Source organism: Phytohabitans houttuyneae, from assembly GCF_011764425.1.
In the GTDB taxonomy this organism is placed as follows: Bacteria; Actinomycetota; Actinomycetes; order Mycobacteriales; family Micromonosporaceae; genus Phytohabitans; species Phytohabitans houttuyneae.
The window spans coordinates 685,344-800,686 of the sequence record NZ_BLPF01000004.1; the positions used below are offsets into that span (position 1 = coordinate 685,344).

25 protein-coding genes and 8 pseudogenes (2 of these 33 cut by a window edge) are annotated in these 115,343 nt (G+C 73.7%); 28 read left to right on the top strand and 5 right to left on the bottom strand.

Going from position 1 to position 115,343, the window contains the following annotated elements:
• The 3 genes from Phou_RS45770 to Phou_RS45780 form a co-directional block, all read left to right on the top strand.
• A protein-coding gene (locus Phou_RS45770; RefSeq protein ID WP_173070350.1) for a BREX system ATP-binding domain-containing protein crosses the window boundary here: on the top strand, nucleotides 1-1,386 show its 3' end. It extends 1,407 nt beyond the left edge of the window; only the last 1,386 of its 2,793 coding nucleotides appear in the window; the start codon falls outside the window, past its left edge; its stop codon occupies nucleotides 1,384-1,386.
• A 110-nt stretch (nucleotides 1,387-1,496) separates the two neighbouring features.
• Nucleotides 1,497-2,354, top strand: a complete 858-nt coding sequence (locus tag Phou_RS45775) for a metallophosphoesterase family protein (RefSeq protein WP_218579601.1) — start codon at nucleotides 1,497-1,499, stop codon at nucleotides 2,352-2,354.
• Entirely contained in the window at nucleotides 2,344-3,084 is a 741-nt protein-coding gene (locus tag Phou_RS45780) for a 4'-phosphopantetheinyl transferase family protein (protein ID WP_173070352.1), read from the top strand. Before Phou_RS45775 ends, Phou_RS45780 begins: the two co-directional genes overlap by 11 nt.
• On the opposite strand, the gene Phou_RS45785 is transcribed toward Phou_RS45780, so the two are convergent.
• Nucleotides 3,007-3,978: a DegT/DnrJ/EryC1/StrS family aminotransferase gene (locus Phou_RS45785; RefSeq protein WP_173070354.1), complete on the bottom strand. Its 972-nt coding sequence runs from the start codon at nucleotides 3,976-3,978 to the stop codon at nucleotides 3,007-3,009. The two genes, Phou_RS45780 and Phou_RS45785, sit on opposite strands and share 78 nt — an antisense overlap.
• Nucleotides 3,979-4,143: 165 nt before the next feature.
• On the opposite strand from Phou_RS45785, the gene Phou_RS45790 reads away from it, so the two are divergent.
• The 7 genes and pseudogenes from Phou_RS45790 to Phou_RS45825 all read left to right on the top strand — a co-directional run bounded on the left by Phou_RS45790 (nucleotide 4,144) and on the right by Phou_RS45825 (nucleotide 59,072).
• Nucleotides 4,144-4,959, top strand: a complete 816-nt coding sequence (locus tag Phou_RS45790) for a class I SAM-dependent methyltransferase (RefSeq protein WP_173070356.1) — start codon at nucleotides 4,144-4,146, stop codon at nucleotides 4,957-4,959.
• A 175-nt stretch (nucleotides 4,960-5,134) separates the two neighbouring features.
• Nucleotides 5,135-31,968: pseudogene (locus Phou_RS56110) on the top strand (type I polyketide synthase); the annotation flags it as partial.
• A gap of 5 nt (nucleotides 31,969-31,973) precedes the next feature.
• Nucleotides 31,974-37,589, top strand: a complete 5,616-nt coding sequence (locus Phou_RS51790; RefSeq protein WP_443094380.1) for an SDR family NAD(P)-dependent oxidoreductase — start codon at nucleotides 31,974-31,976, stop codon at nucleotides 37,587-37,589.
• Nucleotides 37,586-46,108: a type I polyketide synthase gene (locus tag Phou_RS51795; protein ID WP_173070374.1), complete on the top strand. Its 8,523-nt coding sequence runs from the start codon at nucleotides 37,586-37,588 to the stop codon at nucleotides 46,106-46,108. The genes Phou_RS51790 and Phou_RS51795 overlap by 4 nt, the downstream gene beginning before the upstream one ends.
• The gene (locus tag Phou_RS45815) at nucleotides 46,090-46,554 is read left to right on the top strand and encodes a KR domain-containing protein (RefSeq protein WP_173070376.1); all 465 of its coding nucleotides are present in this window, start codon (nucleotides 46,090-46,092) and stop codon (nucleotides 46,552-46,554) included. The genes Phou_RS51795 and Phou_RS45815 overlap by 19 nt, the downstream gene beginning before the upstream one ends.
• Nucleotides 46,551-52,112, top strand: coding sequence for a type I polyketide synthase (locus tag Phou_RS45820; RefSeq protein ID WP_173070378.1), 5,562 nt, complete (start codon nucleotides 46,551-46,553; stop codon nucleotides 52,110-52,112). Before Phou_RS45815 ends, Phou_RS45820 begins: the two co-directional genes overlap by 4 nt.
• 36 nt (nucleotides 52,113-52,148) lie before the next feature.
• Entirely contained in the window at nucleotides 52,149-59,072 is a 6,924-nt protein-coding gene (locus Phou_RS45825; protein ID WP_173070380.1) for a type I polyketide synthase, read from the top strand.
• 51 nt (nucleotides 59,073-59,123) lie between these two features.
• On the opposite strand, the gene Phou_RS45830 is transcribed toward Phou_RS45825, so the two are convergent.
• Nucleotides 59,124-59,315 carry a ferredoxin gene (locus Phou_RS45830; RefSeq protein WP_173070382.1) on the bottom strand — a complete coding sequence of 64 codons (192 nt, stop codon included), beginning with the start codon at nucleotides 59,313-59,315 and terminating at the stop codon, nucleotides 59,124-59,126.
• 10 nt (nucleotides 59,316-59,325) lie between these two features.
• Nucleotides 59,326-60,498, bottom strand: coding sequence for a cytochrome P450 (locus Phou_RS45835; RefSeq protein ID WP_173070384.1), 1,173 nt, complete (start codon nucleotides 60,496-60,498; stop codon nucleotides 59,326-59,328).
• Nucleotides 60,499-60,645: 147 nt separating this feature from the next.
• On the opposite strand from Phou_RS45835, the gene Phou_RS45840 reads away from it, so the two are divergent.
• From Phou_RS45840 to Phou_RS45860, 5 genes are read left to right on the top strand one after another with little or no spacing between them, the layout of a single operon-like run.
• Complete coding sequence (locus Phou_RS45840) at nucleotides 60,646-62,049, top strand: class I adenylate-forming enzyme family protein (protein ID WP_173070386.1); 1,404 nt, start codon at nucleotides 60,646-60,648, stop codon at nucleotides 62,047-62,049.
• A complete protein-coding gene (locus Phou_RS45845) occupies nucleotides 62,046-62,999 on the top strand; it encodes an ACP S-malonyltransferase (protein ID WP_173070388.1) in 954 nt (317 codons plus the stop codon). The genes Phou_RS45840 and Phou_RS45845 overlap by 4 nt, the downstream gene beginning before the upstream one ends.
• An 8-nt stretch (nucleotides 63,000-63,007) precedes the next feature.
• Nucleotides 63,008-64,351: a crotonyl-CoA carboxylase/reductase gene (ccrA, locus tag Phou_RS45850; protein ID WP_173070390.1), complete on the top strand. Its 1,344-nt coding sequence runs from the start codon at nucleotides 63,008-63,010 to the stop codon at nucleotides 64,349-64,351.
• A complete protein-coding gene (locus tag Phou_RS45855; protein ID WP_173070392.1) occupies nucleotides 64,348-65,544 on the top strand; it encodes a 3-hydroxyacyl-CoA dehydrogenase family protein in 1,197 nt (398 codons plus the stop codon). Before ccrA ends, Phou_RS45855 begins: the two co-directional genes overlap by 4 nt.
• On the top strand, nucleotides 65,544-66,542 hold the full coding sequence (locus Phou_RS45860; RefSeq protein WP_173070394.1) for a 3-oxoacyl-ACP synthase III family protein: 999 nt from the start codon (nucleotides 65,544-65,546) through the stop codon (nucleotides 66,540-66,542). Before Phou_RS45855 ends, Phou_RS45860 begins: the two co-directional genes overlap by 1 nt.
• Here Phou_RS45860 and Phou_RS45865 read toward each other — a convergent pair.
• The gene (locus Phou_RS45865; protein ID WP_173070396.1) at nucleotides 66,537-68,162 is read right to left on the bottom strand and encodes a flavin monoamine oxidase family protein; all 1,626 of its coding nucleotides are present in this window, start codon (nucleotides 68,160-68,162) and stop codon (nucleotides 66,537-66,539) included. The two genes, Phou_RS45860 and Phou_RS45865, sit on opposite strands and share 6 nt — an antisense overlap.
• On the bottom strand, nucleotides 68,149-68,961 hold the full coding sequence (locus Phou_RS45870) for a carbon-nitrogen hydrolase family protein (protein WP_173070398.1): 813 nt from the start codon (nucleotides 68,959-68,961) through the stop codon (nucleotides 68,149-68,151). The genes Phou_RS45865 and Phou_RS45870 overlap by 14 nt, the downstream gene beginning before the upstream one ends.
• A gap of 277 nt (nucleotides 68,962-69,238) precedes the next feature.
• Here Phou_RS45870 and Phou_RS50790 point away from each other — a divergent pair.
• From Phou_RS50790 to Phou_RS54100, 13 genes and pseudogenes are all read left to right on the top strand, one after another.
• A pseudogene (locus Phou_RS50790) lies at nucleotides 69,239-72,010 on the top strand (type I polyketide synthase); the annotation flags it as partial.
• A 144-nt stretch (nucleotides 72,011-72,154) separates the two neighbouring features.
• Nucleotides 72,155-72,433: pseudogene (locus Phou_RS56115) on the top strand (polyketide synthase dehydratase domain-containing protein); the annotation flags it as partial.
• Nucleotides 72,434-72,463: 30 nt separating this feature from the next.
• Nucleotides 72,464-78,383, top strand: a pseudogene (locus Phou_RS55945) (type I polyketide synthase); the annotation flags it as partial.
• A 198-nt stretch (nucleotides 78,384-78,581) separates the two neighbouring features.
• On the top strand, nucleotides 78,582-80,687 hold the full coding sequence (locus Phou_RS56120) for a type I polyketide synthase (RefSeq protein WP_443094381.1): 2,106 nt from the start codon (nucleotides 78,582-78,584) through the stop codon (nucleotides 80,685-80,687).
• Between the two features lie 41 nt (nucleotides 80,688-80,728).
• Complete coding sequence (locus Phou_RS51805; RefSeq protein WP_173070400.1) at nucleotides 80,729-87,895, top strand: type I polyketide synthase; 7,167 nt, start codon at nucleotides 80,729-80,731, stop codon at nucleotides 87,893-87,895.
• A complete protein-coding gene (locus tag Phou_RS51810; protein ID WP_218579604.1) occupies nucleotides 87,862-90,648 on the top strand; it encodes an SDR family NAD(P)-dependent oxidoreductase in 2,787 nt (928 codons plus the stop codon). Before Phou_RS51805 ends, Phou_RS51810 begins: the two co-directional genes overlap by 34 nt.
• The gene (locus Phou_RS51815) at nucleotides 90,564-91,010 is read left to right on the top strand and encodes an acyl carrier protein (RefSeq protein ID WP_218579605.1); all 447 of its coding nucleotides are present in this window, start codon (nucleotides 90,564-90,566) and stop codon (nucleotides 91,008-91,010) included. Before Phou_RS51810 ends, Phou_RS51815 begins: the two co-directional genes overlap by 85 nt.
• Before the next feature lie 36 nt (nucleotides 91,011-91,046).
• Complete coding sequence (locus Phou_RS45905; protein WP_173070402.1) at nucleotides 91,047-98,207, top strand: type I polyketide synthase; 7,161 nt, start codon at nucleotides 91,047-91,049, stop codon at nucleotides 98,205-98,207.
• Nucleotides 98,090-98,620: pseudogene (locus Phou_RS45910) on the top strand (SpnB-like Rossmann fold domain-containing protein); the annotation flags it as partial. The gene Phou_RS45905 and the pseudogene Phou_RS45910, both read left to right, overlap by 118 nt.
• Nucleotides 98,554-99,197: pseudogene (locus Phou_RS51820) on the top strand (SDR family NAD(P)-dependent oxidoreductase); the annotation flags it as partial. The pseudogenes Phou_RS45910 and Phou_RS51820, both read left to right, overlap by 67 nt.
• Nucleotides 99,198-99,266: 69 nt before the next feature.
• Nucleotides 99,267-108,956, top strand: a complete 9,690-nt coding sequence (locus Phou_RS54095; protein WP_246274661.1) for a type I polyketide synthase — start codon at nucleotides 99,267-99,269, stop codon at nucleotides 108,954-108,956.
• A gap of 21 nt (nucleotides 108,957-108,977) precedes the next feature.
• A pseudogene (locus tag Phou_RS55950) lies at nucleotides 108,978-113,897 on the top strand (type I polyketide synthase); the annotation flags it as partial.
• Nucleotides 113,898-114,032: 135 nt separating this feature from the next.
• Nucleotides 114,033-115,343 (top strand): annotated as a pseudogene (locus Phou_RS54100) (SDR family NAD(P)-dependent oxidoreductase) (its annotated part continues 17,547 nt past the right edge of the window); the annotation flags it as partial.

Sequence of the window (115,343 nt, forward strand, 5' to 3'; positions counted from 1 at the left end):
CTGATGTGGTTTGGCCGGCCGGCCGAGGCGGCCGACCTGCTCGACCGGATCACCGACGTGGCCGCCGCCGAGGGGCCGGACAGCGCGCTGGCTGTCTCGTGCGTGCGCGCCCGCTTCGGCTACTTCTACCCCGGCGCCGCCAAGGACGCCGGTACGGAGGCGCTGCCGCGGGCCTCCACGCTCACCGGCGTCACCGGCAAGCTGCGGGTCCGCACCGCCAACATCGTCGAGGCGGTGCAGCGCGGCGGCGTGACCGAGGAGGCGGTGGCCGACGCGCAGGCGATCCTCCAGCAGTACCGGCTCGACGACCACACCTGGGAGTCGATCATCATCTGCCTGGAGACGTTGGTGCTGGCCGAGTGCCTGGACTGGGCGGCCGACTGGTGCGACGGGCTCCTGCAGGAGGCGGAAGACCGGCGGGTGCCCACCTGGCGGGCGCTGCTGTCCGCGTTGCGGGCCACGATCAGCCTCCGTCAGGGCAACCTGCCCGAGGCCGAGCGGTACGCCCACGCCGCGCTCTCCCTCATCCGGCCCAAAGGGCTCGGCGTCTTCATCGGCGGCCCGATCTCGGTGCTGCTGCTGGCCGCCACCCGCCGCGGCCAGTTCGACGAGGCGTTGCGCCTGCTCGCGATGCCGGTGCCGGACGCGATGTTTCAGACCCCCTTCGGCCTCTACTACCTGCGTGCCCGTGGCCGTTTCCAGCTGGCGCGCGGCAGCCACAAGGCGGCGATCGAAGACTTCGAGGCGTGTGGCGAGCTGATGGTGCGGTGGGAGCTCGACCTGCCCGGCCTGGCGCCGTGGCGCACCGACCTCGCGGAGGCGCGGCGTGGCCTGGACATCGCGGCCCGCCACCTCGCCGCCGAGCAGCTTGCCAAGATCGGGCTGTACAACCGGCGCACCAAGGGCATCTCCCTGCGCGAGCTGGCCGCGACCGCCGAGCTCAAGCAGCGCGCCGTGCTGCTGCGCGACGCCGTCGAAGAGCTGCAGGCCGGCGGCGACCAGCTTGAGCTGGTCGAGGCGCTGGGGGAGCTGGGTGAGGCACAGCAGGCGCTCGGCGAGTACGCCAAGGCCCGCATCACCACCCGCCGCGCGCAGCAGCTCGCCACGCGGTACGAGCTGGAGGATCTTGTCTCGGCCCGGGCCGCGCCCGGCGACGAGGAGGCGGAGCCGGCACAGGATCCGGTCATCGAGGAGCTGAGCGACGCCGAGCGGCGGGTCGCCGCTCTCGCGGCGCAGGGGCACACCAACCAGCAGATCGCCCGCAAGCTCTTCATCACGGTCAGCACCGTCGAGCAACACCTGACCAGGGTGTACCGGAAGCTGCGCATCAACCGCCGGTCGGACCTCCCGTTCAGCCTGGTGGCCGGGCTGCGCAACACCGCCTGAGGCGCCTCACGTCGATAATGCGGGCCGGCCCGGCCGTGCGGTACCCGTAACGAACCCCTACCGGATGCTGTCCGGTCGGGGAGCGCGCGGGGCGCGGCTACGATCGACGGGTGCCCGTACAGCCCAAGCTCCTGGCGATCAGCGACCTGCACGTGGCTTATGCGGAAAACCGCCAGCTCGTGGAGGCATACCGTCCCGAGACAAACGACGACTGGCTGCTTGTCGCCGGTGACGTCGGCGAGATGGTCGAAGACGTCGAGTGGGCGCTGCGGCTGCTCGCCGGGCGCTTCAGCAAGGTCGTGTGGGCGCCGGGCAACCACGAGCTGTGGACGCCCAAGGAGGACAGCGTCCAGCTGCGCGGCGAGGCACGCTACCGCCATCTCGTCGAGCTGTGCCGCCGTCTCGGTGTGGTGACGCCGGAAGACCCCTACCCGATCTGGAACGGCGAGGGTGGCCCGGTCACGGTGGTGCCGCTCTTCCTGTTGTACGACTACACGTTCCGGATGCCGCAGTTCACCACCAAGGAGGCATCCCTTGCGAACGCGTACGCGGCGGGCGTGGTGTGCACCGACGAGTTCCTGCTGCACCCCGACCCCTACCCGACGCGCGACGCGTGGTGCGCGGCACGGCTCGAGCTGACGCTGCGCCGGCTGGCCGAGCGCGAGCGCCCCGAGCTGCCGACGGTGCTGGTCAACCACTTTCCGCTCGTGCGCGCGGTGACCGACATCCTGTACCACCCGGAGTTCGCCCAGTGGTGCGGCACCGTGCACACCGCCGACTGGCACGTGCGGTTCAACTCCGCCGCTGTCGTGTATGGACACCTGCACATCCCGCGGGTCAACTGGTTCGACGACGTCCGGTTCGAGGAGGTCTCGCTCGGCTACCCGCGCGAGTGGCGCGTGCGCGACACACCGCCGCGCGGCCCGCGCCAGATCCTGCCCACTGTGGACGGTGCCCGTGTTGGCTGAGCTCATCCCCGCGTCCGTCGTCGCCGTCGAGGCGTACGACGACACGGCAGCGGTCGCGCTGTTTCCCGAGGAGGAGGCCATCGTGGCGCGCGCGGTCGACAAGCGGCGCCGGGAGTTTACGACCGTGCGCGGGTGCGCGCGGCAGGCACTGGCGAGCCTGGGCTACGAGCCGGTGCCGATCCTGCCCGGCCAGCGTGGCGCGCCGCAGTGGCCGGCCGGCATCGTCGGCACGATGACCCACTGCGAGGGGTACCGGGGCTGCGCGCTCGCCCTCGCCAGCGACGTGCGCACCCTCGGGGTCGACGCCGAGCCGGACGCGCCGCTGCCGGATGGGGTGCTGGAGGCGATCGCGCTCGCCGAGGAGCTGGCGATGCTCCGCGACCTCGACGCGCGGGCGCCCGGCGTGCACTGGGACCGGCTGCTCTTCAGCGCCAAGGAAGCCGTTTACAAGGCGTGGTTTCCGCTCGCCGTCAAGTGGCTCGACTTCAGCGAGGCGCGGATCGTGATCGACCCGGACGGGGGCACGTTCGAGGCGACGCTGCTCGTGCCCGGCCCGCAGACACCGGAGGGCCCGCTTGCCGGATTCTCCGGCCGGTGGCTGAGCCGGCGCGGCCTGCTGCTGGCGTCCATTGTGGTCACCGCGCCCGGTGGGTCAGGCGCCGTCGGCGGTGCTGTCGATGGCGTCGCGGAGGGCGGCGATCAGGCGGCCCTGCGCGTCGTCGGGGAGTGACGCCGAGACCGGCAGGGCGAAGAGCTCCTCGGCGAGCTTGCCGGTGACCGGCAGGTCGCGGTCGCGGGCACCGAAGACGTCCACTCGCGACACCGGAAACGCCTCGAGCGCCTTCAGCAGCCGCTCCCGCCGGGGGTGGCGCACCGCGTACACGTGGAAGGTGTGCTCGTTGCCCGGCGCGGTCGCGGGCAGCCCGAGGTCGGTTCCGGCGAGTCCTTCCGCGTAGCGCTCGGCGACCGCCCGGCGCGCGGCCAGCAGGCTTCCGGCACCGGACAGGCGCCGCCGCAGCGCCGCGCCCTCCTCCTCGTCCAGCAGGCGCTGGTACCCGGGCGTGCGGATCGCCTGGTACCGCTCACGGTTGCCGTGGTAGCGGAGCCGGACGAGGCGGTCGCGGACCTCGTCGCTGGCGGTGATCACGGCTCCGCGGTCGCCGTACCTTCCGAGCAGCCGTCCCGGGTAAACGGAGAACGCCGCCGCGTCACCCATCGTCCCGGCGAGCCGGCCGTGGTGCCGGGCCGACCAGGCCTGTGCGCAGTCTTCGAGGATCGTGAGCCCGTGTGCGGTGGCCACGTCGCGCAGGGCGGCCATGTCCACACACTGCCCGTACGCGTGGACGGCGAGCAGGCACCTGGTGCGCGGAGTCAAGGCGCCCGCCACCTGCTCGACCGCCATGAGGTAGTCGCCGGGGTGGACGTCGACGATGACCGGTACGGCGCCGATCGCCTCGATCGCGGTGATCGCTTGAGCGGTGGTCGTGGCGCCCGTGAGCACCTCGTCGCCGGCCCTCACTCCGAGTGCGCGGAGGCCCAGCAGGATCGCTTCCGTGCCGCTGCCGGCACTGACACAGTGGGGGACGTCGTGATAATCCGCGAAGGCTCTCTCGAATGCGCGCATGCGGCCGCCGAACGGTTCGCCGAGCCATGGACGTGGCCTTCAGATTAATTGTCACCAATGTCATGCGACAACCCCCAAGCAGGGGTTGGACGAGCATTTTCCCAAGATTCACAGCCGTAGCATCGCCCGAGCCCATGTCGCGTCGAGCCGTTGGGAGAGCCGGCGATGCAGCGGAAGTTTAAGGACTTCGATATCACGGTGGCGATGAAGCGCGACGACTTCCTGCGCTCGAAAGGAACGGGGCAGCGCAACCTGCTCCTGTCCCGCGCCGTGTGGGAATTCGCCAGTGACCTTGAGCACCTGGACAGCATTCAGCAGGAGTTCGTCGACGGCTCGGTACGCCCACTCATCCGGCAGGAATGGGAGGCGAGCGGGGCCGACTACAGCGACAACCGCCAGCTGCTCATCCAGGGTCAGCAGGTGATGCAGGACTGGGAGCACCCGCTCATGCGCAAGCTCGCCGACAACGCCACGGCCGGCGGCGGCGACCTGCTCGAGGTCGGGTTCGGCATGGGCATCTCGGCGACCTACGTGCAGGAGGCGGGCGTCGCGTCGCACACGATCATCGAGATCAACCACGAGGTGGCGAAAAGGTTTGCGACCTGGCGGGGCAAGTGGCCGGACCGCGACATCCGGCTTGAGCTGGGCGGCTGGCAGGACGTCATCGGCAGGCTCGGCAAGTTCGACGCGATCCTCTACGACACGTACCCGACGAACGAGCGGGAGTTCGTGGAGACGCTCGGGCCGAAGTCGCCCTTCCTCGCCGCCAATTTCGTCGAGCCGGCCGCCGCCCACCTGCGCCCCGGCGGCATCTTCTCGTACTACACGAACGAGATCGACTCGCTGAGCCGCTCGCACCAGCGGATCCTGCTCCGCCACTTCAGCTCGTTCAAGGTGGAGCTCGTGACCGGTCTCCAGCCACCGGCGGACTGCAACTACTGGTGGGCCAGCACCATGGCGGCGGTCACCGCCTACAAGTGACCCGAGTCCCGCCAGGACTAGGGATTCTCCCTGCCCGTGGGCGGTGAGACTCGCCGTAGCTCGTCGCCGCGCCCGCGACCGGTGGGCTCCCGAGGCGGTCCCGGAGGCAGATGCTGTGTGCCACGTCGAGATGGGTTGACGTGAGATGGACAACGAAGAGAAACTCCGGGACTACCTCAAGCGCTCGACCGCCGACCTCCGGCGCACGAGGCAGCGGCTTCAGGAGATCGAGGCGGCCGAGCGGGAGCCCATCGCGATCGTCGGCATGAGCTGCCGCTACCCGGGTGGCGTCGCCAGCCCGGAAGAGCTGTGGCGGATGGTCGAGGGCGGCCAGCACGGCATCACCGGCTTCCCCACCGACCGCGGCTGGGACCTCGAAAGCCTCGACACCTCCTCAGCCACGGCGGGCGGGTTCCTGCACGGCGCGGCTGAGTTCGACGCGGAGTTCTTCGGCATCTCGCCGCGCGAAGCGCTCGCGATGGAACCGCAGCAGCGGGTGCTGCTGGAGACGACGTGGGAGGCGTTCGAGCGGGCCGGCATCGCGCCGCTGTCACTCAAGGGCAGCCAGACCGGCATGTTCATCGGCGCGATGGGCCACGAGTACACGGTCGGCCCGGACGACGACGTCGAGGGCTACCAGCTCACCGGCAGTGCCAACAGCGTCCTGTCCGGCCGGCTCTCCTATGTGTTCGGCGTGGTCGGCCCGGCGGTCACCATCGACACCGCCTGCTCGTCGTCGCTCGTCGCGCTGCACCTCGCCACCCGGTCACTGCGGGCCGGCGAGTGCGGGCTGGCGGTGGTCGGCGGCGTGACCATCATGTCCAGCCCGACGACGTTCGCCGAGATGGGAAAGCAGGGCGGCCTGGCCGGCGACGGCTTCTGCCGCTCCTTCGCCGACTCCGCGAACGGCACCGGCTGGGCCGAGGGCGTCGGCGTGCTCGTCCTCGAGCGGCTTTCCGACGCGCAGCGCAACGGCCGCGAGATCCTCGCCGTCGTGCGCGGCTCGGCCGTCAACCAGGACGGCGCCTCCAACGGGCTCACCGCCCCCAACGGCCCGTCCCAGCGGTACGTCATCGAACAGGCACTCGTCAACGCGCGGCTTTCCGCCGGCCAGATCGACGCGGTGGAGGCGCACGGTACCGGTACGACGCTCGGCGACCCGGTCGAGGCGCAGGCGCTGCTCGCCACGTACGGCCGCAACCGGGAGCGCCCGCTGCTGCTCGGCTCCGTCAAGTCGAACATCAGCCACACGCAGGCCGCCGCCGGCGTCGCCGGCGTCATCAAGATGGTGCAGGCGATGCGGCACGGCATCGTGCCGAAGACGCTGCACGTCGACGCGCCCTCGTCGCATGTGGACTGGGCGTCCGGCGCCGTCGAGCTCGTCACCGAAAACCAGCCGTGGCCGGAGACGGGCGAGCCGCGGCGGGTCGCCGTCTCGTCCTTCGGCATCAGCGGCACCAACGCGCACGCCATCATCGAGCAGGCGCCGCCCGCGCCCGCCGCCGAGGCGCACCTTCCCGCCGTCGCGCCGGTGCCCCTCCTGGTGTCCGCCCGCTCGCCGGAGGCGCTCGGTGCCGCCGCGGCCGCCGTCGCCTCCACACTGGACGGCGCCGCGCTGCCGGATGCCGCGTTCTCGCTCGCGTCCGGGCGGTCCAGCTTCGAGCACCGCGCGGTCGTGGTCGCCGAGACCGCCGAGGACGCGCGGGCCGCCCTGTGGTCGCTCGCCGCCGGCGAGCCGGGGGCCGCGGCGGTCACCGGTGCCGTCCGGGTACGCCCGAAGCTGGCGATGCTCTTCTCCGGTCAGGGTTCGCAGCGGCTGGGTATGGGGCGTGAGCTGTACGCGCGTTTCCCGGTCTTCGCGGAGGCGTTGGACGAGGTGCTGTCGCAGCTGGATCCGGGTGTGCGGGATGTGATGTGGGGTGTCGACGTTGAGCTGTTGGAGCGGACGGGGTGGGCGCAGCCGGCGTTGTTCGCGGTTGAGGTGGCGCTGTTCCGGCTGATGTCGTCGTTCGGTCTGCGTCCGGATCACGTTGCCGGTCATTCGATCGGTGAGGTGGCGGCGGCGCATGTCGCGGGTGTGTTCTCGTTGGAGGACGCCTGCCGTCTGGTCTCCGTGCGTGCGTCGTTGATGCAGGCGTTGCCGGCTGGTGGGGCGATGGTCGCGCTGCGGGCCGCCGAGGCCGACGTGCTCCCACTGCTGACCGAAGACGTGTCGATCGCCGCCGTGAACGGTCCGTCAAACGTCGTGATCGCCGGTGACGAGGGCGCCGTCACGGCGGTGGCTTCGCGGTTTGAGAAGGCGACGCGGTTGCGGGTGTCGCACGCGTTCCACTCACCTCTGATGGAGCCGATGCTCGACGACTTCCGGGCTGTGGTGTCGGGCTTGGCCTTCGCGCAGCCGCGCATGCCGGTGGTGGCAGGCGGGGATGTGACTGATCCTGAGTACTGGGTCAGGCATGTGCGGGACACGGTCCGTTTCGCCGACGCGGTGGCGTCGCTGGAGGGCTCGGTCTTCCTGGAGATCGGCCCGGACGGCGTGCTGTCCGCGCTCGCCGGCGACGGCATCCCGGCTCTGCGCAAGGACCGGCCCGAAGAGACGGCGCTGCTGACGGCGCTCGGCCGGCTGCACGTCACCGGGTTGGGCGTCGACTGGGCGCCGGCGTTCGAGGGGTCGGGTGCGCGGTGGGTCGACCTGCCCACGTACCCGTTCCAGCGGCAGCGGTTCTGGCCCTCCGGGCGGATCGCCGCCGGTGACCCGCGATCGGCCGGGCTCGGCGCGGCACACCACCCCCTGCTCGGCGCCGCCGTCTCGCTGGCACACTCCGACGGGGCGCTGCTCACCGGCAGGATCTCCACGCAGACCCACCCCTGGCTCGCCGACCACACCGTGCGTGGCCAGGTGCTCCTGCCCGGTACCGCCTTCCTGGAGCTGGCGATCCGGGCCGGCGACGAGGTCGGCTGCGACCGGGTCGAGGAGCTGACGCTCGCCGCACCGCTCGTGCTGCCGGAGCGCGGCGGCGTACAGGTGCAGCTGTGGGTCGGCAGCCCCGACGGCGCCGGCCAGCGCACTGTCGACATCTACTCCCGGCCGGACGGCGCCGACGACCAGCGGTGGGCCCTGCACGCCACCGGCGTGCTCGGACACGGCCCCAGCCAGTCGCCCGTCCCGGCCGCTCAGTGGCCGCCGGCCGGAGCGCGGCCCGTGGCGGTCGAAGGGCTGTACGAGCGGCTGGCCGAGGACGGGTTCGCGTACGGCCCGACGTTCCGCGGCCTGCGCGCGGCCTGGCGCGGCGACGGCGGCGACGTGTACGCCGAGGTCGGCCTCCCGCAGGTGACGGGGGCCGAGGCGTTCGGCGTGCACCCCGCGCTGCTGGACGCGGTACTGCACGCACTCGCCTTCGTCGACCTGGGTGCGGCGAGCCGGGGCGGGCTGCCGTTCGCCTGGGAGGGTGTGTCCCTGCACGCGACCGGCGCGTCCGCGGTACGGGTACGGCTCACCCGGCTCGCCGACGACGCCGTGTCGATCGCGGTCGTCGACCCCACCGGTGGCCCGGTCGCCTCGGTCGACTCGCTGGTCGTCCGCGCCCCCGACGCCGGGCGGAGCGAGCTCGCCCTGGACGCGCTCTTCCGTCCGGAGTGGACACCCGTCGCGCTCGCGGAGGCCCAGCCGCCGGCCGGGGTGGAGCTGTGCGAGCTGGCTTCCCCGCCTTCGCTGGACGTGCCCTCGGCCGTGCGGGAGCTGACCACCCGCGCGCTGGACCGGGTGCAGCGGTTCACGGGTACCCGCCTCGTGTTTGTCACCCGGTCGGGCGACCTGGCCGCCGCCGCGGTCTGGGGCCTGGTGCGCTCGGCGGCCGCGGAGGACCCCGGCCGCTACGCGCTCGTCGAGATCGACGGCGACGCGGCCTCGGCGGCCTTGCTCCCTTCCGCCCTCGCGTCGGAGGAGCCGGAGCTGGCGATCCACGCGGGGCGGGCGTTCGCCACGCGCCTGGCCCGGGTGTCGCCCCGCACGGACGGGGCCGCCGCGTGGCGGCCGGACGGCACGGTGCTCATCACCGGAGGGACCGGCGGGCTGGGCGCGGTCGTCGCCCGCCACCTGGTCGAACGCCACGGGGTGCGGCGGCTCGTGCTGGCCAGCCGTCGCGGCGGCGGTGAGGACCTCGTGGCCGGGCTGGACGCCGAGGTGTCCGTCGTGGCGTGCGATGTCGCGGACCGGGAGGCGCTGGCCGCGCTGCTGGCCGAGCACGCGGTGGCGGCTGTCGTGCACGCGGCCGGGGTGCTCGACGACGGGGTTGTCGAGTCGCTGACGCCGGAGCGGTTTGACACCGTGCTGCGGCCGAAGGTGGACGCCGCGTGGCACCTGCACGAGCTGGCCCGTGACGTGGAGACGTTCGTGCTGTTCTCGTCAGCCGCCGGTGTCTTCGGTGGCGCGGGTCAGGCCAACTACGCGGCTGGCAACGCGTTCCTTGACGCGCTGGCGGCACACCGCCGCGCCGAGGGGTTGCCGGCGGTCTCCCTGGCGTGGGGGCCGTGGACCGAGGGCATGGCCGCCGACGCCGAGCGGCTCGCGCGCGCCGGCACCCCGCCGCTGACCGTCGAGCAAGGGCTGGCGCTCCTCGACGCCGCGGTGGCGGCCGGCGAGCCGTCGGTGGTCCCCATCCGGCTGGACCTGCCGGCGATCCGGGCCGCGGGCGAGATCCCGCCGATCCTGCGCGGCCTCATCCGCACCCCGGTGCGCCGAGGTACCGTCTCCGGCGCCGCGCGCGGCCTGGCGCAGCGGCTCGCCGGGCTGGAGGAGGGCGAGCGGCGCGACACCCTGCTGGAGCTGGTGCGCGGGCAGGTCGCCGCCACGCTCGGGCACACCGGCGCCGACAAGATCGACCCGGCGAAGGCGTTCCAGGACCTGGGCTTCGACTCGCTCACCTCGGTCGAGCTGCGCAACCGGCTCGGCACCGTGACCGGGCTGCGGCTGCCCGCCACGCTCGTCTTCGACTACCCGACGGCCGGCGCGCTCGCCGGGTACCTGCTGGACGAGCTTCTCGGCACGGGCACCGAGGCCACCGCCCCGCTGCCCCGCCTCACCGCCAGCTCGGACGACCCGATCGTGGTCGTCGGCATGGCCTGCCGCTATCCCGGCGGTGTCGCCTCGCCCGAAGACCTGTGGCGCCTCGTCAGCGACGGCACCGACGCGATAAGCGGCTTCCCCGCAGACCGGGGCTGGGATCTCGACGCGCTCTACCACCCCGACCCCGACCACCCCGGCACCTCGTACACCCGGTCCGGCGGGTTCCTGCACGACGCGGGCGAGTTCGACGCCGAGTTCTTCGGCATGAGCCCGCGCGAGGCCCTCGCGACTGACGCACAGCAGCGGCTGCTGCTGGAGGTCTCGTGGGAGGCGGTCGAGCGGGCCGGCATCGACCCGATCGCCCTGCGCGGAAGCCAGACCGGTGTCTTCGCGGGCGTGATGTACAGCGACTACAGCCACCTGCTCGGCGGCGGTGACTTCGAGGGCTTCCAGGGCAACGGCAGCTCGCCAAGCGTCGTGTCCGGCCGGGTGTCGTACACGTTCGGCTTCGAGGGCCCGGCGGTCACGGTGGATACGGCCTGCTCGTCGTCGCTCGTGGCGATGCACCTGGCCGCGCAGTCGCTGCGCGTTGGCGAGTGCGACCTGGCGCTGGCCGGCGGCGTCACCGTCATGGCCACGCCCAACTCGTTCGTCGAGTTCTCCCGCCAGCGCGGCCTGTCACCTGACGGCCGGTGCCGCGCGTTCGCCGACACGGCCGACGGCGTCGGCTGGTCCGAGGGCGTCGGCGTCGTGGTGCTGGAGCGGCTCTCCGACGCCCGCCGCCACGGCCACCCCGTCTACGCGGTCCTGCGCGGCTCGGCGGTCAACCAGGACGGCGCCTCCAACGGCCTCACCGCACCGAACGGCCCGTCACAGCAGCGGGTCATCCGGCAGGCGCTCGCCAGCGGCGGGCTCACCATGTCCGATGTGGACGTCGTCGAGGGGCACGGCACCGGGACGACGCTCGGCGACCCGATCGAGGCGCAGGCGCTCCTTGCCACCTACGGCCGGGACCGGGAGCAGCCGCTGCTGCTCGGCTCGGTCAAGTCGAACCTCGGACACACCCAGGCGGCCGCCGGCGTGGCCGGCGTGATCAAGATGATCATGGCGATGCGGCACGGCGTCGCGCCAAAGACGCTCCACGTCGACGAGCCCTCGTCGCATGTGGACTGGACGGCGGGCGCGGTCGAGCTGCTGCGCGAGCCGATGCCCTGGCCGAGCGTGGACCGGCCCAGGCGGGCGGCGGTGTCGTCGTTCGGCATCAGCGGCACCAACGCACACGTCATCCTGGAGCAGCCGGCGGCGGCGTCGACGCCCGCGCCTGTCTCCCCGCCCGCGGTCGTGCCATGGCCCGTCTCGGCCCGGTCCGGAGCCGCCCTGGACGCCCAGATCGCCCGGCTGCGTGCGGTCGACGCGCCGATCGCCGGCGTCGGCCTGGCGTTGGCCGGTCGCTCAGCGTTCGACCATCGGGCGGTGCTGCTGGCCGGCGGGGATGGTGTCACCGAGGTTGCCCGTGGGGTGGTGAAGAGCCGTCCGCTCGCGGTCGTCTTCTCCGGTCAGGGTTCGCAGCGTCTGGGCATGGGTCGGGAGTTGTACGCCCGCTTTCCGGTGTTCGCGTCAGCCTTTGACGAGGTGCTCGCGCATCTTGAGCCGGGCCTCAAGGACGTGATGTGGGGTCAGGACGGCGACGCGCTGAACCAGACCGGTTGGACGCAGCCGGCCTTGTTCGCGGTCGAGGTGGCCCTGTTCCGGCTGGTTGAGTCGTTCGGTGTCAAGCCTGACCAGTTGGCGGGTCACTCGATCGGGGAGATCGTCGCCGCGCATGTGGCCGGGGTGTTGTCGCTGCAAGACGCCGCCCGGCTGGTCACCGCGCGTGCCGGTCTCATGCAGCAGCTGCCGACGGGTGGGGCGATGGTCGCCATCCGCGCGACCGAGGCTGAGGTGGCGCCGCTGCTCAGCGAACGGGTATCCATCGCCGCCGTCAATGCGGCCGACGCGGTCGTGGTCGCGGGCGACGAGGACGATGTGGTCGCGGTTGCCAAGCATTTTGAGAAGTCGACTCGGTTGCGGGTTTCGCATGCGTTTCATTCGCCGTTGATGGATCCGATGCTGCCGGCTTTCCGGGAGGCGATTGCTGGTATCACGTTCCATCAGCCCCGCATTCCGGTCGCGGCGGTGGGGGATGTCACGGATGTTGAGTTCTGGGTTAGGCATGTGCGGGACACGGTCCGGTTCGCTGACGCGGTGGCCTCGTTTGGTGAGGCGACGGTTCTTGAGGTGGGCCCGGACGGGGTGCTGTCGGCGCTGATCGGTGACGCGGTCCCGAGCCTGCGCAAAGACCGGCCTGAAGAGACCGCGCTGCTGACCGCGCTCGCCCGGCTCTACACGGCCGGCGTCACCGTCGACTGGACACCAGCGTTCGCCGGCACCGGCGTGCGGCCGGCCGAGCTGCCGACCTACGCGTTCGACCACAAGCGGTACTGGCCCGAGCCACCCGAGTTCACCTTCCCGGTCGACGCGATGGACGCGGACTTCTGGACGGCCGTCGAGCGGGGTGACGTCGCCACGCTGGCGTCCACCCTGGAGCTTGACGCGGACACGGTCGGCGCGATGGTGCCGGCACTCGCCGCTTGGCGCGGCCGCCGCCTGGAACGCTCCACCATCGACTCCTGGCGCTACCGCGAGTCCTGGGCACCGCTCACCGCCACCTCCGGCCCGGCGCCGGGTCGCCGCTGGCTCGCGGTCGTGCCGGACGAGCCGGACGGGTACGCGACCGCCGTCGCCACCGCCCTCGGCGCCACCACCACCCCTCTCGACGGTTTGCACGCCGGCGAGTACGACGCGGTCGTCTCGCTCCTCGCGCTCGGCGAAAACGGCGACCCGAGCGCGGCCGCCATCGCCACCGCCGGGCTGGTCCGCGCGCTCGGCGAGCGGGGCATCGAGGCGCCACTGTGGACTGTCACGTGCGGCGCGGTCGCCGTGGACGGCACCGACGGACCGCCCGCACCCGGACAGGCCGCGGTGTGGGGACTCGGCCGGGTGGCCGCGCTGGAGCTGCCACGCCGGTGGGGCGGCCTCGTCGACCTGCCGGAGGTGCTGGACGAGGCGGTCCTGCGCCGGCTCCCCGCCGCGCTGGACAGCGGCGACGGCGAGGACCAGGTCGCGATCCGCTCGTCGGGCACCTACGGCCGGCGGCTGGCACCGGCACCCGCGCCCCTCGACGCGCCCGCGCCTTGGGCGCCGTCCGGCACGGTGCTTGTCACCGGCGGTACCGGCGCGTTGGGCAGGCACGTGGCACGGTGGCTCGCCGCCAACGGCGCGGAACGGCTCGTGCTCGTCAGCCGCCGCGGCGCCGAGGCCGAAGGCGTGGCCGCGCTCCGCGAAGAGCTGAACGGTGTCGAGCTGACCGTGGCCGCCTGTGACGCCGCCGACCGCGAGCAACTGCGTGCGCTGCTGGGTGAGATCGGTGACGTGCGGGCCGTGGTGCACGCCGCCGGCGTCCTTGACGACGGCGTGCTCGACTCGCTCACCGCGGCCCGCTTCACAGCCGTGTTCCGCTCCAAAGTGGACGCGGCGCTCGTACTCGATGAGCTCTTGCCGGACCTCGACGCGTACGTCCTCTTCTCCTCGCTGGCCGGGACGGTCGGCAGCCCAGGACAGGCCAACTACGCCGCGGCGAACGCGGCCCTGGACGCGATCGCCGCCCGGCGCCGCGCGGCCGGTCGGGCCGCCACCTCGATCGCCTGGGGTGCCTGGTCCGGCGGCGGCATGGCCGCGACCGCGGGCGACGACTGGTCGTCGCGGATGGGCGTGGCCGCCATGGACCCGGACCGCGCGCTCGCCGCACTCGCCCAGGCGGTGGCCGAGCCGCAGCCGCGCGTGGTCATCGCCGACCTGCGCCAGGACCGGCTGATCGGCGCGCTCCTCGCCATCCGGCCCAGCCGCCTCCTCGCCGACCTGCCCGGCGCGGCCGCCGCGATCGCCGCCGCCGAAGCCGCCCGCCGCGAGGCCGCCTCCGCCGGGGCGGCGCTCCGCGAGCGGCTGCGCGACCTCACCGAGGACGGGCGTGCGGCGGCGCTGCTGGACCTCGTCCGCCGCCAGGCCGCCACGGTGCTCGGGCACGCCAGCCCGACGGCGGTCGGAGTCGACAAGGCCTTCCGCGACCTCGGCTTCGACTCACTGTCCGCATTGGAGCTTCGCAACGCGCTCGCCGGCCTCACCGGATTGGAGCTGCCGGCCGGGCTTGTCTTCGACTTTCCGACACCGCGCGCGCTCGCCACCCACCTCGTCGGCGAGCTGACCGGGGGTGGCGTGGCGGCGCTCGTGCCGGCACGGGCCGGGGCGGAGACCGACGAGCCGATCGCGATCGTCGGCATGGCGTGCCGCTTTCCCGGTGGCGTCCGCTCGCCGCAAGAGCTGTGGGACATGTTGCTGGACGGGCGGGAGGGCATCGACGCGTTCCCCACCGACCGTGGCTGGGACCTCGCCGCCCTCGCCGGTGGTGGCGGCCCCGGGCGCAGCGACACCCTCGAAGGCGGCTTCCTCACCGACGTGGCCGGCTTCGACGCGGCGTTCTTCGGCATCTCGCCCCGCGAGGCGGTGGCGATGGACCCGCAGCAGCGGCTGCTGCTGGAGGTGTCGTGGGAGGCGGTCGAGCGCTCGGGGATCGCACCGGCGCGCCTGCGGGGCAGCCAGACCGGCGTCTTCATGGGCACGAACGGGCAGGACTACGCCAACCTCGTCGGCGCCGCGGGTGAGGAGGTCGGCGGCCACGCGGCCACCGGCCTGTCGGCGAGCGTCATCTCCGGCCGGGTGTCGTACACGTTCGGCTTCGAAGGGCCGGCGGTCACCGTGGACACCGCCTGCTCCTCGTCGCTCGTCGCGCTCCACCTGGCCGGGCAGGCGCTGCGGCAGGGGAGTGCGACCTCGCGCTAGCCGGTGGCGTCACCGTCATGGCGACGCCGAACAGCTTCATCGAGTTCACCCACCAGGGCGGGATGGCCGCGGACGGCCGGTGCAAGGCGTTCTCCGACGCGGCGGACGGCACCGGCTGGTCCGAGGGCGTCGGCGTGCTCGTGGTGGAGCGGCTGTCCGACGCGCGCCGCAACGGCCACCCGATCCTTGCGGTCGTCCGCGGCTCGGCGGTCAACCAGGACGGCGCCTCCAACGGCCTCACCGCACCGAACGGCCCGTCCCAGCAGCGGGTGATCCGCCAGGCCCTCGCCAACGCCGGCCTGAAACTGTCCGATGTGGATGCCGTCGAGGCGCATGGCACCGGCACGTCGCTCGGCGACCCGATCGAGGCGCAGGCACTCCTCGCCACGTACGGGCAGGATCGGGAACACCCGCTCTTCCTCGGCTCCATCAAGTCGAACATCGGCCACACCCAGGCCGCCGCGGGCGTCGCCGGCGTCATCAAGATGGTGCTCGCGCTACGGCACGGCGTCCTGCCCCGCACGCTGCACGCCGCCACGCCCTCGTCGCACGTGGACTGGTCGGCCGGGCGGGTGAGCCTGCTGACCGAAAACACGCCCTGGCCCGAGGTGGACCGGGCGCGGCGGGCGGGCATCTCGTCATTCGGGGTGAGCGGTACCAACGCGCACGTCGTCATCGAGCACGCACCGGCTGAGCCGGAGCCGCGCCCCCGCGCCGAGCCGGGCGCCGTGGTGCCCTGGATCGTGTCCGGCCGTACCGCGGCGACGGCCCGGGAGCAGGCGGACACGCTCGCGGCCGCCGTCGCCGGCCTGGACCCGGTGGACGTCGGCGCGTCGCTTGTGGACACCCGCTCGCTCTTCGAGCACCGCGCCGTGCTGCTCGGTGAGACCCGCGTGGAGGGCGTCGCCGACGTCGAGGGGCGGACGGTGTTCGTCTTCCCCGGGCAGGGCTCGCAATGGGTGGGCATGGGCGCGCGGCTGCTCGCCGAGTCTCCCGTCTTCGCCGCCCGCGCCGCCGAGTGCGCGGCGGCTCTCAGCGCGCACGTCGACTGGTCGCTGCTCGACCTGCTGCGCGGCGAGGCGCATGCCGCGCTGCTGGAGCGCGTCGACGTCGTACAGCCGGCGTCGTTCGCGGTGATGGTGTCGCTTGCCGAGATGTGGCGGGCGCACGGCGTGGCACCGGACGCCGTGGTCGGCCACTCGCAGGGTGAGATCGCCGCGGCCTGCGTGTCCGGCGCACTCTCCCTCCCGGACGCCGCCCTCGTCGTCGCGCTCCGGAGCCGGGCGATCGGCGCACGCCTGGCCGGACGCGGCGGGATGGTCTCCGTCGCGCTCGCGGCCGACGAGATGGCCCGGCGCCTTCCCGGCGACGGCCGCGTCTCCATCGCCGCCGTCAACGGCCCCCGCTCCGTCGTCGTCTCCGGCGACCCCGACGCTTTGGACGCCCTCTGCGCCGAGCTGTCCGGTGAGGACATCTGGCTGCGCCGCATCGCGGTGGACTACGCCTCACACTCCGCGCAGGTCGAGGCGCTCCACGACGACCTGCTGGCCCAGCTCGCCCCGATCCGGCCGCGCACGCCGAGCGTGCCGTTCCGCTCCACCGTCACCGGCGGCTGGATCGACGGACCGGCACTCGACGCCGAGTACTGGTACCGCAACCTGCGCCAGACCGTCGGCTTCGAGCCGGCCATCCAGGCGCTGCTCGGCGAGGGGCACCGCGTCTTCGTCGAGGTGAGCTCCCACCCGGTGCTCACCGGCGCCGTGAGCGACACCGCCGACCTCGCGGACACCGCCGGCGAGGCGGTCGTGGTGGCCGGTACCCTCCGCCGTGACGAGGGCGGCCTGCACCGCTTCGCCGCCTCGCTCGCGGAGCTGTTCGTCCGGGGCGTGCCCGTGGACTGGAAGCCGTTCCTTGCCGGCGGGCGGCGGGTCGACCTGCCGACGTACGCGTTCCAGCACGAGCGCTTCTGGGTCACGCCCGCCGAGCCGGGGCCGAGCATGGCTGCCGACCCGGAGGAGGCGGCGTTCTGGGCCGCGGTCGAGCGCGAGGACCTGGCCGCGCTGACCGCGAGCCTGCGGCTGGACGCACCGGCGCTCACCGCCGTACTGCCCGCGCTCTCGGCGTGGCGGCGGCAGCGGCAGGACCGGGCGGCCGTGGACGCGTTGCGGTACCGGGTCGCTTGGCAGCCGGTCGGCGCCCTGCCCCAGGCCACGCTCACCGGCACCTGGCTGCTGGTCACCGCGGCCGGGGCCGGCGGCGAGGACGTGGCCGCCGCGCTCACCGCGCACGGTGCCGAGGTGCGCCGCCTCGTGCTCGACGACGAGTGCGTCGACCGGGCGGTACTGGCCGCGCGGCTGGACGGCGCAGGCGGCGTGACCGGAATCGTCTCCCTGCTGGCCGCCGCCGAGGAGCCGAGCGAGCGGTACCCCGCGCTCTCCGGAGGGCTCGCGCTGACCGTCGCGCTCGTGCAGGCCCTCGGCGACGCCGGCGTCGACGCTCCACTGTGGTGTCTGACCCGCCGCGCGGTGGCGGCGAGCCCGGCCGACACCGCCGTACGGCCGGCGCAGGCGCAGGTCCTCGGCGTCGCCTGGACGGCGGCGCTGGAGCACCCGCGGCGCTACGGCGGCGCGATCGACCTGCCCGACGTGCTCGACGGGCGGGCCGCCCAGCGCCTCGCCGCCGTGCTGACCGGCCAGTCAGGTGAGGACCAGGTCGCGATCCGGCAGCAGGGCGTGCTGGCCCGGCGGGTGGTACGCGCGCCGTCCACCGGCACGCCCGCCCGACCCTGGCAGCCGCGCGGCACCACCCTCGTCACCGGCGCGACCGGCACCATCGGCCCCGACCTCGCCCGCTGGCTGGCCCGCCGCGGCGCCGAGCACGTCGTGCTCACCAGCCGCACCGGCATGGCCGCGCCGGGCATGGCGGAGCTTGTCGCCGAACTGGCCGAGTTGGGCACCGAGGCCGAGGTCCGCTCCTGCGACGTCGCCGACCGGGACGCCGTGGCGGCGCTGCTCGCCGCGCTGACGGCGGACGGCCGTACGGTGCGCACCGTCGTCCACGCGGCCGCCGTCATCCGGCTGGGCACTCTCGCGGAGATGAGCCTCGCCGAGTTCTCGCTGGTGGTACACGCCAAGGTGGCCGGTGCCGAGCACCTCGACGAGCTGCTGGACACCGACGAGCTTGACGCGTTCGTGCTCTACTCGTCGATCGCCGGAATGTGGGGCAGCGGCGACCACGGCGCGTACGCCGCCGGCAACGCCCACCTCGCCGCGCTCGCCGCCAACCGCCGCGCTCGCGGCCGGCACGCCCTCTCCGTCCACTGGGGAAAGTGGCCGGAGAACACGCGGCTGGACGAGCCCGACCCGTACGGCGTCATCCGCAGCGGCCTTGTCTACCTCGACCCCGACCTCGCGATGGCCGGCCTCGGGCAGGTGCTCGACGACGACGAGACGGCGGTCGCGGTCGCGGACATCGACTGGGACCGCTACCACCCGACGTTCAGCGCGCGCCGCGACACCACGCTCTTCGCCGAGGTGCCCGAGGTCCGCCGGCTTGTCGAGGCGGCCGAGCGGGCCAGCCGCGAGGCGGCGGAGGGCGAGTTCGCCACACGGCTGCGCACGCTCACCCCGGGCGAGCGGGCCCGCGTCCTCGTCGACCTGGTACGCGCCGAGGCGGCCACCGTGCTCGGGCACGCCTCGGTCGACTCGCTGCCGGAGCGGCGCGCGTTCCGCGAGGTCGGCTTCGACTCCGTCACCGCGGTGGACCTGCGCAACCGCCTCGCCGCCGCGACCGGGCTCAAGCTGCCGACCACGATGGTCTTCGACTACCCGACCCCCATCGCCCTCGCGCAGTTCCTCGCCGGACAGGTGACCGGCGACCCGGCCGGTACCCCGGCGGCACCGGCGGTCGTGGCCGCCGCGAGCGACGAGCCGATCGCGATCGTCGGCATGGCCTGCCGCTTCCCCGGCGGGGCGGCCTCGCCGGACGACCTGTGGCGCCTGCTGCGCGACGGCGTCGACGCCACTTCGGAGTTTCCGCCCGACCGCGGCTGGGACGCGGACGCCATCTACGACCCCGACCCGGACCGCCCGGGCACCTCGTACACCGTGCGCGGCGGCTTCCTCGACGGCGCGGGCGACTTCGACCCGGGTTTCTTCGGCATCTCGCCGCGCGAGGCGCTCGCGATGGACCCGCAGCAGCGGCTGCTGCTGGAGACCGCGTGGGAGGCCATCGAGCGGGCCGGCATCGACCCCGAGACGCTGCGCGGCAGCCGGACCGGCGCCTTCATCGGCGCCAGCTACCAGGGGTACGGCGAGGGCGCCGCGAACGAAGCGCACATGATGACCGGTACCGCCTCCAGCGTGCTCTCCGGCCGCGTCGCCTACCTCTTCGGCCTCGAAGGCCCGGCGGTCACATTGGACACCGCATGCTCCTCCTCACTCGTCGCGCTCCACCTGGCCTGCCAGTCGCTGCGCAACGGGGAGAGCACGCTGGCGCTCGCCGGCGGCGTGACGGTGATGGGCACGCCGGCGAGCTTCATCGGCTTCAGCCGCCAGCGCGCGCTGGCCGCGGACGGGCGGTGCAAGGCGTTCGGCGACGGCGCGGACGGCATGTCGCTCGCCGAGGGCGCCGGCATCCTGCTCGTGGAGCGGCTCTCGGACGCGCAGCGGCACGGACACCCGGTGCTCGCCGTGGTGCGGGGGAGCGCGGTCAACCAGGACGGCGCCTCCAACGGCCTCACCGCGCCGAACGGCCCGTCCCAGCAGCGGGTCATCCACCAGGCCCTCGCCAACGCCCGGCTCACGGTCGCGGACGTGGACGCTGTCGAGGCGCACGGCACCGGCACCGCGCTCGGCGACCCGATCGAGGCGCAGGCGCTGCTCGCCACGTACGGCCAGCGCGACGGGAAGCCGCTGCTGCTCGGCTCGGTGAAGTCGAACATCGGCCACACCCAGGCCGCTGCCGGCGCCGCCGGGGTCATCAAGATGGTGCAGGCGCTGCGGTACGGCCTGCTCCCGCGCACCCTGCACGCCGAGGCACCGTCGTCGCATGTGGACTGGACCGCCGGCGCGGTGCAACTGCTGATCGACGAGTCAGCCTGGCCCGAGGTGGACCGGCCGTGGCGGGCCGGCGTCTCCTCCTTCGGCATCAGCGGCACGAACGCGCACGTGATCCTCGAGCAGGCGCCTGCCGCACCGCCCGCAGGCGAGGCTCCCGAGCCCGGCGTCGTCCCGGTGCTGGTCTCCGGCCGTACCGGTGAGGCGCTGCGGGCGCAGGCCGAGCGGCTGCTGTCCCTCGTGGACGGCGTACCGCTGGCCGACCTGTCCTACTCGCTCGCCACCGGCCGGACCGGCTTCGAGCACCGGGCCGCGATCGTCGCCGCCGACTCCGCCGACGTGGAACGCGGCCTGGCGGCGCTGCGGGACGGCGGACCGGCCGCGGGCCTGGTCCGGGGCGCGCCGGCAAGCGACCGCCTCGCGATCCTCTTCACCGGCCAGGGTTCGCAGCGGCTCGGCATGGGGCGGGAGCTGTACGAGCGGTTCCCGGCCTTCGCGTCCGCGCTCGACGATGCGCTGGCACACCTGGACCCCGGCGTACGCCACGTGATGTGGGGCTCCGACCCCGCCGCCCTCGACGACACGGGCTGGGCGCAGCCGGCCCTGTTCGCGGTCGAGGTCGCCCTCTACCGCCTGGTCGAGTCGTGGGGCGTCACACCCGACCACCTGGCCGGCCACTCGATCGGTGAGGTCGCCGCCGCGCACGTCGCCGGCGTGCTGTCGCTGGCCGACGCCGGCGCGCTGGTCACCGCACGCGCCTCGCTCATGCGGGAGCTGCCGGCCGGCGGTGCGATGGTCGCGATCCGGGCCACGGAGGACGACGTCCGGCCGCTGCTGACGCCGGGCGTCTCCATCGCCGCCGTCAACGGCCCGGCCGCCGTGGTCATCGCCGGCGACGAGGCCGAGGTGGACGCTGTCGCGGCCCGGTTCGAGAAGGCGACGCGGCTGCGGGTGTCGCACGCGTTCCACTCGCCCCTGATGGAGCCGATGCTCGACGGCTTCCGGGCGGCCATCGCCGGCCTCACCTTCGAGGCGCCGCGCATCCCGATCGCCACCGCCGGCGACCCGACCGACCCTGAGTACTGGGTCAGGCACGTGCGCGACTCGGTCCGCTTCGCCGACGGCATCGCCTCGATCGCCCGGCAGGGCGTCACCACCTACCTGGAGCTGGGGCCCGACGGCGTGCTCTGCGGCATGGCCCGCGAGAGCCTGGACGAGGGCGCGGCGCTGCTGCCCGCACTGCGGCGCGACCGCGCCGAGGTGGCCACCCTCGTGGCTGCGGTGGCCGGGATGCACGTACACGGTGTGCGGGTGGACTGGCACGCGTACTTCGCCGGGAGCGGTGCCCGCCGCGCCGACCTGCCCACCTACCCGTTCCAGCACCAGCGCTTCTGGCCGGAGCCGGCGGCCGCCCCCGCCCGCTCCGTCGTGGACGGCTGGCGGTACCGCGCGACCTGGAAGCCGGTGCCGGAACGGACCGCTGCGCCATCGGGAACCTGGCTCGCGCTCACCTCGTCCGCACCGTTGCCCGAAGGCCTCGACGCGGTGCGGGTGGAGGTGACCGCTCCCGAGCGATCCGACCTCGCCGCCCGGCTCGCCGGCGCCGGCACCGGTTTCGTGGGCGTCATCTCGCTGCTGGACGACGCCGCGCTCACGCTGGCCGCGGTACAGGCTCTCGGCGACGCCGGCATCGACGCTCCACTGTGGTGTGTCACGCGCAGAGCCGTTGCCACCGGGCCGGCCGACGCGCCACCCGACCCGGAGCAGGCCGCCATCTGGGGGCTCGGCCGGGTCGCCGCGCTGGAGCACCCGCGCCGCTGGGGCGGGCTCGTCGATCTTCCCGCCGACCTCGACCCGGCCGCCCTGCGGCGCCTGCCCGCCGCGCTCGGTGGCGGCGAGGACCAGGTGGCCGTGCGCGCGAGCGGCACGTACGCCCGCCGCCTCACCCGCGCCCTCCCCTCCGGCCCACCGGCGCGGGACGCCGCGCCGCGCGGCACCGTGCTGGTCACCGGCGGTACCGGCGGCCTCGGCAGCCAGGTCGCGCGCTGGCTGGCCGGCGCCGGTGCCGAGCACCTGCTGCTGACCAGCCGCCGCGGCCCGGACGCGCCGGGCGCCGCCGACCTGCACCGCGAGCTGACCGACCTCGGCGCCCGGGTGACGATCGTGGCCTGCGACGCCGCCGACCGCGGCGCGCTGGCCGAGGTGCTGGCGTCGGTACCGGCTGACGCGCCACTCAGCGCCGTCATCCACGCCGCCGGCCTGGTGCGGGACGGTGTGGTCGACGCCCTCACGCCGGACGACCTCGCCGCCGTCATGCGCCCCAAGCTGGACGCCGCCCGCAACCTGCACGAGCTGACCGCCGGCTCAGCCCTCGACGCGTTGGTGCTCTTCTCCTCGATGGCCGGCTTCGTCGGCGCGGCGGGGCAGGCCAACTACGCGGCCGCCAATGCCGCGCTTGACGCCCTCGCCGAGCAGCGCAGGGCCGCCGGCCTGCCCGCGACGTCGATCGCCTGGGGTCCGTGGGCCGACGCGGGCATGGTCGCCGACGGCGCGGGCGTGGCCGAACGGGTACGGCGCGGCGGCTACACGCCGATGCCGCCCGCGCGGGCGCTCGCCGCACTCGGCCAGGCGATCGGGTACGGCGACACGGTCGTCGCGGTCGCCGACATCGACTGGGAGCGGTTCACCACCGCGTTCGTCACCGCGCGGTCCAGGCCGCTGCCGCTCATCGCCGACCTGCCCGAGGTGCGCGAACGGCAGTCCGCCGCCCCGGATGCCGACTCGGCGCTGCGGCGGCACCTCGCCGGGCTGCCCGAGACGGGTCGGGCCCGCGCGGTGCTGGAGCTGCTGACCGCGCAGGTCGCCGCCGTGCTCGGGTACGCCGACGCCACCGCCATCGAACCGGACCGCGCGTTCAAGGACCTCGGCTTCGACTCGCTGACCACGTTGGAGCTGCGCAACGGGATCGCCGCCGCCACCGGCCTGACCCTGCCCGCCTCCCTCGTGTACGACTACCCGACGCCGCGCGCGCTCGCCGACTTCCTCGTCGGCGAGCTGCTCGGCACGCTCGACGACCCGGCCGCACCCGCGGTACCGGCCGGCGACACCGCCGGCGACCCGATCGCGATCGTCGGTATCGGCTGCCGGTTCCCCGGTGGCGTCTCCTCGCCCGAGGAGCTGTGGCGGCTGCTCGCCGAAGGGCGCGACGGCATCTCCGGCTTCCCGGCCGACCGCGGCTGGGACCTCGACGCGCTCGGCGCCGGCGCCTCCATCACCCGCGAGGGCGGGTTCCTGGCCGGCGTCGCCGACTTCGACGCCGCGTTCTTCGGCATCTCGCCGCGCGAGGCCCTCGCCATGGACCCGCAGCAGCGGCTGCTGCTGGAGACGACCTGGGAGGCGCTCGAACGGGCCGGCATCGACCCCACCGCGCTGCGGGGCAGCCAGACCGGTGTGTTCGTCGGCACCAACGGCCAGGACTACGTGGACGTGCTCCGCCGCGGCGCCGACGACGTGCAGGGGTACGCGGCCACCGGCAACACGGCCAGCGTGATGTCCGGGCGGCTCTCGTACACGCTCGGCCTCGAAGGGCCGGCCGTCACCGTGGACACCGCGTGCTCCTCCTCGCTGGTCGCCATGCACTGGGCGATGCGCGCGCTGCGCGGCGGCGAGTGCGCGCTGGCCCTGGCCGGCGGGGTGTCGGTGATGTCCACACCGGACTCGTTCGTGGAGTTCAGCGCGCAGGGCGGCCTGGCGCCGGACGGGCGGTGCAAGGCGTTCGGCGACGCGGCGGACGGCACCAGCTGGTCCGAGGGCGTGGGCATGCTCGTGCTGGAGCGGCTCTCCGACGCGGTGCGCAACGGTCACCAGGTATGGGGACTCCTGCGCGGCTCGGCGGTCAACCAGGACGGCGCCTCCAACGGCCTCACCGCGCCGAACGGACCGGCGCAGCAGCGGGTCATCCGCCACGCGCTTGCCGACGCCGGCCTGAGCCCGGGCGACATCGACGCGGTCGAGGCGCACGGCACAGGCACCACGCTCGGCGACCCGATCGAGGCGCACGCGCTGCTGGCCACTTTCGGCCCGGACCGGGAGCGGCCACTGTGGCTCGGCTCGGTCAAGTCCAACCTCGGCCACACCCAGGCCGCCGCGGGTGTCGCCGGCGTCATCAAGATGGTGCTCGCGATGCGGCACGGCCTGCTGCCACGCACGCTGCACGCCGACCCGCCGTCATCGCATGTGGACTGGACGGCCGGGCCGGTGGCGCTGCTGGGCGAGCCGGCGCCGTGGCCGCAGAACGGCCACCCCCGCCGCGCGGGTGTCTCCGCGTTCGGCGTCTCCGGCACCAACGCGCACGTCGTGGTCGAGGCTGCCCCGGCCGCGTCCGCACTGGACGACCGGGACGCGGCGACGCCGGCGCTCGTGCCGTGGCTCGTCTCCGGCCGCACCGCCGAAGCGCTGGAGACGCAGGTCGAGCGGCTGAGCGCCGCGGTCGACGGGCTGTCCCCGCTCGACGTCGGGTACACGCTCGCCACCGCCCGCGCCGCGTTCACACACCGGGCCGTCCTGCTCGCGAGCCCCACCGGCACCGCGGAGGTGGCGCGCGGCGCGGCGCCCAGGACGCTCGGGCGGACCGCGTTCCTCTTCGCCGGACAGGGCTCACAACGGCTCGGCATGGGTCGCGAGCTGTACCACCGGTTCCCGGTCTTCGCCACCGCCCTCGACGAGGTGCTCGAACACCTCCACACCGGCCTGCGGGACGTGATGTGGGGCGGTGACGCCGACCTGCTGAACCAGACCGGCCACGCCCAGCCCGCCCTCTTCGCCGTCGAGGTGGCCCTGTACCGCCTCGTCGAGTCGTTCGGCGTGACGCCGGACCACCTCGCCGGCCACTCGATCGGCGAGATCGCGGCCGCGCACGTGGCCGGTGTGCTGTCACTGCCGGACGCCTGCCGCCTCGTCTCCGCCCGTGCGTCGCTCATGCAGGCCCTGCCGGCGGGCGGCGCGATGGTCGCCGTGCCGGCCACCGAGGACGAGGTCGCACCGCTGCTCACCGGTGAGGTGTCGATCGCGGCGGTGAACGGGCCGGCGTCCGTCGTCATCGCCGGCGAGGAGAAGGCGGTACGGAGGATCGCCCGCAAGTTTCCGAAGAGCCGCAAGCTGCGGGTGTCACACGCGTTCCACTCCCCGCTGATGGAGCCGATGCTCGCCCCGTTCCGGGACGCGATCGCCGGCATCACCCTCCACGAGCCGCGCATCCCGATCGCCGCCGCCGGGGAGGTGACCGATCCTGAGTACTGGGTCAGGCACGTGCGGGACACCGTGCGGTTTGCCGACGCGGTCTCGGCGATCGGCGACGCGACGCTCCTGGAGATCGGACCGGACGGAGTGCTCGCCGGGCTCACCGGCAGCGCCATACCGACCCTGCGCAAGGACCGCGACGAGGAGCCCGCGCTGCTGACCGCGCTGGCCCGCCTGCACGTCGCCGGGGTGGACGTGGACTGGAAGCCGCTGTTCGCCGGCGCGCGCCGGGTCGACCTGCCGACCTACGCGTTCCAGCGCGAGCGGTTCTGGCCGTCGCCGGCACCCCGGCCGGGAGCAGTCGATCCGGTGGACGCCGAGTTCTGGTCGGCGGTCGAGCGGGAGGACGTGGACTCGCTCTCGTCCGCCCTGGAGGTCGACGGCGCCGCCCTCTCGACGGTGGTACCCGCCCTCTCCTCCTGGCGCCGCCGCCGGCAGGAGCGCTCCATCGTGGACGGCTGGCGCTACGAGGTCACCTGGGAGCCGATCGCCGTACCGGACCGGACGCCGGCCGGCTCGTGGCTCGTGCTCGCCCGCCCCGAGCAGCCCGAGGCCGAGTGGGTCCGCGAGGCGTTGAGCGCGCAGTCAGTGACGGTCGCGGACCTGCCGTCCCTGCGCGGCCGTACCTTCACCGGCGTCGTCTCGCTGCTGGCACTCGGGTCGGGCCTGCCGCCGGAGGAGTCCTGGCCGGCAAACCTCCTGCCCGCCCTCACCGGTATCGACGCGCCGCTCTGGTGCCTCACGCGAGGTGCCGTGGCATCCGGCGAGGGGGACCGCCTGCGGGAGGCGGGACAGGCGCTGGTGTGGGGTCAGGGACGGGTCGCCGCCCTGGAGCAACCCGACCGCTGGGGCGGCCTGGTCGACCTGCCCGACGTCCTCGATGGACCCGCGGCCGCAAACCTCGCCTCGCTCCTCGGCGGCGACGAGGACCAGGTCGCGATCCGCGCCACCGGCCCGCTCGCGCGACGGCTGGTACGCCCCGCGACACCCGGCTCCGGCCGCACGTGGAAGCCGACCGGCACCGTGCTCGTCGTCGGTGGCACCACGCCGATGGGCTCCCGGGTGGCGCGCTGGCTCGCCGCTCAGGGCGCCGAGCACCTGCTGCTGACCGGCCATGACGGCCCGGCCGCCGACGAGCTGCGCGGCGAGCTGGCCACGCGGGTGACCATCCAAGCCTGCGACCTCGGCGACGGCAACGCCCTCGCCGCCCTCCTCGACGCCGTACCGCCGAGCGCGCCGCTGACCGCCGTCGTGCTGGCCGGCGACGAACCCGGCGAGGCGCCCGGGCAGGCAGCCGCGGTCGCGGCCGTGATGGACCGGGTCGCCACGTTGGACGCCGTCCTCGGCGCCCGGCCGCTCGACGCGTTCGTCCTCTTCGGATCGATTGCCGGCGTGTACGGGTTCCGCGGCCAGAGCGCGGAGGCCTCCGTCGACGCGGTGGTCGACGCGCTGGCCCGGCGCCGCCGGGACCGGGGCGCGACCGCGCTGTCCGTGTCGTGGGGCGCCTGGGCCGGCGTCGACGCCGGGCCGGAGACCGGCAAGGGCACCCACGCACAGCTCAACGGCCTGCCCGCGATGCACCCCGACCTGGCCATGGCCGCCCTCGGCGCGGCCGTCGCGGACGGGGCCACCGCGGTCACCCTCGCCGACGTGGTCTGGGACCGCTTCGCGCCCGCCTTCACCGCGGCGCGCCCGAGCCGGCTGCTGTCCGCGCTGCCGGAGGCGCGGGCCGCCATCGAGGCCGCGAGCCGCGAGGAGCGTTCCGCCGCGGCCGACCTCCGGGCGAGGTTGCTGAGCCTGCCCGAGGGGGAGCGGCCCGAGGCGGTGCTGGCCCTGGTCCGGGAGAAGGTCGCCACCGTGCTCGGTCACGCCGGGCCGGACGCGATCGAGCCGGACTGGCCGTTCAAGGACCTCGGGTTCGATTCGCTGACCGCGGTCGACCTCCGCGACCAGCTCGCCGCCGCGACGGGGCTCAGCCTGCCGGCGACGCTCGCCTTCGACTACCCGACGCCCGAGGCGCTGGCCGGGTACGTGCGGGACGAGCTGCTCGGCGGCGAGACCCGCCCCGAGGACACCCCGCCGGTCGCGGTGTCCACAGCGGACGACCCGATCGTGATCGTCGGCATGAGCTGCCGCTACCCGGGCGGCGTCCGGTCGCCGGAGGACCTGTGGCGGCTGGTGGTGGACGAGGTCGACGCCACCGGCGACCTTCCCACGGACCGGGGCTGGGACCTCGACGCGCTCGGGTACCGCGGCGGCTTCCTCTACGACGTCGCCGACTTCGACCCCGACTTCTTCGCCATCTCGCCGCGCGAGGCGCTGGTGATGGACCCGCAGCAGCGGCTCGTGCTGGAGGCGACCTGGGAGGCGCTGGAGCGGGCCGGAATCGACCCGGCCGGGCTGCGCGGCACCGACGTCGGCGTCTTCGTCGGCGGCGGCAGCGGCGACTACCGCCCGCCCGCCGAGCAGACCGGACAGTGGCAGACCGCGCAGTCCGCGAGCCTGCTGTCCGGCCGGGTGGCGTACACGTTCGGCCTGCAAGGCCCGACGGTCTCCGTGGACACGGCCTGCTCCTCGTCGCTCGTCGCGCTGCACCTGGCCGCCCAGTCGGTACGCAACGGCGAGTGCGCGATGGCCCTCGCCGGCGGCGTGACCGTGATGGCGACGCCGATGGTGTTCGTGGAGTTCGGCGAGATGGGTGCGCTGTCGTCGGACGGTCGGTGCAAGGCGTTCTCCGACACGGCGGACGGCACCGGCTGGTCCGAGGGCGTGGGCATGCTCGTCGTCGAGCGGCTCTCCGACGCGCGCCGGCTCGGCCACACCGTGCTCGCCGTCGTGCGCGGCAGCGCGATCAACCAGGACGGCGCCTCCAACGGCCTCACCGCTCCGAGCGGACCGGCGCAGCAGCGGGTCATCCGCCGCGCGCTGGCCGCCGCCGGCCTGTCACCCTCCGATGTGGACGCCGTCGAGGCGCATGGTACGGGCACCACGCTGGGCGATCCGATCGAGGCGCAGGCGCTGCTGGCGACGTACGGGCGGGACCGGGAGCGGCCGCTGCTCGTCGGCACGGTCAAGTCGAACATCGGGCACACCCAGGCCGCCGCCGGTGTCGCCGGCATCGTCAAGATGGTCCAGGCGCTCCACCACGGCGTGCTGCCGAAGAGCCTGCACGTCGACGCCCCGTCGTCGCACGTGGACTGGTCGTCCGGCGCGGTCTCGGTGCTGACGTCGCGGACGCCGTGGCCCGGCGTGGACCGGCCGCGCCGGGCGGGTGTCTCCTCGTTCGGAGCGAGCGGCACCAACGCGCACGTGATCCTCGAACAGCCGCCGGCACCGGACGAGCCGGCACCGGCCACCCGCGAGCCGGGCGTGCTGCCGGTGGTGCTCTCCGCGCGCACCCCCGCCGCGCTCCGCGAGCAGGCGACGCGGCTGCTGGCCCGGGTCGGAGACGGTGGCGACACGAGCCTCGCCGACCTGGCGTACTCCGCGGCGACAACCCGGTCCGCGTTCGAGCACCGTGCGGCCGTGCTCGCCGGCGACCGCGAGGCACTGCTCTCCGGGCTCGCGGCGGTGGCCGGCGGCGAGCGGGTGCCGCACGTGCTGCAGGACAAGGCCGCCCGGCCGGGCAAGCTGGCCTTCCTCTTCGCCGGCCAGGGCTCGCAGCGGCTCGGCATGGGACGCGGCCTGTACGAGCGGTACCCCGTCTTCGCGGACGCGCTCGACGCCGTCCTCGCCCACCTCGACCCCGACCTCCGCGCGGTGATGTGGGGCGACGACGGCGACGCGCTCAACCAGACCGGTCACGCCCAGCCGGCGCTCTTCGCGGTCGAGGTCGCCCTCTTCCGCCTCACCGAGTCGTGGGGCCTGCGTCCCGACCTGCTGGCCGGGCACTCCATCGGCGAGATCGCCGCAGCGCACGTGGCCGGAGTGCTCTCCCTTGTGGACGCCTGCCGGCTCGTCTCGGCGCGGGCGCGGCTCATGCAGGCGCTGCCCGAGGTCGGTGCGATGGTCGCGCTGCGGGCCACCGAGGCCGAGGTACTGCCACTGCTGCACGACGACGTGTCCATCGCCGCGGTCAACGGGCCGCGGTCGGTCGTCATCGCCGGCGCCGAGGAGGCCGTGCTCGCGGTGGCGGCGCGGTTTGACAAATCGACGCGGCTGCGGGTTTCGCACGCCTTCCACTCGCCGCTGATGGACCCGATGCTCGACGACTTCGCCGCCGTCGTGAAGGGACTGTCGTTCGCCGAGCCGCGCATCCCGGTCGTGGCGGCCGGCGACATCACCTCGCCGGACTACTGGGTGCGGCACGCGCGCGAGGCCGTGCGCTTCGCCGACGGCGTGCGGGCGCTCGCCGAGCGCGGTGCGACGGCCTTCGTCGAGCTCGGGCCGGACGGCGTGCTGTCGGCCATGGCCCGCGAGTCCCTGCCGGACACGGCCACCGTCGTGCCGGCCCTGCGCAAGGAGCGCGACGAGGATGCGAGCCTCGTGGCCGCCGTCGCCCGCCTGCACACACAGGGTGTGCGCGTCGACTGGGCCGGGTTCTTCGCCGGTACCGGCGCCCGTGCCGTCGACCTGCCCACGTACGGCTTCCAGCGCCAGCGCTACTGGCCGGACGCCATGCCACGCGCCGCGGCACCGGCCGGGGCGGACGGGTCGGACGAGCGCTTCTGGGCCGCTGTCGCCGGCGAGGACTTCACCGCCCTGGAGTCCATCCTGGACGTCGAGGGTGACGCGCTCGCGAAGGTACTGCCCGCCCTGCTCGACTGGCGCGGCCAGAAGCGCGACAAGGACGTGGTCGACAGCTGGCGTTTCCGCGTCACGTGGAAGCCCCTGAGCCGCCCGTCCGCCGCCTCGGTGCCGGGTCGCTGGCTCGCGCTCGTGCCGGACGGCTCGGACGCCACCTGGCTGGACGGCCTCCTCGACGCGGTACGCCTCGACGTGTCCACACCGGACCGCTCCGCGCTGACCGAGCGGCTGCGCGCGGTCGAGGGTCCATTCGCGGGTGTGCTGCTCCTGCCCACCGCCGACGCCCCGCTGGCCGCGACCGCCGTACAGGCGCTCGGCGACGCGGGCATCGCCGCTCCACTGTGGTGCCTCACGCGGGGCGCCGTCTCCGTCGGGCGCACCGATCCGGTACGCGCCCCCGAGCAGGCGGCCGTCTGGGGCCTCGGAGCGGTCGCCGCCCTGGAGTACCCCGAGCGGTGGGGCGGCCTCGTCGACCTGCCGGACACCGTCGACGAGCGCGCCGCCACCGGCCTCGCGGCGGTTCTCGCCGGCCTCGACGGCGAGAGCCAGGTGGCCGTGCGACCGTCCGCCCTCTTCGGCCGGCGGCTGCTGCCGGCACCCGCACCGGAGCCGGCACGGGTCTGGGAGCCGCGCGGCACCGTGCTCATCACCGGCGGCACCGGCGCGCTCGGCGGGCACGTCGCCCGGCGGCTCGCCCGTGACGGAGCCGACCATCTGATCCTGGCCAGCCGCCGCGGACTCGACGCGCCGGGAGCGGCGCAGCTGCGGGACGAGCTGGCCGCGCTCGGCACCCGGGTCACGGTCGCCGCCTGCGACGTCGCCGACCGGACCGCGCTCGCCGCGCTGCTGGCTGAGCAGCCGGTCAACGCGGTCGTACACACGGCCGGTGTCCTCGACGACGGCGTCCTCGACCGGCTGACGCCGGACCGGTTCGCGGCGGTCTTCCGGTCCAAGGTGGAGGCCGCACTGGCCTTGGACGAGCTCGTCCCGGACGCCGAGGCGTTCGTGCTCTTCTCCTCCGCCTCCGCCGTCGTCGGCAATCCGGGGCAGGCCAACTACACCGCCGCGAACGCGGTGCTCGACGCGCTCGCCGAGCGGCGCCGCGCCGCCGGTCGCGCCGCGACCTCCATCGCCTGGGGCGCCTGGGGAGGCGGTGGCATGGCCGGCAGCACCGAGGCGGAGCAGGCCACTCGCCGCGCCGGCATCGCCACGATGGACCCGGACCTCGCCTGTACCGCCATGTGGCAGCTGGTCGCCGAGGGCGAGCCCGCCACGCTCGTCGCCGCCGTCCCGGCCGGACGCGGCATGGGCGGCGGGCGTCCCGGTCCCCTGCTGCGCGATCTGCCCGGCGCCACCGATCCGGATGCCGCGGACCTGCCGGACGAGGGCGAGCTTCGCGAACACCTGCTGTCGCTGCCCCGCGCCGGCCGGCTGGACGCGGTGCTCGACCTGGTCCGGGGCCGCTGCGCCGACGTGCTCGGCCAGCCGGACGTGGAGGCGGTCGGCGCCGATCGCCCCTTCCGTGACCTGGGCTTCGACTCTCTGGCCACCGTGGAGCTGCGCAACCAGCTCAACCTCGTCACCGGCCTGAGCCTTCCCTCGACGCTGGTCTTCGACCATCCCACGCCGGCCGCGCTCGCCGAGCACGTACTCGGCGAGCTGCTGCCCGAACAGGACGGCGGCACCGAGGCCGACGGCGAGGAGGCCAGGATCCGGGCGCTGCTCGCCAGCGTGCCACTGGCCCGGCTCCGCGAGGTGGGCGTGCTGGAACCGCTGCTGCAGCTCGCCGGACACGACGGTGCCGCGGCGCCCGCCGCGGACGGCGACGCCGAGCTGATCGACTCGATGTCCGTGGACGACCTGGTGCGGGCGGCGCTCGACGGGGCGCCCGACCCGGCGCACGACTGACGGAGCTGAGCATGAACACCTCCAGCGAGAAGGTTGTCGAGGCGCTGCGGGCTGCCGTCAAGGAGACCGAGCGGCTCCGCCGGCAAAACCGCCAGCTCGTCGCGGCGGCCACCGAGCCGATCGCCATCGTCGGGATGGCGTGCCGCTTCCCGGGTGAGGTGTACTCGCCGGAGGACCTCTGGGAGCTCGTGGCCGGCGGCCGCGACGCGATGTCCGGCTTTCCGACCGACCGGGGCTGGGACGTCGACGTGCTCGGCACCGGCGAGGTCGACGAGCGCGGTATGGCCGTCAGCCAGCAGGGCGGTTTTCTCAGCTGCGTCGCCGACTTCGACCCGGGCTTCTTCGGCATCTCGCCGCGCGAGGCGCTCACGATGGACCCGCAGCAGCGGCTGCTGCTGGAGACGGCGTGGGAGGCGCTGGAGCGCGCGGGCATCGATCCGACCGGGCTGCGCGGCAGCCGCACCGGAGTCTACGTCGGCACGAACGGGCAGGATTACGCCTACCTGATGATGCGGTCGCTCGACGACGCCACCGGCGACGTCGGCACCGGGATCGCGGCGAGCGCGACGTCCGGGCGGCTGTCGTACACGCTCGGCCTGGAAGGGCCGGCGCTCACCGTCGACACCGCCTGCTCCTCGTCGCTTGTCGCGCTGCACCTGGCGGTACACGCGCTGCGCACCGGCGAGTGCACGCTCGCCCTCGCCGGCGGCGTGAACATCATGGCGACGCCGGGGCCGCTGCTGGAGTTCAGCCGGCAGGGCGGGCTGGCGCGCGACGGGCGGTGCAAGGCGTTCGCCGACGCCGCCGACGGCACCGGCTGGTCCGAAGGGGTCGGCCTTCTGCTGCTCGAACGGCTCTCCGACGCCCAGCGCAACGGACACGACGTGCTCGCCGTCGTACGCGGCTCGGCCGTCAACCAGGACGGCGCCTCCAACGGCTTCACCGCGCCGAGCGGGCGTGCGCAGCAGCGGGTCATCCGCGATGCGCTGGCCTCCGCCGGCCTCGCACCGTCCGACGTGGACGTCGTGGAGGCGCACGGTACCGGCACGCCGCTCGGCGACCCGATCGAGGCGCGCAGCATCCTCGCCACGTACGGGCGCGACCGGGAGCGGCCGCTGCTGCTCGGCTCCGTCAAGTCGAACATCGGCCACACCCAGGCCGCCGCTGGCGTCGCCGGCATCATCAAGATGGTCCAGGCGATGCGGCACGGCGTGGTACCGAAGACGCTGCACGTCGACCGGCCGTCGTCGCATGTGGACTGGTCGGCCGGCGCGGTGCGACTGCTGACCGCCGAGTCAGCCTGGCCGGAGGTCGACCGGCCGTGGCGGGCGGGCGTCTCGTCCTTCGGTGTCAGCGGCACCAACGCCCACGTCATCATCGAGCGCGCGCCGGCTGCCGCCGACGGCGAGTCCGTGTGGGCGGGGACCGGCCCGCTGCCCTACGTGCTGTCCGGCCACACCGCGGACGCGCTGCGTGACCAGGCGGCCGCGCTGCTGGCGCACCTGGACCGCGAGCCCGAGGCGGCCGGGGTGGACCTCGCGCACTCGCTGGTGACGACGCGTGCGCGGCTCACGCACCGGCTCGCCGCCGTCGTGCCGGACCGTGGCGCGCTGCGCGACGCCCTCACCGCCTGGGTGGCCAGCGGCACCGCACCGGGGGTGGTCACCGGCGCCGCCACGGGACGCACGAAGCTTGGCGTGCTCTTCGCCGGGCAGGGCTCGCAGCGGCTGGGCATGGGCCGGCAGCTCTACGACAGGTTCCCCGCCTTCGCCACCGCGCTGGACGAGGCACTGTCCCACCTCGACCCCGAGGTCCGCGCGGTGATGTGGGGCGACGACGCCGACCTGCTCGCCCGCACCGGATACGCGCAGCCGGCACTCTTCGCCGTCGAGGTCGCCCTCTACCGGCTGGCCGAGTCGTTCGGCGTACGGCCGGATGTGGTGGGTGGACACTCGATCGGCGAGGTGGTGGCGGCCCACGTGGCCGGCGTGCTGTCGCTCGCGGACGCCGCCGCGCTCGTCTCGGCGCGCGCGTCGCTCATGCAGGCGCTCCCGCCGGGCGGCGCGATGGTCGCGCTCCGCGCGTCCGAGGCTGAGGTGACGCCGCTGCTGACCGAGGGCGTCTCGATCGCCGCGGTCAACGGCCCGGCCGCCGTCGTCATCGCCGGCGCGGAGGAGGCCGTGGCGCCGGTCGCGGCCCGCTTCGCCAAGAGCACGCGGCTGCGGGTGTCGCACGCGTTCCACTCGCCGCTGATGGACCCGATGCTGGACGCGTTCCGGGCGGCCGTCCGCGACCTCACCTTCAGCCCGCCCGAGATCCCGGTCGTAGCGGCCGGCGACGTGACCGACCCTGAGTACTGGGTCAGGCACGTGCGCGAGGCGGTCCGCTTTGCCGACGGGGTGCGGAGCATGGCCGCCGAGGGCGTCGGCGCCCTCCTGGAACTCGGGCCGGACGGCGTGCTGACCGCGATGGCACAGGACTGCCTTGCCGAGGTGGCACGCCCCGTCGCCACCGTGCCGATGCTCCGCAAGGACCGCGGTGAGGAGGTCGCGACCGTCGCGGCGCTCGCCGGGCTCTTCGTGGCCGGCGCCACGGTGGATTTCGCCCCCCTCTTCGACGGCAGCGGGGCGCGCCGGGTCGCCCTGCCCACCTACGCCTTCCAGCACGAGCGCTTCTGGCCCGCGGTCTCCGTCCGCGCCGGCGACGCCACCGGGCTGGGGCTGGCCGCGGCGGAGCATCCGATGCTGGGCGCCGCGATGACCGTCGCTGGCTCCGGCGAGCTGGTGATGACGGGCCTGCTCTCGCTCGCCACCCACCCATGGCTGGCCGACCACGTGGTGCACGGCACCGTCGTCGTGCCCGGCGCGGGCGTGCTCGAGCTCGCGATGCGCGCCGCCGACCAGGCCGGGTGCGACCGGGTGGACGAGCTGACCCAGGCGATGCCGCTGGCGCTCGACGAGCGGGGTGCGGTGGCGGTGCAGGTGTGGGTCGGCGCGGCCGACGACACAGGCCGCCGCCCGGTCGGCGTCTTCTCCCGGCCCGCGGACGGCCCGGACGAGGCGTGGACACAGCACGCGCACGGCTTCGCGGCAACCGGTGCGGTACGCGCGTCCACCCTGGACACCTCGGCGTGGCCGCCCGCTGGAACCGAGCCGGTCGACCTGGACGGCTTCTACGAGCGGTTCGCCGAGAGCGGGCTCGTGTACGGCCCGTCGTTCCGGTGCGTGCGCGCGGCGTGGCGGCGCGACGGCGAGGTGTACGCGGAGGTGACCCTGCCGGACGGCGTGCGGGACGCCGCCGCGTTCGGCATCCACCCTGGACTGCTCGACTCCGCCCTGCACACCGGCATGCACCTGGACGCCGACGCCGCGCACGAGGGCCGGCTCCCGTTCGCCTGGAGCGGCGTGTCCCTGTACGCCTCGGGCGCGACGGCGCTGCGGGTCCGGCTCACCCGGGTCAGCGGCGACACCGTCTCGGTGACGGCTGTGGACGTCGAGGGTGCACCGGTGATCGCCGTCGAGGCGCTCGCACTGCGCCCGGCCGCCGCCGGACCGGTCGCGAACGGGCGGGAAGGCGACTCGCTCCTGTCGCTCGACTGGGTCGCCGAGCCGGTCGAGGGATCCGCCGAAGGAGCCCGCTGGGCGGCGGTCGCCGCGGCGCCGATCCCGTACCTCGACACCACCGTGCCGGCCCTCGCCGACCTGGCGGAGGCGCCGGACATCGCCGTTTTCCCGGTCATCGGCGGCGAGGTGACCGGGCCAGAGGTCGTGCACGAGGCGGTCACGGCCGCGCTCGCCACCGTCCAGGAGTGGCTCGCCGAGGAGCGGTTCGCCGAGTCGTGCCTGATGCTCGTGACCCGTGGCGCCGTACCCGTGGATGGGCAGCCGGTGCGCGACCTCCCCGCGGCGGCCGTCTGGGGCCTCGTGCGGTCGGCGCAGAGCGAGAATCCCGGCCGGTTCTTCCTCGTCGACCTGGACGACACCGATCCGACCGCACCGGTACTCGATGAGCTCGCGCTGCTCGCCGCGGCGGGCGAGACGCAGGCGGTGGTCCGTGGCGGCGTGGCCCGCGTCGGCCGACTCGCCCGGCTCTCGTCCGGTCCCGGTCTCGTGCCGCCCGTCGGAGTGCCGTGGCGGCTGGACAGCACGCGCAAGGGCAGCCTCGACGGGCTGGCGCTGACGCCGTGCCCGGAGGCATCCCGCCCGCTCGCCGGCCGGGACGTGCGCGTCGCCATCGCGGCGGCGGGTCTCAACTTCCGGGATGTGCTCAATGCGTTGGGCATGTATCCGGGTGAGGCGGGGCTGTTCGGTTCTGAGGCCGCTGGTGTGGTGGCCGAGGTGGGTCCTGAGGTGTCCGGGCTGCGGCCGGGTGACCGGGTGATGGGGATGCTGTTCGGCGGGTTCGGCCCGCTTGGCGTCACCGACGAACGGTTCCTCACGAAGACCCCGCAGGCGTGGACGGACGAGACCGCCGCGTCGGTACCGCTTGTCTTCCTGACCGCCTACTTCGCGCTGCACGACCTCGCCACCCTGCGACCCGGGGAGAAGGTGCTCGTCCACGCGGGTGCCGGTGGGGTCGGCATGGCGGCGATCCAGCTCGCCAAGCACCTGGGCGCGGAGGTGTTCGCGACGGCGAGCGAGGGCAAGTGGGACGTGCTGCGCTCGTTCGGCTTGGACGACGCGCACATCGCCTCCTCGCGCACGCTCGACTTCGCGTCCCAGTTCTCCACAGTGGACGTCGTCTTGAACGCGCTCGCCGGCGAGTTCGTGGACGCGTCGCTGGCCCTGCTCGGCGAGGGCGGCCGCTTCCTGGAGATGGGCAAGACCGACATCCGCGACCCCGCGGGCCTGCCGGGAATCGCCTACCACGCCTTCGACCTGGGCTGGGTCGACCCCGACCGCATCCAGTCGATGCTGCTGGAGCTCGTCGAGCTCTTCCGTGGTGAAGCCCTGCGGCCGCTGCCGATCGCGAGCTGGGACGTGCGGCGGTCCCGCGAGGCGTTCCGCTTCATGAGCCTCGCCAGGCACGTCGGCAAGATAGTGCTCACCATGCCACGCGTCATGGACCCCAACGGCACGGTGCTCATCACCGGCGGTACCGGCGGTCTCGGCGCGGAGCTGGCCCGGCACGTGGTGAGCCAGGGACTGCGCCACCTCGTGCTCGCCTCGCGGCGTGGCGTCGAGGCGCCCGGCGCGGCCACACTCCGCGAGGAGCTGGAAGGGCTCGGCGCCACCGTGACCGTGGCCGCCTGCGACGTCGCCGACCGGGACAGCCTCGCCGCCGTGCTCTCGGCCGTGCCGGCCGCCCATCCACTCACCGCCGTCGTACACACCGCGGGCGTCCTCGACGACGGCGTGATCGGCTCCCTCACACCCGACCGGCTCTCCACAGTGCTCAGGCCCAAAGTGGACGCCGCCTGGCACCTGCACGAGCTGACCCGCGACCTCGACGTGTCCGGCTTCCTGCTCTACAGCTCGGTGTCCGGCGTGATGGGCAGCCCGGGCCAGGCCAACTACGCGGCCGGCAACGCCTTCCTCGACGCGCTCGCCTCCACCGGCGCGGCCAGGGCCTTCCCGCACACTCGCTCGCCTGGAGCGCCTGGGCCCAGGACACCGGCATGACGAGCAACCTCACCGACGCCGACATGGAGCGGATGGCCCGCTCCGGCATGCCGCCGCTGACCGTGCCGCAGGGCCTCGCGCTCTTCGACGCCGCGACCGGCGTGGACGAGGCGGTCGTCGTGCCGGTTGGCCTCCAGAGTGGACGCGGTGCCGCACCGGCCACGGTTCCACCGATCCTGCGCGGCCTGTTTCGCAGCGGGAGGCGGGCCGCGGCGGGCGCGAGCCAGGCGGGCGCCGCGCTCGGCCGCCGGCTCGCGGGCATTAAAGAGACCGAGAGGGTACGGCTCGTCACCGACCTCGTCCGCGCCGAGGCCGCCACGGTGCTCGGCCACGCGTCGGCCGACGGTGTCGAGGCGGAGCGGGAGTTTCGGCAGCTCGGCGTCGACTCGCTCACCGCGGTCGAGCTGCGCAACCGCCTCGCCGCCGCCACCGGCCTGCGGCTCAGCGCGACGCTCGTCTTCGACTACCCGACCCCGGCGCTGCTCGCCGCGCACCTGCTGGAGCAGCTCGTCGGTGCCGGCGACGTCGTCACCGCCACCCCGGACGCCGCCGCGCTCACCGACGACCCGATCGTCGTGGTCGGTATGAGCTGCCGCTATCCCGGCGGTGTCCGCGGGCCGGACGACCTCTGGCAGCTGCTCATCGCCGGCGGCGACGCCATCTCCGCGTTTCCGACCGACCGCGGCTGGGACCTCGACATGCTCGCTGGCGCTGTACGCGAGGGTGGCTTCCTCTACGACGCGACCGACTTCGACCCCGGCTTCTTCGGCATCTCGCCGCGTGAGGCGCTGGCGATGGACCCGCAGCAGCGGGTGCTGCTGGAGGCGGCGTGGGAGGCGATGGAACGCGGCGGGATCGACGCCACCCGCCTGCGCGGCAGCCGCACTGGCGTGTTCATCGGCGCCAGCGGCCAGGACTACTCCAACCTGATGCTCCAGTCAGCCGAGGACATGGAGGGGCACGCCAGTACCGGCCTGGCCGGCGCGGTCATCTCCGGTCGCGTCTCGTACACCTTCGGCTTCGAAGGGCCGGCCCTCACCGTCGACACCGCCTGCTCGTCGTCGCTCGTCGCGGTGCACCTGGCCGCACAGGCGCTGCGCGGCGGCGAGTGCACGATGGCGCTCGCCGGCGGTGTGACGGTCATGTCCACGTCGATGAACTTCGCCGGCTTCGGCCGCCAGGGCGGGCTCACGCCGACCGGGCGCTGCAAGGCGTTCAGCGACGACGCCGACGGCACCGGCTGGTCCGAGGGCGTCGGCGTGCTCGTGCTCGAACGGCGGTCTGACGCCGTCCGGCAGGGCCACGAGATCCTGGCCGTGCTGCGCGGCTCCGCCGTCAACCAGGACGGCGCCTCCAACGGGCTCTCCGCGCCGAACGGCCCCTCCCAGCAGCGGGTCATCCGGCAGGCGCTCGCCAACGCTGGCCTCGCGGCCTCCGAAGTGGACGCTGTCGAGGCACACGGCACCGGTACCGCGCTGGGCGATCCGATCGAGGCGCAGGCGCTGCTCGCCACGTACGGGCAGGAGCGGGAGCGGCCGCTGCTGCTCGGCTCGATCAAGTCGAACATCGGCCACACACAGGCAGCGGCCGGCGTCGCCGGCATGATCAAGATGATCCTGGCCATGCGGCACGGCGTGCTGCCGCAGACCCTCCACGTCTCCGCACCCTCGTCCCACGTGGACTGGACGGCTGGCTCGGTCGCGCTCGCGGTGTCGGCCACCGAGTGGCCCTCGACGCAGCGCCCTCGCCGGGCGGGCGTCTCGTCGTTCGGTCTCAGCGGCACGAACGCCCACGTGATCCTGGAGGCACCCACCCCGGCGCCCGCTCCTGCCCTCGCCGACCAGCCCGCGCTCGTACCGTGGCCGGTATCCGCCAAGTCCGAAGCCGCCCTCGACGCGCAGATCGGCCGGCTCGGCGACCTCGACCTGCCCCGCGCGGACGTGGGGCTGTCCCTCGCCGGCCGGGCGTTGTTCGAGCACCGGGCGGTCCTGCTCGCCTCGGCCGGTGGTGTCACCGAGGTCGCTCGCGGCGCCGCCCGCCCGGGCGAGCTGGCGATGCTCTTCTCCGGTCAGGGTTCGCAGCGGCTGGGTATGGGTCGTGAGCTGTACGCGCGTTTCCCGGTCTTCGCGGAGGCGTTGGACGAGGTGCTGTCGCAGCTGGATCCGGGTGTGCGGGATGCCATGTGGGGTGTCGACGGTGAGCTGTTGGAGCGGACGGGGTGGGCGCAGCCGGCGTTGTTCGCGGTTGAGGTGGCGCTGTTCCGGCTGATGTCGTCGTTTGGTCTGCGTCCGGATCACGTTGCGGGTCATTCGATCGGTGAGGTGGCGGCGGCGCATGTCGCGGGTGTGTTGTCGTTGGAGGACGGCTGCCGTCTGGTGTCGGCGCGTGCGTCGTTGATGCAGGCGTTGCCGGCTGGTGGGGCGATGGTGGCGTTGCGGGCCGCCGAGTCTGACGTGCTGCCGCTGCTGACCGAGGGCGTGTCGATCGCTGCCGTGAACGGGCCTTCCAGCGTGGTGGTCGCGGGTGATGAGGCTGCGGTGTTGGCGGTGGCTTCGCGGTTTGAGAAGGCGACGCGGTTGCGGGTGTCGCACGCGTTCCACTCACCGTTGATGGAGCCGATGCTCGACGACTTCCGGGCCGTGGTGTCGGGCTTGACGTTCGCGCAGCCGGCCATCCCGGTGGTGGCAGGCGGTGATGTGACTGATCCTGAGTACTGGGTCAGGCATGTGCGGGACACGGTCCGTTTCGCCGACGCGGTTACGGCGTTGGGTGGGGCGACCGTGGTGGAGATCGGGCCGGATGGGACGCTGTCGGCGCTGACCGGTGGTGTGCCGGTGCTGCGCAAGGACCGGTCCGAGGAGGCGGCGTTTCTGACCGCCCTCGCCCGGCTCCACGTGACCGGCGTGAGCGTCGACTGGGCCCCGGCCTTCGCCGCCAGCGGCGCTCGGCGCGTGGACCTGCCGACATACCCCTTCCAGCACCAGCGCTTCTGGCCCGACTCTGCCGGCATGGCGTACCCGGCCGGGCAGGATCCCGTCGACGCCGCCTTCTGGCTCGCCGTCGAGCGGCAGGACGTCACGTCGCTGAGCGGAGCGCTCGGCCTCGACGGTGAGACCCTCGCGGCGCTGGTACCCGCCCTCTCCGCCTGGCGGGCCCGCCGCCGCGCCGAGTCCACGGTGGACTCCTGGTGCTACCGGGAGTGGTGGAAGCCGCTCACCGGCCTCTCCGGCTCCACGCTGACCGGCAGCTGGCTCGTCGTCGCACCGGGCGACGACCCGTGGGTGCCGGCCGTGGTGGAGGCGATCGGACCCGGAGCCGTCCGGGTGGGGGAGGGTGATGACCTACCCGGTGGAGGCGACTTCGCCGGTGTCGTCTCGCTGCTGGGGCTCACCGCGACGGCAGATCTGCTCCGCGCCCTCGATGCGGCCGGCATCGGCGCTCCAGTGTGGACCGTGACGCGCGGCGCCGTGTCGATCGGGCGCGGTGACGCACCCGCCGAGCCGCTGGCCGCCGCGCTCTGGGGACTCGGCCGGGTGGCGGCCCTGGAGCGGCCGGACCGGTGGGGAGGCCTCATCGACCTTCCGGCGCGGCTCGACCAGCGGGCCGCGCAGCGGTTTGCGGCGGTCCTCGCCGGCGCCGGCGAGGACCAGGTGGCGATCCGGGCGACCGGTGCGTTCGGCCGGCGGTACGTGCCGGCACCACCCGGTGAACGCGACGGCTGGACGCCCACCGGGACCGTGCTCATCACCGGCGGCACCGGCGCGCTCGGCGCGCACGTTGCCCGCGACCTCGCCCAGCGGGGCGCCGCCCGGCTGGTGCTGCTGAGCCGGCGTGGCCCGGACGCGCCCGGCGTGGCCGCGCTCGTCGACGAGCTCACCGCACTCGGCGCCACCGTCACCGTCGATGCTTGCGACGCGGCCGACCGGGACGCGGTCGCCGCCGTGCTCGCCGCCATCCCGGCTGATCAGCCGCTCAGCGCCGTCGTACACGCGGCCGGCGTCCTGGATGACGGCATGCTGGACGGGCTGACCGCCGACCGGTTCGCGAGCGTCTTCCGGTCCAAGGTGGACTCCGCAATCGTCCTCGACGAGCTGACCCGCGACCTCGACCTCGCCGTCTTCGCGCTCTTCTCCTCCACGGCCGGTGCTGTCGGCAACCCGGGTCAGGCCAACTACGCCGCCGCGAACGCCGCGCTCGACGCCATCGCCCAACGCCGCCGCGCGCTCGGCCTCGCCGCCACGTCGATCGCCTGGGGCGCCTGGGCCGGCGAGGGCATGGCCGGCCACGCCCGCGTGGAGGACGCGCGGCGGCGCGGCGGTGGGGCCGCGCTCGACCCGGCGCTGGCCGTATCTGCGCTGCGGCACGTCGTCACCGACCCCGAGCCCACGGTCGCCGTCGCCGACCTTCAGCAGCCGGAGATGCTCGCCGCGCTGCTCAGCCTCCGCCCCAGCCCGCTGCTGTCCGACCTGCCGGCGGCGAGGCGCGCCATCGACGAGGTCGAGGCGGCGCGGAGCGAGACCGAGACGGCGGCGTCCGAGCTGGCTGGCCGGCTGCGCGGGCTCGACGCCGCCGCGCGGGTGGATGCCCTGCTGGACCTCGTGCGCGGGTACGCGGCCGGCGTCCTTGGCCACACCGGCAAGGAGGCGGTCAGCCCGGACAAGGCGTTCCGCGACCTCGGCATCGACTCGCTCACCGCCGTCGAGCTGCGCAACCAGCTCACCGCCGTGACCGCGCTGGCCCTGCCGGCCGGGCTCGTCTTCGACTACCCGACCCCCCGCGCGCTCGCCGAATACCTGCTCTCCGCGCTGCTCGGCGACGGGCGGCTCGCGGAAGGGCCGGTCACCGCCGTCGCGGTGACCGACGAGCCGGTCGCCATCGTCGGCATGGCCTGCCGCTTCCCGGGCGGGATCGCCAACCCCGAAGACCTTTGGCGGGTACTGGCCGACGGGCGCGACGTCATCGGCGACTTCCCCACCGACCGCGGCTGGGACCTCGACGCGCTCGCCGGCGACGGGCCCGGGCACAGCGCCACACAGCGCGGCGGCTTCCTCGACGGCGCGCCCGACTTCGACCCCGCGTTCTTCGGCATCTCGCCCCGCGAGGCGCTCGCCATGGACCCGCAGCAGCGGCTGCTGCTGGAGACCACCTGGGAGGCGTTCGAGAGCGCGTCCCTCGACCCGGCCGCGCTGCGCGGCAGCCAGACCGGCGTGTTCGTCGGCACCAACGGTCAGGACTACGCGCACCTCGTGCTCGCGTCGCACGAGGACACCGAAGGGCACGCCGGCACGGGACTCGCGGCGAGTGTCATCTCCGGCCGCCTCTCGTACACGTTCGGCCTCGAAGGGCCGGCGGTCACCGTGGACACCGCCTGCTCCTCCTCGCTCGTCGCGCTGCACTGGGCGGCGCGGGCCCTCCGCACGGGCGAGTGCTCGCTCGCCGTGGCCGGCGGTGCGACGGTCATGGCCACGCCGATGAGCTTCGCCGGCTTCACGCGACAGGGTGGGCTGGCGCCGGATGGCCTGTGCAAGGCGTTCTCCGACGACGCGGACGGCACCGGCTGGTCCGAGGGCGTGGGCATGCTCGTGCTGGAGCGGCTCTCAGACGCCGAGCGCAACGGCCACCCGATCCTCGCCGTGGTGCGGGGAAGCGCGGTCAACCAGGACGGTGCCTCCAACGGCCTGACGGCCCCGAACGGCCCGTCGCAGCAGCGGGTCATCCGCCAGGCGCTGGCCAGCGCCGGCCTCTCACCCACCGATGTGGACGCGGTCGACGCGCACGGCACCGGCACCACGCTCGGCGACCCCATCGAAGCCGAGGCGCTGCTCGCCGCGTACGGCGGGGAACGGGCACATCCGCTGCTCGTCGGCTCGGTCAAGTCCAACCTCGGCCACACCCAGGCCGCCGCCGGCGTCGCCGGGGTCATCAAGATGGTCCAGGCGATGCGGTACGGCCTCGTGCCACAGACCCTGCACGTCTCGACCCCGTCGTCCCACGTGGACTGGAACACCGGCGCACTCGCGCTCGCCACCGCACCGAGCGCGTGGCCCGACCTCGACCGGCCCAGGCGGGCGGGCGTGTCGTCGTTCGGCATCAGCGGCACGAACGCGCACGTGATCCTCGAAGCGCCCGCACCGCCGCCACCCGCTCCCGCGGGCGCCCGGCCCACGCCGGTGCCGTGGCCCGTCTCGGCCCGGTCGGAGGCGGCGCTGGACACGCAGCTGGCGCGCCTGCGCGACCTCGGCGAGCCGGCCGTGGACGTGGCGGCGTCGCTGGCCGGACGGACCGCGTTCGAGCACCGGGCCGTGCTCCTCGCCTCCGCGGGCGGCGTGAGCGAAGTGGCGCGCGGCGTCGCGGGTGAACGCCCGCTCGCGATGCTCTTCTCCGGCCAGGGCTCCCAGCGGCTCGGCATGGGCCGCGGACTGTACGAACGCTTCCCGGTCTTCGCCGACGCGCTGGACGAGGTGCTCGCCCACCTCGATCCCGACGTACGGGACGTGATGTGGGGCTCGGACCCTGCCCTCCTCGACCGGACCGGTTGGGCCCAGCCCGCGCTGTTCGCGGTCGAGGTGGCGCTGTACCGGCTGGTGTCGTCCTTCGGCATCCGCGCCGACCACCTCGCCGGCCACTCGATCGGCGAGGTAGCCGCGGCACACGTCGCGGGCGTGCTCTCGCTTCCGGACGCCTGCGCGATGGTGTCGGCGCGAGCCTCGCTGATGCAGGCCCTGCCGCCCGGCGGGGCCATGGTCGCGCTGCGCGCGTCCGAGTCCGACGTCGTGCCGCTGCTGGCAGATGGCGTGTCCATCGCCGCCGTCAACGGGCCGTCCAGCGTCGTGGTCGCCGGCGACGAAGGCGCGGTGCTGTCGATCGCCGCCCGCTTCGAGACAGCCACCCGCCTGCGGGTGTCGCACGCCTTCCACTCGCCGCTGATGGACCCGATGCTCTCCCCGTTCCGGGACGCGCTCGCCGGCATCACCTTCCACGAGCCGCGCATCCCGATCGCCACGGGCGGGGACGTGACCGACCCTGAGTACTGGGTCAGGCACGTACGCGACACCGTGCGGTTCGGCGACGCGGTCGTTTCACTCGACGGCGCCGCGTTCCTGGAGATCGGACCGGACGGCGTGCTCGCCGCCCTCGCCGGGGACGGCATCCCGTGCCTGCGCAAGGACCGGCCGGAAGAGGACACGTTCCTCACCGCACTCGGCCGCCTCTACGTAACCGGTGCGCCGGTCGACTGGGCGCCGCTCTTCGAGGGCGCCGGTGCGCGCCGGGTGGCCCTGCCCACGTACCCGTTCCAGCGCCAGCGCTACTGGCCCTCGGGGGTGTCGCTCACCGGCGACGCGTCCGGGCTCGGGCTGGCGCCGGCCGGGCACGCGCTGCTGGGCGCCGCCGTCGCCGTGGCCGGCTCGGACCAGGTCGTGCTCACCGGCCGGCTGTCGCTCACCACCCACCCCTGGCTAGTCGAACACCGCGGCGGCGCCCTGCTGGAGCTCGCGATCCGCGCCGGCGACGAGGTCGGCTGCGCCCGGGTCGAGCGGCTGACCGTCGACGAGCCGCTGGCGCTCGCCGAGCGTGAGGCGCTCGTCATCCAGGTGCGGGTGGACCCGCCGGACGGCGGTGGGCGGCGCGCGGTGGGCATCTTCTCCCGCCCGGCCGGCGGGGTGGAGCTTCCGTGGACGCGGCACGCCTCGGGTGAGCTGTCCACAGGGGAGCGGGTGCTCGACTTCGACGCCGCGCAGGGCGAGCCGGTCGAGGTCTCCTTCCCCGACGTACGCGGCTTCGGCATTCACCCCGCCCTCGTCGACGCGGTCGTGGAGGCTTACGACGGCGACCTGGTGGCCGGCGAGTGGCGCGGCGTCTCGCTGCACGCCGCCGAGGCGACCTCCCTGCGGGTGCGGCTCACTCCCGCCGGCAACGATGCGGTGTCGCTGGTGGCGGTCGACGCCGAAGGTGCGCCCGTGCTCTCGGTCGAGTCGCTCACGCTCCGCGCTCCCGCGACCGCGACACACACCGGGCGGGACCCGCTCTTCCACGTGGAGTGGGTGCCGGCCGAGCTGGCCCCGGCGGCCGAGGTCGAGGTGACCGTGGTGCCGGTCGCGGGTGCGGACGTGCACGCGGTCACGGCGGAGGCCTTGCGGGTCATCCAGGAGGCGTTGGCAGGGACGGCCCGGCTGGCTTTCGTGACGCGCGGTGCGGTGTCTGGCGATGATTTGGCCGGTGCGGCGGTGTGGGGTCTGGTGCGGTCGGCGCAGGCTGAGCATCCGGGTCGGTTCCTGCTGGTGGATGCGGCTGTGGAGCCTGAGTCGTCGGTGGTGTCGGCGTTGTTCGCGGCGGGGGAGACGCAGGCGGTTGTCCGGGACGGTGTGGTGTTGGTCGCGCGGCTGGCGTTGCTGGATGCCGGGCCGGCCGCGCGGGAGTGGGATCCGGACCGGACGGTGCTTATCACCGGTGGGACGGGTGGTCTTGGTGCGGCGTTGGCGCGGCATCTTGTGGCGCGGGGATGCGCCGGCTGCTGCTGATCAGCCGGCGTGGTCCGGACGCCCCGGGCGCGGCCGACCTGCGCGACGAGCTGACCGCGCTCGGCGCCGACGTGACGGTGGCGGCGGCCGACGTGAGCGACCGCGGCGCGTTGGCCGCCGTGCTGGACGGTCACGACCTCACCGCGGTCGTGCACACGGCGGGTGTGCTTGACGACGGTGTGGTCTCGTCGCTGGATCCGGGCCGGTTGTCCATTGTGTTGCGGCCGAAGGCGGATGCGGCGTGGCATCTGCACGAGCTGACCCGTGGCTCAGATCTGGCCGGCTTCGTGTTGTATGCCAGCGTCTCGGGTGTCATGGGCAGCCCGGGGCAGGCGAACTACGCGGCGGCGAACGCCTACCTGGACAGCCTTGCTGCCCATCGGCGCTCGCTGGGGTTGCCGGCGGTGTCGGTCGCGTGGGGCCGTGGGCGCAGGACTCCGGTATGACCGCCGGGCTCAGCCGGGCCGATATGGAGCGGATGGCACGCTCGGGGATGCCGCCGTTGACGACCGAGCAGGGTTTGGCGCTCTTCGACGCGGCGGTCCAGGCCGGTGCCGCTTCGGTGGTGGCGATCCGGTTGACGGGCGGGTCAGGACCGGCCCGGCCCGAGCAGGTGCCACCGCTCATGCGCGCACTCGTCCGGGCAGGCCGGCGCACCGCCGCGTCGGGTAGTGGTGGCGGCGCGCTGGCACAGCAGCTCGCCGGGCTCACCGAGGCGGAGCGGCACCGGAGCCTCACCGACCTCGTCCGGGCCGAGGCGGCGACCGTGCTCGGCTTCGGATCGGCGGACGAGGTGGCCGCTGACCGGGAGTTCCGGCAGCTGGGTTTTGACTCGCTGACCGCTGTCGAGCTGCGCAACCGGCTCTCCGCCGCCAGCGGACTCACCCTGCCCGCCACCCTCACCTTCGACTACCCCACCCCGACCGCCGTCGCCAAGCACCTCGCCGACGAGCTGCTCGGCGGTGCCGCCGTCGAGGCGGAGGTCCTGCCGGCCGCGGTTACCGACGAGCCGGTCGCCATCGTCGGCATGGCCTGCCGCTTCCCCGGCGGGATCAGCACACCGGAAGACTTGTGGCGACTGCTCGCCGACGGGCGCGACGCGATCGGCGACTTCCCGACCGACCGGGGCTGGGACCTCGACGCGCTCGCCGGCGACGGGCCCGGCCGCAGCGCCACTCTCCAGGGTGGATTCCTCCACGACGCCGCCGACTTCGACCCCGCGTTCTTCGGCATCTCCCCGCGCGAGGCCGTCGCGATGGACCCGCAGCAGCGGCTGCTGCTGGAGACGACGTGGGAAGCGCTCGAACGCACCGGCATCGACCCGCTCGCCCTGCGCGGCAGCCGCACCGGCGTCTTCGTCGGCACCAACGGCCAGGACTACGTCCACCTCGTGCTGGCGTCCAACGAGGACATGGAGGGCCACGCGGGCACCGGCTTGGCCGCGAGCGTCATCTCTGGCCGGCTGTCGTACACGTTCGGTCTCGAAGGCCCGGCCATGACCGTCGACACCGCCTGCTCCTCCTCGCTCGTGGCGCTCCACCTCGCCGCCCAGGCGCTGCGCGGCGGCGAATGCTCGCTCGCGCTCGCCGGCGGAGCCACCGTGATGACGACCTCCGCGAGCTTCGCCGGCTTCACCCGGCAGGGCGGCCTCGCACCGGACGGACGCTGCAAGGCGTTCTCCGACGACGCCGACGGCACGGCCTGGTCCGAGGGCGTGGGCATGCTGGTGCTGGAGCGGCTCTCGGACGCCGAGCGCAACGGCCATCCGATCCTCGCCGTCGTGCGGGGCAGTGCGGTGAACCAGGATGGTGCCTCCAACGGCCTGACGGCTCCGAACGGCCCGTCCCAGCAGCGGGTCATCCGCCAGGCCCTGGCCAGTGGTGGCCTGTCACCGGCCGATGTGGACGCGGTCGACGCGCACGGTACCGGCACCACGCTCGGCGACCCGATCGAGGCGCAGGCGCTGCTCGCCACCTACGGCCGTGACCGGCAGCGGCCGCTGCTGCTCGGCGCGGTGAAGTCGAACCTTGGCCACACCCAGGCCGCAGCCGGCGTCGCCGGGGTCATCAAGATGGTCCAGTCGATGCGGCACGGCATCCTGCCGAAGACGTTGCACGTGGGCGCGCCGTCGTCTCATGTGGACTGGTCTGCGGGTGCGGTCGAGTTGCTGACTGAGCAGGCAGTATGGCCGGAAGTCGATCGTCCGCGTCGGGCGGGTGTGTCGTCGTTCGGGATCAGCGGCACGAACGCTCATGTGATCTTGGAGCAGCCGGCCCCGGCCGCGAGTGTTGTGGTGCCGGATCCGGTGGTGGTGCCGTGGCCGGTCTCGGCCAAGTCCGAGGTCGCCCTCGATGTTCAGGTCGAACGCCTGCACACTCTCGACGGGCCGCGGGCCGCGGTGGGTCGGGCGTTGGTAGACCGGTCGGTGTTCGAGCATCGGGCGGTGCTGCTGGCCACCGGTGATGGTGTCACCGAGGTGGCCCGCGGCGTGGCCAGGCCGGGGCGGCTGGCGGTGCTCTTCTCCGGTCAAGGCTCGCAGCGGCTGGGCATGGGCCGCGACCTGTATGCCCGCTACCCGGTGTTCGCGACCGCGTTGGATGAGGTGTTGGCGCATCTGGATCCGGGGTTGCGGGAGGTCATGTGGGGTGATGACCCGGAGGCGTTGAACCAGACCGGTAACACCCAGCCGGCACTGTTCGCGGTCGAGGTCGCCCTCTACCGGCTTGTCGAGTCGTTCGGCGTCACCCCCGACCAGGTGGCCGGCCACTCCATCGGTGAGGTCACCGCCGCCCACATCGCCGGTGTGCTGTCACTGGCCGACGCCTGCCACCTCGTCACGGCGCGGGCGGACCTGATGCAGGCCCTTCCAGCGGGTGGGGCGATGGTCGCGCTGCGAGCCGCCGAAGACGAGGTCCTACCGCTGTTGACCCCGGGCGTGTCGATCGCCGCGGTCAACGGCCCCACCGCCATCGTCATCGCCGGCCACGAGGACGAGGTCGAGGCGGTCGCGGCCCAGTTCACACGGACTACCAGGCTGCGGGTCTCGCACGCCTTCCACTCCCCACTCATGGACCCCATGCTCGACACCTTCCAGACGGCCATCGCGGGACTGACGTTCAACCAGCCGCGGATCCCGATCGCCGCCGCCGGCGACGTCACCAACCCCGACTACTGGGTCCGCCACGTCAGAGACACCGTCCGCTTCGCCGACAACGTCGCCACCCTCCACGACGCCACCCTGCTGGAGATCGGACCCGACGGCGTCCTAGCCGCGATGACCGGCACCGCCATCCCCACCCTGCGCAAAGACCGCGACGAACAAACAGCCTTCCTGACCGCCCTGGCCCGACTACACACCACCGGCACCACCATCGACTGGACACCCACACTCACCGACACCGACAAAGCCGACCTACCCACCTACCCCTTCCAACACGAACGCTACTGGCCGTCCGGGCTCGGCATGGGGATCACCGACGCGTCCGGACTCGGCCAGGCTTCGCTCGGCCACCCGCTGCTCGGCGCCGCCGTCGAGCTCGCGGGCGGCGAAGACGTCGTCTTCACCGGGCGGCTGTCACTCGCCACCCACTCGTGGCTCGCCGATCACCGGCCCGGAGGCGTGGCGCTCGTACCGTCGGCCGCGCTCGCCGAGCTTGCCATCCGCGCCGGTGACGAGGTGGGCTGCGACCGGATCGAGGAGCTGACGCTCACCGAGCCGCTGGCCCTGGACGAACGGGACGCGGTGACCATCCAGGTGCGCGTCGGGCCGCCCGGCGACGGCGGACGGCGCGAGCTGAGCATCCACTCGCGGCCGCTCCAGGCACCGGACCGCGACTGGACGAGCCACGTCACGGGTGCGCTCACCGCCGCCGCACAGATGTCCACATTCGACAGTGCTACGTGGCCGCCCGCCGGCGCGGAGGCAATCGACCTCGACGGCTTCTACGACGACGGCGAGTACGGGCCCGCGTTCCAAGGCCTGCGCGGCGCGTGGCGGGCCGGCAGCGAGGTGTTCGCCGAGGTCGCCCTGCCGGACGAGGCCGGCGACCGCCGCGGGTACGGCATCCACCCGGCACTCCTCGACGCGGCGATGCACACCGTCACCGCCAGTGGCCTGCTGCCGGCGGATTGGCGCGGCCTGTCGCTGCACGCGTCCGAGGCGGCCACCCTGCGCGTCCGGCTGGCACCTGCCGGTACCGACACCATGTCGCTGACCGCGGTCGATGCCGAGGGCATCCCCGTGCTCTCGGCGGAAGCCGTCACGCTGCGGGCGCCCGCACTGTCGGAACGCGCCGCGCACCACCCGCTCTTCCACGTGGAGTGGGTGCCGGCCGAGCTGGCCCCGGCGGCCGAGGTCGAGGTGACCGTGGTGCCGGTCGCGGGTGCGGACGTGCACGCGGTCACGGCGGAGGCCTTGCGGGTCATCCAGGAGGCACTCGACGGCAGCGAGCACCTCGTCTTCGTCACCCAGGGCGCGGTCTCGGGCGAAAGCCCAGCGGCCGCGGCGGTGTGGGGTCTGGTGCGGTCGGCGCAGGCTGAGCATCCGGGTCGGTTCCTGCTGGTGGATGCGGCTGTGGAGCCCGAGTCGTCGGTGGTGTCGGCGTTGTTCGCGGCGGGGGAGACGCAGGCGGTCGTCCGGGACGGTGTGGTCCTTGTCGCGCGGCTGGCGTTGCTGGATGCCGAGCCGGCCGCGCGGGATTGGGATCCGGACCGCACGGTGCTCATCACCGGTGGGACCGGTGGTCTTGGTGCGGCGTTGGCGCGGCATCTTGTGGCGCGGGGGATGCGGCGGCTGTTGCTGGTCAGCCGCCGCGGTCCGGACGCACCGGGCGCGGCCGACCTGCGCGAGGAGCTGACCGCCCTAGGCGCCCACGTCACGATCAAAGCCGCCGACGTGGCCAACCGCGACGCCCTCACCGCCGCCATCGCCGGTCACGACCTCACCGCCGTGGTGCACACCGCTGGTGTCCTCGACGACGGCGTGGTGTCGTCGCTGGATCCGGGCCGGTTGTCCACTGTGCTGCGGCCGAAGGCGGATGCGGCGTGGCATCTGCACGAGCTGACCCGTGGCTCAGACCTGGCCGGCTTCGTGTTGTATGCCAGCGTCTCCGGCGTCATGGGCAGCCCGGGGCAGGGCAACTACGCGGCGGCGAACGCCTACCTGGACGGCCTGGCCGCGCATCGGCGCTCGCTCGGGCTCCCGGCGGTGTCGATCGCGTGGGGGCCGTGGGCGCAGGACTCCGGCATGACCGCCGGGCTCAGCCAGGCCGACATGGAGCGGATGGCACGCTCCGGCATGCCGCCGTTGACCACTGAGCAGGGTCTGGCGTTGTTCGACGCGGCCGTCCAGGCCGGTGCCGCTTCGGTCGTGGCGATCCGGTTGACCGGCGGGTCAGGACCGGCCCGGCCCGAGCAGGTGCCACCGCTCATGCGCGCACTCGTCCGCATGGGCCGGCGCACCGCGTCCTCCGGTACCGGCGGCGACGCGCTCGCCCGCAAGCTGGCCGGGCTCGGCGAAGACGAGCGGCAGAAGGCGCTCACCGAGCTGGTCCGGGTCGAGGTCGCCACCGTCCTCGGCTTCGGCTCACCCGACGGCGTGGCCGCGGACCGCGAGTTCCGGCAGCTGGGCTTCGACTCGCTGACCGCTGTCGAGCTGCGCAACCGGCTCTCCGCCGCCAGCGGACTCACCCTGCCCGCCACCCTCACCTTCGACTACCCCACCCCGACCGCCGTCGCCAAGCACCTCGCCACGGAGATCGCCGGTGGAGACGCGCCCGCTGGGCCGTCGCTCCTCGCCGAGCTCGACCGCTTCGAAGCGGTGGCCGCGGCCAGCGAGCCCGACGACGTCACACGGGCCGGTGTGACCGCCCGGCTGCGGCAGCTGCTGGCGCAGTGGGGCGGCCCCACCGTCGAGGACAGCGTGGCCGAGCGAATCAACGCGGCGAGCGCCGACGAGGTCTTCGCCTTCATCGACAACGAACTTGGCCGCTCGAAGGACCGCTGACCCGCGGTCGAGCCCTGGAGGAAGGTACAAGCGGAGATGCCGGACGAACAGAAGCTCGTCGAATACCTGAAGTGGGTCACCGCCGACCTCCACCAGACCCGGCAGCGGCTCGAGGAGGTGGAGGCCGGCCGGCAGGAGCCGATCGCCATCGTCGGCATGAGCTGCCGCTTCCCCGGCGGCGTGGACTCACCGGACGCCCTGTGGCGGATGGTGGTCGAGGGGCGCGACGGCATCTCCGGCTTTCCCACCGACCGCGGCTGGGACATCGACACGCTCGTCGGCGACGGGCTGGGCCGCAGCACCACCCTCCAGGGTGGGTTCCTCTACGACGCCGCCGACTTCGACCCCGCGTTCTTCGGCATCTCGCCCCGCGAGGCGGTCGCGATGGACCCGCAACAGCGGCTGCTGCTGGAGGCGACCTGGGAGGCGTTCGAGCGCACGGGGATCGACCCGCTCGCCCTGCGCGGCAGCCGTACCGGTGTCTTCGTCGGCACCAACGGGCAGGACTACGGACACGTCCTCTACGCCACCCAGGAAGACGTCGAGGGTCACGCCGGTACCGGCCTCGCGGCGAGCGTCATCTCGGGGCGGCTCTCGTACACGTTCGGCCTCGAAGGACCGGCGGTCACAGTGGACACCGCCTGCTCGTCGTCGCTCGTCGCGCTGCACCTCGCCGCCCAGGCGCTGCGCGGCGGCGAGTGCACGCTCGCGCTCGCCGGTGGCGTCACGGTGATGACGACCTCGGCGAGCTTCGCCGGCTTCTCCCGGCAGGGCGGGCTCGCGCCGGACGGCCGGTGCAAAGCGTTCTCCGACGACGCCGACGGCACGGGCTGGTCCGAGGGCGTCGGCATGCTCGTGCTGGAGCGGCTGTCCGACGCCAAGCGAAACGGCCACCCCGTACTCGCCGTCGTGCGCGGCTCCGCGGTCAACCAGGACGGCGCCTCCAACGGCCTCACCGCACCGAACGGCCCGTCACAGCAGCGGGTCATCCGCGCCGCCCTCGCCGGCGCCGGCCTCAGCACGGCCGACGTCGACGTGGTCGAGGCGCACGGCACCGGCACCACCCTCGGCGACCCGATCGAGGCACAGGCGCTCCTCGCCACGTACGGGCAGGACCGGGAAAGGCCGCTGCTGCTCGGCGCCGTGAAGTCCAACCTCGGACACACCCAGGCCGCCGCCGGCGTCGCGGGCGTCATCAAGATGGTGCAGGCCATCCGGCACGGCATCGCACCGAAGACCCTCCACGCCGAGCGCCCGTCGTCGCATGTGGACTGGTCCGCCGGCGCTGTCGAGCTGCTGACCAGCAACACCGAGTGGCCGTCGACGGACCGGCCACGGCGCGCCGGCGTCTCCTCGTTCGGCGTCAGCGGGACCAACGCCCACGTCATCATCGAGCAGCCCCCGGCCGAGGACGAACCCGCCGGGACGGAGGCCCCGGCCACGGTGCCGTGGCCGGTCTCGGCAAAGTCGGAACATGCACTCGACGCCCAGATCGCCCGGCTGCGTGCGGTCGACGCGTCGGTCGCCGGTGTCGGTTTGGCGTTGGCTGGTCGCTCAGCGTTCGACCATCGGGCGGTGCTGCTGGCCGGCGGGGATGGTGTCACCGAGGTTGCCCGTGGGGTGGTGCGGGGCCGTCCGCTCGCGGTCGTCTTCTCGGGTCAGGGTTCGCAGCGTCTGGGCATGGGTCGGGAGTTGTACGCCCGCTTTCCGGTGTTCGCGTCAGCCTTTGACGAGGTGCTCGCATACCTTGAGCCGGGCCTCAAGGACGTGATGTGGGGTCAGGACGGCGACGCGCTGAACCAGACCGGTTGGACGCAGCCGGCCTTGTTCGCGGTCGAGGTGGCCCTGTTCCGGTTGGTTGAGTCGTTCGGTGTCAAGCCCGACCACCTGGCCGGTCACTCGATCGGTGAGATCGTCGCCGCGCATGTGGCCGGGGTGTTGTCGCTGCAAGACGCCGCCCGGCTGGTGACCGCGCGTGCTGGTCTCATGCAGCAGTTGCCGGCGGGTGGGGCGATGGTCGCCATCCGCGCGACCGAGGCTGAGGTGGCGCCGCTGCTCAGCGAACGGGTATCCATCGCCGCCGTCAATGCGGCCGACGCGGTCGTGGTCGCGGGCGACGAGGACGATGTGGTCGCGGTTGCCAAGCATTTTGAGAAGTCGACTCGGTTGCGGGTTTCGCATGCGTTTCATTCGCCGTTGATGGATCCGATGCTGCCGGCTTTCCGGGAGGCGATTGCTGGTATCACGTTCCATCAGCCCCGCATTCCGGTCGCGGCGGTGGGGGATGTCACGGATGTTGAGTTCTGGGTTAGGCATGTGCGGGACACGGTCCGGTTCGCTGACGCGGTGGCCTCGTTTGGTGAGGTGACGGTTCTTGAGGTGGGCCCGGACGGGGTGCTGTCGGCGCTGATCGGTGACGCGGTCCCGAGCCTGCGCAAGGACCGGCCTGAAGAGACCGCGCTACTCACGGCGCTCGCCCGGCTCTACACGGCCGGCGTCACCGTCGACTGGACACCCGCACTCGGCGAGGCACGCCGCGTCGACCTGCCGACGTACCCGTTCCAGCGCGAGCGCTACTGGCCCTCCGGCCTCGGCCTGGCGATGGCCGACGCGGGCGGGCTCGGCCTCACGCCCGCCGGCCACCCGCTGCTCGGCGCGATGGTGACGATCGCCGGCTCGGACGAGGTCGTGCTTACCGGTCGCCTCTCGCTCGCCACCCACCCCTGGCTCGCCGACCACTCGGTCGGCGGAGGGATCCTCTTCCCCGGCACCGGCTTCCTCGAGCTGGCGATCCGCGCCGGCGACCAGGTCGGCTGCGACCGGGTCGAGGAGCTGACCCTCGTCGTACCGCTCGTGCTGACCGAACGGGAAGGGGTCACCCTCCAGGTGCGCGTCGGGGCGCCGGACGAAAATGGCGGTCGCCCGATCACCGTCCACTCGCGACCCGCCGACGGCGCCGAGCACCCGTGGATCCAACACGCCACCGGTGTACTGGCCACCGGCGCCGCCGCCTTCGACGCGGGCTTCGACACCGCCGTGTGGCCGCCGGAAGGCGCCGAGCCGGCGGACGTCGACGGCATCTACCCCCGCCTCGCCGGACGGGGGCTCGCCTACGGGCCGGTGTTCCAAGGACTTCAAGGCGTGTGGCGGCGGGACGGCGAGGTGTACGCCGAGGTCGCACTCCCCGAGCAGGTCAAGGACGCGGCCACCTTCGGCATCCACCCCGCTCTGCTGGACGCGGCGCTACACGCGATCGTGTTCGGGGACACCGGCAAGGGCATGCTCCCGTTCGAGTGGAGCGGCGCCTCCCTTCACGCGAGCGGCGCCACCCGGCTGCGCGTACGGCTCGCTCAGACCGGCACCGACGCGGTCTCCGTGACCGCCGTCGACGTCACCGGCGCACCCGTCGTCGCCGTGGACTCGCTCGCACTGCGGGCACCCTCCGCCGTACAGGCGGTCGCGGCTGCCGCCGGACGGTCCGAACAGGAGTCACTCTTCCGTCTCCAGTGGACCCCCGCACCGACCGAGCCGGTACCGGCGACCGGCGCGCGGTGGGCAGTCATCGGCGCCGACGAGATCGACCTCGCGCCCACGATGTACCGGGCCGGCGAGACCATCGCCGCGTACTCGGAGTCGCTGTCCGGCGCCATCGGAGAGCGAGGCGTCGTACCAGAGGTGTTCCTGATCCCGGTCCTCGGCGGTGACGGCCCCGCGGCCGTGCACACGACGGCGGCCCGGGTCCTCGCCCTGCTGCAGGAGGCGTTGTCGGACGACCGGTTGGCCGGGCCGCGGATGGTGTTCATCACCCGTGGCGCGGTCGCCGCTGAGGGTGAGACGGTGCACGACCTGGCCGCCGCGGCCGCCTGGGGACTTGTGCGGTCCGCGCAGGCGGAAAGCCCAGGCCGGTTTCTGCTCGTCGACCTCGACGACACCGTGGAGTCGCTGGCCGCCATGCCCGGCCTGCCCGGCATGCTCGACGCGGGTGAGCAGCAGCTGATCGTCCGCTCCGGCGCGGTGCGAGTGCCCCGCCTCGCGCCGGCGTCGTCCGGACCGTCGCTCGTGCCGCCGGCCGGCGTCCCGTGGCGGCTCGACAGTGGACGCAGGGGCAGCCTCGACGGGCTGGGCCTCGTGCCCTGCCCCGCGGTCGCCGAGCCGCTCGTCGCCCGGCAGGTGCGCGTACGCGTCGGTGCCGCGGGCCTCAACTTCCGGGACGTGCTCAACGCGTTGGGCATGTATCCGGGTGAGGCGGGGCTGTTCGGTTCTGAGGCCGCTGGTGTGGTGGCCGAGGTGGGTCCTGAGGTGTCCGGGCTGCGGCCGGGTGACCGGGTGATGGGGATGCTGTTCGGCGGGTTCGGCCCGCTTGGCGTCACCGACGAACGGTTCCTCACGAAGACCCCGCAGGCGTGGACGGACGAGACCGCCGCGTCGGTACCGCTTGTCTTCCTCACCGCCTACTACGCGTTCACCGATCTGGCCGGCCTGAAGGCGGGGGAGAAGGTGCTGGTGCACGCGGGCGCCGGCGGGGTGGGCATGGCGGCGATCCAGCTCGCCAAGCACCTGGGCGCGGAGGTGTTCGCGACGGCGAGCGAGGGCAAGTGGGACGTGCTGCGCTCGCTCGGGCTGGACGACGCGCACATCGCCTCCTCGCGCACGCTCGACTTCGCCGCGCGCTTTCCAAAGGTCGACGTGGTGCTGAACGCCCTAGCCGGCGAGTTCGTTGACGCGTCGCTCAGCCTCCTGGACGGCGGCGGCCGCTTCCTCGAGATGGGCAAGACCGACGTGCGCCGCCAGGAGGACCTGCCCGGCGTCACCTACCGCGCGTTCGACCTCATCGAGGCCGGGCCGGACCGGATGCGGTCGATGCTCGCCGATCTGCTCGACCTCTTCGACCGGGAGGTGCTGCGGCCGCTGCCGGTGACGAGCTGGGACGTACGCCGGGCCCGTGAGGCGTTCCGCTTCATGAGCCTGGCCAAGCACGTGGGCAAGATCGTGCTCACGCTGCCTCGCGCCTGGGACCCGGACGGGACCGTGCTCATCACCGGCGGTACCGGCGGCCTCGGCGCCGAACTGGCCCGGCACCTTGTCACCAAGCGGGGCGCCAAGCGGCTCCTGCTGCTCAGCCGCCGCGGTCCCGAGGCTCCCGGTGCGGCCGCGCTGCGCGACGAGCTTGTCGCGCTGGGCGCCTCCGTCGAGGTGGCGGCCTGCGACGTCGCCGACCGCGCCGCGCTGGCCCAGGCGGTGGCGGGGCAGCGGCTGACCGCCGTCGTGCACACCGCCGGCGTCCTCGACGACGGCATCGTCGCCTCGCTCGACGGTGAGCGGCTGTCCACTGTGCTCCGCCCCAAGGCGGACGCCGCCTGGCACCTGCACGAGCTGACCCGCGAGTCAGACCTCGCAGCGTTCGTGCTCTACTCCTCGGTCTCCGGCCTGATGGGCAGCCCTGGCCAAGGCAACTACGCGGCTGGCAACACCTACCTCGACGCGCTCGCCGCGCACCGCCGCGCCGCCGGGCTCCCGGCCGTCTCGCTCGCCTGGGGCGCGTGGACGCAGGAGGTCGGCATGACCGGCCGCCTCGGTGACGCGGCCATCGAGCGGATGGCCCGTTCCGGCATGCCTCCACTCACCGTCGAGCAGGGACTTGCCCTGTTCGAGGCGGCAATCGCGGTCGACGAGCCGTTCGTGGTGCCGGTCCGGCTCAACCCCGGCGACTTCCGCGCCCACAGCCAGATCCCGCCGATTCTCAGCGGGGTGGTGTCCGGCCCGCGCAGGGCGGCCGCCGCGGCCGGGCGCTCCGCGGTCACCCTCCGGGACCGCCTCCGCGGCCTCGGCGCGGCCGAGCAGGAGCAGCTGCTGCAGGAGATCGTGGCCGGCTACGCGGCCGTCCTCCTGGGACACGGCGACGCCACCGGCATCGACCCCGAGCGAAACTTCCTGGAGCTCGGCCTCGACTCGCTCATCGCGGTCGAGCTGCGCAACCAGCTCAGTGACGTCGTCGGCCTGCGGCTGCCCTCGTCGGTCATCCTCGACAGCAAGACGCCCGCGCAGCTCGCCAAGTGGCTGCACGCCGAGCTGGCCAGCCAGACCGACATCAGCGCGGGCGGCGCGCGGGCGGCGGCCGGCACGGCGCCGGCCGGAGACGGTGGCGCGGACTCGCTGCAGCGCATCTTCTTCACCGCCGTCCACGCCGGCAAGGAGGTGGAGGCGATGCGGATGCTGACCGCCGTCGCCGCCACCCGGCCCAGCTTCGAGTCGACGGCCGAGCTGGAGGACCTGCCCGCCCCTGTCACGCTCGCCGACGGCCCGCGCGACCCGCGGCTCATCTGCGTGAGCGCACCCGGCGCGACCGGCGGCGTCCACCTGTACGCCCGGATCGCCGCCCAGTTCAGGGGCAAGCGGCACGTCTCCGCGCTGCCGCTCGTCGGTTTCGCGCCGGGGGAGAGCCTGCCGGCGACCGGAGCGGCGGCGGCCCGCGTGGTCGCGGAGAGCATCCTGCACGCCAGCGACGGCGACCCGTTCATCGTGGTCGGGCACTCCACGGGTGGCACGCTCGCGTACTTCGCAGCCGGTGAGCTGGAGCACACCTGGGGCATCAAGCCGGACGCGGTCATCATGCTCGACACGCTGGCGCTGACCTTCAGCCAGGACGACTACGACAACGTGGGCCGGTTCTACCTCGCCGGCATCGACTCGCCGCTGGTCAACCTCAACAGCGCGCGGCTCTCGGCGATGGCCCACTGGTTCGTGCGGCTCAAGGACATCTCCGTGCCGCCGACCACCGCGCCGACGCTGATGATCCGCTCAGCGATCACCCCGGACGGCGAGGAGATCCCGTACACCGAGCCGTGGGTGCCGGTGAACGACGTGCGCAGCATCGAGGCGGACCACCTGTCGCTCGCCGCCGAGCACTCGGCCGTCACGGCCGGCGTCATCGAGGAGTGGATCGCCGGCCTCGGCCGCTGAACGGACGGCGGCCCCGGGGATCTCCCCGGGGCCGCCTCCGCGAGACCTGGATCAGTTGGTGAGCGCGAGCGACTGGGACGGGCAGAGGTCGAGCGCGTCCCGCACGTCCGCCAGGTCGGCGTCGCCCGGCCGTTCCTCGATTACCACCACGATGCCGTCCTCGTCCTGGTCGAACACGTTCGGCGCGGTGATGACGCACTGCCCGGCGCCGATACACCCGCGCGGGTTGGCTACAACGCGCACCACGCCTCCCTCACCAGCGCACGGGCAGCGAGTCGAGGCCGAACACCACGCCGTCGTACTTGAACGCCAGCTCCTCGACCGGGACCGCCAGCTCCAGCTTCGGAATCCGCTCGAAAAGCGTCCTGTACGCGATGTCCAGCTCGGCGCGGACCAGGTGCTGGCCGAGGCACTGATGCACCCCGTACCCGAAAGCGACGTGGTGGCGGGCGGAGCGGCTGGGGTCGAAGTCGCCGGCCCGCTCGAAGACACCGGAGTCGTGGTTGGCGGCCGCGACGAGCGGCACGATGCCTTCGCCCGCCTTGATGAGCTGCCCGCCGATCTCCACGTCCTCGACGGCGACCCGGAGGGCGACCATGTCGGCGACCGAGTAGTACCGCAGCAGCTCCTCGACGGCCCGCTCGTCGCCGATCCACTGTGGATTCAGCAGCAGCGTGACCATGCCGAGCGCCATGTTGTTTGCCGTCGTCTCCTGGCCTGCGATGAGCAGGAGCATGGCGGCGCCGGAGATCTCCTGCAGCGACATCGTGCCGGAGGCGAGCATCACGCTGATGAGGTCGTCGCCGGGGCGCTTCTGCTTGACCAGGATCAGGCGGGACAGGTACCGCAGGATCTCCCGGGTGGCCTGGTCGCGCTGGTCGTGCGTCGAGCTCATCGTGACCAGCAGCCGGATCCGGGCCTCGAAGAAGTCGCGGTCGACGTGCGGCACACCGAGCAGTGCGGAGATGACCAGGGAGGGCACCGCCGAGGTGAAGTCGTGTACGAGGTCGGCCTCGCTGCCGGCGGCGAGCAGGCCGTCGATCCGGTGGTCGACGACCTCCTGGATGGACGGTCGCATCTCCCGGATGCGGCGCACGGTGAACTCGGGGATCAGCGCCTTGCGGAACCGGTCGTGGTCCGGTGGGTCAAGGGCCACGAACCAGCCCGGCACCTGGTCGGGGTTCGGCACACCGCCGGTACGGCCGACGCTGGGGAAGCCCTCGTGGCGCGGGCTGGAGCTGATCCGCGGGTCGGTGAGCACCGCACGCACGTCGTCGTACTTGGTGACCAGCCAGACCTTCGCGCCGGTCGGCATGTGCGACCAGACGAGCCCTTCGCGGGACCGGAAATCGGCGTACTGTTTCGGCGGGTACGGCTGGCCGGGCCGCCGCAGCGGAAAGTCGACGAGTTGCGCCGGGTTGGACATTCCCCCACGATGGTGGATCCCGCGCGCCCGCGTCACGCCCGGCGGAAAAGTCGAGGAGAAGCACTAGTCTCCGCGCCGCCGGGTTCTGAGGGATTCCTTGGTTGCCAATCGACAGACTGATCGCGTCGCGAGCGAGAGGTTTCACCGATGGCGATGATCTGTGGTACCGACTGTGTCCGCACCCTTGCCGATGTCGAGCGGGACGCTGTCCGCATGGCCGAGGAGCTCCAGGCGCGCGGCGTCGCCCTGGGCGACCGGGTCCTGCTCAAGGCGGAAAACTCCGTCGGGTACGTGACCGCCCTGCTCGCGCTCATGCACGCGGGCGCCTCGATCCTGCTCGTCGACCACCGCGAGCGCGCCGAGACGACGGAGCGGCTCATCGACATGACCGGCGTCGCCCTCTGCGTCGTCGACGACGACGCGGCGCCGGAGACGCGGGTGCCCTGCGTCTCCATCTACGAGCTTCAGCTGGCGGCCACGGCCAACAACGAGTACGTCGACTACATCGACGTGGAGAAGTGGCGCACGCTCCCCGACGGGCTGCTGATGTGCTCGTCCGGCTCGACCGGCTCGCCGAAGGTGGTCGTCAAGAGCGGCGACTCGTTCCTGCGAAACCTCCAGCGCAACATCGACGCGGTCGGGCACGTGAGCACCGACGTGCTCGTTCCGCTGCTGCCGTTTCCGCACCAGTACGGGCTCTCGATGGTGCTCATCGCCTGGCTCGCCCGCTGCTCGCTGGTCGTCGCGCCGTACCGCAGGCTCGACCACGCGCTGCGCCTCGCCGAGCTGAGCGGCGCGACAGTCTTCGACGCCACGCCGGTCACGTATCGCAGCATGATGAACATCGTCGGTCGCCGCCCGGCACTCGGCGCGGTGCTCCGCGACGCCCGGATGCTCTGCGTCGGCGCGGCACCGCTCGACGCCGGCCTCGTCGCCCGGTACGAGAAGGAGTTCGGCCACAAGCTGCTGGACAGCTACGGCAGCACCGAGATGGGCAACGTCTCCTTCGCAAACCTCGACAACACGGTCGCCTGTGGACGCGCCGTGGACGGCGTCGAGCTGTCCATCGTGGACGACGACGGAACCGCACTCGCGGCCGGCGAGATCGGCGAGATCATGGTGCGCACGCCGGATGTCATGGCGGGCTACCTGGACGACGACGGCACGCTCGTGCCGGTGACCGGCGAGTGGTTTCCCAGCGGCGACTTCGGCTTCCTCGACGCGGACGCCAACCTCTACGTGCTGGGCCGCAAGCGGGCCGTGCACCGCATGGGCTACACGCTGCACCCGGACATCATCGAGCGGAAGATCGGCGACGTCGGCGTCTCGGCGAAAATCGTCGCGCTGCCGGACGAGCGGATGGGCAGCCTGCTCGTCGCGTTCGTCGAGGACGAGGAGCACCGCGGCGCGGCCTACTGGCGGGATCGGATCGCCGAGGCGCTGCCCGCGTACGAGATGCCGAACCGGGTGCTCGTCATCGACAGGTTTCCGGTGAACCGCAACGGCAAGCCCGACAGCAAGCGGCTGGAGGAGCTGGCGGTGTCGGCGTGACCGACGAGGAGCGCACCGCTGTCGTCTTCCCCGGGATGGGACCGTCCACGTTCGACGACCTCGGCCGGTTCCTGGTGCTCGACCGGTACGCCCGGAGCCGGGTCGCGGAGGCCGACGAGGCACTCGGCGAGTCCCTGCTCGCCGGTTTCCGGGCCGAGCGCGACGGCCTCGGCATCTTCTCCCAGGTCGCGTTCCAGGTCTCCTCGCTCGCCCTGGCCGACCGGGCCGAGGCGGAGCTCGACCTGCGGCCGGACCTCGGCGCCGGGCCGTGCTTCGGGCAGCGGGCACTGGTCGCGTACGCGGGCGCGCTCGACGCCGCCGCCGCGATCCGCCTCACCGTCGAGCTGGCCCGGTGCGAAGACGAGTACTTCGCGGCGGAGCCGGAGGAGCTCGTCACGCAGTGTTTCGTGCGCGTGCCGGACGAGCCGTTCGCCGAGGCCGTCGCCGGATACGTCGACAGTGGAGAGTGGGTGGAGGTCTCCGGCCGGCTCGACCGCGGCGCGTACCTCGTCTCGCTCCGTGCCGGCCTCCTCGACGAGATGGTCGAGACGGTCCGCCGGCTGGAGGGCTACACGATGCAGACGCTGCGGCCGGCGGTGCACGCGCGCCGCTTCGGGCCGCTGCGCCGGCGGGCCGAGGAGGTGCTGTCCCGGTACCCGATCGGTAAACCGGCCCTGCCGCTCGTCGCGGACCAGGACGGACGCCTCGTCCACACCGCCGAGGAACTGCGCACCATGCTGCTCGACACCTTCGACCGGGCGCTCGACTGGCCGGCGACGGTCGCCGCCCTGCACCGGCACGGCGTCCGCACCGCGTACGTGACCGGGCCGGACCTCATGTTTCACCGGCTGGACTGCACCACGTCGAGCTTCCGCGTGGTGCCGGTCACGCACAAGACCGTGTCCAAGCCCGGCGCACTGCGCCCGGCCGGCGTCCGCGCCCACTCCTAGGGGGTCCGATGCAGCAGATCGTCGACGCCGCGCTGGCCGAAGACGCGACGGCGGCCGACTTCGGTGCGCTGCCGGTACCGGAGAGCTTCCGCGGCGCGGTCGTGCTCAAGGACGAGGTCGACATGTTCGACGGCCTCGCCACCCGCGACAAGGACCCGCGCAAGTCGATGCACCTCTACGACGTGCCGACACCGGAGCCCGGCCCCGGCGAGGTGCTCATCGCGGTGATGGCCAGCTCCATCAACTACAACACCGTGTGGAGCGCCATCTTCGAGCCGCTGGCGACGTTCCGCTTCCTCGAGCGGTACGCGCGGGTCGGCCCGTGGGCGGCCCGGCACGACCGGCCGTACCACGTGCTCGGCTCGGACCTGTCCGGCATCGTCCTGCGCACCGGCGCGGAGGTGCGCCGCTGGCGCCCCGGCGACCGGATCGTGGCCCACTGCCTGTCGGTGGAGCTCGCCGCTCCGGACGGCCACGACGACACGATGCTCGACCCCGAGCAGCGCATCTGGGGGTACGAGACGAACTACGGCGGCCTCGCCGAGCTCGCCCTCGTCAAGGCCAACCAGCTGATGCCCAAGCCGGAGCACCTCACGTGGGAGGAGGCGGCCGCCTCGGGACTTGTCAACTCCACCGCGTACCGGCAGCTCGTCTCGCCCAACGGCGCCTCGATGAAGCAGGGCGACGTGGTGCTGGTGTGGGGCGCCGCCGGTGGCCTCGGCTCGTACGCCACGCAGCTCGCGCTCAACGGCGGCGCGATACCCGTCTGCGTGGTCTCCAGCGAGAGCAAGGCCGAGCAGGTACGGGCCATGGGGGCCGAGCTTGTCATCAACCGCGCCGAGGAGGACTTCCGCTTCTGGCGCGACGAGGCGACACCCGACCCGGCCGAATGGAAGCGCTTCGGGTCGCGGCTGCGCGACCTGACCGGCGGTGATGATCCGGACATCGTCCTGGAGCACCCGGGCCGGGAGACGTTCGGCGCCAGCGTGTATGTGGCGCGCCGTGGTGGGACGGTCGTCACCTGCGCCTCGTCCACGGGATACCGGCACGAGTACGACAACCGGTACCTCTGGATGGCGCTCAAGCGCATCGTCGGCAGCCACTTCGCCAACTACCGCGAGGCGTGGGCGGCCAACCGCCTCATCGCCAAGGGGATGGTGCATCCGACGCTTTCCGCGGTGTCACCTCTGGCGGACGCCGGCGAGGCCGCGCACCAGGTGCACCGCAACCAGCACAGCGGCAAGGTCGGCGTGCTCTGCCTCGCGCCGCGCGAAGGGCTCGGCGTCACCGACCCCGAGCTGCGCTCGCGGCACCTGCCCGCCATCAACCGCTTCCGTGGGGCTGACCGATGACGATCGCGCCGGTGGAGCACACGGCACGCGTCGCGGCCGAGGAGCTTGTCTACGGGTACCTCAACCGGGCCGCACTCCTCGGCGAGAGCGGCCAGGTCGACCGGACGGACGTCGACGTCGCGATGCGGCTCGGCTGCCGCCTGCCCGCCGGGCCTTTCGAGACGCTGGACGGCATCGGGCTCGGCGTGGCCGTCAAGGCACTCGACGCCCTGTACGAACGGACCGGTCAGGCGGCACACCGCCCGGCGGACGCGCTGCGGCGGCACGCCGTCGACGGCGTCGACCGCTACCCGGCGCAGGCCGCCCGGCGCGCGAGCGGGCAGGAGGCGCAGGCCCGCCCGATCGAGCGGATCGGCGTGCTTGGCTCCGGCACGATGGCCCGCGGCATCGCGGAGGTCACCGCCGCGGCGGGCATCCCCACGACGCTCGTGGCGCGCAGCACGCCCAAGGCGGTCGCCGCGGTGGAGGCGATCGGCATCTCCCTGGCGAAGGCCGTCGCGCGCGGCAAGAACACGGACGAGGGCAGGACGCTCGCGCTCGGCCGGATCGCCGTCGCCGACGACGTCGCCGCGCTGTCCACGTGCGACCTCGTCATCGAGGCGATCGTCGAGGACCTGGCGGTCAAGCGCGCCGGGTTCGCCGCGCTGGGCCGGGTGTGCCGCCCCGGTGCGGTGCTCGCCACCACGACGTCGAGCCTGTCGGTGTCCGCCTGCGCCGAGGCCGCCGGCCGCCGCGAGGACGTGCTCGGGCTCCACTTCTTCAACCCCGCCCCGGTGATGCGGCTGGTGGAAGTCGTCCGCACACAGTGGACCGGCGCCGGCGTGCTCGCCACCGCTGACGCCCTCTGCGCACGCCTCGGCAGGACCGGTGTGCCGTGCGGGGACACGGCCGGCTTCATCGTCAACTACCTGCTCTTCCCGTACCTCAACGAGGCGGTGAAGATGCTCGACCGCGGTGAGGTCGACCCGGCCGAGCTGGACGCCGCGGTGGAGGCGGAGTACGGGTACCCGATGGGCCCGTTCGCGCTGCTCGACGCCGTCGGGCTCGACGTGTCGCTGGCCATCCAGCGCCGCCTGCACGAGGAGTACGGCGACGCCGACCTCGCGCCGGCGGCCTCGCTCTCGCGGCTCGTGGCCGAAGGCCGCCTCGGCCGCAAGACCGGCAGCGGCTTCCGCGCGGGCGAACCCTCCTGATGAACGGCTTCGGCATCGTCGGTACGGGCTCGTTCCTGCCCGACGACGTCGTACCCAACCGCGTGGTCGCCGAGCGGGCCGGAGTCACCGACGAGTGGATAGTCCGCAAGACCGGCATCCGCTCGCGCCGGTACGCCGCTGACTACGAAGCCACCTCCGACCTCGCCGTGAAGGCCGCCGAGGCGGCGCTCGCCGACGCGGGCATCCAGGCGGAGCGGCTGCGCTGGATCGTCCTCGCGACGTCCACACCGGACCATCCCCAGCCGGCCACCGCATGCCTCGTGCAGGACCGGATCGGGGCCGACCGGGCCGCCGCGTTCGACCTCAACGCGGTCTGCACCGGCTTCGTCTTCGCTCTGGAGACCGCCAGCCGCCTGCTGGCCGCGGGCTCGGGCGCCGGCTACGCGCTGGTCATCGGCGCGGACGTGTACTCGCGCCTGGTCGACCCGGGCGACCGCCGCACCGCCGTGCTCTTCGGCGACGGCGCCGGCGCGGTCGTGCTTGGACCGGTGCGGCCCGGACACGGCGTGATCGGCTCGCACCTGGCGACCCGGGGTGCGCACCACCGGATGATCCGCGTGGAGGCCGGCGGCAGCCGCATGCCGGCGTCGGAGAAGACGCTCGCCGACGGGCTGCACTTCTTCCAGATGGACGGGCGGGCGGTACGCGACTTCGTGGCGGCCGAGGTGCCGGAGACGGTACGCCGCCTACTCGGTGAGCACGGCGTCCGGCCCGACGCGGTCGACCACTTCGTGCCGCACCAGGCGAACGGCGTGATGCTCAACGACCTGCTGCCGCGGCTCGGGCTCAGCGCCGCGCGCACCCACCTGACCGTGGCGGAGCACGCCAACACCGGCGCCGGTTCGATACCGCTGGCGCTCGACACCGCCCGCCGCGACGGAGCGTTCGCGGACGGCGACCTGCTGCTGATGGCCGGCTTCGGCGGCGGGATGTCCACCGGCGCCTCGCTGGTGCGCTGGGACGCGCACCCCTCATAGCGGCAGGTCGACCGGCGCCAGCTCGTGGAAGAGGTCACCCGGACCGGGATTGCACGGGTCGGTGCGGCCACCCAGGTGGTTGACAACACCCCAGACGGCGTTCAGCGCTGTGGTGACGGCGCCCTCGGCGAACCCGGCCGTCCACGACACGTCGTCTCCACAGAGGAAGAACCCCCGCTGCTGCGGCGGCCGGCCGTCCTGCATGAACTGGGTGAACAGCCGCCGCTGGTACCGGTAGTGTCCGGGCAGGTTGGCCTTGAACGCACCCATGAAGTGCCGCTCCCGCTCCCACGACACGGTGATCGGCTTGCTGATCACGTGCCGGGCGATGTCGACGCCCGGGAAGATGCGGCCGAGCCGGCGCAAGAGGACGGTCAGCCGCTGCTCGTCGTCCAGCGTCAGAAACTTCAGCGAGTCGTCGTTCCACGTGTACGACAGGCACATGACGCCCGGCTTGTCCGGCCCGCTGTCGAAGAGGTACACGCCGCGCGGGAAGCGGTCGGTGAGCGTCATGCCCATCACGTCCTGACCGGTGCGCGGATCGAGGTCGCGCCAGAATGGACGGTCGGCGAGCACGAAGAGCTTGGAGGAGCTCATGTAGTGGGTGCGCTCGACCGCGGTCCACAGGTCTGTGCTGAGCAGCTCGTCGGCGCAGTCCACGTGGCCGAGCAGCGTCCACACGTGCGGCGTGAAGACGACCGCCGGAAACGCGCGGGTACGGCCGCCGCTGTCCTGCACGGTGATCAGCTCGCGGGATCGGCGGATGCGCATCACACCGGGCCCGGCGCCGCCGCCGTGCAGGCTCTCCAGCGAGGTACCCGCCGGCCAGTGCGCCATCCGGCTCGGGCTGTGCCGCCACAGCCCGAGCGGCAGCCGCTGCGCGCCGCCCACGATGCTCACGTGGTCGACGTCGGCCTGCGTGTAGATGACGCGCAGGATCTCCAGGATGGAGTTCGGAAAGTCGGTGTCCCAACCCCCGGCGCCGAAACCCACCTGGCCGAAGATCTCGCGGTGGCGAAATGAGCTGAACGTCGAGGAGCTGGCCAGGAAGCCGTAGAACGACTGGTCGTCAAACTGACTGACCAGTCGGTTCCAGATGGTCTTCACCCAGCCGACGTCCCGCCGGCGGATCGCGTCCTCCATCGCGGCCAGCTCCGCCTGGTCGCGCAGCGTCTTCTCCCACGCGTCGGCGACCTCCTGGTACACCGTCGGCAGCTGCTCCAGCGTCCGCGCCCGGTGCACGACGCCCTCCAGGTTGACGACTGTGGAGGGCGTGCTGGACGCGAGCGGGTTGGGAAACGGGAGGGTCGGCAGCCCCAGCTCGTCGATGTAGTGGAAGAGCGCGGTGGCCGCCGGCGGGAAGCGCATCGCGCCGAGCTCCGCCACGTAGTCCGGGTCCTCGGGAAACGGCACCGAGCGCATCCGGCCGCCGAGTTCGCCGGCCTCGTACAGCACGGGGCGGAGCCCGAGCCGCATCAGCTCGTACGCGGTCACGATGCCGGAGACGCCGCCGCCCACGACCGCCACCGGCGTGCCGTGCAGGTGCTCGGGTACGTGGCCGAGCCCGGCCGGGTGGCGCAGCCAGTCGTCGTACGCGAACGGGAAGTCAGGAACGAACATGCCGCGCCCCTGCGGTCAGGTCCGAGTACAGCTCGGGGCGCCGGTCGGCCAGGTACGGCGTAGCCGCCCGCGCGCTGTCGAGCACGTCCTGCCGCACGTCGGCGACCAGCAGTTCGGCGCCGCTGGCCGGGGCGCTCCGCACGCTGCCGTCCGGCCCGGCGACCCGGGTCAGTCCGCAGTAGACGCCGAGCGCGTCGGAGCCGGCCCAGTTGACGTACGCGATGTATAGCTGGCTCTCGAACGCCCGCGCCGGGACGAGCGTCTCGGCGACCAGCTCCCACGGCCGGGCCAGCGCGGACGGCACGAGAAGCAGGTCGGTGCCGCGCAGGGCGTGCGCCCGTACCAGCTCGGGAAACTCCACGTCGTAACAGACGAGTAGACCGACAGTGAGGCCGCCGAGGTCGGCCTGCACCACGCCGTGGTCGCCCGCCGCGAAGGCCGCGCGCTCACCGGCGCCGAAAAGATGAGCCTTCCGGTACGCGGCGACGGCCGCGCCGTGCTCGTCAACCAACCGGACGGTGTTGTACGTCACCGAGCCCGAGCGTTCCGGGAGGCCGAAGAGCAGCGCGATCCCGGCCCGCGCCGCGATCCGGCCGGCCTGCTCGGCGAGCCTGTCCACGCCCTCCGCCGCGCGTGCCACCTCGGCCGGCGACGCGTGGTAACCGGTCAGCGACAGCTCGGGCGTCACCAGCAGGTCCGCGCCGGCACGGCGAGCCCGCGCGGCGACCTCGGCGAGCCGCTCCAGGCGCCGCTCGCCGTTCTCCCGCCGCACGGCGGCCTGCCAGCATGCGAGCCTCACGGGCGCTCCCTCGCGGCTGATCGTCCGACCCTCACGATCGTGCAGCCCGCTGACCTTGGAAATCCCCAGAGTTCCGTCTAGGGGAAATCACAGCCTGCCTGCTCATACAGTCCATCCGAAGCTCAGGCCGGCAATGGTTGGGGTGGATTGCGCCATGACGGGTCATGCCGAGACGTCGTACCCCACCGGAGCCGGTGCGGGGGCCGACGCGTCCGGCGACCCCGTTGCGCTCCGCACCGCCCTCGCCGCCGGCACGCGTGCCGACGCGCTGCGGCGGCTCCTCGACCTCGTGCGGGTACAGGCCGCCGCCGCCCTCCAGCTTGAACCGTCCGAACTGGACGACCCACGCCGCAGCCTCGCCGACCTCGGGTTCGCCTCGCTCGCCGCCGTGGAGCTGCACCGGCGCCTGCAGGCACACACCGGCCTCGCGCTCGCGGTGTCGCTCGGGTACGACCACCCCACGCCACTGGGCCTCGCCGAGCACCTGGCCACACTGCTTCTGGACGGCACCGAGACCGCACCGGCCCGAGCGTCGACCCGCCCCCGGGCGGACGGCGACGACGCGGTCGTCATCGTCGGCATGGCCTGCCGGCTGCCCGGCGGTATCGGCTCGCCCGAGGACCTGTGGCGCTTCATCCGCGACGGCGGGGACGCGATCGGCCCGTTCCCGACCGACCGGGGGTGGGATGTCGACGGCTCCTACGACCCCGACCCGGACCGGGCCGGCCACACGTACGTGCGGCACGGCGGGTTCGTCGACCGCGCGACAGCCTTCGACGCCGCGTTCTTCGGCATCTCGCCGCGCGAGGCGCTCGCGATGGACCCGCAGCAGCGCCAGCTGCTGGAGACCGCGTGGGAGGTCCTGGAAGGCGCCGGCATCGACCCGCTCTCCGTCCGCGGCTCGGCCACCGGAGTGTTCGTCGGCGCGGAAAACCACGAGTACGGCCCGGGGCTGGAGAACGCCCTGGACGGCGCCGAGGCGCACTTGATCACCGGCACGGCGGGCAGCATCCTCTCTGGACGGATCGCGTACGAGCTGGGCCTGCACGGGCCGGCCATCACCGTCGACACCGCGTGCTCCGGGTCGCTGGTCGCGCTGCACCTGGCCGCCCAGTCGCTGCGCCGCGGTGAGTGCGACCTCGCCATCGCCGGTGGCGTGGCGGTGATGGCCACGCCGGGCTCGTTCATGGCGTTCAGCCGGCAGCGAGGGCTCGCCGGCGACGGGCGGTGCAAGGCGTTCGGCGCGGCCGCCGACGGCACGGGCTGGAGCGAGGGCGTGGCTCTGCTCCTCGTCGAGCGCCTTTCCGACGCGCGGGCGCGCGAACACCGCGTTCTCGCCGTGCTCCGCGGCACGGCCACGAACCAGGACGGCGCGAGTGCCGGCCTGACCGCGCCGAGCGGGATCGCGCAGCAGCGGGTCATCCGGGAGGCACTCGCCGACGCCGGGCTCAGAGCGTCCGATGTGGACGCGGTCGAGGCGCACGGCACCGGCACCACGCTCGGCGACCCGATCGAGGTCGGGGCGCTGCAGGCCACCTACGGGGCGGAGCGCCGCGACGGCGTCGCGCTCTGGCTCGGGTCGGTCAAGTCCAACATCGGGCACACCCAGGCCGCCGCCGGCGCCGTCGGGGTCATCAAGATGGTCCAGGCGATGCGGTACGGGACGCTGCCCCGCACCCTCCACGCCGACCCGCCCAACCCGCACGTCGACTGGACGGCCGGTGGGGTACGGCTGCTGCACGAGGAGCGGGAGTGGCCGGCCACCGAGGCGCCCCGGCGCTGTGCGGTCTCGTCGTTCGGCTTCAGCGGCACCAACGCGCACGCGATCCTCGAGGCACCGCCGCCGGCGGCCGAGCTTCCGGCGGACCGTGTCGAGGGTCCGGCGCCGCTGGTCCTCTCCGCCCGTACGGCCGACGCGCTGCGGGCGCAGGCGCTGCTCTTCCGCGACGTCGTGGGGTCCGGTGTGGACCCGCTGGACGTCGCGTACTCAGCCGCCACCGGCCGGGCCGCGCTGGAGCACCGCGCGGTCGTGGTCGGCGAGGCCGCGGGCCTGGCCGCCGGGCTCGACCGGCTGGCCGCGGGCGAAAGCTCGCCGGGCCTGGTGACCGGTGCCGTGCAGCACGGTGGCCTCGCGTTCGTCTTTCCCGGCCAGGGAGCGCAGCGGGCCGGCATGGGGCGCGGCCTCCACGCCCGGTACCCCGCCTTCGCCAAGGCCTTCGACGCCGCCTGCGCGGAACTCGACCTGCACCTTGACCGGCCGCTCAGCTCGGTCGTCTTCGCCGAGGACGGCTCGCCCGAGGCGGCGCTGCTGGAGCAGACGGCGTACACCCAGCCGGCCCTGTTCGCGTTCCAGGTCGCGCTGTACCGCCTGCTGGAGTCGTGGGGGCTGCGCCCCGACGCGGTGGCCGGCCACTCGATCGGCGAGGTCGCCGCCGTACACGTCGCTGGGCTCTGGTCCCTCGCGGACGCCGCCGCGTTCGCCGCGCACCGGGGCCGGCTTATGCAGCAGCTGCCGGATGGCGGGGCGATGGTTGCCGTACAGGCTGCGGAGGCCGACGTGCTGCCGATGCTCGCCGACGGGGTCTCGATCGCGGCGGTCAACGCGCCTGGTTCGGTCGTGCTGTCCGGGGCCGAGGCGGCCGTGCTGGCGGTCGCGTCCCGTTTTGAGAAGAGCACCCGGCTGAAGGTGTCGCACGCGTTCCACTCGCCGCTGATGGAGCCGGCGCTGGACGAGCTGCGCTGGGTGGCGGACGTGCTGGCGTACCGCACACCCGGCCTGCCCCTGGTCTCGACCGTGACCGGCAAGCGGGCCGCGGCCGCCGACCTGGGGCCGGATTACTGGGTGCGCCAGGCCCGGGAGCCGGTGCGCTTCGCCGCCGCGGTGGACGCGCTGCGCGCGGACGGAATCACGTCGGTGCTGGAGCTCGGTGCCGACGCCGTGCTGTCGGCGATGGTGGCCGAGGGGGCGCCGGACGGAGTGGCGCTGCCGGCCCTGCGCGCCGGGCAGGACGAGGCGGTGGCGCTGGCCGAGGCACTCGCCGCCCTGCACGTCCGCGGCTCCGGGCCGGACTGGGCCGCCTACTTCGCCGGCCGAGGTGCCCGCCGCGTGGACCTGCCGACGTATCCCTTCCAGCGCACGGCGTACTGGCTGCGCAGCGCCGCCGCACCGTCCACGCTGGACCACTCGATCCTCAGCGGTTCGGTCGAGGTGGCCGGTGCGGGCGGCGCGGTATTCACCGGGGCGGTCTCCCGCCTCAGCCACCCGTGGCTCGCCGACCACCGCATCCTCGGAGCCACACTGGTGCCCGGCACCGCCTTCCTGGAGCTCGCGATCCGCGCCGGCGACGAGGCCGGCGGCGACCGGGTGGCGGAACTCGTGCTCGAGGCGCCGCTGGTACTGCCGGAAAGCGGCGAGGTCGCCCTGCAGGTGGCGGTGGACGGCGCGGACAGCGGCGGCAGCCGCACGGTGACCATCCACTCGCGACGCTCCGGTGACCGGGAGTGGACCCGCCACGCCAGCGGTACCCTCGCGCCCGGCTCGCCGCACGCGGCCGCGACCTCCTGCGAACCGCCCGCCGCCGCCGGGCCGGTCGACCTGGAGGGCGGCTACGAGCGCCTGGCCGAGGCCGGATACGAGTACGGGCCGGCGTTCCGGTGCCTGGCCGCCGCGTGGCGCGACGGCGACGACGTGTACGCCGAAGTCCGCCTGCCCGACACCGACCGAGCCGGCGCCTTCGGGATCCATCCGGCGCTGCTCGACGGCGCCCTGCACGCCTACGCCCTCGCCGGTGACGCGGAAGCCGCGGCCACCCTCCCGTTCTCCTGGACCAACGTGACGCTGCACGCGGCCGGGGCCGCGGCGCTGCGCGTACGCCTCAGCCGGACGGACACCGACTCGGTACGGCTGGACGCCACGGACCTGAGTGGACAGCCGGTGCTCTCGGCCGAGTCGCTCGTGCAGCGCCCCGCGCCGAGTGGCCTCGGTGCCGGCTCCGCCCTGGACCACCTGTGGCACCTGGATTGGGTGCCGGTACCCCACGCCGTACCGGCACCCGGCAATATCGCGGTCCTCGGCAGCCTTCCCGGCGTCGACGCGCGGACCGCCGCCGACCTCGGCGACGCCCTGCCGGCCGACATGGTGCTCGTGCCGCTCACCGGCGACCTCGCCGCCTACCGCCCGGCGGCCGCACACGACGAGACCGCACGCGTGCTCGGCCTGCTCCAGGCGTGGCTTGCCGACGAGCGGTCGGCCGACGCGCGGCTCGTCTTCGTGGGGCGGGGCGCGACCGACGGCACCGACGTGGCAGCGGCCGCCGTGTGGGGCCTCGTGCGGGCCGCCGAAGCGGAAAACCCCGGCTCCTTCGGCCTTGTGGACCTGGACGATGCCAGCGCCGGCGCCGTGCTGCTCGCCGGGCTCGCCACCGGTGAACCCGAGGTGCGGATCGTCGCCGGCGAGGTGCGGGCACCCCGGCTGGCCCGGATCCGTGCGACCGGGCAGGCCGTCGAGTGGCGCGGCCCGGTGCTCGTGACCGGCGGCACAGGCGGGCTCGGCGCCGCCGTGGCGCGGCATCTCGTGGCGACCCAGGGGGTACGCGACGTGGTGCTCGCCAGCCGCCGCGGCCCGGCCGCCGCCGGAGCCGGCGCGCTCGCCGCCGACCTCACCGCACTGGGCGCCACCGTCGCCGTCGAGGCCTGCGACGTGACCGACCGGGACGCGGTGGCCGCGCTGCTGAGCAGGCACTCAGTCGGCGCGGTCGTGCACACCGCGGGCGTGCTGGACGACGGCCTCGTCGGCTCCCTCACCCCGGAGCGGCTCGCGACCGTGCTGCGCCCCAAGGTGGACGCCGCCTGGCACCTGCACGAGCTGACCCGGGACCGCGACCTCTCGGCCTTCGTGGTCTTCTCCTCCCTCGCCGGTACGTTCGGCGGCGCCGGCCAGGGCAACTACGCGGCCGGCAACGCGTTTCTGGACGGGCTCGCCGCCCACCGCCGCGCGCTCGGCCTGCCGGCGGTGTCGCTGGCGTGGGGCCGTGGGACGCCGGAGTGGGCATGATGGCCGGGCTCGGCGCCGCGGAGGTGGAGCGGATGGCCCGCGCCGGGCTGCCGCCGATACCGGTCGCGCAGGGCCTCGCGCTCCTGGACGCCGCGCTGGCCGCAGGTGAGCCCGTCGTGCTGCCCGCCCGCCTGGACCTCGCGGCCGTGCGTGCCGCCGGTGACGTACCGCCCGTGCTGCGCGGGCTGGTCCGCGCCCCGGCCCGCCGCCCGACCGCCCGGGACGCCGGGGAGCTGGCGCGGCAGCTGTCCCAGGTGGACATGGCAGATCTCGTACGCGGGCAGGTCGCCCAGGTGCTGGGACACGCGGACGCCGCCGCGGTGGAGCCGGACCGCACCTTCAACGACCTCGGCTTCGACTCGCTCACCTCGGTCGAGCTGCGCAACCGCCTGCACGCGACGACAGGACTGAGGCTGCCGGCCACGCTCGTCTTCGACTACCCCACGGTGGAGGCACTCGCGGCGTACCTGCACGGCGAGCTGTCCGGTGTGGACGCCGCCGTACGCGTGCCGGTGGCGGCGCGTACCGACGTGGTGGACGACCCGGTCGTGGTCGTCGGGATGGCCTGCCGCTTTCCCGGCGGGGTCGCCTCGCCGGAGGACCTGTGGCGGCTGGTCAGCGACGGCGTCGACGCGATCAGCGAGTTTCCCACCGACCGCGGCTGGGACCTGGACACGCTCTACAACCCGGACCCCGACCAGCCCGGCACCTCGTACACGCGCGAGGGCGGGTTCCTGCACGACGCCGCCGAGTTCGACCCGGCATTCTTCGGGATGAGCCCGCGCGAGGCGACCGCGACGGACACGCAGCAACGCCTTCTGCTGGAGGTCTCCTGGGAGGCGATGGAGCGCGCCGGCATCGACCCGGTGGCGCTGCGCGGCAGCCAGACGGGCGTGTTCGCCGGCGTCATGTACAACGACTACCGGCTGCTGGGCAGCAAGGACCTGGAAGGGTTCCTCGGCAACGGCAGCGCGGCGAGTGTGGCGTCCGGCCGGGTGTCGTACACGTTCGGCTTCGAGGGGCCAGCGGTCACCGTCGACACCGCGTGCTCGTCGTCGCTCGTCGCGATGCACCTTGCCGCCCAGGCGTTGCGCGGCGGCGAGTGCGACCTGGCGCTGGCCGGCGGCGTGACGGTGATGTCCACACCGGAGACGTTCATCGACTTCTCCCGGCAGCGCGGCCTGTCCGCCGATGGCCGGTGCAAGGCGTTCTCCGACGACGCGAGCGGGGTCGGCTGGTCCGAGGGGATCGGCATGCTCGTGCTGGAGCGGGAGTCCGACGCGCTCCGCAACGGGCACCGGATCCTGGCGGTGCTCCGCGGGTCGGCGGTCAACCAGGACGGCGCCTCCAACGGGCTCACCGCGCCGAACGGCCTCGCCCAGCAGCGCGTCATCCTCCAGGCGCTGGGCAGCGGCGGCCTGTCCACGGCGGACGTGGATGTGGTGGAGGCGCACGGCACGGGCACCGCGCTCGGCGACCCGATCGAGGCACAGGCACTGCTCGCCACGTACGGCCGGGACCGGGAGCGGCCGCTGCTGCTCGGCTCGGTCAAGTCAAACCTCGGCCACACGCAGGCCGCGGCCGGCGCCGCCGGCGTGATCAAGATGATCATGGCGATGGAGCACGGGACCGCGCCGAAGACTCTCTACGCCGAGCGGCCCTCGTCCCATGTGGACTGGAGCGCGGGCGACGTACGGCTCATCGCCGAGGCGGAGGCATGGCCGGAGAGCGGCCGGCCGCGACGGGCGGCCGTCTCGTCGTTCGGCGTGAGCGGTACCAACGCGCACGTCATCCTGGAGCAGCCGCCGACCCGAAACGGTGTCACCGAGCCCGCGACCGTCACCGCGTCCGTGGCCCCGTGGCCGGTCTCCGCCAAGACGCCGGCCGGGCTGGACGCGCAGGTGCAGCGGCTCCGGGCGTTCGCGGCCACGACCAGCGCCACGGCGGCCGACGTCGGCATCTCACTGACCGGCCGGTCGGTCTTCGCGCACAGGGCCGTGCTGCTGGCCGGATCGGGCGGGCCCACCGAGGTCGCCCGCGGCACCGCCCGCTCCGGCGGCCTGGCGATCCTCTTCACCGGGCAGGGTTCGCAGCGGCTCGGCATGGGACGCGAGCTGTACGACCGGTTCCCGGCCTTCGCACAGGCGCTGGACGAGGCACTGTCCCACCTGGACGACGGGTTGCGCGACGTGATGTGGGGGACGACGCCGACCTGCTCAACCAGACGGGTTGGGCCCAGCCGGCCATCTTCGCCGTCGAGGTGGCCCTCTTCCGCCTGGTGGAGTCGCTCGGGATACGGCCCGGCCACGTAGCCGGCCACTCGATCGGTGAGGTGGCCGCCGCGTGCGCGTCCGGCGTCCTCCCGCTGGCGGACGCCGCCCGGCTCGTGTCCGCCCGGGCGGCGTTGATGCAAGCGCTGCCGCGCGGCGGTGCGATGGTGGCCGTCCAGGCCACCGAGGACGAGGTCGTGCCGCTGCTCACCGGCGCCGTCTCGATCGCCGCGGTGAACGGGCCGTCGTCGCTCGTCATCGCCGGTGAGGAGGAGGCGGTCCTCGCGGTCGCCGCCGGCTTCGCCAAGACAAGCCGGCTGCGGGTCTCGCACGCGTTCCACTCGCCGCTGATGGAGCCGATGCTGGCCGGCTTCCGTGAGGTCGTCCGCGAGCTGTCGTTCGCCCCGCCGCGCATCCCGTTCGTGGCGAGCGGTGACGTGACGTACCCCGAGTACTGGGTGCGGCACGTCCGCGAGGCGGTGCGTTTCGCCGACGGGATCAGCGCCCTGCACAGCGCCGGCGTCGCCACGTACCTGGAGCTCGGCCCGGACGCCGTGCTCTCCGGGATGGCCGCCGACTCGCTGCCGGACGAGGCCACCGTCGTACCGTTCCTGCGCCGCGACCGCGGCGAGGAGGCCAGCGCGGCCACCGCGCTCGCCAAGCTGCATGCGATCGGGGTACCGGTCGACTGGGCCGCCTACTACGCGGGTACCGGCGCGCGGCGCGTGGACGTGCCGACGCACGCGTTCCTGCGCCAGCGGTACTGGCCGGTGACCTCGGCCGGCCCGGTCGACGCCTCCGCTCTCGGCCTGGCTCCCGCCGGCCATCCGCTGCTCGGCGGTGCGGTCGACCTCGCGGGTGGCGAAGGGCTCGTGCTTACCGGGCGGCTCTCGGCGCAGGCCCACCCGTGGCTGCGCGACCACGCCGTGCTCGGTTCGGTGCTCGTGCCCGGTACCGCCCTGCTCGACCTCGCTGTCCGCGCCGCCGACGAGGCCGGCTGCGACCGGGTGGAGGAGCTGACCGTCGCCGCGCCACTGGTGCTGCCCGACCAGGGCGCGGTGGTCGTGCAGGTGCGGGTCGGTGCCGAGGAGGGTGGCCGGCGTCCGGTCGGCATCCACTCCCGCCCGGCCGGCGTCTCCGGTACCGGCTGGACCCAGCACGCCTCGGGCACGCTCGGCTCGGGCGCGGCACCGTCCACGTTCGACGCTACGGCCTGGCCGCCCGCGGGCGCGGAAGCGGTGGACGTCAGCGGCTGCTACGACGCCTTCGCCGAGTCGGGCTTCCGGTACGGGCCCGCGTTCCAAGGGCTGCGCGCCGTGTGGCGGCGCGGCGACGAGGTCTTCGCCGAGATCGAGCTGCCCGCCGCTGCCGGTGACGCAAGCGCGTACGGGCTTCATCCCGCACTCCTCGACGCCGCTCTGCACGCGGCCGGCGTGGTCGACCTCGGGGTGGCGGCTGGGGCACTGCCGTTCGCGTGGGAGGGCGTGACCCTGCTCGCCTCCGGCGCCGCCGCGCTGCGGGTGCGGCTCACCGGGGCCGGGGAGAACGCGATATCCCTCGCCGTGGCCGACGCGTCGGGTCAGGCGGTGGCCACCGTCGATCGGCTCGCGCTGCGGGTCATGCGCGCCGAGGAACTGCACCGGGTGCCGGACGGCGGCGACTCGCTGTACCGCCTGGACTGGACCGCGCTGCCGATCGAGCCGGCGGTCGAGCCGCGCTGGGCGGCGCTGACCGGCTCGCCCGCCGACCTCACCGATCCGGTACCGGAAGTGGTGCTCTACCCGGTCGGAAGCGACCCCGACGGCTCCCCTGAGTCGGTGCGGCGACTGACCACCACGGTGCTCGGCGTCCTGCAGGAGTGGCTGGAGGGCGACCGGTACGGCGACGCGCGGCTCGCGGTGGTGACCAGCGGCGCCACGACCGGTGCCGACCCGGCCGCGGCCGCTGTGTGGGGCCTGGTCCGCGCCGCGCAGGAAGAGCAGCCCGGCCGCCTCCTGCTCGTCGACGTCACCGACGCAAGCGGCCCCGACGCGGTGGCCGCCCTCGTCCCCGCCCTGTTCGCGGCCGGCGAGACACAGGCAGTGGTCCGCGACGGTGCGGTGCTCGCCGGGCGCCTCGTCCGCGCGGCCTCCGGCAACGCGTTCGCCCCGCCGCCGCACGGGCCGTGGCGGCTCGACTGCCTGCCCGCAGGCAGCCTGGACGCACTGGCGCTCGTACCGTCGCCGGAGTCGACCCGGCCGCTGTCCGGGCACGAGGTGCGCCTCGCCGTCAGCGCTACCGGCCTGAACTTCAGGGACGTGCTCACCGCTCTCGGCATGTACCCGGGCGATGTGCGGGTCTTCGGCGCCGAGGCGGCCGGCACCGTCGTGGAGGTCGGGCCCGAGGTGACCGGTCTACGGGTCGGTGACCGCGTCCTGGGGCTCGTCGACGACGGATTTGGCCCACTGGCGATTGCGGACGGCCGGCAGCTCGGCCTCGTGCCACCACAGTGGACCGACACCACGGCCGCCTCGGCACCGCTTGTCTTTCTCACCGCGTACTACGGGTTGGTGGATCTGGCGGGTTTGGTGGCGGGTGAGCGGGTGTTGATCCATGCCGGTGCTGGTGGTGTGGGGATGGCGGCGGTTCAGCTTGCGCGGTATTTGGGTGCGGAGGTCTTTGCGACGGCGAGTGAGGGTAAGTGGGAGGTGTTGCGGTCGCTGGGGTTGGATGAGGCGCATATTGCGTCGTCGCGTTCGCTTGGTTTTGCTTCGCGTTTTCCGTCGGTGGATGTGGTGTTGAACTCGCTGGCGGGTGAGTTTGTGGACGCGTCGGTGGGTTTGCTTCGGGCTGGTGGCCGGTTCGTCGAGATGGGCAAGACGGATATCCGCCGTGCTGAGGATCTGCCGGGTGTGGTGTACCGGCCTTTCGATCTGGCCGACGCGGGTCCTGAGCGGATCGGGTCGATGCTGGGCGAGCTGCTGGACCTCTTCGCGATTGACGCCCTGCGGCCGTTGCCGGTGACGTCGTGGGATGTGCGTCGGGCTGGTGAGGCGTTCCGGTTCATGAGCATGGCGAAGCATGTCGGCAAGATCGTGTTGACGATGCCGCGGGTGTGGGATCCGGGCGGGACGGTGCTGGTCACTGGCGGTACGGGTGGTTTGGGTGGTGAGTTGGCCCGGCATCTGGTGTCTGTGCGTGGGATGCGGCGGTTGTTGTTGACGAGTCGGCGTGGGTTGGCTGCGCCGGGTGCGGTGGCGTTGCGGGACGAGTTGGCGAGTCTGGGTGCCGAGGTCGAGGTCGTGGCGTGTGATGTCGCGGATCGGGAGGCGGTGGCCGGCCTGCTCAGTGGGCGGCGGTTGACGGCGGTGGTGCACACCGCGGGTGTTTTGGATGACGGGTTGGTCGGGTCGTTGACGGCGGAGCGGTTGTCCGCTGTGCTGCGGCCGAAGGTGGACGCGGCGTGGCATCTGCACGAGCTGACCCGCGACTTAGACCTCGCCGCGTTCGTCCTCTACTCCTCGTCGGCCGGTGTGCTGGGCAGTCCCGGCCAGGGCAACTACGCCGCCGGCAACGCCTACCTCGACGCCCTCGCCGCGCACCGCCGAAGCCTCGGCCTGCCCGCCATCTCACTCGCCTGGGGCGCCTGGGCGCAGGGCAACGGGATGACAAGCGGCTTGACCGACGCCGACATGGCACGCATGGCTCGCGCCGGACTCCCGCCACTGAGCGTCGAGGACGGCCTGGCGATGTTCGACGCCGCGCTCGGCCTGGACGAGGCGAACGTCGTGCCGATGGCGCTGGACCTGCCCAGGCTGCGCGCGCTCCCCGAAGTGGCGCCGCCGCTGCGGGCGCTGGTGAAGACCGGTCGGCGGGCGGCCGCCAACGGCCACGCCGCCACCGCTGTCTCGCTGGCACAGCGGCTGTCCAGCCTCCGCAAGACCGAACGGAGCCGGGCCGCGCTCGACGTCGTCCGGGGCGAGGCGGCCGCCGTGCTGGGACACAGTGGCATCGAGGCGGTCGGCTCCGACGTGGAGTTCCGGGCGCTGGGCTTCGACTCCCTCACCTCCGTCGAGCTCCGCAACCGCCTCAACGGCATCTCCGGCCTGCGACTGCCGACCACGCTCGTCTTCGACTACCCGACACCGCTCGCCGTCGCCGACTACCTGCTGACCAACCTCGTGGTGGATGAGGCACCGGCTGTCTCCCTCGCGGACGAGGTGGACCGCCTTGAGGCGGCGCTGCTGTCGTCCGCTGTGGACGAGGGCGATCCGCAGCACCTCGCCGACCGGCTGGAGCGGATGGCCGCGAAGCTGCGCCAGGCGGTGCCGGTACCGGCCGGCAAGTCGTCCGAAGAGGACATCAAGTCGGCATCCCTTGGCGAACTGCTCGACATCATCGACGACGAGCTCACCCTCTCGTGAGGAGCCGCAGCATTTCCACCGCGCGTGACGAGGACGGACCAGTGCCCGAAGACCAGCAGGACAGAGTCGTCGAGTACCTGAGGCGGGTCACCGTCGACCTCAAGCGCGCCCGCCAGCGGGTGGACGAGTTGGAGTCGCGCAACCGGGAGCCGATCGCGATCACCGGGATGGCCTGCCGCCTGCCCGGCGGGGTGCGGTCACCGGAAGATCTGTGGCGGCTCGTCGCCGAGGGGCGGGACGGCATCGGCGGGTTCCCCACCGACCGCGGCTTCGACCTCGACCGGCTCTTCGGCGCGGACGGCACGTCACGCTCCGCCACGCGCGAGGGCGGCTTTCTCGACGACGTGGCGGGGTTCGACGCCGGCTTCTTCGGCCTGTCGCCGCGCGAAGCCCTTGCCATGGAACCGCAGCAGCGGCTGCTGCTGGAGACCTCGTGGGAGGCGATCGAGCGCGCCGGCATCGACGCGACCCGGCTGCGCGGAAGCCGCACCGGCGTGTTCGTCGGCGCCTGCGGCACCGGCTACGACTCGCTGCTTTCCGAAGAGTCCGAGGGTTTCGTGCTGACCGGCACGACCGGCAGCGTGATGTCCGGTCGGGTCTCCTACACGTTCGGGCTCGAAGGCCCCGCCGTCACCATCGACACCGCCTGCTCCTCCTCACTCGTCGCACTCCACCTCGCCGTGCAGGCGCTGCGAAACGACGAGTGCTCACTCGCCCTCGTCGGCGGCGCGATGGTCTTCGCCGACCTGTTCGTCTTCGTCGAGTTTTCCAAGCAGGGCGGGCTGGCGCCGGACGGGCGGTGCAAGGCATTCGCCGAGGCGGCCGACGGCACCGGCTGGTCCGAAGGCGTCGGGGTCCTGGTCGTGGAGCGGCTCTCCGACGCGCGCCGGCTCGGGCATCCCGTGCTCGCGGTGGTGCGCGGCTCGGCGGTCAACCAGGACGGCGCCTCCAACGGTCTCTCCGCGCCGAACGGCCCCTCGCAGCAGCGGGTGATCCGGGCCGCGCTCGCCAACGCCGGCCTGTCGGCGGCGGACATCGACGCGGTAGAGGCGCACGGCACCGGTACCACGCTGGGCGATCCGATCGAGGCGCAGGCGCTCCTGGCGACGTACGGGCAGGAGCGGGAGCGGCCGCTGCTGCTCGGCTCGGTGAAGTCGAACATCGGCCACACGCAGGCGGCCGCGGGAGTCGCCGGCGTGATGAAGATGGTGCTCGCGCTGCGGCACGGGCTCGTACCCAAGACCCTCCACGTCGACTCTCCGTCGTCCCATGTGGACTGGGAAGCCGGCGGCGTAACGCTGCTGACCGAGCCGGCGCCGTGGCCCGCCGTCGACCGGCCGTGGCGGGCCGGCGTCTCGTCGTTCGGCATCAGCGGCACCAACGCACACGTGATCCTCGAACAGGCCACGGCTTCCGAGGCCGAGACCCAGTCCGCTCCCGTGCCGGCCGCCGTACCGTGGCTCGTCGCGGCCAAGAGTGAGGCGGCGCTCGATGCGCAGCTCGCGCGGCTCCGCGCACTGCCGGCACCCGCGCTCGTCGACATCGGACGGTCACTCGCCACCGGCCGGGCCCAGCTGCCGCACCGCGCCGTGCTCATGGCCTGCGAAGACGGCATGCCGGAGATCGCACGCGGCGTCGCGAGCCAGCCGCTGCTGGCGATGCTCTTCTCCGGTGGCGGCGGGCAGCGGCTCGGCATGGGGCGCGAGCTGTACCAGCGCTTCCCCGTCTTCGCCCGGGCCTTCGACGAGGTGGTCGCCGAGCTCGACCCGCACCTCGCCCGGCCCTTGCGCGAGGTGGTCTGGGGCAGCAACAAGGATCTGCTCGACCAGATGGGGCTGGCACTGCCCGCGCTGTTTGCGCTCCAGGTGTCGCTGTACCGGCTGATGGAGTCGTTCGGCGTCAGCGCCGGCTACCTCGGCGGGCACTCCAACGGCGAGGTCGTCGCCGCCCACCTGGCCGGCGTCTTCTCGCTGCCGGACGCGTGCCGGCTGGTCGCCGCCCGATCCCGTTTGATGCAGGCGTTGCCGCCGGGCGGGGCCATGGTGGCGGTACAGGCGACCGAGGCGGAGGTCCTCCCACGCCTGGCCGGCCACGAGACGCGGGCCTCCATCGCCGCCATCAACAGCCCGGCGTCCGTGGTGGTCTCCGGCGACGAGGCGACGGTACTGGAGGTGGCCGGCCACTTCGCCGCCGAAGGCCGCAAGACGTCCCGCCTCGCGATCACCCACGCCTCGCACTCACCGCTGATGGAGCCGATGCTGGAGGAGTTCCGCGCGGTCCTCGACGGACTGTCCTTTGCGGAGCCGGAGATACCGCTGCTGTCCAACCTCTCGGGCCGGATCGCCGCGCCCGACGAGGTGTGCACGCCCGACTACTGGGTGCGGCACGTACGCGGCGGGGTGCGCTTCGCCGACGGGATCGGAGCCCTCCGCGAGGCCGGCGTCTCCGCGCTGCTGGAGGTCGGGCCGAGCGGCGCGCTGTCCAGCATGGTCCAGGAGTGCCTCGGCGAGGACCCGGCAACGGTGACGCCGGTACTGCGCAAGGACCGGCCCGAGGAGGTCGCCGCCGTCACGGCCCTCGCGCGCCTGCACGTGGCCGGCGTCGCGGTCGACTGGGCCACGCTCTTCGCCGGCACCGGGTCCCGCCACGTCGACCTGCCCACGTATCCGTTCCAGCGCGAGCGGTTCTGGCCCAGCGGCGGCTCGGCGGCCGGCGATGTGCGCGCCGCCGGACTGGACGCGACCCGGCACCCGCTCGTCGGCGCGGCCGCCGAACTCGCCGACGGCTCCGGGCTCCTCTTCACCGGACGGCTGTCACTGCGCACCCACGCCTGGCTCGCCGACCATTCGGTTGGTGGGGCGGTGCTGCTGCCCGGTACGGCGTTCGTCGAGCTGGCGATCCGCGCCGCGGACGAGGTCGGCTGCGGCCGGCTCGACGGGCTGACGCTCGTGGCACCGCTGGTGCTGCCGGAGCGCGGCGCCGTACAGGTACAGGTGCGGGTCGGCCCGCAGGAGGGCGGCCGCCGCGAGCTGTCCGTGTACGGCCGGACCGAGGAGTCGGCCGACGCGGCCTGGACGCTGCACGCCACCGGCGCGCTCACCGATGATCTCGCCGCCGCCGAGGGCTTCGACACGACGGTGTGGCCGCCAGCCGGTGCCGAGCCGGCCGACCTCGCCGGCTTCTACCCGCGGATGGCCGGCAGCGGCCTCGCGTACGGGCCGGTCTTCCAGGGCCTGCGCGGCGTGTGGCGGCGCGGCGACGAGGTCTTCGCCGAGGTGGCGCTCCCGGACGGTGCGCCCGATCCGCAGGCGTACGGGCTGCACCCAGCGCTGCTGGACGCCGCGCTGCACGCGGTCGCGTTCGTGGACGGCGCCGGGGAGGGCCTGCTGCCGTTCGACTGGACGGGCGTGTCACTGCACGCGTCCGGTGCCGCGACCCTCCGCGTGCGGCTCGCCGCGACCGGCACCGGTGCCGTGTCGCTGGCCGCCGTCGACGGCTCGGGTGCCGGCGTGTTGAGCGTCGAGTCAGTCGCTTTCCGGCCGCCCGCGACGCCTCACGCCGGTACCGAATCGTTGTTTGCCATGACTTGGACCCCCACGGCCGTGGAGCCTTCGCCGCGGGCGCCGGACACCGTCCGGATCGATGCCGTCGGAGACGGAGAAGGCCCTGACGCGGTGCACGCGCTGACCGCGCGTGTGCTCGCCGTCCTCCAAGCGGCCGAGTCGGACGACCGCCGGCATGTCTTCGTCACGCGCGGCGCGGTCAGCGTGGCCGGCGAGCCCGTGCGCGACCTCGCCGGTGCCGCCGTGTCGGGCCTGGTGCGGTCCGCGCAGGCCGAGCAGCCCGGCCGGTTTCTGCTCGTCGACCTGGACGGCACCGACCTGCCCGACCTGCCGTCCGGTGGCGAGCAGGAGTACGCGGTGCGCGGTGGCACCTTCTTCGTGCCGCGGCTCGCGCGGATGTCCGATGTGGAGCTCGTGCCGCCGGTCGGCTGTCCCTGGCGGCTCGGCAGCACCCGCGGCGGAAGCCTTGACGGGCTGGCACTCGTACCGGCTCCGGAGGCGAGCCGACCATTGGCCGAGCGCGAGGTGCGCGTGGCGATCGGCGCGGCCGGCCTGAACTTCAGGGACGTGCTCACGGCTCTCGGCATGTACCCGGGCGACGTGCGGGTCTCCGGCTCGGAGGCGGCGGGCACCGTCGTGGAGATCGGGCCCGAGGTGACCGACCTGCGGGTCGGCGAGCGGGTCACCGGCATGGTGGCCGAGAGCTTCGGCCCGCTCGGCATCGCCGACGAGCGCTTTCTCGCCAGGACGCCGGCGCGGTGGTCGGACGAGACCGCCGCCTCGGTCCCGGTCGTCTTCCTCACCGCCTACTACGGGTTGGTGGATCTGGCGGGTTTGGTGGCGGGTGAGCGGGTGTTGATCCATGCCGGTGCTGGTGGTGTGGGGATGGCGGCGGTTCAGCTTGCGCGGTATTTGGGTGCGGAGGTCTTTGCGACGGCGAGTGAGGGTAAGTGGGAGGTGTTGCGGTCGCTGGGGTTGGATGAGGCGCATATTGCGTCGTCGCGTTCGCTTGGTTTTGCTTCGCGTTTTCCGTCGGTGGATGTGGTGTTGAACTCGCTGGCGGGTGAGTTTGTGGACGCGTCGGTGGGTTTGCTTCGGGCTGGTGGCCGGTTCGTCGAGATGGGCAAGACGGATATCCGCCGTGCTGAGGATCTGCCGGGTGTGGTGTACCGGCCTTTCGATCTGGCCGACGCGGGTCCTGAGCGGATCGGGTCGATGCTGGGCGAGCTGCTGGACCTCTTCGCGATTGACGCCCTGCGGCCGTTGCCGGTGACGTCGTGGGATGTGCGTCGGGCTGGTGAGGCGTTCCGGTTCATGAGCATGGCGAAGCATGTCGGCAAGATCGTGTTGACGATGCCGCGGGTGTGGGATCCGGGCGGGACGGTGCTGGTCACTGGCGGTACGGGTGGTTTGGGTGGTGAGTTGGCCCGGCATCTGGTGTCTGTGCGTGGGATGCGGCGGTTGTTGTTGACGAGTCGGCGTGGGTTGGCTGCGCCGGGTGCGGTGGCGTTGCGGGACGAGTTGGCGAGTCTGGGTGCCGAGGTCGAGGTCGTGGCGTGTGATGTCGCGGATCGGGAGGCGGTGGCCGGCCTGCTCAGTGGGCGGCGGTTGACGGCGGTGGTGCACACCGCGGGTGTTTTGGATGACGGGTTGGTCGGGTCGTTGACGGCGGAGCGGTTGTCCGCTGTGCTGCGGCCGAAGGTGGACGCGGCGTGGCATCTGCACGAGCTGACCCGCGACTTAGACCTCGCCGCGTTCGTCCTCTACTCCTCGTCGGCCGGTGTGCTGGGCAGTCCCGGCCAGGGCAACTACGCCGCCGGCAACGCCTACCTCGACGCCCTCGCCGCGCACCGCCGAAGCCTCGGCCTGCCCGCCATCTCACTCGCCTGGGGTGCGTTCACCCAGGACACCGGCATGACGGCGACCCTGACCGAGGCCGACCGCGACCGCATCACCCGCTCCGGCATGCCACTGCTGACCGTCGAGCAGGGACTGGCGCTCTTCGAGACCGCGACGTCGGTGGACGCCGCGGCGGCGGTGCCCATGCGGCTGGACCTGCGGGCGCTGCGCGGCCGGGACGCGGTGCCCGACCTGCTCCGCGGGCTGGTCCGGGCCCCGATCCGCCGCGCCGCCACGGCGGCCGGAGCGGGCGCGGAGACCTCGCTCGCCGCGACGCTGCGCGGCCTGCCCGCCGCCGAGCGGGAGCGGATGGTCGTCGACCTGCTCCGTCGCGAGGTGGCCGCCGTCCTGGGGCACGCCAGCGGCGCATCCATCGAGGTGGAGCGCCCGTTCAAGGATCTCGGGTTCGACTCGCTCACCGCCGTCGAGCTGCGCAACCGGCTCAACGCGGCGACCGGACTGCGGCTCAGCGCCACGCTCGTCTTCGACCACCCGACGATCCGGCACCTGACTGACCACACGGTCAGCGAGCTGCTCGGGGCCACGGCGGGAGACAGCGGCCCGGTCGCGGCCACCGCCTCGGGCGACGACCCGATCGTCATCGTCGGGATGGGCTGCCGGCTCCCCGGCGACGTGCGGTCACCGGACGACCTGTGGCGGCTTGTCGTCGACGAGCGGGACGCGATGGGCGGCATTCCGGCCGACCGCGGCTGGGACCTGGCCACCCTGCTCGGTCCGGACACGCCGGCCACCGCGCTCGTGGGCGGGTTCGTCGCCGACGCGATGGACTTCGACGCCGACTTCTTCGGCATCTCGCCGCGCGAGGCGCTCGCGATGGACCCGCAGCAGCGCCTGCTGCTGGAGACCGCGTGGGAAGCCCTGGAGCGGGCCGGCATCGCGCCGAGGTCGCTCGCCGGCTCGGACACCGGGGTCTTCGTCGGCGCGGGCAGCTCGGACTACGGCGCCGCGCTCCAGGACGACGAGGACTCGCAGGGTTTCGTGCTCACGGGTACGGCACTGAGCGTCATCTCCGGCCGCGTGTCGTACACGCTCGGCCTCGAAGGGCCCGCGCTCACCGTCGACACCGCCTGCTCCTCGTCGCTCGTCGCCATGCACCTCGCCGCCCAGGCGCTGCGCACCGGCGAGTGCTCGCTGGCGCTCGTCGGCGGCGTGACAGTGATGGTGGACCCGCTCATCTACACCGAGTTTCACCGGCAGGGCGGCTCGGCGGCGGACGGGCGGTGCAAGGCGTTCGCCGACGCGGCCGACGGGCCGGGCTGGTCGGAGGGGGCCGGGGTTCTCGTGCTGGAGCGCCTGTCCGACGCCCGGCGAAAGGGTCACCCGGTGCTCGCGCTGATCCGCGGCTCAGCCGTCAACCAGGACGGCGGCAGCAACGGCCTCACCGCGCCGAACGGTCCCGCCCAGCGCCGCGTCATCCGCCAGGCGCTCGCCAACGCCGGCCTCGCACCGTCCGACGTGGACGTCGTCGAGGGGCACGGCACCGGCACCGCGCTCGGCGACCCGATCGAGGCGCAGGCGGTGCTGGCCACGTACGGGCAGGACCGCGAGCGGCCGCTGCTGCTCGGCGCCGTCAAGTCGAACATCGGTCACCTCCAGGCCGCATCCGGTACCGCGGGCGTCATCAAGATGGTCGAGGCGCTGCGGCACGGCATCGCGCCGAGGACACTGCACGTGGACGCCCCTCGACGCACGTGGACTGGTCCGCCGGAGCGGTCTCGCTGCTGACGGCCAGCCAGCCGTGGCCCGAGGTGGGGCGGCCGAGGCGGGCGGCGGTGTCGTCGTTCGGCATCAGCGGCACCAACGCGCACGTCATCCTCGAAGAGCCACCCGCCGCCGAGCCGGTAGGGGAGCCGGCCGCCACGCCCGCCCTCGTCGCATGGCCGGTGTCGGCGCGCTCCGCCGCCGCGCTCGACGCGCAGATCGAGCGGCTCAACGCGCTCCCGGAGGACGCTCGGCTCGACACCGGCTACTCCCTCGCGACCGGCCGTTCCCTCTTCGAGCACCGGGCGGTCCTGCTGGCCGGTGCCGAGGGCGTGGTCGAGACCGCCCGCGGCACCGCCCGGGAGCGGACGCTCGCGCTGCTCTTCACCGGCCAGGGCGCGCAGCGGCTGGGCATGGGACGCGGGCTGTACGACCGCTTTCCCACCTTCGCCGCCGCACTCGACGAGGTGCTGTCCCACCTGGACCCCGGCCTGCGGGACGTCATGTGGGGTACGGACCGTGACCGCCTCGACCACACCGGGTGGGCGCAGCCCGCACTATTCGCCATCGAGGTCGCGCTCTACCGGCTCGTCGAGTCGCTCGGCATCCGGGCCGACCAGCTGACCGGCCACTCAATCGGCGAGGTCGCCGCCGCACATGTCGCGGGCGTCCTCACCCTCACCGACGCCGCGACGCTTGTCTCGGCCCGGGCCTCGCTGATGGGCGCCCTGCCGGCCGGTGGCGCGATGGTGGCGGTACGCGCCACGGAGGACGAGGTGAGGCCGCTGCTCACCGGCGGCGTGTCGATCGCCGCCGTCAACGGGCCCGCCTCGGTCGTCATCGCCGGCGAGGAGGAAGCCGTCCTGGCGCTGGCCGGGCGTTGGCGGGCGAAGCGGCTCGCGGTGTCGCACGCTTTCCACTCGCCGCTGATGGACCCGATGCTCGACGACTTTCACACGGTCGTGAAGGGACTGTCGTTCTCCCCACCCCGCATACCCCTCGTCGCCGGCGGCGACGTCACCTCGCCCGAGTACTGGGTGCGGCAGGTGCGCGAGCCGGTCCGCTTCGCCGACGCGGTCGCGACCCTGCGCGAGCGGGGCGTGGACGCGATGCTGGAGGTCGGCCCGGACGGTGTGCTGTCGGCGATGGTCGCCGGCGCGGCGCCCGGGGATGCGGTCGTGGTGCCGCTGCTGCGCGCCGACACCGGCGAGGAACTGGCCGCCACCACCGCCCTTGCCCGCCTGCACGTCGTAGGCGTCGACGTCGACTGGGCGGCCGCGTACGCCGGCACGGGTGCCCGCCGGATCGACCTGCCCACGTACCCGTTCCAGCGCAGCCGCTACTGGCCGGCCCGCCCCGCCGGCGATGACGGGCTCTTCCGGCCGCTGTGGACGCCGCTCGCGACCCCGGCCGGCGAACCGGCCCCGGACACCGTGCTGCTCGACATCACGCCGGACACCGGTGGTGACCTGGCCGGCACGGCGCAAGGCGCGGTGCGGGGCGCGCTCGCCGCCGTACAGTCCTGGCTCGCCGAGGAAGGCCGCACGGACTCACACCTTGTCGTGGTGACCCGCAACGCGACGGCCGTCGCGCCGGGCGACACAGTGGACGGTATCGCCGCCGCGGGCGTGTGGGGACTGGTCCGCTCGGCGCAGTCCGAGCATCCCGGCCGGATCACGCTCGTCGACGTGGACGGCACCGCCGGATCCGAGGCCGCGCTCCCGGCTGCCGTGGCCTCCGCCCGCGCGGCCGGCGAGCCCCAGGTGGCCATCCGGAGCGGCACCGCGTCCGTGCTCCGCCTCTCCCCGGTCGAAGGGCGGCCCGCGCCCACCACCCGGTGGGAGGCGGCCCGCGAGGGCACCGTGCTCATCACCGGCGGCACCGGCGCGCTCGGCGCGGCCGTCGCCCGGCACCTCGCCGGGCAGCACGGCATCCGGCACCTGCTGCTGGTCAGCCGGCGCGGTCCGGACGCCCCGGGCGCCGACGCGCTCGTCGCTGAACTGTCCGCGCTCGGCGCCACCGCGGAGGTCGCCGCCTGCGACACCGCCAACCGCGACGACCTGGCCAGCCTCCTCAGCGGACGGGCGATCAGCGCGGTCGTGCACACCGCGGCCGTCCTCGACGACGGCATGCTGCGCTCGCTGTCCGGCGAGCGGTTCGAGCGCGTGCTCCGGCCCAAGCTTGACGCCGCCGTACACCTGCACGAGCTGACCCGGGACGCCAACCTCGCCGCTTTCGTGCTCTTCTCCTCGGCGGCCGGCATCACCGGCGCACCCGGCCAGGCCAACTACGCCGCCGCGAACACCTTCCTCGACGCACTGGCCCAGCACCGCCGGGCGATCGGCCTGCCCGGCATCTCGCTCGCCTGGGGGCTGTGGGAGGAGCGGGGCGGCATCACCCGCGCCCTCGCCGAGGCGGACATCGCCCTGCTGCGCGGGCAGGGCATCGTCCCGATCACCACCGACCGGGGGCTGGAGCTGTTCGACCGCGCGTCCGATGTGGACGAGCCGCTTCTCGTCCCCGCCCGCTCGACCTGCGCGCGTTCACCGGGCGCGAGGCGCCCGCCATCCTGCGCGACCTGCCCGGCCTGCCGCCGGCACCGGCGACCGGCACCGCCGCGGCCCGCACCGACCTCGCCGCCCGTCTGCGCGGCAGCGCGCCGGGCGAGCGGGAAGGACTGCTGCTGGAGCTGGTGGTCCGGCACGTCGCCGCGGTGCTCGGTCACGAGTCGGCCCGCACGATCGACCGGGAGCGCGGCTTCGTCGACCTCGGCATGAACTCGCTGACCGCCGTCGAGCTGCGCAACCGCTTCGCCGCCGAGGCGGGCGTGCGGCTGCCGGAGACCACCCTCTACGACTACCCCACCCCGCTCGCGCTCGCCCGGCATCTCGGCACCGCCCTCGGCGTCGACGGCGACCGCGCGCCGGAGGGCATCTTCGCCGAGCTCGAACGGCTGGAGGCCGCCGTAGCCGCCGCCGAGCTCGACCAAGCCGCCCGCACCCGGCTGGCCAAACGGCTCGCCGCCGTGCAGTGGCGGCTTGAGAGCGGCGGCACCGCCGGCACCACCACGGCGGCGCTCACCCAGGCCACCGACGACGAAATGTTCGCCCTGATCGACCAGGAACTCGGAATCAACTAGAGAAGCGCCACCCCGCGCGACTCGAGGCGAGGAAGCATGACGAGCACCGAAGACAAGCTCCGCGACTACCTCAAGCGGGTCACGAACGACCTTCAGCTGACCCGCCAGCGGTTGAAGGCGGTCGAAGAAAGGGACGGCGAGCCGATCGCCGTCATCGGCATGGCCTGCCACTACCCCGGCGGTGTCCGCTCGCCCGAGGACCTGTGGCGGCTCGTCGTCGAGGGCGTCGACGCCGTCTCGGACCTTCCCGCCGACCGCGGGTGGGACGTGGACGCCATCTACGACCCGGACCCCGACCGGCCCGGCACCACCTACGCGCGCGAAGGCGGCTTCCTCGCCGGCGTCGCCGACTTCGACGCGGCTTTCTTCGGCATCTCGCCGCGCGAGGCGCTCGCCATGGACCCGCAGCAGCGGCTGCTGCTGGAGGCCGCGTGGGAGGCCGTGGAGAGCGCGGGCATCGACCCGACGGCGCTGCGCGGCACCGACACCGGCGCGTTCGTCGGTGCCGGCAACTCCAGCTACGTCACGCTGGTCGGCTCCGACGAGTCCGCCGAGGGGTACACGGTCACCGGCGCATCGGCCAGCGTCATCTCCGGCCGAGTCTCGTACCTGCTCGGCCTCGAAGGTCCCGCGGTCACAGTGGACACCGCCTGCTCGGCGTCGCTCGTCGCGCTCCACCTCGCCGCGCAGGCGCTGCGCTCCGGGGAGTGCTCGCTCGCCTTCGCCGGCGGGATCGCGGTCATGGCGACGCCCGCCGAGTTCGTCGAGTTTTCACGGCAGCGAGGGCTCGCGCCGGACGGGCGGTGCAAGCCGTTCGCCGACGCCGCGGACGGGGTCGGGTGGGGCGAGGGCGCCGGCGTGCTCCTGCTGGAGCGGCTCTCCGACGCCGAGCGCAACGGCCACCCGGTGCTCGCGCTGATCCGCGGCTCAGCCGTCAACCAGGACGGCGCGTCCAGCGGCCTCACCGCGCCGAACGGGCCCTCCCAGCAGCGGGTCATCCGCGCCGCCCTGGACAGCGCCCGCCTGACCGCCGACCAGGTCGACGTCGTCGAGGGGCACGGCACGGGTACCACGCTCGGCGACCCCATCGAGGCGCAGGCGCTGCTGGAGACGTACGGGCAGGGCCGCCAGCGTCCACTGTGGCTCGGCTCGGTCAAGTCGAACATCGGCCACACCCAAGCCGCCGCCGGCGCCGCCGGGGTCATCAAGATGATCCAGGCCATCCGGTACGGGCTGGTGCCGAAGACCCTCCACGTCGACGCCCCTTCGGCACGGGTGGACTGGTCGGCCGGCGCCATCGCGCTCGCCACCGAGGCCGTCGCGTGGCCGGAGGTGGACCGGCCGCGGCGGGCTGGCGTGTCCTCGTTCGGCATCAGCGGCACGAACGCCCACGTGATCGTCGAGCAGGCACCAGCCTTGGCCGCGCCCGCCGAGCCAACGGCCCCGCCGGCCCTTGTGCCGTGGATCGTCTCGGCGCGGTCCGAGGCGGCGCTCGACGCCCAGGTCGCGCGGCTCGCCGGCCAGTCACCGGCCGACCGGTTGGACATCGGCCACTCGCTCGCCACCGGCCGCGCGCTCATGCCGTACCGGGCCGTGCTGATCGCGTCCGAAGGCGGGGTGACCGAGGCGGCGCGCGGTGAGGCGATGCACGCACCGCTGGCGATGCTCTTTTCCGGCCAGGGCTCCCAGCGGCTCGGTATGGGCCGCGACCTGTACGGCCGGTTCCCCGCCTTCGCCGCCGCGCTGGACGAGGTCCTGTCCCACCTCGACCCGGGCGTACGCGACGTGATGTGGGGCGCGGACCCCGGCGCGCTGGACGACACGGGGTGGGCGCAGCCGGCGCTGTTCGCCGTCGAGGTGGCGCTCTTCCGGCTCGTGTCCTCGTTCGGCGTCACACCGGACCACGTGGCGGGGCACTCGATCGGCGAGATCGCCGCCGCGCACGCCGCCGGTGTGCTGTCGCTCCCGGACGCCTGCCGGCTCGTATCGGCGCGGGCCTCGCTGATGCGGGCGCTGCCGGCCGGTGGCGCGATGGTCGCGCTGCAGGCCGCGGAGGCCGACGTGCTCCCGGTACTCACCGACGGTGTGTCGATCGCCGCCGTCAACGGCCCGGCCGCCGTGGTGATCGCCGGCGAGGAGGAGGCGGTACTGGCGGTCGCCGGCCGGTTTGGCAAGTCGACCCGGCTGCGTGTTTCGCACGCCTTCCACTCGCCACTGATGGAGCCGATGCTGGCCCACTTCCGTGCGGCCATCGACGGGCTGGCCTTCGCGGCGCCGACGATCCCCGTGGTGGCGGCCGGCGACGTCACCGACCCTGAGTACTGGGTCAGGCACGTGCGCGACACCGTCCGGTTCGCCGACGCGCTCGCCGCGCTCGACGGCGCCACGTTCCTCGAGATCGGTCCGGACGCCGTGCTCTGCGCCCTCGCCGGCGGCGGCGTGCCCACGCTGCGCAAGGACCACGACGAAGAGGCCAGCCTGCTCACCGCGCTGGCCCACCTGCACACCCGCGGCGTCGGCGTCGACTGGAGCCCGCTGGTGGCCGGCGGGCGGCGGGTGGAGCTGCCGACGTACCCGTTCCAGCGGCAGCGCTTCTGGCCCGAGGCGGAGCCGGTGCGGGAAGCGCAGGCGGACGGGGAGTTCTGGAGCCTTGTCGAGGAAACGCCGGACGCCGTCGCCTCGACGCTGGGCCTCGAACCCGGCACGGTCGCGCAGCTGCTGCCCGCGCTGCGCGCGTGGCGGAGCCGGCGCGGCCTCCACTCCGAAGTGGACGAGCGCCGCTACCGGGTCACGTGGACCCGGCTGCGCGAGCCGGCTCCGGCGGCGCTGGGCGGGACCTGGCTCGCTGTGGTACCGGCCGAGGAGCGGGAGTGGGCCGACACGGTCACCGCCGCGCTCGCCGGCCATGGCGCCGCGATTGTGGGCCTGACCGTCGACGCGGCGACCGACCGCGCGTCCCTCGCCGAGTGGCTCACCACGCTCGCGGTCGAACACGGCCCGTTCGCCGGCGTCGTCTCCCTCCTCGGTGTCGAAGCGGACGGCCCTCTCGGCACGCTCGCCCTCGTACAGGCACTCGGCGACGCCGGGCTCGACGTTCCACTGTGGTGCCTCACGCGCGGGGCGGTCTCGACCGGTCGCGGTGACCGGCTGACCCGTCCGGCCCACGCGGCGGTATGGGGCCTGGGACGCACGGTCGCGCTCGAGCAGCCGGGCCGCTGGGGTGGTCTCGTCGACCTGCCGGACGCCGTCGACCGTCGCGTGGCGCAGCGGCTCGCCGCCGTCCTGTCCGGTGGGCACGACGACGAGGACCAGGTGGCCGTGCGGGCGTCGGGGACGTTCGGCCGGCGCCTCGTCCGGGCCGCGAAGGCCAGGCGGCCCGGCGGCACCTGGCGGGCGCGCGGGACGGTGCTGATCACCGGCGGCACCGGCGGCCTCGGCATGAGCGTGGCGCGCTGGGCGGCTGCGAACGGCGCCGCGCACCTGATCCTCGCCAGCCGGCGCGGTCCGACCGCACCGGGCGTCACCGAGCTGCGGGACGAGCTGGAGACGGCCGGCGTCCGGGTCACGGCCGTGGCGTGCGACGTGGCGGACCGGGACGCGCTGGCCACGATCCTCAGTGGACACGAGATCAGCGCGGTCTTCCACGCGGCCGGGTACGCCGAGGCCGGTGCCGGGGTGGGCGAGCTGCCGCCGGACGACCTCGTGGCGATGATGCGTACCAAGGCCGCCTCTGCCTTGCACCTCCACGAGCTCACGCGTGGCGCGGACCTGGACGCGTTCGTGCTCTTCTCATCCGTCGCCGCCGTCTGGGGCAGCGGCGGCCAGCCCGCCTACTCGGCCGCCAACGCCGTCCTCGACGCGCTGGCCGAGCACCGGCGGGCCGAAGGGCTGCCCGCGACGTCGGTGGCGTGGGGCGCGTGGGGCGAGGTCGGCATGACCGCCGAACGCTCGGAGAGCGACGCGCAGCTGCGCCGCCGCGGCGTGCTGCCGCTGCGGCCCGAGGTCGGCATCGCGGCCCTGCAGCGGGCACTCGAAGACGGCGAAGGCGTGCTGACCGTCGCCGACGTGGACTGGCACCGGTTCCTCCCGGTCTTCACCGCCGGCCGGCCCAGCCCGCTGCTGTCCGACCTCGCCGAGGCGCGCGCCCTGGCCGGCAGCGGCACGGTCACCGGTCCGGAGGCCGAGCGCCTCACCCGGCTCACCGGCGCCGAGCGGGAGCGGGTGCTGCTCGACCTGGTCCGCACCGAGGCGGCCGCGGTCCTCAAGCACGAGAGCGCCGACGATGTCCGTCCCGACCACGCGTTCCGCGAGCTGGGTTTCGACTCGCTCGCCGCGGTCGAGCTGCGCAACCGGCTGACCGCCGCGACAGGGCTGGAGCTGCCGACCACCCTCGTGTTCGACTACCCGACGCCGACCGTCCTTTCCGGACTGCTTTCCGCCCGGTTGTCCGGTGTGGACAGCGTGACGCAGACCTTGGTCAGCACATCCGGTGACGCCTCCGATCCGATCGCCATCGTGGGCATGAGCTGCCGCTTCCCGGGCGGTGCCGACTCCGTCGAAGAGCTGTGGCGGCTGGTGGTCGAAGGCCGCGACGGCATCTCACCGTTTCCGGCGGACCGGGGCTGGGATCTCAGCGCACTCTCCGGCGGCCGCAGCCACACCCGGCACGGCGGGTTTCTCGCCGACGCGAGCGGCTTCGACGCCGGGTTCTTCAAGATCTCACCGCGCGAGGCGGTGGCGATGGACCCGCAGCAGCGGCTGCTGCTCGAAGTCTCCTGGGAAGCGGTGGAGCGGGCCGGCATCGACCCTCTGTCGCTCAAGGGCAGCCCGACCGGCGTCTTCGTCGGCGCCTCCGCGCAGGGGTACGACACCGCGCTGGACGACGCGGCCGGCGACGCCGAAGGGTACGTCGTCACCGGCAGTGCGCAGTCCGTGACGTCCGGCCGGCTGTCGTACGTCATGGGGCTCGAAGGCCCCGCCGTCACCGTCGACACCGCATGCTCGTCGTCGCTGGTCGCGCTGCACCTGGCCGCGCAGTCGCTCCGCCACGGGGAGTGCGACCTCGCGCTGGTCGGCGGCGTGACGGTGATGGCGACGCCGGCGGCCTTCGTGGAGTTCAGCAAGCAGGGCGGGGTCGCGGCGGACGGGCGCTGCAAGGCATTCTCGGACTCCGCGGACGGCACCGGCTGGTCCGAGGGGGTCGGTGTGCTCGTCGTCGAGCGCCTCTCCGACGCGGTCCGGCGCGGGCACCAGGTGCTCGCGGTGGTGCGCGGCTCGGCGGTCAACCAGGACGGCGCCTCCAACGGCCTCACCGCCCCGAACGGTCCGTCCCAGCAGCGGGTGATCCGCCAGGCGCTCGCCAACGCCGGACTTACGGCGTCCGATGTGGACCTTCTGGAGGCGCATGGCACCGGCACCGCGCTCGGCGACCCGATCGAGGCGCAGGCGGTGCTCGCGACGTACGGGCAGGGACGCGAGCGGCCGCTGCTGCTCGGCTCGATCAAGTCGAACATCGGGCACGCCCAGGCGGCCGCCGGGGTCGCCGGGGTCATCAAGGCGGTGGAGGCGGTCCGGGCCGGCGTGGCGCCGATGACCCTGCACGTGGCGGCGCCCTCGTCGCATGTGGACTGGTCGGCCGGTGCCGTCTCGCTCCTGACCTCGACCGTGCCGTGGCCGGACGTGGAGCGGCCCCGGCGGGCGGCGGTCTCGTCGTTCGGCATCAGCGGTACCAACGCGCACGTGATCCTGGAGCAGGCCTCGGCGCCCGAGCGGGTGGGCGAGCCCCCCGCCCCGCCGAGCGTGGCGGCGTGGCCGGTCGCGGCCGCTTCGGAGGCGGCGCTTGACGCCCAGGTCGCGCTGATCGGTGACCTGCCGCTCGCCGAGCGGCTGCACGTCGGGTACGCGCTCGCGACCGGCCGAGCGGCCCTGGAACGGCGGGCCGTGCTGCTCGCCACCGACGAGAGCGTGACCGAGGTCGCGCGCGGCGTTGCCCGCCCCGGCACGCTCGCGATGCTCTTCTCCGGGCAGGGCTCGCAGCGACTGGGTATGGGCCGCGAGCTGTACGACAGGTACCCCGTCTTCGCGGCCGCCCTCGACGGCGCTTTCGCCCATCTCGACCCCGACCTCCGCGACGTGATGTGGGGCGGTGACGCCGCAAAACTCGACTCGACCGGCTGGGCCCAGCCCGCCCTGTTCGCCGTCGAGGTTGCCCTGTACCGGCTTGTCGAGTCGTGGGGCCTGCACGCCGACCACCTGGCCGGCCACTCGATCGGCGAGGTGGCGGCCGCACACGTGGCCGGCGTGCTCTCGCTCGAAGACGCGGCCACGCTCGTCTCCGCGCGCGCCCGGCTCATGCAGGCGCTGCCGGCCGGCGGCGCGATGGTGGCCGTGCAGGCCGCCGAGGCGGACGTGCTGCCTCTTCTCACGGACGGCGTCTCGATCGCCGCCGTCAACTCGCCGACTTCGCTGGTGCTCGCCGGCGACGAAGACGCGGTGCTGGCGCTCGCCGGACGCTTCGACCGGACCACGCGGTTGCGGGTGTCGCATGCCTTCCACTCGCACCTGATGGATCCGATGCTCGCCAGTTTCCGCGCGGTGGTGTCGGCCCTCACCTTCGCGCCGCCGCGCATCCCGCTCGCCGCCTCCGGTGACGTCACGGACCCTGAGCACTGGGTCAGGCATGTCCGGGAGGCCGTCCGCTTCGGTGACGCGGTCGCCGCTCTCCGCGACGCCGGGGTCTCCGCATTCCTGGAGGTGGGGCCGGACGGGCCGCTCGCGGCGATGGCGCGCGAACAGCTGCCGGAAGGCGTGACCGTCGTCCCGCTGCTGCGCAAGGACCGGCCGGACGAGGTGTCCACGCTCACCGCCGCCGCGCGCCTGCACGTGGCCGGCCTCGACGTCGACTGGGCCGAGACGCTTTCCGGCCTCGGCGCCCACCGCTTCGACCTGCCCACCTACCCGTTCCAGCACGAGCGCTACTGGGCCGCCCCGTACCGGCCGCGACCGGGGTGGACCCGGTCGACGCCGAGTTCTGGTCCGCGGTCGAGCGCGCGGACATCGACTCGCTGGCGTCCACGCTGGAGCTGGACGGCGACACCGTCACGGCGATGGTGCCGGCGCTCTCGTCCTGGCGGCGCCGCCGGACCGCCGAGTCCACGCTGGACTCGTGGCGCTACGCCGAATCCTGGGCGCCCTTGACCGGCACCCCGTCGGGGAAGCCGGCCGGACGGTGGCTCGCCGTCGTTCCCGACGTGGCGGACGAGTGGGTATCCACGGTCGCCGCCGCTTTGGGCGCGACGGCCGTCACCGAGGCCGCCCTCGAAGTGGGTGAGTACGACGGCGTCGTCTCCCTGCTCGCTCCGGGCGCCGGTGGCGGGACGCAGGCCGCCGCTGCCACCACCGCCCGCCTGCTGCGCGCCCTGGGTGAGGCCGGCATCGAGGCTCCCCTGTGGGTGGTCACCCGCGGCGCGGTCGCCGTGGACGGCACAGACCCGGCGCTGAGCCCGGCGCAGGCGGCGGTCTGGGGCTCGGCCGGGTCGCGGCGATGGAGCAGCCCCGCCGCTGGGGCGGCCTGCTCGACCTGCCGGAAGCGCTTGACGACCTGGTGCTGAGCCACGCCGCGGGCGTCCTGTCCCGCCGTGACGGCGAGGACCAGGTCGCCGTCCGGGGTGGAGAGGCGTACGGCAGGCGACTCGTCCCGGCGCCGGCAGGCTCGGGTGGATGGACACCCTCCGGCACCGTGCTCGTCACCGGCGGCACCGGGGCGCTGGGCCGCCAGGTGGCCCGGTGGCTCGCCGCCAACGGTGCCGAGCGGCTGCTGCTCACGAGCCGTCGTGGCCCCGAAGCGCCGGGAGCCTCCGACCTGCGCGACGAGCTTGCCGCCGCTGGTGTCGAGGTCACCGTCGCCGCGTGCGACGCCGCCGACCGGGACGCCATGGCGGCGCTCGTCGACGGCCACCGGCTGAGCGCGGTCGTACACACCGCCGGCAGCCTCGACGACGGCGTGCTCGACTCGCTCACGCCGGACCGGTTCGACGACGTGTTCCGGTCCAAGGTGGACAGCGCGCTCGTGCTGGACGAGCTGGCGCCGGACGCGGACGCGTTCATCCTGTTCTCCTCGACGGCGCACGCGATCGGCAACCCGGGCAGGCCAACTACGCGGCCGCCAACGCCGCCCTCGACGCCATAGCCGCCCGCCGCCGGGCCGCGGGCCGTGCCGCCACCGCCATCGCCTGGGGTGCCTGGGCCGGCGACGGCATGGCGAGCCGGGACGGCGTGGTCGAGTGGACCCGTTCCGGTGTCGCGCCGATGGATCCCGAGATGGCGCTCAGCGCGCTCGCCCGCGCAGCCGGGCAGCCCGAACCGGCGGTCGTGGTGGCCGACATCCGGCGCCCCTACCTGGTGGAGGCTCTCAACGCCGGCAGGCCGAGCCCACTGGTGGCAGAGCTGCCGGGCGCGGCAGCCGTCATCGCCGCCGCGCGGGACGCGTGGGCGGCCGCCGGGTCGGCGGGCGCGGAACTCCGCCAGCGGCTGTCGGGCCTGTCCGAGCAGGAGCGGACGGACGCCCTCATCGACCTGGTACGCGAGCGCGCCGCGGCCGTGCTCGGGTACGGCTCCGCCGCCGCACTCGACGTGGACAAGGCGTTCCGGGACCTGGGGTTCGACTCGCTCACCGCGGTCGAGCTGCGCAACCAGCTCGGCGCCGTCACGGCACTGACCCTGCCGCCCGCGCTGGTCTTCGACTTCCCGACGCCCCGCGCGCTCGCCGCGCACCTGCTCGGCGAGCTGACCGGCGAGTCAGGCGACCTGGTCGTCCCACGGGTCCGCACCATGGGCGAGACGGACGAGCCGATCGCGATCGTCGGCATGGCCTGCCGCTTTCCGGGCGGCGTCCGCTCACCGGAGGACCTGTGGCGCCTCGTCGACGAGGGCCGGGACGCCATCACCGGGTTTCCGACCGACCGCGGCTGGGACCTCGCCATCCAGAGCGACACCCACGAGGGCGGCTTCCTCGATGGCGTCGCCGACTTCGACGCCGCGTTCTTCGGCATCTCCCCGCGCGAAGCGGTCTCCATGGACCCGCAGCAGCGGCTGCTGCTGGAGACCGCGTGGGAGGCGTTCGAGTCGGCCGGCCTGGACCCGGCCACACTGCGGGCCAGCCAGACCGGCGTCTTCGTCGGCACGAACGGGCAGGACTACGCGGGGCTGCTCATCAACTCGAAGGAGGGTGACAGCGGCCACGCGGCGACAGGTCTCGCGGCGAGCGTGATCGCTGGGCGGCTGGCGTACACGTACGGTCTCGAAGGACCGGCGATGACCGTCGACACCGCCTGCTCGTCCTCGCTCGTCGCGCTGCACCTGGCCGCCGAGTCGCTGCGGCGGGGCGAGTGCGACCTGGCGCTGGCCGGCGGCGTGACAGTGATGACGACCTCGGACGCCTTCGTGGAGCTGAGCCGGCAGGGTGCGCTGTCACCGGACGGCCGGTGCAAGGCCTTCGGCGCGGGCGCGGACGGCACCGGCTTCGCCGAGGGCGCGGGGTTGCTGCTGGTGGAGCGGCTCGCGGACGCCGAGCGGCACGGCCACCGGGTGCTCGCGGTGCTGCGCGGCTCGGCGGTCAACCAGGACGGTGCCTCCAACGGCCTCTCCGCACCCAACGGCCGCGCGCAGCAGCGGGTCACCCGGCAGGCATTGGCCAACGCCGGCCTGTCGCCGTCCGATGTGGACGCTGTCGAGGCGCACGGCACGGGTACCAAGCTCGGCGACCCGATCGAGGCCCAGGCGCTGCTCGCCTCGTACGGGCAGGAGCGCGAGCGCCCGCTGTGGCTCGGCTCGGTCAAGTCGAACATCGGCCACACCCAGGCAGCGGCCGGCGTCGCCAGCGTCATCAAAATGGTCGAGGCGATGCGGCACGGTGTACTGCCGAGAACGCTGCACGCGGAAACACCCACGTCGCATGTGGACTGGGCGACCGGAGCGGTCCGGCCACTCGTCGAGCGGATCGACTGGCCCGAGACGGGACGGCCACGCCGGGTGGGCGTGTCGTCGTTCGGGATCAGCGGCACCAACGTGCACGCGATCCTGGAGCAGGCGCCGTCGCGCCCCGAAAAGCCGGTCATCGCCGAGCCGACGCCAGCCGTCCTTCCGTACCTCCTGGCCGGCAGGACCCCGGCGGCCCTCCGGGGACAGGCGGCGGCCCTGGCCGACCACCTGGATGGCCACCCCGAGCTGCCGCCGGCGGCGGTCGGGCACGCGCTGGCGACCACCCGTGCCGCCTTCGACCACCGCGCGGTCGTCGTCGGCACCGGCACCGACCAGCTGCGCGAACGACTGCGCGCGCTGGCCGCCGGTGAACGGCCGGCGGGCGTGGCGACCGGCGTGGCCCGGCCCCTCGGCAAGGTGGCGTTCGTCTTCCCCGGCCAGGGTTCGCAATGGGCCGGCATGGCCGTGGACCTGCTGGACAGCGCCCCGACCTTCCGGGAGCACGTCGCGCGCTGCGAGCGGGCGCTCGCGCCACACCTGGACTGGAAGGTCACCGACGTGCTGCGCGGCGTGCCGGGCGCCCCGTCGATCGACGAGGTCGACATCGTGCAGCCGGTGCTCTTCACCGTCATGGTCTCGCTCGCCGCACTGTGGCAGAGCTACGGCGTACGGCCGGACGCGGTCGTCGGCACGAGCCAGGGCGAGATCGCCGCCGCGTACGTGGCCGGCGCGCTGTCTCTTGAGGACGCCGCGCTCGTCGTCGCCCGCCGCAGCCGCGTGCTCGGCGCCGAGCTTGTCGGCATGGGTGCGCTCGCGTCGCTGGCGCTGCCGGTCGAGGCGGCGCGGGAACGGATCAGCCGGTGGAACGGCCGGCTCAGCATCGGCGGCGTGAACGCGCCCGCGCTCGTCACCGTCGCCGGCGACCACGAGGCGCTGGCCGAGCTGGGTGCCGAGTGCGAGGCGGAGGGCATCCGCATGCGGGTCGTCGCCGCCTCGGTCGCCACGCACTGCGCCGACGTCGACGCGCTCCGGCCGCGGCTGCTGGAGGTGCTCGCCGGCCTCAACCCGCGCGAGCCAGAGGTGCCGATCTTCTCGACGGTCACCGGCGAGCGCCTGGCACCTGGCGAGCTTGTCGACACCGAGTACTGGTACGTCAACACGCGCAAGCCCGTCCTCTTCGGACAGGTCACGGAACGGCTGCTGGAGTACGGCTGCGACACGTTCCTGGAGATAAGCCCGCACCCGGTGCTCTCGCTCGCCATCGACGGCACCGCCGCGGCCGCCGGCACCGAGGCGGCCGTGCTCGGTACGCTGCGGCGTGGTGAGGGCGGCCTCGAACGATTCCTCACCTCGGTGGGCGAGGCATACACGCGCGGCATCCCCATCGACTGGTCGGTGGCGCTGCCCGCCACGGTGCCGGTGAGCCTTCCCACCTACGCCTTCCAGCGTGAGCGGTACTGGCCGGTGCCGAACCCCGTCGCGCCGGGCGGTGACCCGCTGGACCAGGAGTTCTGGGGAGCCGTCGAGAGCGAGGACGTGGAGACGCTCGCCCCCCGGCTCGACGTGCCGGTCGAGTCGCTGGCCGCCGTGGTACCCGCGCTGCTTTCCTGGCGCCGCCACCGCCGCGACGAGTCCACCGTGGAGTCGTGGCGCTACCGGGTCGCCTGGCGGCCGATCCCGGCACTGGGAGCGGGCGCGCTCACCGGCACGTGGCTGCTCGTCACCGCCGCCGGCCACCTCGCCGCCGATGTGGCGGAGGCGCTGGAGTCGGCGGGCGCGGACGTACACCACCTGGTCCTGGACGAGTCCTGCGTGGACCGTGCGGTGCTGGCGGACCGGCTCAGCGACCTCGGCCCGGTCGCCGGCATCGTCTCGGCCGCCGCGGCCGCCGAGGAGCCGTGTGCTGCCCACCCGGCACTCGCGCTCGGCCTCGCTCTCAACCTGGCGCTCCTGCAGGCCCTGGGCGACGCGGGCGTGGACGCACCACTGTGGTTCGTCACCCGGGGCGCGGTCGCCGCCGGTCCCGCCGACCGCGTGCCGCACCCGCTGCAGGCGCAGGTGCTCGGGCTCGGCTGGAGCGCCGCGCTGGAGCACCCGCACCGCTGGGGCGGCGTGGTCGACGTACCCGAAATCCTGGATGGCGCCGGCGGGCGGCGGCTTGCCGCGGTGCTGGCCGGCTGCGGCGAAGACCAGGTCGCGCTCCGCGCGTCCGGCGCCCTGGCTCGCCGCGTCGTCCGCGCGCCGTCGACACCCGTACCGGCGGGGGCCTGGAGCCCGCGCGGCACGGTGCTCGTCACCGGCGGCACCGGCACGATCGGACCGGACCTGGTGCGCTGGCTGGCGGGGCAGGGCGCGAAGCACATCGTGCTGCCGACCCGCCGAGGGCTCGGCGCGCCGGGCATGGCCGACCTCGCCGCCGAGCTCGGCGCCACCGGCACGCGGGTCGACGTCGTCGCCTGCGACGTGGCCGACCGGGACGCCGTGGCCGCGCTGCTCGCCGGCATCAGGGCCGAGGGGCACACGATCCGCACCGCTGTCCACGCCGCCGCGGTGATCGAGCTCGCCATGCTCGCGGAGACCAGCATGGCGGACTTCGAACGGGTCATCGCCGCGAAGGTGCGCGGCGCGCAGCACCTCGACGAGCTGCTGGACGGCGACGAGCTCGACGCGTTCGTGCTCTACTCCTCCAACGCCGGCATGTGGGGCAGCGGCGACCACGGCGCGTACGTGGCGGGTAACGCGTACCTCGGCGCGCTCGCGCACAGCCGCCGCGCCCGCGGTCTCGTCGCGACGTCCATCCACTGGGGAAAGTGGCCGGACGACGTGGAGCTGTTCGGCCAGGAGGACCCGTTCGGCATTCGCCGTGGCGGCCTGGAGTACATCGACCCGCAGCTCGCACTCACCGGCCTCAAGCGTGCCCTCGACGACGACGAGACCGCGCTCGCGCTCACCAACGTGCGGTGGGAGCGGTACTTCCCGGTCTTCACCAGCGGCCGCACCACGACGCTGTTCGACGAGGTGCCCGAGGTGCGGGCGCTGTCGGAGGCCGGCAAGCCGGTCGCGACGGAGGACAACGACGATGGCGAGCTCGCCGCGCGGCTGCGCGGGCTGCTCCCGGCCGAGCAGGAGCGGGCGCTGCTGACCCTGGTGCGCGGTGAGGCCGCCAAGGTGCTCGGGCACCCGTCGCCCGAGGCCGTGGGGGAGCGGCGCGCGTTCCGGGAGGTGGGCTTCGACTCGGTCACCGCGGTCGACCTGCGCAACCGGCTCGCCGCCGCGACAGGCCTGACGCTGCCGGCGACGATGGTCTTCGACCACCCGAACCCGGCGGCGCTCGCCGAGTTTCTGCGCGGCCAGGTGCTCGGCACCACCGGCGCCGCGGCCGTACCTGTCACGGCCGCACACGTCTCGGACGACGAACCGATCGCGATCGTCGGCATGGCCTGCCGCTATCCCGGCGGTGTCCGGTCCCCGGAGGACCTGTGGCGGGTGGTCTTCGACGGCGTGGACGCCATCACCGGCTGGCCCACCGACCGCGGCTGGGACGCTGCCGGCCTCTACGACCCCGACCGCGACCGGGAAGGCAAGACGTACTCCCTCCACGGTGGATTCCTTGACGACCCGGCCGGCTTCGACCCGGGCTTCTTCGGAGTCTCACCGCGCGAGGCGCTCGCGATGGACCCGCAGCAGCGGCTGCTGCTGGAGACCGCGTGGGAGGCCATCGAGCGGGCCGGCATCGACCCTGTGTCGCTGCGCGGCAGCCAGACCGGCACGTTCGTCGGCGCCACGTACCAGGACTACGCGGTCGGCGCGTCCACGGAGGAGGCGGCCGAGACGCACATGGTCACCGGCTCGGCCTCGTGTGTGGTCTCCGGGCGCGTGTCCTACCTGCTCGGGCTTGAAGGCCCGGCCGTCTCGCTGGACACCGGCTGCTCCTCGTCTCTCGTGGCGCTGCATCTCGCGGCCCAGTCGCTGCGCAGCGGGGAGAGCACGCTCGCGCTCGCCGGCGGCGTGACGGTGATGCCGAACCCGACCGAGTTCGTCGCGTTCAGCCGGCTCGGCGCGCTCTCCATGGATGGGCGGTGCAGGGCGTTCGGCGAGGGCGCCGACGGCATGTCGCTCGCCGAGGGTGTTGGCGTCGTGCTGGTGGAACGCCTCTCCGACGCGGTGCGCAACGGTCACCCGGTGCTGGCGGTCCTGCGGGGCAGCGCGATGAACCAGGACGGCGCCTCCAACGGCCTCACCGCACCCAACGGACCGTCCCAGCAGCGGGTGATCCGGCAGGCACTCGCCAACGCCGGCCTGCGGGCATCCGAAGTGGACGTGGTGGAGGCGCACGGCACGGGTACCGCGCTCGGCGACCCGATCGAGGCACAGGCGCTCCTGGCCACGTACGGGCAGGACCGGGAGCGGCCGCTCTGGCTCGGCTCGGTCAAGTCGAACATTGGCCACACCCAGATGGCCTCCGGCGTCGCGGGAATCATCAAGATGGTGATGGCGCTGCGTCAGGGCCACCTCCCGCGCACTCTGCACGCGGACGACCGCACCTCCCACGTGGACTGGACGGCGGGCGCGATCGACCTGCTCACCGAGCCGGCTGAGTGGCCGGTCAACGGTCACCCGAGGCGGGCCGGGGTGTCGTCGTTCGGCATCAGCGGCACGAACGTGCACGCGATCCTGGAGGAGGCGCCCCCGCCGGCACAGCGCCCGGAGCCGGCGACGCCCGCCGGGCCGGTGCCGTGGCTCGTCTCCGGACGCGGCGCCGACGCGCTCCGCGGGCAGGCTGCCCAGCTGCTGTCCTACCTGGACGCCGAGCCGGACCCGGCGGACCTCGGCTGGTCGCTGGCCACCGCCCGCTCGACGTTCGAACACCGCGCGGTCATCGTCGGGGAGAGCCTGGAGGACGCCCGCGACGGGCTGGCGGCGCTCGCGTCCGGCGCCGAGTCGGCGGCCGTGGTGTCCGGCGTCGCGGTCGAGGGCGCCGGCCGTGGCGGCGTGTTCGTCTTCCCCGGCCAAGGGTCGCAGTGGTGGGGGATGGGCCGGGAGCTGATGGCCACATCCGACGTGTTCCGCGAGGCGGTGCACGAGTGCGCCGCCGCGCTCGCGCCGCACGTGGACTGGTCGGTCGCCGATGTCGTGGCCGGCACCGGCGATCCGGACCTGATGGAGCGGGTCGACGTGGTACAGCCGGCCCTCTTCACCGTCATGGTGGCGCTCGCCGAGGTGTGGCGCTCGTACGGGGTCACGCCCGCCGCGGTCGTCGGCCACTCGCAGGGGGAGATCGCCGCCGCGTACGTGGCGGGCGCGCTCTCGCTCGACGACGCCGCCGCCGTGGTCGCCCTGCGCAGCCGCGCGCTGGTGGGCCTCTGTGGACACGGCGGGATGATGTCGGTCGCGGCACCGGTGGAGCGGGTGACCGAGCTGATCGCGCCGTGGGTCGGCGACGTCTCGGTGGCCGCCGTCAACGGCCCGGCGTCGGTCGTCGTCTCCGGCACGCCCGGCGCGCTCGACGCGCTGGCCGCCGAGTGCGAGCGGGCGCAGGTACGGACCCGCCGGGTCTCGGTCGACTACGCCTCGCACGGCCCGCAGGTCGAGTCGGTGCGGGACGAGCTGCTGCGGGTGCTCGCCGGCGTGCGGCCACGCCCGTCGCAGGTGCCGTTCTACTCGACGGTGACCGGTGGCCAGATCGACGCGTCCACGCTGGACGCCGGGTACTGGTACACGAATTTGCGCCAGACGGTACGGATGGACGAGGCGACCCGCGGGCTGATGGCGGACGGTTACCGCGTCTTCGTCGAGTCGAGCCCGCATCCCGTGCTCGTGCCCGGCCTGCCGGACGAGGTGGCCGCGGTCGGCTCGCTTCGCCGCGACGACGGCGGCCGGACCCGCCTGCTCACCTCGCTGGCGGAGGCGCACGTGCTCGGTGTGCCTGTGGACTGGCGGGTGGCGTTCCCCGGCACCGGGTACCGCGTCCTCGACCTGCCGACGTACGCCTTCCAGCGGCGGCGGTTCTGGATCTCCAGTGCGAGCGGCCGGGCACGGTCCACGGTGGACTCCTGGCGCTACCGCGTGGAATGGAGCCGCCTGCCCGACCCGCCCGCCGCCAACGGCCACCACGCCGGCCCATGGCTCGCCGTCGTGCCCGCCGTACCCGACCCGTGGGTGGATGAGGTCGTCGCCGCCCTCGGGCCGGACACGGTCCGCGCGGAGGCCGCGAAGCTCCCGGTCGGGGAGAGCTTCGCCGGGGTGGTGTCGCTGCTGGCCGCGGTGGACGAGCGCGGCGCCGAAGACGTACCCGCCGGGCTCACCGCCACCGTCGAGCTCGTGCGGGCGCTCGGTGACAGCGGCATCACCGCCCCGCTGTGGTGCGTGACCCGCGGCGCCGTCTCGACCGGGCCGCAGGACCCGGTGACCAGCCCGGCGCAGGCCGCCGTCTGGGGGCTGGGCCGGGTCGCCGCGCTCGAACACCCGGACCGGTGGGGCGGGCTCGTCGACCTGCCTGAGCGCACAGACAGCCGGACGGCGGCCGTGCTGCTCGGCGTGCTCCGGGGTGAGGGCGGCGAGGACCAGGTCGCGGTGCGCGCTTCCGGCGTACACGGGCGGCGCCTGCGGCGTGCCCCCGCGCGGCCGGCGACCGTCGCGCGGCCCTGGCGTGCCGGCGGCACGGTGCTTGTCACCGGCGGCACGGGCGGAGTCGGTGGCCAGGTGGCCCTCTGGGCGGCCCGGTCCGGCGCGGCGCACCTGTTGCTGACCAGCCGGCGGGGTATGGCCGCACCGGGTGCCGAAGCGCTCGTGGCTGAGCTGGAGAGCCTGGGAGCCAGGGTGACGGTCGCTTCCTGCGACGTCTCCGACCGTGACGCCCTGGCCGCCCTGCTCGCCGGCATCCCCGCCGACGCGCCGCTCACCGCTGTCATGCACGCGGCCGGCGCGGTCGACGGCGAAGGGCCGCTCGCCACGCTGGACAGCGACCAGGTCGCCCTCATGTTCGGCTCGAAGGCCACCTCGGCGTGGCACCTGCACCAGCTCACGGCACATCTGGATCTAAGTGATTTCGTCTTGTTCTCCTCCGGTGCCGGGGTGTGGGGTAGTGGTGGCCAGCCCGCGTACGCGGCGGCGAACGCCTACCTGGACGCGCTGGCCGAGTACCGCAGGAGTGAAGGTCTTGCGGCGACGTCGGTTGCCTGGGGTGCCTGGGGCGAGGCCGGACTCGCCGCGCGGTCGGAGGTGAACGAGCAGTTGCGGCGCCGTGGGGTGTTGCCGATGGAACCGCCGCTCGCGCTGGCGGCGCTCCAGGGTGCGCTCGAGGACGGTACGACCGTGCTCACGGTGACCAACATGGACTGGGAGCGCTTCGCGCCGACGTTCACCGCTGCCCGACCCAGCCCGCTGCTGTCCGACCTGGCCGAGGTGCGGCGGCTCGACGCGCCCGCGGACGACGCACCACAGTCCAATGGGGACGTATCGGTGCTGAAGCGCCGGCTTGACGCGCTGCCGGCCGGCGAGCGGAGCCGCGAAATCCTCGATCTGGTGCGCGCGGCGGCCGGCGCGGTCCTCGGGTACGACGCCGGCGAGGCGATCCCGGCCGGTCGCGCCTTCCGTGACCTCGGCTTCGACTCGGTGTCCGCAGTGGAGCTGCGCAACCGCCTCAAGGCGTCCACCGGGCTGACGCTGCCCGGCGCGCTGGCCTTCGACTACCCGACACCGAACGCGCTCGCCCAGAACCTGCTGTCCCGCCTGTACCCGGAAGACGCACCGGCCGAGACGGCGGACGACCCGGACGCGGAGATCCGGCGGGTGCTCGCGTCCATCCCGGTCGGCCGGCTCCGCAAGGCAGGGCTGCTGGACATGGTGCTCCAGCTCGCGAAGGAGGACGGCGACGTGCCGCCGCCGGCGCCCATCACGGGTACCTCCATCGACGACATGGACGCCGAAAGCCTCCTTCAGCTGGCGATCGACAACACGACGACCTGACGCGCGACCGGAGTGAGCCCTATGACCACCTCCACCAACCAGTACGTCGAGGCGCTGCGGTCGTCGCTGAAGGAGATCGAGCGGCTGCGACAGCAAAACCAGCAACTGGTCGCGGCGGCGGCGGAGCCCATCGCCATCGTGGGTATGGCGTGCCGGTTTCCGGGCGGGGTCACCTCACCGGAGGAGCTGTGGCAGCTTGTCGCCGAGGGGCGCGACGAGATCTCCGGGTTTCCGCAGGACCGCGGGTGGGACCTCGACGCGCTTTCGGGTACCGGCGACGGCAGCAGCCTGACCGGCGAGGGCGGTTTCATCTACGACGCGGTCGAGTTCGACCCCGGCTTCTTCGGCATCTCGCCGCGCGAGGCGCTCGCGATGGACCCGCAGCAGCGGCTGCTGCTGGAGGTGTCGTGGGAGGCGCTGGAGCGGGCCGGCATACCCACGTCGTCGCTGCGGGGAAGCCAGACCGGCGTCTTCATGGGCACCACCGGGCAGGACTACGCCGACGTGGCGCTCAACTCCGACGCCGACATCAACGCGTACTCCAGCACCAGCTTCGCGGCGAGCGTCATCTCCGGGCGGCTCTCGTACACGTATGGCCTTGAGGGGCCGGCGGTCACCGTCGACACCGGATGCTCCTCGTCGCTCGTCGCGCTGCACTGGGCGGTACAGGCACTGCGCGGCGGCGAATGCTCGCTGGCCCTGGCCGGTGGCGCCACGGTGATGTCGACACCGTCGGCGTTCATCTCGTTTACCTCGCAGGGCGGCGGGCTGGCGCCGGACGGGCGGTGCAAGCCCTTCTCCGAGTCGGCCGACGGCACCGGGTGGTCCGAAGGCACCGGCGTGCTCGTGCTGGAGCGCCTCTCCGACGCGCAGCGCAACGGTCACCGCGTCCTCGCGGTCGTCCGCGGCTCGGCCATCAACCAGGACGGCGCATCGAACGGCCTGACCGCCCCGAACGGCCCGTCGCAACAGCGGGTCATCCGGGCAGCGCTCGGCAACGCCCGCCTGACGCCCGACCAGGTCGACGCGGTGGAGGCGCACGGTACCGGTACCACGCTCGGCGATCCGATCGAGGCGCAGGCGCTGCTGGAGACCTACGGCCAGGGGCGCGAACGTCCGCTGTGGCTCGGCGCCATCAAGTCGAACATCGGCCACGCGCAGGCCGCGGCCGGCGTCGCCGGCGTCATCAAGATGGTCATGGCGATGCGGCACGGCCTGCTGCCACAGACGCTCCACGTGACCGAGCCGTCGTCGCATGTGGACTGGACGGCCGGCTCGGTCGCGCTGCTCACCTCGGCCGTGCCGTGGCCGGAGACCGGGCGGCCGCGGCGGGCGGGCGTCTCCGCGTTCGGCATCAGCGGCACGAACGCGCACGTCATCGTCGAGCAGGCACCCGCGGCGGCGGACGAGCCGGACGCCACCGCGCCGCCCGCCGTCGTACCGCTGCCCGTCTCCGCGGCGAGCGCGGCGGCACTCGACGAGCAGGTCGCCCGCGTCTCGGCGCGACTCGATGACGGCGCGCTCCACGTCGGGTACTCACTCGCGACCGGCCGTGCGCCGCTGGAGTACCGGGCCGTCCTGCTCGCCTCAGCCGGCGACGTGACGGAGGTGGCGCGGGGCGCCGCCGAGCCGCGCGAACTGGCGATGGTGTTTGCCGGTCAGGGTTCGCAGCGGCTGGGTATGGGTCGTGAGCTGTACGCGCGTTTCCCGGTCTTCGCGTCTGCTCTGGACGAGGTGCTGTCGCAGCTGGATCCGGGCGTGCGCGATGCCATGTGGGGCGCCGATGCCGAGCTGTTGGAGCAGACGGGTTGGGCGCAGCCGGCGTTGTTCGCGGTCGAAGTGGCGCTGTTCCGGCTTGTGTCGTCGTTTGGTCTGCGTCCGGATCACGTTGCCGGTCATTCGATCGGTGAGGTCGCGGCGGCGCATGTCGCGGGTGTGTTGTCGCTGGGGGATGCGTGCCGTCTGGTGTCGGCGCGTGCGTCGTTGATGCAGGCGTTGCCGGCTGGTGGGGCGATGGTGGCGTTGCGTGCCGCCGAGTCTGACGTGCTGCCGCTGCTGACCGAGGGCGTGTCCGTCGCTGCCGTGAACGGCCCGTCGAACGTGGTGGTCGCGGGTGACGAGGCTGCGGTCGCGGCGGTGGCTTCGCGGTTTGAGAAGGCGACGCGGTTGCGGGTGTCGCACGCGTTCCACTCGCCGCTGATGGAGCCGATGCTCGACGACTTCCGGGCTGTGGTGTCGACCCTGACGTTCGCGCAGCCGGCCATCCCGGTGGTGGCAGGCGGTGATGTGACTGATCCTGAGTACTGGGTCAGGCATGTGCGGGACACGGTCCGTTTCGCCGACGCGGTTACGGCGTTGGGTGGGGCGACCGTGGTGGAGATCGGGCCGGATGGGGCGCTGTCGGCGCTGACCGGCGGTGTTCCGGTGCTGCGCAAGGACCGGTCCGAGGAGACGGCGTTCCTGACCGCCCTCGCCCGGCTCCACGTGACCGGCGTGAGCGTGGACTGGGCCCCTGTCTTCGCCGGCACCGGCGCGCACTGGGTCGACCTTCCGACGTACCCGTTCGAGCACGTCCGCTACTGGCCCACCGGCATCGGCCGCTCCGGCGACGCCGCCGACCTCGGCCTCGAATCGGTCGAACACCCTCTGCTCGGTGCCGCCGTCGATCTGGCCGACGGGGAAGGCGCGATCTTCACCAGTCGGCTGTCGCTGCGCACCCACCCGTGGCTCGCCGACCACGTCGTGCTCGGGCGCACGCTCGTGCCCGGCACCGCCTTCCTGGAGCTTGCGTTGCGGGCGGCCGACGGCGTCGGGTGCACGCGCGTCGAGGAGCTGACGCTCGCCGCGCCGCTCGTGCTGCCGGAACGGGGTGCGGTCCACGTGCAGGTCCGCGTCGGCGACGCCGACGAGAGTGGCCGCCGGCCGGTCGGGGTCTACTCCCGGCCCGAGGGAGCGCCGGACGCGGCATGGACCCCGCACGCCACCGGTGCCGTGAGCGCGGCACCGCCGTCCGAGCCCGTGCCGCTGGCACCGGCGTGGCCACCACCCGGCGCGGAACCCGTGGACCTCAGCGGCCTCTACGAGGGTCTTGCCGAGGCCGGGTGGGACTACGGCCCGGTCTTCCAGGGGCTGCGCGCCGGGTGGCGGCGCGACGGGGAGGTATTCGCCGAGGCGGCACTGCCCGAGGCGGTCGAGAGCGAGGCACGCCGGTTCTTCCTCCACCCGGCACTGCTCGACGCCGCGCTGCACTCGGTCGCGTTCGCCGACCTCGGCTCGATCAGCAGTGGTGGGCTGCCGTTCTCCTGGGAAGGTGTCTCGCTGCACGCCTCCGGTGCGACAGCCGTGCGGATCCGGCTGGCGCGTACCGCTGACGACGCGGTGTCCATCGTGGTCAGCGACCCGGCCGGCGGACCGGTGGCGTCGATCGAGTCGCTCGTCGTCCGGAAGGTCCCGGCCGAGCAGCTGAGCGGTGGCGCAGTCGACCCCGACTCGCTCTTCCGCATCGACTGGGTGCCCCTGCCGCCGGCGCCGGCGGCGGGTGAGCGGCGGCCGGTCCACTGGGAGGACCTGGAGGACGGCGGTCCCGTACCGCCCGTCGTGCTCGTCGAGGTGGCCACACCGTCCGGCCTGGACACTCCGGCGGCGACCCGCGCGGTCGTGACCCGCGCGCTCGACCTGCTGCAGCGCTGGCTCGCGGAGGAGCGGTTCGCCGACTCCCGGCTCGTCTTCCTCACCCGTGGCGACGACCTCCCCACCGCCGCGATGTGGGGGCTCGTACGGTCGGCGCAGTCGGAGAGCCCGGACCGCCTCGGCCTCGTCGCCCTGGACGGTGACGCGGACATCCCACCGTGGGTGTTCGATGTGGACGAGCCGGAGGTCGCCGTCCGCGACGGCGAGGTGCGGGTGCCCCGGCTCGCCCGTGCCGGGACGGTCGGCGAGCCCGTCGAGTGGGACCCGGAAGGCACCGTCGCCGTCACCGGCGGCACCGGGGGCCTCGGTGCGGTCTTCGCCCGCCACCTTGTGGCCACCCACGGGGTACGCCGCCTGCTGCTGCTCAGCCGCCGCGGCCCAGCCGCCGAGGGTGCCGCCGCGCTGGTCGAGGAGCTTGCCGCGCTCGGCGCCGAAGCCACCGTCGTGGCCTGCGACGTCAGCGACCGGGACGCGCTCGCCGCGGCGCTCGCCGGCCACCGGATCCGGGGCGTCGTCCACACCGCGGGCGTCATCGACGACGGTGTCGTCGGCTCCCTCACCCCGGAGCGGATCGACACGGTGCTGCGCCCGAAGGTCGACGCGGCGTGGCACCTGCACGAGCTGACCCGCGACCTCGACCTGACCGCGTTCGTGCTCTTCTCCTCGGCCGCCGGGACGTTCGGCAGCCCTGGGCAGGCCAACTACGCGGCCGCCAACGCCTTCCTGGACGCCCTCGCGCGCCACCGCCGCGCTGCCGGCCTGCCCGCCACCTCGCTGGCGTGGGGGCCGTGGACCACCGAGATCGGCATGACCGGCGCGATGAACGCGTCCGATGTGGACCGCGTCACCCGCTCCGGCACGCCTCCGATCGCGGTGGAGCAGGGCGTCGCCCTCTTCGATGCCGGACTCGCCACCCGCGAACCGGCACTGCTGCCGGTGCGGCTCGACCTGGCGGCGCTCCGTGCCCGTGGCGAGGTACCGTCGCTGCTGCGCGGGCTGATCAGGACACCGGCGCGTCGAGGCGTCGCGGCGATGTCCGCCGCCGCCGAGGGCCTGGCGCAGCGCCTCGCCGGACTGCCCGCGCAGGAGCGGAGCGAGATCGTGCTCGACCTGGTGCGGGGCCAGGTCGCCCAGGTGCTCGGCCACGCGACCGCAGGCTCGGTCGATCCGTCGCGCGCGTTCCAGGCGCTCGGCTTCGACTCGCTGACCGCCGTCGAGCTGCGCAACCGGCTGGGCACGGTCACCGGCCTTCGGCTGCCGGCGACGCTCATCTTCGACTACCCGAACGCCGCAAGCCTCGCCGACCATCTTGTCGACGAGCTTGTCGGTACCGACGTGGCGGTCTCCACACCGGTCCGGGCGCTGCCGTCGCTCGCCGACGATCCCATCGTGGTGGTCGGCATGGCGTGCCGGTACCCCGGCGGCGTCCGCTCACCCGAGGACCTGTGGCGGCTCGTGCTCGACGGCACCGACACCATCACCGGCTTCCCCACCAACCGCGGCTGGGACCTGGACTCGCTGTACGACCCCGACCCGGACCGGCCGGGCAGGACGCACGTGACCGACGGCGGATTCCTGCACGACGCGGGCTGGTTCGACGCCGAGTTCTTCGGGATGAGCCCACGTGAGGCCACCGCGACCGACTCACAGCAGCGGCTGCTGCTTGAGGTGACGTGGGAGGCGGTCGAGCGGGCCGGCATCGACCCCGCCACGCTGCGGGGCAGCCAGACCGGCGTGTACGCGGGCGTCATGTACAGCGACTACATCACGCTCGTCGAGGGCGGCGACTACGAAGGGTTTCAAGGCAGCGGCAGTTCGGCGAGCGTGGCCTCCGGCCGCGTGGCGTACACGTTCGGCTTCGAAGGCCCGGCGGTCACCGTGGACACCGCCTGCTCCTCGTCGCTCGTCGCGCTCCACCTGGCCGCGCAGGCGCTGCGTGCGGGCGAGTGCACGCTCGCGGTGGCCGGCGGCGTGACGGTGATGTCGACGCCGGGCCCGTTCGTGGAGTTTTCCCGGCAGCGCGGCCTGGCCGCCGACGGGCGGTGCAAGTCCTTTGCGGACGCCGCCGACGGCGTGGGCTGGTCCGAGGGCATCGGCATGCTCGTGCTGGAACGGCGGTCGGACGCGATCCGCAACGGTCACCGTGTCCTCGCGATGGTGCGGGGCAGCGCGATCAACCAGGACGGCGCGTCCAACGGCCTCACCGCACCCAACGGGCCGTCGCAGCAGCGCGTCATCCGCCAGGCCCTGGCAAGCGGCGGCCTGTCCACGGTGGACGTCGACGTCGTGGAGGGGCACGGTACGGGCACCACGCTCGGTGACCCGATCGAGGCGCAGGCGCTGCTGGCCACGTACGGCCGTGACCGGGACGAGCCGCTGCTGCTGGGCTCCATCAAGTCGAACCTCGGGCACACCCAGGCGGCCGCGGGCGTGGCCGGCGTGATCAAAATGATCATGGCGATGCGGCACGGCGTGGTGCCGAGGACGCTGCACCTCGACGCGCCGTCGTCGCATGTGGACTGGGCCGCCGGGTCCGTGGAACTCGTGGCCGACACGGTGGCCTGGCCGGAGGTCGACCGGCCGCGCCGCGCCGCGGTCTCGTCGTTCGGCATCAGCGGTACCAACGCCCACGTGATCGTGGAGCAGGCGCCACCGGCCGCGGACACGGTCGAGCTGGCCGACTCACCGGCCTACGCA

Excerpts from the sequence above, each read along its gene's own strand:
- ccrA (WP_173070390.1), top strand. The coding sequence starts at position 63,008 with ATGCAGCAGATCGTCGACGCCGCGCTGGCCGAAGACGCGACGGCGGCC.
- Phou_RS54095 (WP_246274661.1), top strand. The coding sequence starts at position 99,267 with ATGGCGAGCCGGGACGGCGTGGTCGAGTGGACCCGTTCCGGTGTCGCG.
- Phou_RS45835 (WP_173070384.1), bottom strand. The coding sequence starts at position 60,498 with ATGTCCAACCCGGCGCAACTCGTCGACTTTCCGCTGCGGCGGCCCGGC.
- Phou_RS45840 (WP_173070386.1), top strand. The coding sequence starts at position 60,646 with ATGGCGATGATCTGTGGTACCGACTGTGTCCGCACCCTTGCCGATGTC.
- Phou_RS45905 (WP_173070402.1), top strand. The coding sequence starts at position 91,047 with ATGACGAGCACCGAAGACAAGCTCCGCGACTACCTCAAGCGGGTCACG.
- Phou_RS51795 (WP_173070374.1), top strand. The coding sequence starts at position 37,586 with ATGACGAGCAACCTCACCGACGCCGACATGGAGCGGATGGCCCGCTCC.
- Phou_RS45785 (WP_173070354.1), bottom strand. The coding sequence starts at position 3,978 with ATGCGCGCATTCGAGAGAGCCTTCGCGGATTATCACGACGTCCCCCAC.
- Phou_RS45860 (WP_173070394.1), top strand. The coding sequence starts at position 65,544 with ATGAACGGCTTCGGCATCGTCGGTACGGGCTCGTTCCTGCCCGACGAC.
- Phou_RS45865 (WP_173070396.1), bottom strand. The coding sequence starts at position 68,162 with ATGTTCGTTCCTGACTTCCCGTTCGCGTACGACGACTGGCTGCGCCAC.
- Phou_RS45820 (WP_173070378.1), top strand. The coding sequence starts at position 46,551 with ATGACCGCCGGGCTCAGCCGGGCCGATATGGAGCGGATGGCACGCTCG.
- Phou_RS45790 (WP_173070356.1), top strand. The coding sequence starts at position 4,144 with ATGCAGCGGAAGTTTAAGGACTTCGATATCACGGTGGCGATGAAGCGC.
- Phou_RS45825 (WP_173070380.1), top strand. The coding sequence starts at position 52,149 with ATGCCGGACGAACAGAAGCTCGTCGAATACCTGAAGTGGGTCACCGCC.
- Phou_RS45855 (WP_173070392.1), top strand. The coding sequence starts at position 64,348 with ATGACGATCGCGCCGGTGGAGCACACGGCACGCGTCGCGGCCGAGGAG.
- Phou_RS45815 (WP_173070376.1), top strand. The coding sequence starts at position 46,090 with ATGCGCCGGCTGCTGCTGATCAGCCGGCGTGGTCCGGACGCCCCGGGC.